Origin of the sequence: Pseudoxanthomonas japonensis, assembly GCF_043632995.1 — a bacterium.
GTDB lineage: Bacteria > Pseudomonadota > Gammaproteobacteria > Xanthomonadales > Xanthomonadaceae > Pseudoxanthomonas_A > Pseudoxanthomonas_A japonensis.
In genome coordinates this window covers 1-114,523 of record NZ_CP171632.1, presented here as the reverse complement: position 1 = coordinate 114,523, position 114,523 = coordinate 1, and the positions used below count along the sequence as shown (strand labels likewise).

Sequence of the window (114,523 nt, the reverse complement as noted above, 5' to 3'; positions counted from 1 at the left end):
GCTTCCCGGTCCGCGTGGACCAGTGCTGTTGGCGAGGTTCGTTTCCAAATACCGCTGCGGGGCAGCGCCGGAATTGGCCCATGGAACAGGCCGCACCGGCTTCCCTTTTAATTCCATCGCTTTATTGGGATGAAGCGATGGAAACCTTGGCGGGGACGAACGTTACGCCCGGGCTGGGTGAAGCGTCAAGCATGGCGACGGGATCCGCCCCACGCGTCGTGAGGAGGTCGCCTGCATCGCCACGTCACGGCATGCCGCTGGCCGTGGCGCGGCAGGTCAGGTCGATGCTGACGGTACTGCCGGCGGGAAGCGCGGGGATGGCAACCCCGGCCTGCAGGCCGCTGGCCGTCAACGGCGTGGGACAGCTGGCACCGCCCGTCGCCGAACAGGTCGGCACAGCCAGGCCGGCAGCCGTGCAATCCAGGCCCGCCATGGCCGGATCGCGCACGACCGTGCCGGGGGCCGCGGCAACGCCGGGATTGCGCACCACCAACGTGAAGACGACCTCGTCACCGCGGACCACCGTGTCCGCCGACGCGACCTTGGTGATCGACACGTCGGTCTGATCGCTGTCGTTGTTGTTGATCGTGCAGGTGGCGGCATCGCCCGCGGCCAGCGTGATGTTGTTGCCGACCACCGCCGCGCCGCCGTTCTTGACGCAGCTGTAGCTGCTGGCGGTATAGCCGGTGGGCGTTGCGCTCTCCGAGAGCGTGTACGTACCGGGGTTAACCGTCGCATTCGTGACGGCCGCCGAACCTGTCGCCCCGCTGATGGCGGTCGGACCTGCCGCCGACAGCGTCCACGCCGTCGGCAGCTGCGTGCCGCCGTTGTCGTTGGTCACTGTCTTGCGCAGCGTCAGCGTGGCAGGACGGTCGTCGTTGTTGATCGTGCAGGTGGCGGTATCGCCTGCGGCCAGCGTGATGCTGTTGCCCGACACCGCCGCGCCGCCGTTCTTGACGCAACTGTAGCTGCTGGCGGTATAGCCGGTCGGCGTCGCGCTTTCGGTCAACGTGTACGTGCCCGGGTTTACTGTCGCGTTGGTCACCGCAGCGGCACCGGTGGCACCGCTGATGGCGGTCGGCCCTGCCGCCGACAGCGTCCACGCCGTCGCCGGCTGCGTGCCGCCGTTGTCGTTGGTCACCGTCTTGCGGAGCGTCAGTTGCGTTGGCCGCGTGTTGGTGAACGTGCAGGTCGCGTTGGTCCCTGCTGCCGTCGCCGCCGCGCTCAACGTGACCGTTCGCGTGGCCAGATTCACCGTCGTCGAGCCGGCGGGCACACCCGTGCACGCGATGTCGGTCAACGCAAAGCCCGCGGGCAGTGCGTCTTCGGTGATCGTGGTTGCCTGGCCGACCGTGGTCAGCATCTGCACCGCGCCAGCGACCGGTGTCCCCGACGTCGCGGTGGCGATCGTCTGGTTCGCGATGCCGTTGTTGCCACTGAAGGTGAAGCTGCCGGTTCCACCGATGCTGGTCTTGCGGATCGTCACCCGTGGACGAAGGGCATTGCTGAACGTGCAGGTCAGGTCGTCGCCCGCCACCGGGGTCACCTCGAACGTCGTGTCGCTGCCGCTGGGTGTCTGCCCGCCGGAACGGGCATTGGTGCAGCTGTAGGTGGTGGCGTAGTTGCCGAGAACGGCACCGGATGCAGCCGTCTCCGACAGCGTGTAGGTCGAGCCTGCCGTTGCGGTCGTATGCGTGACTGTGCCCGTCGCGGCACTGCCCGTGCCGGTGGTGGTCACCGCTGCCGGGGCGTCGGTGCCGGCAATGGAAAGCCTGAACTGGTCGCCCGCCACCGATCGGCCATTGGGCAGTTCCTTGCGCAGGCGCAGGGTCGCGATGCGGGAATTCGTGAACGTGCAGGTGAGGTCGTCGTTGGCCGCCGGCGTCACGGTGAAAGATGTGCCGCTGCCGCTGGGTGTCTGCCCACCCGTCCGCGTGTTGGTGCAGGCATAGGTGGTCCGGTAGTTAGACAGCACGGTCGCAGGGCTGCCCGCCGCCGCCTCCGACAAGGTGTAGGCCGTGCCGGCCAATGCCGGCTCGAGCGTCGCGACTTGGGTGGGCGTGTTGGTCGTTCCACTGGTCGTTGCCACCACATCCGCGCCCGTACCGCCAGCGATGCGCAAGTGGAACTGGTTGCCGCTCACTGCACGACCATGGGGCAATGACTTGCGCAGGCGCAGGATGCCTGCATCGAGAACCTTGCCGATGTAGAGCTTGAAGTATTCCGTATCGACGGGCGACCAACCTCCAGGCAATTCCGTTCCGGAGGATGTGATTGCCCGCGTGATCGTGATCCGGCTGTAACAGGTGCCGGCCGCAGGACGAACGAGCGCAGGCACCGCGTCCCGATTGCCGTTGTAGGTGGACAAGGTGCCCACCGAAACCACATAGCCGCCCGACGTGGCGGCACCGGTCACGGGTGTCGAGAAGACAGCCCCTGCAGCCCCGTCGGTTGCCGTGAACCCCGTCGGCGGAATGATGCTGCTCCATCCCGAGTAGTTCGTTTCGGCAGTGCCGTTGCAGCGCGTGGCTGTCACGATCCACCGTGAATTCAACCGCGACCCTTTGGGCCCGCTGATGTTGGGGTAAACCCCCCCCAGTCCGACCAGCGTGTCGCCACCGGCGCGATTCGCGGCCGGGAAGTCCATTGTCAACACGTGCTCGATGGTGCCGACGTTGGTGGAGGTGTTCCAGGTCGCCATCGCGGACCGGGGGCCGATACTGCCGTAGGGAAACTGCGTCTGGAAGGGGGCGGTCGCTTCCAGGACGGCCAGTTCCTCCACCGGCGCGGCATCCACCTGCGGGTACCCGGCCATGTAGCTGTAGGTCACGGACGAGCCGTCGCGCCGATAGCTCGACGCGATGGTCACGGTCACATTGCCGCCGCCCGGGTAGGCCGCGGAGGTCGGACTCGAAAAGTCCGCCCAGTCGACGACCTGCTGTGCCGATACGGGCGCCGCGATGCCGAGGGCGACCAGACCGCAGGTCAATGCGTTCCGCACATGCCGGCGGCGGCCTGCGATGGCGATCCGCTTCAGGTGAGCGTTCAGTGCTGGAATCAGGAATCGCATGTATTTCACCCTTGAACCTTCATGCTGGTGTCGCGGGCAGCCGGCGAGATACGTCCGCCCACAAGCGCCTTCGCGGAATGCCGGAGGTACTTCCCATGCGTATCTCCGCAGGCGAGCGCATCCGGCTGAAGCGCGACATGACCGTGCTGCGCTGCTGCAATGGCGCTGGCGCATTTCCCCTCACGCTGACCCCCGATACAGACCTGCCGCCACACTGGCGGCGCCTTCGTGCCCCGGAAAATCCATGGAGCGGCAAGGTAGGGTCGCGATGAAAGACAAGAACCGGACAGCCGCTTCTCGGATGTGACGGGAAGCTGTCGATACCACGCGCGCACCCCGGATCCGGGCTGGACTCGGATCAGTCCAAACTGTGCGCCCTCCACCTCACACTTCGCACAAGACACATCGGCCTGCGTGGGCAGTGCGTTCTGGAATGGATGGGGCGTGGCGCTGACGATGGCATCGCACCGCCACCCGCCGTGTCACATCACAACACCCGGCCGTAGCGGGCGTTGATCGCGCACGTTACGCGTTAGGGATGCGCGCCTCGGTCCGCGATCCCGGGGCGATGGCAAACCGCACGCCCTGGAAGCGCACAAGGCTCACGGCTCGCCGCTGGCGGTGACCCTGCAGGTGAGCCCGATGGTGACCACGCCGCCACTGGGAAGAGCAGGGATGGCGACACCCGACTGCAGGCCGGTGGCCGTCAACGGAGCGGGACAGCCCGCGCTACCTGTCGCCAGACACGTCGGCGCTGGCAGCCCTGAGGCGGTGCAGTCCAGCCCTGCCACCGCCGGATCCTGCAGCGTGGTGTCATCGGCCGCCGTAGGGCCATGGTTGGTTACCACGAGAGTGAACATCACGTGCTCGCCGCTGACGGCCGGAACCGGAGTCGCCGTCTTCTGGATCAAGACATCGGTGGTTCGCCGGGTATTGGTGAAGGTACACGTCACGTCGTCGCCCGCCACCGGGGTCACCGTGAAGCTCGTGCCGCTGCCACTGGGTTCCTGACCACCACCAGCTCGCGCATTGGTGCAACTGTAGGTGGTGGCGTAGTTACTCAGGATGGCGCCGGCCGCCCCGGTTTCGGAAAGCGTGTACTCGGAGTCTGCCGTTGCGGCTGCATGCGTCACCATCCCACTCGCGGTCGTGCCGCTGCCGGTCGTCGTCACCGCCGCCGGCGCGTCAGGGCCGGCAATCGACAAGGCGAACTGGTCGGCCGCCACTGCCCGGCCATCGGATAACGACTTTTGCAGGCGCAGCCTCGGCGGCACGGTGATCCGATAGTCCTCCACCTCGCCACTGTCCGCACGCCCCTTGCCATCTGCGGTCTGTATCTGGGCGGTGGTATAGCCGGCGCGCAAGCGCACGTAATTGTCGCCGGGCGTCAGCCCGGTGGGCGCGTTGCCATTGGCTGCGTTCCAATTCAGGACCACGCTGGTCGCGCCAGCGGAAAAACCTGCGCATGCCCGTTCGCCAGCAACGAACGCATTATTGCGGTTGAAATCGATCCATCCGCAGACCATGCCGGATTTGCTTGCACCGCTGATCGGAACCGTCAGGCTGTAGCTGGTGCTGCCGGTGTTGAGTTGAGGGAAGGCGGTGATGGCGTCTTCGTCGAGACCATCGCCATTACCGCCATTGTTATCGGCGCCTGCCGTTACTGGGAACGGGCTGACGGTGGCGTTGGCGACAGTGGCATTGTCTGCATCGATGAGACTGCCCAGACGCAGGTCGCCAATGACATGCGATGGCGCGGTGGCATTGTTGAAATTGACCACGGGCGCATCGCTGAAATCCTCGTCGACCGTCACGGTGAGGTCGAATGTCTCGCGGGTGGAACCTGCCGTGCCTGAGCCACCATTGAGCAGCAGTGCCACGCTGAACGTCAGCGAGGTGACGGTGCCAGTGATCTGCACACTGCCGCAACCGGCACCATTGTTGCCAGAAGTGGCGCAGCTCGTCTGGCCGTTATTGTTGATGACACCGATGGTGTTGCCACCGGTGATCTGCAGGTTTCCCGCCCCTGGCCTGACCCCACCAAGACTGGCACCTGCAGGACTACTGCCTGTCAGGCTCAGGCGGGGCGAGAAGTCGACGCCGGAACTGGCATTGGCACCCAGCCCCGTCAAATGGATGACCGGATTCGTGACCGGCTGACTGAACGTGATCGTCATCGTGCCGCGCTGGCATACGATCCCATTGCCCCGTGTGCAATTAATCTTATCCGCCGATATGGCAATGGCCGATGTATTGGTTGCCAGGTTGGGCCTGAACATCGTGCTCGTGCCGCCACGCGCACCGATGGTCGAAGTTGACGTGCCGTTGTAATAGAGCGTGTTGGTTGCACTTGGCGCAAGCGTCACGGTGACTGTAGGGCCGCCCGTCTGCAGGCTGCCTGTCGCGCTGGTGGACGTGTTGCTCCACGTCGATGTGGTGCGATGGGCCCAGGCGGTGTTACCCGTCAGGACCATCACCGCCGCTGCCATCGCCCATGGCCACCGCATCTTTTTCTGGATCCTCGTTGTTCCAACCATCACGCCGGACTCCCCTGCTCGATCGTTCATGACGCTCCCGACAACGATGGCCGCGACTTCCGGACAGGCTGTGCTGGACATTCCGCGCTCCACTGCATGAACGCGCGTCGTACTTGTCGCCCTATCCACCGAGAAACCCCTCGCCTCATTGCAAGCGCTCTTGCCGCGGAGCGCATGTTCGTGCGCTGCTGCACTCGCCCCGTCCCGACCGCCATCCTTTTGCGGTACATCGTCTGCATCCGCCCCAGTTGGGTGTTACTCGAAATGTGTGACCCATACCGGACATACATCCGTTCCGTACGCGAATCCGTCCTCTTGGCAGAGATGCATCATCTAAAGGCCATCTTCCCGCCATGATCGACAACCAGCGGGAACGCCCTCGCCGTAGCAGGATGCTCAAGCTGTTGCACCGTGCGGGTCACCCGCACCGTGATCTCACAGTTATTGGCCAAGGCCCCTATCGCGACGCCAGCGGGTGCAGGGGATCGCACGTTGGCCATCGACCGTTGGCCTTCCCCGTGCCTGCGGCCGGGCACCTGGCCGTCCCGCCAGTGACCTCGCACGCCGGGCCAGCGAGTTTGCACGCCGACAGCCCCGCTTCCGGCGTGTCCCGGAGCATGGTGTTGTTGACCGGCTCGGGCCCATCGTTCATCGCGACGATGGCGTAGGTGGTTTGCTGCCGCTGATCAGCACGTCGCCCGCCTGGTCGGTTGGCCCGCCCCGTGCGTGTCGGGCTTGGCCACCGACGCAACCGCAGCCCCAAGCCATTGCTGGAGGTGCAAGTCAGGTCATCGCCGGCTGCCGGTGTAGTGCTGAAACTCGTGCCGATACCGCTGGGTGTTCGGCAACCAGGTCGCGCACGGATACAGCGATAGGTGATGACCTGGTGGCCGAGGTTTGCGCCGGCCGCGCCCGCCTCATATGCGGCTTCGACGGCATGCCATCACCGCCGCGCGCCGGTGGAGGCGAACAAGCTGTGCGACCGGTATTCCGTTAGCTTCCCGAGGAGCGGTGCGGCCCGGGTGGGGAAAGGAGAAAGCTCACGGCAGGCCGCTGGCGGTGACCCTGCAGGTGAGCCCGATGGTGACAGCGCCCCCATTGGGAAGTGCCGGAACGGCAACACCGGACTGCAGGCCGGTGGCCGTCAACGGTGTGGGACAAGTTGCGCCACCCGTCGCCGAACAGGTCGGCGCGCTCAAGTCGGCGGCCGTGCAGTCCAGTCCCGCCACGCTCGGATCGCGGACCACCGTGCCATGCGCGGCGGCGATACCCAGATTACGCACCAGCAGCGTGAACGTGACTTCGTCGCCACGGACCGCCGTATCCGCCGACGCGGCCTTGGTGATCGACACGTCGGTCTGATTGACGTCGTTGTTGTTGATCGTGCAGGTGGCGGTATCGCCCGCCGCGAGCGTGATGCTGTTGCTGACCATGGCTGCGCCGCCGTTGCGCACGCAGCTGTAGGTGCTGGCGGTGTAGCCGGTGGGCGTTGCGCTTTCCGACAGCGTGTACGTGCCCGGATTCACCGTCGCATTGGTCACGGCCGGCGTGCCGGTCGTGCCGCTGATGCTGGTCGGGCCCGTGGCCGACAGCGTCCACGCCGTCGGCAGCTGCGTGCCGCCGTTGTCGTTGGTCACCGTCTTGATCAGCGTCAGCGTGGCCGGGCGATCGTTGTTGTTGATGGTGCACGTCGCAGCATCACCCGCAGCCAACGTGATGCTGTTGCCCGACACCGCCGCGCCGCCGTTCTTGACGCAGCTGTAGCTGCTGGCGGTATAGCCGCCCGGTGTCGTGCTCTCCGACAGTGCGTAAGTCCCCGGATTCACCGTCGCACTGGTCACGGCCGGCGTGCCGGTCGTGCCGCTGATGGCGGTCGGCCCCGCGGCCGACAGCGTCCACGCCGTCGGCAGCTGCGTACCTCCGTTGTCGTTGGTGACCGTCTTGATCAGCGTCAGCGTGGCCGGACGGTCGTTGTTGTTGATGGTGCACGTCGCAGCATCACCCGCGACCAGCGTGATGCTGTTGCTCGACACCGCCGCTCCGCCGTTCTTGACGCAGCTGTAGCCGCTGGCGGTATAGCCGCCGGGTGTCGTGCTCTCCGACAGCGTGTAAGTCCCCGGATTCACCGTCGCACTGGTCACGGCCGGCGTGCCGGTCGCGCCACTGATGCTGGTCGGGCCCGCGGCCGACAGCGTCCAGGCTGTCGCCGGCTGGGTGCCGCCGTTGTCGTTGGTGACCGTCTTGCGCAGCGTCAGCGTGGCAGGACGGTCGTCGTTGTTTATCGTGCAGGTGGCCACATCGCCCGCGGCCAGCACGATGCTGTTGCTGACCACGGCCGCGCCACCATTTGTCACGCAGCTATAGGTGCCAGCGGTATAGCCGGTAGGCGTTGCGCTTTCCGACAACGTGTACGTGCCCGGGTTGACCGTCGCGTTGGTCACCGCCGATGCGCCCATCGCACCGCTGATGCTGGTCGGGCCGGTGGCCGACAGCGTCCACGCGGTCGCCAGCTGCGTACCGCCGTTGTCGTTGGTCACCGTCTTGCGCAGCGTCAGTTGCGGCAGGCGAGCATTGCCGAAGGTGCAGGTGATGGCCGTGGCCGTGCTGCCCACCCTGATCGTGCCGCTGAGCGCGTTGGCGGTATAGGTCAGCGCAGCATTGGTCCCTGTGTTTCCGGTGCAGGCGAGTGTCTTGATGTAGCCCGCGGCTGTGCCGACGTTGAAGGCCTCGGTGATGGTATAGGTCCGTCCCGCCACGACGCCGTAAGGTGTCGTGCTGGTATCCGTTTCGTTCGCGGTGTTCGCCACGGCAACCAGGGCGGCACCGTCGCTGGGGGCGGGCGAGCCGGTCAGGGAGAGCGTCACCCTGTCGTTGACCGTGGCATTGGCCCAGGCCTTGCTCAGCGTCAGCGGAATGAGCAGCGTGTTGGTGTCGCTGGCGGTGTTGTCTGTCGAATTTTCATCGGTGTAACCCGTCGGTGGCGCGACGGTGGCCGTATTGGTCACGCTGCCCGTCGTCCCGGCGTTTGCCGTGGCGGTGACGCTGAAGGTCAACGTGCCCCCAGGCGGGAACGTGGCGATGGTGACGCCACTCTCCAGTGCCGCAACCGTCAGTCCCGTGGGACAGACCGCGCCACCGGCTGCCGTACAGCTGACCGCCGTCTTGGTCAGCCCCGTGGCCACCGGATCCCTCACGACTGCGCCGTCGGCATACGCCATGGTGGCAGAGCTCGCCCGGTTGGTGACCACCACGGTGTAGGTGGTGCTTGCGCCCGACAGCATCGTGGTGATGCCATCGGCCTTGGTGATCGAGAGATCCACACGCGGTCGGCGGACGGTGTAAGTCGTTCGCAGACCACCCGTGGTTCCAGAGGGCGCACGCGCGGTCAGTGCAGGCGCCCCCGCCGTGCTCAGGCCACTGTTTGCCCATTGGTAGGTGGTGCTGAACCCATCCGCTTCGGTGCCCCCCAGCCAAGTGCCGGCGTTGGTGTTGATCACCGCGGGGCTGTGCACCTCGGTGAGGCCGGATGCGGTCTGAAAACCGTGCGGACCGCCACTGCGGGAGTACCCATTCAGGCCGAACTGCAGGACGCCATCGCCCGTGCCCGGGGCCTGCCCCGCGTCATAGGGCAGGAGCCCTCCCCCGGATGGGCAGACCCAGTTCTGAACTGCCTGCCCGCCAAAATACAGGCTCCCAGATGCGCCGCAATTGAAAATTGCATACGCAGAGCGCACGACGCCATTGGCGCCATTTCCATCCATGCGCTGGTGGACATGGTTGAACTGCAACGCAGACAGGAGGGCCTCGTCTCCCGTGCGACGGGGTGCATTGAGACCCGAGGCAGGCAAGCTGATCGTCACCGTGCCGGAGGCGGCGCCCCCGAGCAGGCTCCGCAATTGGCTCTCATAAAGCGCGACCGCATAGATTTCATGGGAGAACACCGCCAAGGGAACGGTTGCGGGAGCATTACCCGATGATCGATGAATGTAAGCGAAGTAGAGATCGCCCTCGCTCGTGCCCAATGGGTTGCGCAACGACAGGGATCCCCCAGGGCCACTGATGTTGAACGTGATCTGCGCAGCGGCGCCACTCGAGCTCACCATGCTTGGCGACGCCCAGTTGACCTGCCTGTTGCAGTCATTTTCATCGCCCCAATCGAGGGTGTTGCTGCAATGCTCGCGCTCGAACACGGCATTGAGGAACACCACGCGGTTCTGGCCCGCCTGGACATTGAAGCTCAGTGATGGCGTGCCGCCGGTGCCGGCACCCGACGCGGTTGCACTGTTGCCGTGGGAATAGGTAGCGGTCTGCGCCTGCGCATTCAAGCACCACAACAGGCCGCACAGCGCGAGCACGACGTAGCCGGCGAGCGCCAGCGTTGGCGCCCGTTCCGGCGGATCCGCTTCCACGTGGGAGTGGCGGCCATCCATTCGCTTCTTGCCCCTGGAGCGGGCTGCCATCATCGACGAGGCCGCGACGCCCGGAAGCATGCGCCGGTTTTCCCACGGACCCCTCCATGCACACCGCTTACCGTCCAGGATGGATCCACCCGTCTTTCTCATAACACTCCCCGAAGAAAAAAATGCGCATCGTGCTTCTACGATGTGCTCGCCCCATAAACGACCGGGGCAGTCAGGTAGTGTCGTGATACGGATTGGCGGCCGGACATCCGCCGACGGGTGCGCGAAGCGCTGCGCTATCCGGACGCACAGGCAGGAAGCGAGTGCGCACCGGCGCGATGCCAGTCCTCCGCGCGTACGGCGTCCCCTTCGCACACCGCACCGGAGACGACGAAATTTGCCTCGCGTGCTCTACGCGCGATCGTCGAAGCGACGCGCTCCGCATGCCGTTCGACCGCACGGCATGCGCTAGGGGCGGGCATCGCTCACGGCAGGCCGCTGGCCGTGACCTTGCAGGTGAGCCCGATGGTGACGATGCCCCCATTGGGCAGCGCCGGGATGGCGACACCGGACTGCAGGCCGGTGGGCGTCAGCGACGCGGGACAGTCCGCGCCGCCGGTCGCCGAACAGGTCGGCGCCGGCAGGCCCGCCGCGAGGCAATCGAGCCCTGCTGCCGCGGGATCCCGTACCGTCGCACCATCGGCGGCTCCGGGACCGTGATTGGTGATCACCAGGGTGAAGACCGCTTGCGCACCGCTCACCAGCGGCTCGTCCGCCACCGTTTTCCGGATCGAGAGATCGGTGGTCCGCCGCAGGTTGGTGAGCGTGCAGGTCAGGTCGTCGCCCACCGCCGGCGTCACGGCGAACGTCGTGCCGTCTCCTGCCGGCGTCTGGCCACCGGCGCGCGCATTGGTGCAGCGGTAGGTGGTCGTGTAATACGACAGGTCTGCCCCGCCCGCGGCGGCTTCGGACAGGGTGTAGGCCGAACCCGGCGTCGCCGTGTCGTGTGTGAGCATGCCGGTCGCGGTGCTGCCCGCACCCGTCGTGGTCACCGCCGTGGGCGCGCCCGTGCCTGTCATCGACAGCGTGAACTGGTCGCTTGCTGCCGCGCGGCCATCGGGGAGCGCTTTCTGCAAGCGCAGGATCGCCGCGCGCGTATTGGTGAACGAACAGGTGATGTTGGATTCGAACCGCATGCGATCGGCCGGGATCGTCAGCGTGCCACCCACGAGGCTGCCGAAGCTGCCGGTATTGCCGTTGCGGCTGCTGTTGGCGTCCGTGCACTGGGCGGGCGAGAGGACCCAGGTGGGAGGAATCGTCTCGCTCAGGACGACCGGCTGCGTGCCCTGGCCATTGCTGGCGACCGGATGTGCGTAGTAGTGCCGCGCGGAGTTGACCGGCGTGCCGGTGGCCGTCGTGGTCAGCGTCACCGGGGACGCGGACGCGGTGTTGTCCCAGTTGTTGACGTTGGTGGTGGTGAAGTCGAAGCTGCCCACACCGCCTTCGGTGACCTTGCTGATGGTGACGCACGACGGGATGGCCACCAGGCCGAAGCCGATGTTGTCGCCCGGCTTGATGTTGGTGGCCGTCAGCGTGAGCGTGCTCACCAGTGCGTTGGCGTTGCCGCGCAGGAAGACCGACTGTCGCCACGTGCCTTCCGTGCCGGGAACGTACGCGCCCGCGTCCAGCGTGACCACGCCGGAGCCCGGCGTGTAGCTCGCCTGCGTGGCATTCAGTCCCGTCCGATGGGCGACGAACTGGCTGGTTGTCGCCGCTCCCCCGCTGAGTCCGAGCGTCAGCCTGGGGGCGTAGCTCGCGTCTTCGCCGTTGTTGGGCAAGGTGGCGTCCCAGACACCGATGTCGTAGATACCGATGCCGATCCGATGGGCCGGGATGGACGGCGAAAAGGTGATGGTCACGCGGGTCGTGGTGCTGCTGTTGGTCAACAGCCAGCGTCCGGGGCCGGCCGGTGTCGAGTACGTCCGTCCGTTGCTGTCGACGAAGCGGGTGATGGAACCGCCTGCCGTCGAACCCGCATCGAACGTCACGTTCTCCAGCGCGATGCTCGCGTTGACGCCGCCCGGCCCGAAGACGGGCGCGGTCGAGCTCGGACCGGCATGACTGGTGATGCCGCAGGTGGCCGGTGGCCCCGGCGTGCCGACGTCATCGTTGTGGATCCTGCAGACCACGTTGTCGCCCGTGGCAATCGTCACGCTGTTGCCGCTCACCGGAACGCCGCCGTTGATGGTGCAGGTGTAGGGCGAAGCCGAGTAGCCGGCGGGAAGCGCACTTTCGGACAGGGTGTACGTGCCGGGACTGACCGCAGCGTTGGTCACCGCGGCCGAGCCGGTCGTGCCGCTGATGGATGTCGGCCCTGATGCCGAGAGCGTCCACGCCGTCGGCAGCCGCGTGCCGCCATCGTCGTTGGTGACCGTCTTGATCAGCGTCAGCCGGGTCGCCCGCGTGTTGGTGAACGTACACGTCAGGTCGTCGCCGGCCACGGGCGTGACATCGAAACTGGTGCCGGTGCCACTGGGTGTCTGCCCACCCGCCAGCGCATTGGTACATGCGTAGGTCGTGGTGTAGTTCGCCAGCACCGTGGTCGGCGTTCCCGCGGCCGACTCCGACAAGGTGTAGACACTGCCCGCCGTCGCCGTGCTGTGCGTCACCGTGCCGGTGACCGTGCTGCCGGTGCCGCCGGTGGTCACCGCAGCAGGTGCGCCCGTGCCCGTGATGGCAAGGCTGAACTGGTTGCCCTCCACGGCCCTGCCATTGGGCAATGCCTTCTGCACACGCAGGATCGGCAGGCGTCCGTTGGTGATGGTGCACACGACGCTGGAGCCCGTTCGGATGGTGGGTATGGTCACCGTGCCCGGGAAGGTGGACCCGGATGCCACGACCACATCGCCATCCGCCGCGTCGATGCACTGCCAGCTGCGCGCATAGTTCGCCAGCACCGCGGAAGGACTCCCGGCGGCGGCTTCGTTGATCTGGAAGCTGGCGCCATCGATGACCAGCAACGGGCCGACGGTCGCCGCCTGCATGCCCGAGGCACTGCCGGTCGTGGTCGCAGTCTGCGTTGCGCCCAGGCCGCCACCCGAAAGCTGTAGCGTGAACTGGTTTCCCACGACCGCGCGGCCCTGGGGCAGATCCTTCTGCAACGTGATCGTGTTGCCGCCGGCGCAGGAGGCGAGGTCGCTGATGGCCGTTGCAACGAAATTGCCTTCGGCGATCAGCGCCCCCGTCAGCGGGTTGTATCGCCTGATGATCCCGCCCCCGATACTCGTCATCAGTTCACCGGCGGCGGTGAAGGCGATACCGCCGACATTCTCCGTTGCGCCCGATGACACGATGGCGAGCACCGTGGCCGGCAAGGATCCGGTTCCCGCCGACGTGGGAACCTTCCCCACCCGGAATATCCGGTTCTGCGGGCTGTTCGATGCATTGCCCGAGAGCAGGAAGAGATTCCCCAGGGTGTCGAACGTCAGGTCGCCGTTGTTGCCGGCCGTGCCGGTGATCTGGCCAACCCGGACAGGCGCGGTGGCAGGCGTCGCCGGGTTGAAGGCATACAGATGCCAACCGTCTGCCGCATTGCTGTTCTGATTCGCTCCCGCAAAATAGAACCAGCCATTCGCAGGGTTGACCGCGCCGGCGCCGACGCCGCCAGATAGAGCCTGCTGCCATCGGGCGAGATGCCGAACGGATTGGTCGCCGCCGGCAAGCCTGTCACCGACCCCACCAGCATCTGCGCCCCGCTGTTGGGCGTCTCGTAGATCTGACCATCCGCATTGGTGGCATACACGTTGCTGCAACTCAACTGCGCCAACGCAGGACTGGCGTGCAGGCCCGCGGCCATCGCCAGCAACGCGGCCATTCCGCGCAGCGACCAGCGGCGGCCGGCGGGCAACGCGGTGTTTTTTGCGGACGCCATCACGATTTTCGGGCGCCGACGCGCACGCGCGGTGTCGCCACGTCCATCGGTGCCCGGTGCCTGAACGGCAGAACAGAGAGATCCCTGCAGCGCGACAAGCGCGCCGATGCTGTGCCGCGGTCGCGACTTCATTGATGCGTCCACGTTCGTTCTGGTGGTCATGGGATTCCCCTGTTGCCGCGAAACGGTGCCTGTGGCGAGGTGATTTCCCCGCATGGCCCGCGCCACCGCGCTTCGCATCGGCGTGTGGCTCTTCACTGTTCGCGTTCATTCCTTGCAACCGGACACCGGACACGCTGTTGCCGCGAACGCGGGAAGGGTTCTGCCACCCTCGTTCGTCAACACTGCGTGTCGTTCGTTCTTTCAGGAGCCAAGCCGCGTGAGTTCCTCTCTGCCGTCTTCGTTCGCTCGCCGCCAATGGCTCGGGGCTGCTGCCCTGTCGACGTTGGCAACCGCCGCATGGCCCCGCATGGCGCGCGCTGGCGCGTGCGATGACAGTGCAGGCTGGATTCCACCGGATGCCTTCCTTGCCGACCTGCCGCGCCTGATGCAGGCGCTGCGCGTGCCCGCCATCGGCATGGCGGTGGTGGAACGTGGCGAGGTGGTGTGGTCGCGCAACCTTGGCGTGATGAAGGCGGAAACTGCGACGCCCGTCACGCGCGACACGATGTTCGAGGACGCCTCGCTCAGCAAGCCGGTGTTCGCGTACCTGGTGCTGCAGCTGGCCGACCAGGGCGTGATCGACCTGGACGCGCCGCTGGTGCGCTACCGGCGCATGGAGTATCTGGCCGACCATTCATGGGTGGACTTGGTCACCGCGCGCGACGTGCTGCGCCACTCCACCGGCATGCCGAACTGGCGCAAGGACCCGGCCAACGAAACACTGGTGCCGGCGGTGAAGCCCGGCACGCGCATCGACTACTCAGGCGAAGCGATCTTCTGGCTGCAACTGGTGGTCGAGAAGCTCACTGGCGAGAGCCTCGATGAGTCGATGCAGCGGCTGCTGTTCGGCCCCGCCGGCATGGGCGACAGCAGCTATACGTGGAGCAGGGACCTCGCTGCACGCTCGGTGTACGGCCATCGCGCCGTCGAGGACGAGGAGCCCGGCATGCCACCGCAGATGCTCCGCGACACGTGGAACGCCGCGCAGACCGTCGCCGACCGCTGGGGCAAGCCGCTGTCCGCGTGGCGCTGGGAAGACGCCGTCCGCGCACTGCCCGCCGTGCAGGCCATCACGCCGAAAGGCCTGGTGAACTGGCCCGGCGACATCCTCGCCAATGCCGCCGCCAGCCTGCGCACCACGCCGACCGACTATGCCCGCTTCATGGCGCTGATGGTGCGTACGCAACGCGCGCCCTGGCAGATCAGCGAGGCCACGCGCACGGCGATGCTGACGAAGCAGATCGACGTGCCCGGCCGCTGGACCGACAAGGGCCTGGGCTGGAACCTGGAGGCCACGCCGCGCGGCCCGGTGTTCTACCACTCGGGCAGCAACGGCGGCATCTTCAAGAACTTCGCCCTGGGCGACGCGCGCGGCCAGCGCGCGCTGGTGGCGCTGACCAATGCAGGCAGCGGCAACGTGCTGTACCGGCGCGTAGTGCGCGCGGCCACCGGGCACGACCTGCTGGCATTCGATCTCTGACTACAGGCCCTGGAACACGAACGGCGGCGCGGGCCTGAAATCCTTCACCGCGTTGCCGGCGAACACGTTGCGCTGGTCCGCGCCCAGGTCCAGCTTCATCACCTTGCCGGTCTCCCTGGAGAAATCGACCTCCTTCAGGTCGACCCAGAACGTGTTGGGCGTCAGCGCGGACTCGAAGAAGTACAGCTTGCGCTTGTGGTCGGCGACCGTGCGCCAGCGGGTAGAGGAGATGTTCGGTTCCTCCGGCGTGTTGATGCCGAACGGCACCGACGCGTTGCGGATCACGCTGAAGACGCTGGCCAGCGCCTTCACCGGATCCTCGGCCTTGGGGATCGCATTGATGTAGAACGAGGCGCGCGCGAAGCGGTCCGAGGCGCGGTTGGTGCCCGGCAGCATCACAGTGCCACCGATCTGCTTCCAGTAGGCATTGAGCGCGAGCTGCTGGTCGAACACCGGCGAGTTGGTCATCACCTGGAACTCGCGGCCGTGGTGGATCACCTGCTTGCCGCCGATGTACTCGATGATGGCGCTGTCGCCGCTGGCGTCGGACAGCGACAGGTGCAGCGTGGTCAGGCGGTCTTCGCCGGGCACCTTGTCGGTCACCACGGTGAAGGGCTGCTTGCGCAGCGCATCGACGGCTTCCTTCACGCTACCGTAGTTGTCCAGCGCGTACTGCGCCCACGCGGTGATGCTGAGCCCGGGACCGCGGCCGTCGTAGGCGGGGTACTCGAACTCCACCAGCCACAGCACGTTGGCCATCAGGCCGGCCTCGTTCATGCCGTCGGTGGTGGAGATGTCGTAGCCGGTGGCGATGACGCTGCCGTACTTCGACGTCCACGTCACTGAATTGGGCCCGGCCTGCCCGCTGCGCGCCATGCCGCGCGGGAAGATCCACAGGTTGGTCGCGACGTCGTTCTTCCAGTCCATCGACCGGGCGGTGATGACGTCGTCGTTGGCGCCCAGGTAGACGACGCGGGTGCAGGCATCCGCGGGTGGGGCGAGGAAGGCCGAGAGCAGGGCAAGGACGAACGCGAGCGGCACGACGAAGCGACGATCCATGGCGGTCTCCGTGAAGGGAACAGGCGATGCGTGGCGGCGTCCGCCCTTTATGCCAGCGGGTGTGTTAAACAGCGATCCTCCGCCGCCCCCCGAGATGCTGCCATGACCATGCTCCTGCCGACGCACCGTTCGTCCATCCGCGCGATGCCGATCGCCCTTGCCGCGATGGCGCTCTCCGCCTGCGTCAGCACGCCGGGCCCGCAGGTCGCGGGCAGCGGGACCTGCAAGGACGCCTCGCTGGGCTGGGCCGTGGGGCAACCGGCGGACGAAGCCAACCTGCGGCGGCTGTCGAGCGAAAGCGGCGCCGGGCTGGTCAATCCGATCGGCCCGACCACCGCCGTGAAGCACGATACGCGCAGCGATCGCCTGCGCGTCTACATCGATGCACAGAACCAGATCACCGCTGCCCGTTGCGAATAACCCCACCGACACCCGAATGCGCCGCGACCACATCCTCACCCTCTCCTGCCCGGACACCACCGGCATCGTCTACCGCGTCACCGGCCTGCTCTACGAGTCCGGCTGCAACATCCTCGATGCCCAGCAGTTCGGCGACGAGGAGTCGGGACGTTTCTTCCTGCGCGTGCATTTCGACGTGCCGGGGGCGACGGAGATCGACGTCCTGCGGGAAGGCTTCGCCTCGCTGGCGGAGATGTTCGGCATGGACTGGCAGATCCACGATGCCAGCCGCAAGGCGCGCCTGATGGTGCTGGTCAGCAAGCAGGGCCACTGCCTCAACGACCTGCTGTTCCGCGTGCACAGCCGCCAGCTGCCGGTGGAGATCGCCTGCATCGCCTCCAACCACGCCGACTTCGCCCCGCTGGCGCAGTCCTATGGCGTGGCCTTCCACCACCTGCCGGTGTCGGCGGGCAACCGGGCCGAGCAGGAGCGGCACATCGTCGATCTGGTCGAGCGCGAGCAGATCGATCTCGTCGTGCTGGCGCGCTACATGCAGATCCTGTCGCCGGAACTGTGCGACGCCCTCGCCGGACGCGCCATCAACATCCACCACAGCTTCCTGCCCAGCTTCAAGGGCGCCAAGCCGTACCACCAGGCGCACCAGCGCGGGGTCAAGATCATCGGCGCCACCGCCCACTACGTCACGCGCGACCTGGACGAAGGCCCGATCATCGAACAGGACATCGCCCGCGTGGACCATGCGATGGCGCCGAAGGAACTGGTGCGCATGGGCAGCGACATCGAATCGCTGGTGCTGGCGCGTGCGGTACGGCGGCATGTCGAGCACCGCATCCTGTTGAACGGGCACCGCACGGTGGTGTTCCGGTAAGCCCGGGACTCGGCTTTTTGTAGGAGCGACGTGAGTCGCGACCGGGCGGCTTCCGCCCGATCCAGGAAAGCATCTCCCGCACACAGTGATTCGGTGCGCACGTCGGGATCGCGCGAGTGCGAGCCGTGCGGTCGCGACTCACGTCGCTCCTACATTTCAGACGCCAACGCGCCGCCGCAGCCCCACCAGCACCGCGTACACGACCGCCAGCACCACGACGGCAACCCCGATCGCCGTCCACTCGCGCGCACTCAGCGTGGTGAGGATGGCGAGCATCCCGACGACCGCCAGGCCCGGCACCAGCGGGCCGCCGCGCAGCACGAACGGCTCGCCGCGCTCGCGCAAGTCGGTGCGCTGCGCGCGCCAGGCCGCGATACCCACCATCACGTAGACCAGGCAGACGGCGCCGCCGGAGATCAACACCAGCGCTTCGAAGTTGCCCAGCACCGCCAGCACGCAGGCGATGCCGGCATGCGCGGCCAGCGACAGCAGCGGCACGCGGTGGGTGGCGCTGACCCGGCCGAAGGCCTGCGGCAAATAGCCGTCACGGCCCAGCGCGAACAGCAGCCGCGACGAGCCGAGCAGGTTGCCGAGCAGGAAGCCTGCCATCGACAGGCAGGCGGTGACCAGCAGCGCGATGCGCGCAGGGTCCCAGATGCGGCCTGCGGCTTCGGCGATCGGCACGCTGCTGCTGGCCAGCGCCGCTCCCAGCACGCCCTGGCAGACGATCTGCAGGCCCAGGTACAGCAGCACCACCAGCAGGATGGCGCTCATCGCCGCGCGCGGCACGCTGCGCGAGGGGTCGCGCACTTCGCCACCGGGAATCAGCGCCGTCTCCACGCCGGAATAGGCGAACACCACCATCACCATCGCCGCGCCCAGCACCGCCCACGACGGTACGTCGGCGAAGGCGAAGCTGACCTGGGTGGTATCGACGAAGGCGAGCCCCACGATCACCAGCAGGAACAGCGGTACCAGCTTCAGCGTGGCCAGCGCCATCACCGCGCGCGCGCCCAGCTTCACGCCGAACGCGTTGAGTGCGTAGATGGCGGCGTACACGCCGGCCAGCAGCAGCGCGCGCGGCAGCGGCGCAGCGAAGGCCGGCCACAGGCTGGCGACCTGCAGCGACAGCGCCGCCGCCACGCCCGCGCTGGAGGCCACGTTGCAGATCCACATCAGCGCGCCGGCCAAGAAGCCCGGCAGCGTGCCGAACACCGCGCTGACGTAGGTGTAGGGACCGCCGGTCGCGGACGCGCGACTGCCGATGGCGGCGAAGCACAGCGCCACCGGCACCATCACCACGGCGCCGGCGAGCAGCGCCAACGGAGCGGCCGCGCCGACCTGTGCCGACAGCGCGGCCGGCATCTTGAAGATGCCGCCGCCGACGATGATGTTGATGACCGCCGCCGCCAGCGCCACGCTGCCGACCGCACGCAGCAGCGCCGCATCGCCCTGCAACGGGCGGGTAGGAACGGAGTCGGCGTCGTGGTTCATCGGCTTGCGGGTCCTGGAAGGAGTGCGAGCCTGCCATGCGCTCGTCGCCAATGCGAGCCGCGTGCCGTCATGCGCTCATGGGTATTCGCCATTGGACACGCGCACGGCAGGGGCTAGCATCGTGCTTCCCGCCGGTTCCGGATGCCGCCATGCGTCGCACCCATCGCCTGTTCGCCGCCCTGCTCGTCGCCACCGCCTCGCTGGCCAGCGCGGACGCCCGCGCGCAGAACACCGCATTCACCGCGCTCGAACAGGCGCAGCCCAGCCTCGTGCAGTGGCGCCGCGACCTCCACCAGCATCCCGAGCTCGGCGAGCAGGAAACACGCACCGCGAAGTTGGTCGCCGACCATCTGCGTTCGCTGGGCCTGACCGTGCGCACCGGCGTCGGCAAGACCGGCGTGGTCGCCGTGCTGAAGGGCGGCAAGCCCGGCCCGCGCATCGCGTTGCGCGCCGACATGGATGCGCTGCCGGTCACCGAACAGACCGGCCTGCCGTTCGCGTCGACGGTGAAGGCGGACTACCGCGGCCAGCCCGTCGGCGTCATGCATGCCTGCGGCCACGATGCGCATGTCGCCATCCTGATGGGCGTGGCGCAGGCGCTGGTCACGGCGAAAGACGAACTGCCGGGCGAGGTGATGTTCGTGTTCCAGCCGGCCGAGGAAGGTCCCCCGGTCGCAGGCGAGGTGTTCGGCGCGGCGTTGATGCTGAAGGACGGCATCTTCAAGGACTTCACGCCCGACGCCGTGTTCGGCCTGCACGTGTGGGCCGGCCTGCCGGTCGGCAGCGTCGGCTATCGCAGCGGTCCGCTGATGGCGGCGGCGGACGAGTGGTCGCTGGTGGTGAAAGGCAAGCAGACGCACGGCTCGCGGCCGTGGGACGGCGTGGACCCGATCACCCTGGGCGCGCAGATCCTGCTGGGTACGCAGAGCATGATCGCGCGCCAAGTCAACATCGCCACCAGTCCGGTGGTGCTGACGGCCGGCCAGTTCCAGGCCGGCGTGCGCTTCAACATCATTCCGGACGAAGCGACGTTGGTCGGCACGCTGCGCACCTTCGACCCGACCGTGCGCGAAGACGTGATCGCGCGTTTCCGCCGCATCGCCGACGACTACGCGCACGCCAGCGGCGGCAGCGCCGAGTTGAAGGTCGCCAACAACGCACCGGCCACCATCAACCAGCCTGCGCTCACCCAGCGCGTGCGGCCATCACTGGAGAGGGCCGTCGGCGCGGCGAACGTGGTGGAGATGCCGCTGGTGACGGTGGCGGAGGATTTCTCGCAGTTCGCCAACACCGTGCCGGGGTTCTACTTCTTCGTCGGCTCGACGTCGAAGGGCATCGACCCGGCCACCGCGCCGATCAACCACTCGCCGCAATTCCTGCTCGACGAACAGGCGCTGCAGACCGGCAGCCGGGCGATGCTGCAGGTGGCGTGGGATTATCTGTCCGCGACGCCTTGATGTTCCCCTCTCCCCGCCTGCGGGGAGAGGGTGCCGAAGGCGGGTGAGGGGCGACGAAGCCGTGAAGCAAAACGCGCGCACGTTGTCGCCGAAGATCGCGCTTGCCCCTCATCCGGCCTCCGGCCACCTTCTCCCCGCCTCGCGGGGAGAAGGATTAGAACCCCAGCCAGAGCCGCAACGGATGCTGCGGATCCGCCAGCAACCGGATCGCCAGCGCGATCGACACCGTCACCAGCAGCGGCTTGATGATGCGGGCGCCCTGCTTCATCGCGAAGCGCGAGCCGAGCTGCGCGCCGAGGAACTGGCCGGCGCCCATCAGCAGGCCGACCTTCCACAGCACCGCACCGTGCGCGAGGAACACCGCGAACGCGCCGAGGTTGGAGCCGAAGTTGAGGAACTTGGTGTGCGCGGTCGCCTTGAGGATGCCGAAGCCCGCCAGCGCCACGAAGCCCAGCATCAGGAACGAACCTGTGCCCGGGCCGAACACGCCGTCGTAGAAGCCGATCGCCGGCACGAAGGTCAGTGCGAACACCTGCGGGCGCATGCGCTGGTGGCGGTCGACGTGGCCGATGTCCGGCTTCAGGCCGAAGTACACCGCGATGCCGACCAGCAGGAACGGCAGCGCCCACTTCAACCACGCCACCGGAATCACCGTCGCCAGCAGTGCGCCACCGACCGCGCCCAGTGCGGCGGTCAGCACCATCGGCAACTGGCCCTTGAGATCCACGTGTCCGTGCCGCGCATACGCCCAGCTCGCCGACCCGGAACCGAACAGCGACTGCAGCTTGTTGGTGCCCAGCACATGCAGCGGCGGAATGCCCGCCAGCAGCATCGCCGGAATGGTGACCATGCCGCCGCCGCCCGCGATGGCATCGATGAAACCCGCCAGCATGGCGGCGAGGAACAACAGCAGGAGCACCTGCAGGGCGAGGTCGGGCATGGGGGTCCAGGGTGGTGGTGATGCATGTCCGTCAGTCGAGCGACGGGCGCGACGCGCGGTCATTCTAGGCGAGGCCGGATCCCGGAACGTCGTTCGTGGTGAGCCCGTCGAACCACACTGTTTGCGATGGCAACGACGCAACCGAACGGCATGCTTTTCCGCGAAAGGCGTGGTTCGACGGGCTCACCACGAACGGTATCTCCGACTGCTTTTCCCGGCCGCGTTGTCGCCCCGTGCTCTGTCACGAGAGGAGGACAGGCACGCGGAGGCTCAGCCTGGCGACGCGGTCGCGTGACATTGCGGTTAGCATCGCCCTATCCCGTCCGGAGTCCGACTCGATGCGCCACGCACGCCTGTTCGCCGTTTCCCTGCTGGCCACCGCACTGGCGGCCGCGCTGCCCGCCGCTGCCCAGGACGCCGCCACGCAACGCCCCGAGGTCGCCGCTGCCGGCCAGGCCGTGCAGCAGCAGGTGATCGACTGGCGCCGGCATTTCCACCAGTACCCGGAACTGTCCAACCGCGAGGCGGAGACATCGAAGCGCGTGGCCGAAGAACTGCGCAAGCTGGGCCTGCAACCGCGCACCGGCATCGCCCACCACGGCGTCACCGCGGTGATCAAGGGCGGCAAGCCCGGCCCGCGCATCGCGCTGCGCGCCGATATGGACGCGTTGCCGGTGACCGAACGCAACCGCCTGCCGTTCGCGTCGAAGGCGACGTCGACCTACCGCGGCGAAACCGTCGGCGTCATGCACGCCTGCGGCCATGACGCGCATACCGGCATCCTGCTGGGCGTGGCGAAGTCGCTGGTGGCGATGAAGGACCAGCTGCCCGGCGAAGTGCTGCTGGTGTTCCAGCCCGCCGAGGAAGGCGCGCCGGCCGGCGAGGAAGGGGGCGCGGAGCTCATGCTGAAGGAGGGCGTCTTCAAGGACTTCAAGCCGGAGGCGGTGTTCGGCCTTCATGTGTTCTCGTCGATCCCGGTCGGCCAGATCGGCGTGCGCCAGGGACCGCTGATGGCGGCGTCGGACAGCTTCACGCTGAAGGTCGTCGGTCGGCAGACGCACGGCTCGCGGCCGTGGGGCGGCATCGATCCCATCGTGGCGATGGCCGACATCATCGGCACCACCCAGACCATCGTCAGCCGCCGCACCGACATCTCGAAACTGCCGGCGGTGGTCAGCTTCGGCGCGATCAAGGGCGGCATCCGCTACAACATCATTCCCGACGACGTGGAAGTGGTCGGCACCATCCGCACCTTCGACGACGGCATGCGGCAGAAGATCTTCGCCGACCTGAAGAACGTCGCCACGCACGTGGCCGCCGCGCATGGCGCGAAGGTCGAGGCCAGCGTGCCCGACAACGACGGCAACCCGGTCACCGTCAACAATCCTGAGTTGACCGCGCGCATGCTGCCCAGCCTGCAGGCGGTGGTCGGCGCGGACAACGTCATCACGCCGCCACTGCAGATGGGCGCGGAGGACTTCTCGTTCTACGCGCGCGAGGTACCGTCGATGTTCTTCTTCGTCGGCAGCACGGCCAAGGGCATCGATCCGGTCACCGCGCCCAGCAACCACTCGCCGGAGTTCATGCTGGACGAGGCGTCGCTCGATGTCGGCCTGCGTGCGTTGCTGCAGGTGACGCTGGACTACCTGCACGCACCCCGGGGCTGAGCGCGCCGACATTGCCGGCCGCCGGGCGCGGGGCCACAATCCGTCGCGCATGCCTTGCCCCGACCGCCCGCCGTCCGCCGCCGAGTACGCCACCGTCGCGTGCGCGGCGGACGCGCATGCAGGTGATGGACGCACGCCATGAGCCAGCGCTTCGCCCGCGCGCTGGCGTTGTTCGACGATTGCGTGGCGCTGCCTGCGGCGGCGCGTTCCGCCTTCCTCGCCGACCTGGCCGACCGGGATCCGGACACCCATCGCGCCCTGACGACCTTGCTCGATTCGGACGGCACGCTGCAGGACGCCGGCGAACACGACCCGCTGCCGTTCGCCTCGCTCGACGCCCTGCATCGGGACACCCTCACTGCCAGCGAGCAGGAAGCCGCGCCCCACGGGTCGGCCGAAGCCGACGCCCGGGTCGGCAGCCGGTTGGGGCCATGGCGGATCGAGCGCGCGCTGGAATCCGGCGGCATGGGCACGGTGTACGAAGCCTGGCGCGACGACGGGCAGTACCAGCAGCGCGTCGCACTGAAGTGCATGCGCGGCGAACTGACCTCGCCACGCCTGATCGAGAGTTTCCGCCGCGAGCGGGAAGCGCTGGCGGCCCTGGACCATCCGGGGATCGCCACGCTGTTCGATGGCGGCATCGAAGCCGGCGGGTATCCGTGGTTCGCGATGCGCTACGTGCAGGGCGCGCAGATGGACGCCTGGTGCGACGCGCGCACCGCCAGCCTGCGCACGCGTGTCGCGTTGCTCGTGCAGGTGTGCGATGCGCTGGTCTACGCCCACCAGCGGCAGGTACTGCACCAGGACATCAAGCCGTCCAACCTGATGGTGACCGACGAGGGCCAGGTGCAGGTGCTCGATTTCGGCCTGACCGCCTCGCTGGCCGCCTCCGACGCCGTGCCGCGCCTGGCGGCCTCGGATGGCTACACCGCGCCCGAGGCGCTGTCGGGCGCGCTTCCGGCCGTGACCATGGATGTCTGGTCGATGGGCGTGCTGATGTACCGGCTGCTGGCCGGGGCGCTGCCGCACGCGTCGACGCGCCTGCTCTCGACCGTCCTGTCGCAGGACAAGGACCAGGCGCCCCGGATGTCGCAGCTGGCGGAACAGGGCGCAGCGGCGCAGGCGCAGTGCCGCGGATTCGGCACGCCCCGCGCGCTCGCTCGGGCGCTGTCGGGCGACCTGGACGCCATCGCGGCGCGCTGCATCGCACGCACGCCGGGACAGCGCTATGCCTCGATCGACGCGCTGCGCGACGACCTGCAGGCGTGGCTGGAGCGGCGCCCGGTCGAGGCCCGTGGCGGTGGCGCGGCCTACCGGGGCCTGCGCCTGCTGGCCCGGCATCGGCTGGCCGCTCTGCTGACGGCGCTGACGCTGTGCGTCGCGGCCGTCAGCCTGGGCATGCTGGTCCGGCAGGAGCGCAGTGCGGCCCACGAGACCGCGTCCAATCTCGCGCTGTCGCAGGTATTCGAACGGATGCTGGGCAACGCCACCCTGTCCGGACTGGGCGACACCCCGATGTCGTCGGGCGCCCTGCTCGAGGACACGGAACGCCAGGTCCGCGCGCTTCCGCTGCAGGACCGCCCGGTGGTCCTCGCGCGCGGCCTGTCGATGCTGGCCCGCAACTACAGCGTGGTGGGCGACTACGACCGCGCCACGCGACTGGCCGCAGAAGCCGCCCGCCTGCAGGGCGACGATCCGTCCGGCCTCGCCACCGCGCAGGCGACCCTCGCCGCCCTGCTCAACCTGCGGGGCAGACCGCGCGACGCACAGGCCGCCGCGCAGGAGGGACTGCGCGAAATGGCCGGTGCGGACATCCTGCCGCCACGCCTGCAACTGCTGACCGAACTGGCGCGCAGCCGCTGGGACCTGGGCGAACACGATCTCGCACGGCACACGCTGGACCAGGCACTGGCGCTCGCCGGGGATGGCCATCTGCCGTCCGCGCAGGCGGAACTGCTGACGCTGCGCGGCTACTGGAACACCCGCCTGGTCCGCTTCGCGCAGGCGGACGACGACCTGCGCCGCGCCATTGCACTCGCCGCCCCGGCCTACCCCCTGGTCGCCAACGAGGCCCGCCGTCTCCTGGCGCAGAACCTGCTGGTGCAGGAGCGCATCGACGAAGGCCGCCGGATCGCGGAAGCACTGCTGGCCGACTATCGGCTGCGATTGGGGGATTCGCATCCGCTGGTGGGCCGCGCATGGCGCGTATTGGCCAACCTGCAGTGCACGGGCGGGCAGCTGGAGGCCTGTGCGGTGTCCATCGACCAGGCCGAACGGATCGTCCGGCTGCATTTCGGCGAACAACACCCGGAGTTCGCCGATGTCCTGCGCGTGCGATCGCTGCTGGGCGTATTCGGACAGTCCGGTCAGGCTGGCGTCATCCCGGCTCTGCGGCGTGCGGAAGCGCTGCTGCTCGCGGCCTACCCGCCGCAACACGAGACGATAGTGCGCATCCGCCTGATGCTGGCCCGGCGCCTGCTGTCTGCCAATCCAAAGGAAAGAAACGAATCCATCGCCCTGATGCGGACGGTGATGGCCGACCACGCGAAAGGTCGGCTGAGTCCCCAGCCGATCCACCGGATCACGCTGGCGGAGGGACTGCTGAAGCGCGCCGGCGCCGGCGACCTGCAGGAGGCACGTGCGCTCGTCGAACAGAACGAGGCCGCCCTGCGCGCCTACCCGCCTGCCTACAGCATGGTGTTCTACAACCGCTACCTGCTCGCCTACCTGACCGACCGGGGCGGCGATCCGGCACTGGCCGATACGCTGCTCGCGCGCCTGGCGACCGATATCGGAGAGAACCCGGCGACGACCAACAACCGTTTCGTCCTGCGCGACACCCTGATGTTGCGGGCGATGATCGCGCTGCGTCGCGGCGACGCGCCTGCGGCGCGAACCCTGCTGGCCGACGCCGTGACGCGCGCGGAGGCCATGTTCGGACCGGACCACCAGGCCTCACGCAGGGCGCGCGCGCAACTCGATGCGCTGGACAACACGGGAACCTTCGAGTTGCTGCGCTGACACGCTCCGCGTCAGCGATGGTCGCCGTCGAGGTAGTACCAGCGCCCGTCCAGGCGCAGGAACCGGCTCCGTTCCTGCATGCGCACCGCCCGGCCGCCACCGACGCGGTAGCGCGCGACGAACTCGACCTCGGCGGTATCCGGCCCGATGACGTGGTGCGCCTTCACCGTCAGGCCCAGCCAGGTGGTTTTCGGTTCGCCCGGCGCGTCGAGGCCGAGTTCGCCCGGCCGCGTGTCCGCATGCCAGGTGGCGCGCAGGTAGCCCGCATCGCCGAGCACGTAGGCGCTGTAGCGCGAGCGCATCAGGGTTTCGGCGTCCGGCGCGGGTTCACCACCGTGGTAGCGGCTGCAGCAGGCGGCGTAGTCGCGGCCGGTGCCGCAGGGGCACAGGGTCATGCTTGGGCACCTCCTGTGGGAGCGACGCAAGTCGCGATCGGCCTCCGCGGTGGTTCATCGCGACTCACGTCGCTCCCACACCGGTCAGCAGGCAGTCCCGCACTCAACGCCTGCCGTGACCCGTCTCGATGAAGCGCAGGAACTCGGCGCGCGTGCGCGCGTCCTCGCGGAAGGTGCCCAGCATCTTGCTGGTCACCATGCTGACGCCGCGCTTGTGCACGCCGCGCGTGGTCATGCATTCGTGCGCGCCGTCGACGACGACGGCCACACCGCGCGGCTGCAGCACGTCCTGGATGCACTGCGCGATCTGCGCGGTCATCTTCTCCTGCACCTGGAAGCGGCGGGCGTACACGTCGACCACGCGCGCCAGCTTGCTGATGCCCACCACCTTGCCGTCGGGCAGGTAGCCCACGTGCGCGCGGCCGATGATCGGTGCCATGTGGTGCTCGCAGTGGCTTTCGAACTCGATGTCGCGCAGCACGATCATCTCGTCGTAGCCGGCGACTTCCTCGAACGTGCGCGCCAGGTACTCGCGCGGATCCATCTGGTAGCCGCTGAACCAATCGCGGTAGGCCTTGGCAACGCGCTTCGGCGTATCCAGCAGGCCTTCGCGCGAGGGATCCTCGCCCGCCCATTCGAGCAGCACGCGCACGGCGTCCTCGGCCTGCGCCTGGCTGACCTTGCCGGATTTGTCGTCGGACTGGCTCATCGCGTGGATTCCTGCGGGGGGCGTGGAGGATAACGCATCTGTCTTGCCGACCCTCTACGGCGCTGGCGACCCGGCGGATGCGGATCGGCCACCTTGCCCGATGCGGCGTCCCGCCGTCCGGCACTCGCCAAGCCGCGCGCACGGGCGCACCCTATGCGCCGGTCCACCACCGTGACGGGCGATCCCGTCATCTCCCCGTAGTACCTGTCCCGGAGTTCCTCCATGCTGCGTACGCTGTTGCTCTCCTCCGCCATCGCCGTCGCCCTGTCCGCCTGCGGCGACCGCCCTGCTGCCGAATCCGCCATGCCCGCCACCGCCGCCACGCCCGCCGAAAGCGCGAATCCCCTGCTCACCGCCAGCGCGCTGCCGTTCCAGGCGCCGCCGTTCGACAGGATCAAGGATGCCGACTACCAGCCGGCCATCGAGGAAGGCATGCGCCAGCACCTCGCCGAGGTGCGCACCATCGCCGACAACGCCGAGCCGGCCACGTTCGCCAACACGTTCGAAGCGCTGGAGCGCAGCGGCACGTTGCTGACCCGCGCGACCACGGTGTTCTTCGCCATGACCGGCGCCAACACCAATCCCGCGCTGCAGGCCGCCGAAGAAGCGCTGGCGCCGAAGCTGGCCGAGCACAGCGACAGCATCCACCTGGATCCGAAACTGTTCGCCCGCGTGAAGGCGGTCTACGACCAGCGCGACACGCTCGGCCTGACGCCCGAGCAGAAGACCGTGGTCGAACACACCTACGACGGCTTCGTGCGCGCAGGCGCGCAGCTCTCCGACACCGACAAGGCCGAGCTCCGCACGCTCAACAGCGAGGAGTCCTCGCTGACCACCGCGTTCGGCAACAAGCTGCTCGCCGCCGGCAATGCCGGTGGCGTGTTCGTCACCGACAAGGCGAAGCTCGACGGCATGGACGAGGGCGCGATCGCCGCTGCGGCCGATGCCGCCAAGGCCGCGGGCAAGGACGGCCAGTGGCTGCTGAGCCTGCAGAACACCACCCAGCAGCCGCCGCTCGGCTCGCTGAAGGATCGCGCGCTGCGCGAGCAGCTGATGGCCGCGTCGCTGGGACGCGCCGAGAAGGGCGACGCCAACGACACCCGCGCGACCATCCAGCGCCTGGCCGAACTGCGCGCGCGCAAGGCGCAGCTGCTGGGCTTCCCGAACTATGCCGCCTACAGCATCGCCGACCAGATGGCCGGCACGCCCGAGGTCGCACTGAAGCTGCTCACCGACACCGTGCCCGCCGCCACCGCGCGTGCACGCGCCGAGCTGGCGAAGATCCAGGGCGTGGTCGATGCGCAGAAGGGCGGCTTCACCGCCGGCGCGGCCGACTGGGACTTCTACGCCGAACAGGTGCGCAAGGCCGAGTTCGATCTGGACGAGTCGCAGATCAAGCCCTACTTCGAACTGGACCGCGTGCTGAAGGACGGCGTGTTCTTCGCCGCGCACGAGCTGTACGGCATCACCGCCAAGGAGCGCAAGGACATCCCGGTCTACCACCCGGACGTGCGCGTGTTCGACATCATGGACGCCGACGGCAAGCAGCTGGCGCTGTTCTACCTGGATCCGTTCAAGCGCGAGAGCAAGCAGGGCGGCGCGTGGATGGGCAACTTCGTCGAGCAGAACGGCCTGACCGGCGACATCCCGGTGGTCTACAACGTGGAGAACTTCACCAAGCCCGCCGCCGGCCAGCCCGCGCTGCTGAGCTTCGACGACGTCACCACGCTGTTCCACGAGTTCGGTCATGCGCTGCACGGCTTCTTCTCGAAGACGCAGTACCCCAGCGTGGCCGGCACCAACACGCCGCGCGACTTCGTCGAGTTCCCGTCGCAGTTCAACGAGCACTGGGCGCTGGACCCGAAGGTGTTCGCCAACTACGCCAAGCACCACCAGACCGGCGAGGCCATGCCGCAGGCGCTGGTCGACAAGATCGTCAAGGCGCGCACCTTCAACCAGGGCTATGCGACCACCGAGTACCTGTCGGCCGCCCTGCTGGACCTGGCATGGCACACCCTGCCGGCCGGCAGCGGCAAGCAGGACGTGGACGCCTTCGAGAAGCAGGCGCTGGCCAAGTACAAGGTCGACCTGGCGGCCGTGCCGCCGCGCTACCGCACCAGCTACTTCAGCCACATCTGGGGCGGTGGCTACGCGGCGGGTTACTACGCCTACTTCGGCGCGGAAGTGCTGGACCATGACGCGTTCCAGTGGTTCCGCGAGCACGGCGGCCTGACCCGCGAGAACGGCCAGATTTTCCGCGACAAAGTGCTGTCGATCGGCCACTCGCGCGACCTCGCCACCGCCTACCGCGAATTCCGCGGCAAGGATCCCAGCGTCGAACCGCTGCTGGAGCATCGCGGCCTGAAGTAAGCACGCGCTGCTTCGGCGACATGAAGAAGGCCCGCTTGCGCGGGCCTTCTTCTTGCCTGCATGCACCTGTGCGGATGAAGCCGCGATGGTTTGTCCTACATGGGTGTACGCACTAGAGTCGGACGCCAGGGATCACGCACGAGGACAGCCATGGGAGGGTGCACGATGAGAAGCGCATCATCCGGCAATCGAGCGACGCAGGTGCATCGCATGGCGCACGCGCTCGCTGCCCTGGCGTTGTCCCTTTCCGTCACGGCCTGCGCAGGAGGCACCATGAAGCCGAGTTATTCCCGGGATGCGGTACAGCCTGTCGTCGTGGAGAAGAGCACGGACGGCGACGTGCGCATCCGGTTCGTCTCGCCGCCGGAAAGCCTGTACTACGCCGCAGGCGTGTCCTATCGGACGACGGGCGATGAACTGCAGGTGGTGATCGACCGCTGCCCCATCCGCGGCGAGTGCAGCACCATGGCGAAGAGCAGCGTGCCGCTCGGAGAGGGGCGCACCACCGAGGTGACGGTGCCGTTCGACGGCAAGCGCCTCGTCATGGTCCATACCGACAGCGTGCAACCACTTCCGTAAGCTGCTTGTGTCACCCACCTGCCGGCATGTTCGGACCAGTTCGGAGTGGCTTGCTGCCCGTCTACTCATCCTATCGAGCAAGCGAGAACACCAGTCTTCTCGACGAGGATTACCAAGGCCGAACATCGCCGGCCTTGGCGTGGCTACCTACATCGTACCCTTAACGCCCCGGGACCCGACAACAGGTTCTTGAAGCACGTAGGCTAGCCGCAGAAGAGGAATTGTTCTGCGCGGAGCAGACACCGCCCGAGAAGAAAACGAATGGCATCTGCCATGTCGAAGACTCGCAGTTGGTCGCTGTCTGCGTGTAGCCTGCTGAGCAAGCAGGGGCCGTGGCGTTCGAGGTCGCACCCGCAGCAACGGAGGCCACGGTATCCGCCGTATCCACACACTGAAGTGCAGTCGCCTGTGGCGGCATGAAGTAGCCCACTACGTCAATAACGTAGTCTACAGACGAACTCGAATAGATGGCCAATTCCTCAGCACAGGTCTGGCAGGAGGTGACGATCATGTCGTTCGCAGCGCTGAGCGAAGGGGTGTAATAGATGGTGCTGCCAGTCTGATAAGGCTTGCCGTTCTGGTAGATCTTGAAAACACCATCGGTACCCCGACTCAGAACTGTCACGGCTACGGCAACGGCGGTCGCAAAACTCGCGATGCCACAGTTGGTCGATCCGTCACCATTGGCATAGGTACCGTTGCCGCCATAAGACGCGTAGCTGCTGATATCTTCGGTGTCAATGGCCCGGGCGACGCCACCCGGGAGAGGGGAAGCGATCGCTCGCGAATCAGCGATGCGGCAACGACCGTTAGGTAAAGGCGTATAGGTGGTGTCTGCAATGGTACTTCCGAGGCTTTTCGTACCAATGTTGGCTTCCTGCAAGAGCGCGCTTTGTACGCTCTTGCTCTGTAAGGGTTGACCTTGGAGAACCCCCATCATCGTCGTGTAGGTAGGCATGTTGGTAGCTTGGAGCACGTTGTCAGCATCTGCCGTGCCCACAAAACGTCCTAGTTTGACACCCCAGTCGTAAACATCGCCCCCTTGTTCGCGTACTTCGCCGCCCCACTTATGAACCAGAGCACGCGCAATCGTTGCTCGCTGGCTCGACGTAAGTCCAGCTTGCGCTGGTGGTGTAATCGAAATTCCTGGAGCCCCCCTATCTGCGGCATGGGCGCTGCCACACATTGGCGCCACCAGTAACATCATCCAGCCGAATACTGAACTTCTCATCGCGCTGATCTCCCTCTAGTGAATCCGCCGGTCGGACGACCACGGATATATTGGGGGAACGAGCGATTCCGGCTACTTCGGCCACCGCCGATCGTGTTCAGCGAAAATCTTGCTACCGGTCCCTAGCGACACGCTAGCGTGGCGGCTCACTCCATCGCTGTGGGCGCACCCATGTTGCCCTTGCTGTACATGCCCGAGCGGTCGAAGCAGCAGGCGCGGCGCTTGCCGGACGCCAGCATGTCGCAGGCGGTGGCGATGCGCTTCACGCGCGTCTCGGCTTTCTTGCCGGACGTCATCCAGTGGATCCAGTCGCGGCGCGCGACCGGCGTCAGCGTCGTCCACACCGCTTTCGCCTCCGGGGCCGCGGCGAGCGCCTTGCGGATATCGGGCGGCACCGCAGGTTCGGGTTCTTCCTTCACCGGTGCAACGACCAGTTCAACGGTGTCGCCCGTGGCAACGCCGGCCGCCTCGCGCAGCTTCTTCTCGACCTTCAGCCAGTGGCTGCCATCGCCGTCGGGTTCCAGCGTGGCCTGGAACGGTTGGCCCGCGAACGTGCCCTCGACCGTCGTCATGCTGCGCGCCGGCAGCTTCGCGCTGGCCGCTTTCGGCAACACCAGGAACGTCCAGGTCGCGCCTTTCGGCTCGGCGGGACGTTTCAGTGGGGCGGTAAAGCAGATGGATGCGCTCATGCGCCGATGGTAGCGCGGGTACGGTCCACTGGGTGTTGCCGGTTCCGGCTTGTGAACACGGTGCATCCACGCCCGTCACGCGATGTTTCCCCTGGCCTGCCTAGAACGGACATGTCCCCGCGAGCCGAGGAGCCGGCCATGTCCCACATCCAGCACAATGACGAGGTGCTGCCCCAGGCGGTCGACGCGGTCGCGGTCGACCCCGCGCTGCTGAATTTCGGCATCGATGTTTTCCAAGCGGTGATGAACGGCGCGATGCCGATCGCCGAATACGACGGCGACAATCTCGTCTGCACCGGCATGAACGCGATCGCGCGACAGATCGGTGGCCATGGCCTGACGCTGGAGGAAGAAGCATCGCTCGTGCTGCGCGTCGTCGCGTTCGGCGACCTGGTCAGCCTGGCCGAGAGCGACAGCCGCACTGCCGCCCATGTCGGCGTCTCCACCGATGGCTACCGGATAACGCCCGCCTTCCTGCACGCAGCCGCCAGCGCCGACATCGTGCGTCGCGTCGACGGCAGTTTCGGCTACGACCTCGACAGCGTGGCGGGGCGCCTGGTGCACTGAGGCATCAGGGTCTGCCCGCGGGGCGCTCGTCGCCATCGACGGTGTAGGCCGGCGGCGCGTAGAAGTTCACCGTCTTCAACGGCGTTCGACCGGTGGCACGGATCTCGTGACGCTCGCCGCGCTCGATCAGCAGCAGGCTGCCGGCGCGCAACGCACGGCGCGTACCCTCGACGATAGCCACACCGGTGCCCTCGGCCACGTACAGCCACTGGTCTGCCCCGCGATGGCGGTTGTCCGGTCCGCCTTCCTTGCCACCTGGCGCGATGACCATCTGCGCCGCCTGCACGCCATTGGCTTCGAAGAGAGGCAGGAAGCCGATACCCATGCGGAGATGTCGGGATTTCATGGCGCCGTCGATCGGCCAGGGAGGCTTGCAGCATCGACGGCGGCGCGTGCAGGGGCCGTCAATGCATCGATCACCCACGCCCGGCCACGGTGGCCCGAGTCGCGCAGGGAATCCGGGGTGGTCTGCCATGGACGGTGTCCGAGCCCCGGGTGCGCTTCGCTTGCCCGGGCTACGACGTGTGTCGCGGCTCCATCTCCACCTGCGTCAGATACAACCGCAGGTCGAACTCCAGCTGGTGGTAGTCCGGTTCCATGTGCGTGCACAGCTGGTAGAAGGCCTTGTTGTGGTCGGCTTCCTTCAGGTGCGCGAGTTCGTGCACGGCGATCATCCTGAGGAAGTCGGCCGGCGCGTCGCGGAACACGGTGGCGATGCGGATTTCGCGGCTGGCCTTGAGCCGGCCGCCATGCGCGCGGGAGATCGCCGTGTGCGTGCCCAGCGCGTGCTTCATCACCTGCAGCGTGCTGTCGTAGACCACCTTGCCCAGCGGCACCGAGCGGCGCAGGTACTGCTCCTTCAGCCCCTGCACGTAGTCGTACAGCTGGCCGTCGCTGCGTACCGCGTGCGGCTCGGCGTACTTCTTCGCCAGCATCGGCCGCAGCCCGTCCTGCGCGATCAGCGCGCGCACCTGCGCCTGCAGGTGGTCGGGATAACCGGCGAGGTACTTCAGCGGCTCCATCCGGGTGGGCGATGACCGTGGGGCGGGCGGGTATGATGCCGCGAAATCACCACGAAGCACGTACGCCATGGCGAAGGGAAATCCACTGCAGGAGCAGCTGCTGAAGGCCGGTCTGGTCAAGAAGTCGAAACTGGCCGAAGTCGCGCGCGAACAGAACAAGGCCCGCCACGGCAAGGGCCCGGCCGCGCCGAACGACATCCAGCGCGACGCCGAACGCGCCCGCACCGAGAAGGCCGAGCGCGACCGCGCCCTGGAAGCCGAGCGCAAGGCGCAGGCCCGCAGCGCGGAACTGCGCGCGCAGGCGCGCCAGATCGTCGCCGACCGCAAGGTCCCGCGCAGTGGTGAGCTGGAGTACCGCTTCACCGCCGACGGCGCCATTCGCACCGTGCTGGTCAACGACGACCTGAAGAAGAAGCTGGCTGCGGGCGCGCTGGTCATCGCCCGCGTCGACGACCGCTACGAACTGCTGCCGCGCGTGGCCGCCGACAAGGTGCGCGAACGCGACCCCGGCATGATCGTGCTCGATCACGGCCAGCCGGCGGACGCGGCGGCCTCCACCTCGGAGGACGACGACTACTACGCGCAGTTCAAGGTCCCCGACGACCTGATGTGGTGATGGCGGGCCTGCAAGGCCGGGCTTGACGGCTTCTGTAGGGTGGAAGGAAAGCCCCTGCGGAGACCACCATGCAGCAGCACGAACTCGACGCCCTCTTCGACCAGCAGGCCGCCGGCTACGATGCCCGCTGGGTGCGCATGGCGCCGATCCGCGAAAGCCTGCTGTTCCTGATGGAGACCGTGTTCGCGGACCTGCCGGAGGATGCGCACCTGCTGTGCGTCGGCGCCGGCACCGGTGCGGAGATCGGACACCTGGCGCGACGCTTCCCGCGCTGGACGTTCGTCGCGCTGGACCCCTCCACGCAGATGATCGCCGCCTGCCGCGAACGCGCCGAGCGCGAAGGCTTCGCTGACCGCTGCGACTTCCATGCCGACGTGGTCGACACCCTGCCGGATGAAGCCGCATTCGACGGCGCCACCTGCCTGCTGGTCTCGCAGTTCCTGCTCGATCCCGCCGTGCGCACCGCGTTCTTCGCGTCGATCGCATGCCGCCTGCACCCCGGCGGCACGCTCGCGTGGGCCGACCTCGCCTGGGACACCGACGCCGCCGACTATCCGGCGATGCTGAAGCTGTGGATGGAAACCATGTCCGGCGCCGGCCTCGACGAGGCGGCACTCGAACAGATCCGCGCCAACTACGCGCGGGACGTCGCCATCCTGCCTCCGGACCGCGTCGCCGCGCTGGTGGAAGCCGGCGGCTTCCTGCCGCCACTGCGCTTTCACCAGGCCGGGATGATCCATGGGTGGTGCGCACGCACATCGCGGTAGTCTTGTTCGACCGCCGCCGCGCCGCTTACGGAGATCCCATGCGCCTGACCTGCCTGTCGCTCGCGTTGTCGCTGCTGGTGTCGCCCGTCTTCGCGCAGGATGCGTCGACTGCGGTGTCGCCGCCGATGGAAGACACCGGCACGCTGGCCGGCGCGCCCTACCGCATCGACATCCCGGCCGACTGGAACGGCGAACTCGTCGTGCTGGCGCACGGCTTCGAACCGGTCGGCGTACCCCGCGAAACACCGTGGCCGGCCGATCCCGCCACGTCGATGTTCACCTCCGGTGGCTATGCGGTGGCGCAGAGCGGCTACGCGACGCAGGGCTGGGCGGTGCGCGACGCCATCGCCGACAGCGAACGCCTGCGCGCGCATTTCGTGCAGCGGCATGGACAGCCGAAGAAGACGTGGATGGTCGGCATGTCGATGGGCGGCGGCATCGCCATCGCCAGCCTCGAACAGCAGACCGCGCACTACGACGGCGCGCTGTCGCTGTGCGGCGCCAACCTGCCGGGCGAGGTATTGGCCAACGAACTGTTCACCTCGCTGGTAGCGTTCGATACGCTGTTCCCGTCGCGCGACGGCGAGGCGTTGTCCCGTCTGTCCGATCCCGCGGCGCCGGTCCTCGACCAGGGCGCGGTGATGGACCGTGTCGACGCCGCCCTGCCGCGCGATCCTGCGGCGGCGCAGCGGCTAGCCGCCAAGCTGGAAGTGGCGGTCGACGCGCTTGCGGGCACGATCAGCCTGCACTACCTGGTCATCCGCGACCTGATGGCACGCGGCGGCGGCATGCCGGTGGACAACCGGCTGGTGCGCTACACCGGGTTCGGCGACGACGAAGCGTTCAACCGTCGCGTGCCGCGCTATGTCGGCGATGTGGCGGCGATGGACTATGTGGCCGCGGCGCCGGCGCTTTCAGGTCGGCCGCAGAAGCCGCTGGTGCTGCAGTACAACGCCGACGACCCAACCATCAATCCGCGCTTCCGCCCGCTGTATGCGCAGAAGGCGCAGGGTGCCGACGTCCGCCCATTGACGCTGCCGGACGTGCCCGGCGGCCATTGCCGGTTCTCGGAAGCGCAGGTTCGCGAGGCGTTCCGTGTGCTGACTCAGTGGGTGGAGACGGGGACGCGACCGGGCGGCTGATCGCAGCCTTCCCGCGCAGGTGAGTATTCGCACACCGGTCAGGCACGCCGACCGGTGTGCTGCCAACTTACTTCGCGTACTGAGTTGCTTCCCTGGCCGCACGATCGATCGTGTCGGCGACCACCTTGGGCTGCGTCATGAAGACGGCGTGGCTGCCGGAGACCTTGGTGATGCGGGCTTCGATGCGCTCGGCCATGTGGATCAGCATCGCCTGGTCGAAGGCCTTGTCTTCGGTGGCGATCACTGCCCAGCTGGGCTTGCTGCGCCACGCTGCGTTCGTCAGCACGGTGCCGAAGGCCGCCATGTTGATCGGCACCTGCGAGTCGCGCAGGAACGCTGCGTCGGCGTCGGTGGTGTCGTGCGCGAAGCCGGCCTTGAACTTCGCGGGGCTGATGAAACCGTAGCCATCGGCGCTGGTCTCGATGACGAACTCGGGCGTCGGCGCGAATCCGGTGTACTGCTGTGCCGTGGTTTCACCGGCATCCGGTGCCAGTGCCGACACATAGACCAGGCCGGCCACCTTGTCGTGCACGCCGGCCTCGGTGATGACCGTACCGCCCCAGGAGTGTCCGACCAGGATGGCGGGACCGTCCTGGCGGTCGAGCACGCGCCTGGTTGCGGCCACATCGTCGGCGAGCGAGGTCAGCGGGTTCTGCACGATCGACACGCGATAGCCGCGCGCGGTCAGGTCGTCGTACACGGGGCGCCAACCGGACCCGTCGGCGAAGGCGCCATGCACCAGCACGACGTTCTTCACCTGGCCGCTGTCGCGGGCAGCGTCGGTGGCATGGGTGGCGGGGGGCAGGCTGGCGGCCAGGGCGGCGGCGAGCAGGGCGGGGATGAGCTTGAACATGGTCGTTTCCTCGGGCGGTGGCGGTGGGTGCGGCGTCTTGGCCGGCAGGGCTACTTTGCCGCGGTCACCCGAACGATTGGTTGCGTCAAATCCTGAAAAGTTGATTTATCGTCCGTCGCCTGCCGGAACCTTCCTGGGCCTGCGTCAGCAGGCGGGCAGGTGCGGCGCGGGTCCGGGACGCACGGCCGACACAGCCGTTCGACCGAGCCGTTCGAGCGCTGGCGATGGTGGTATCGCCGGGCCCCGGTTTTCAGGAGGTCGCTCGGCGCTTGCCTGCCGTCGCCGGGTCTTGGTGCGAGAAGCGTGATGCTCTCCGGGAGGTCGAGTCGGAGGGCTGACGCTTCCTCGGGACGATCACGTCCGTCAGGAGGCGACGAGCGTCTGCGCCGCGCCGTTGCTGTCCCCGATCTCGCCGATCGTGGGGAGGTCGATGCCTTCGATGCAGGCGAGGTTGTAGCCGTACTCGGTGGGCACGCTGCGGCGCTGGTGGTGGGTGTAGATGCCGCACACGCTGCAGAACCAGTGTTTCGCGATCTTCGTGTTCCACTGGTAAAGGCTGAGCTTGTCTTCGCCGCGGGTGATGCGCAGGCGATCCAGGGTGACGCCGGCCATGATCGCGCCGCGACGACTGCACATGGAGCAGTTGCAGCGGCGGATGTTCTGGTGGCCGTCGATCAGGTCGACCTCGAACTCGACGGTCTTGCAGTGGCAGCTGCCCTTTACCGTGTGCATGTAATGCTCCCGGAAGTCCCGGCGCCAGGATGCGCGCGCGGCGCCTGCCCCATGGACTTGCCTATTTCTTCAGGCCCGCCACGACTTCGCGCACGCTGAGGCCCAGTTCGAGCTGGAGGCGGACGTACTCGCGCTCCTTGCGCGACAGGGCACGGCCCATCTCGATGCGCACGTCCTCGGCTTCCAGGATGCGCAGGATCCGCGGCATCGCCGAGCCGATGGCGTCCGGGCCGTAGCCCGCCTCGCGGAGGACGGAACTCAACATGGCTTCAATATCCATCGACGCACCGGGATCTCTCAAGGCGCTGCATTGTGCACCAGCAGGAAGGGGGCAGGGGCGCACCGGTGTGCACGGCCTTCATTCGTTCCCCGATGCGCAGGACGCGAACGCCCGGTGCCGCGTGGTGCGGCGGTCACGCGGCCGGCTCTCTCCATCGCGGGGCGGCTGGAGAATCGGATCTCGCCCGCGTCGCCCGGCGCGACGAACCGGCGAGAGCCACGGGCAATCGCTGGGTCGCCAGCCACGCATCCAGCTCCTGGCGCGGCATCGGCCGTGCGAACAGGTAGCCCTGGAAGTGGTCGCAGCCGAGTCGGATCAGCAGGTCGCGCTGGTCGATGGTTTCGACACCTTCGGTCAGCGCACTCATGCCCATGACATGCGAGATCTCGATGATCTTGCCGAGCAGCTGCTGGGCGCTTTCCTGCCGCGTCGCCTCGGCCAGGAACTGCCGATCGATCTTCAGCTTTCGGACCGGCAGCGTGCGCAACGTCGCCAACGAGGAGTAGCCCGTTCCAAAGTCGTCGAGCGCCCAGGAAACGCCCGTGGACTCCAGCTGTTCCATCCGCCTGACCACTGCCGCGGTATCGGCGGACAACGCGGATTCGGTCAGCTCGAACTCCAGCAATACCGGGTCGATGCCGGCGGCACGGATGATGGCGGACACCGACGATACCAGCGCCTCGTCCTGCAACTGCACGGGGCTGATGTTCACGGCCAGGCGAAGTGCCCGCGTCCGGGGGTCCGTCGACCAGTGCGCAAGCGTCTCGCAGGCCTGGCGCAGGACCTCCATTCCGATTTCGCGGATCAGCGTGCTTTCCTCCGCCAGGTGGATGAAGGCGTCGGGCGACAACAGTCTGCCGGAAGGGTGCCGCCAGCGGACCAGTGCCTCCGCACCGCTCACGATGCCGCTGCCGCGTACCTGCGGTTGGTAATGCACCTCGATTTCGCCATTGCGGACGGCCCGTCCCAGTTCGCGCTCCATCCTCAGCCGCCTTCCGCTGTCGATGCGGTAGATGGCGAAGATCGCGGCCAGCAGCAACATCGAAATCGTCGTATTCGCCCTGGCTCCCCATGCGCGCACCTCGACCGGCGGCGAGATGCCGGGTGCGAGCGAGTCCAGTGCGCCCACCGCGAAGGCGGCGAAAGCACCCAGGCACACCAGAGGGAAGACCAGCGTCCCGTAGCGCTCGCGCCGCTCGAAGGTGAACGCAGCCCCGGCAGCGAGCGGCAGCAGGAACAGGTGGGCCGAACGAGGAACCCAGGCGATGGGTGCGTCGATCAGCGCGATGGCGCAGATGACCGCGAGAATCCCGTGCGCAACGAGAAGGATCGATGCGCCGTCGCTGCGCTTGCTGCGGTGGACGGCGAGCACGCCCACGCCCGTCAAGCCCACGAAGACCCACGACAGTTCGTGGCGTCCGAAGTAGAGATAGCAGAGTGTCCACGCCAGCCCAAGGCTGATGCATGCGACGCCCGCCAGCGTCAGGATGGCCGCCACTTTGCCTCTTCGCGATTCGCCTTGCGCGCTCATCCTGAGCGCATGCGAGTGCGCCAGCGCCTCGTCTCCTGATCTTCTCGGCATTCGTCGAAGCACCTCATGTCACGACCGCTGCCGCGCCATCCGCGCAGCCTGGAGGTGCGCCGACGTGCTACGCGTTGGGAGGGAGCGGAAAGAGCGCTCGGCAGCGCCGTTGAGGAAAGGGTAACAAAGGATCGGACCGCACCCGTAATGTCATTTTTCTGACGCGGCCGTCGTCAATTTATCGTCGAGTTGCAGGCGATGCGGAACGCCGTGATCCGCATGTGCGCGTTGCGTGCGAGAACAACACCAGCCGTAAGCCACGCGCGATGACGTGATGGCCGGCTGTGCTGCACACGGTCGGTCCAACCATCCGCGGCGGCACGTCGATGGCATCGACGCATGTGCTGTCACCACGTTGCGGATCGTTGCGCATTCATGGGTGCGGACCACCACGCGATCCGCTGCAGGAGCGGATGCTGCCAATTACCGTTGGGCGGCAAAGCACTTCAGGCGCGCTTGCGTGCCGGCGTTGACGCGTTGGCGTGCGCGGAGTCTTTGCGACGCGCATCGAACGAAGGATCAAGCGTTCGAAGGCGTGGTAACGGAAGCGCAATCCGCAGGAACAGGATCAGCACGATGCGACAGCGCTGGTCGAAGGATCCAGGCCGGCACAACGACCGGAACGGTCAGCGGGCACTGCTGCAGTGAGACCGCAAGCGGGACCAGGCGCATTGATCCGTTCGCGAAGCGATGACGGAGAGCCCTGCAAGGGGCTCTCTTCGTTTGCAGCGTCTACTGTGTGCGGCGCGCAGGGCTCAGCGCCAGCTCGCCTTGCGAGAAGGCGGCGGCGGAGCGGGCGTAGGGTCGATCGTCGGCACCAGCAGCGACAGGCGCGCCTTGGCGTAGTCGCCGCTGCCTTCCACATCCAGCTTGCCGGCGCTGTTGGGATTGATCAGCGCCGTGTCGAGGAATACCTCCTCGCCGACCGCCACGCGGTGGCGCGCGCTGCACACCTTCGACGGCACCTGCAACACGCTGATGCCATCGCGCTGCCATTTGGTCTCCGGCGCCAGCCGCCGGACGATGGAACCGTCCACCCACACATCCACCGAATCCGATTGCACCGACCGGCACTTGCCGATTCCGACATCAAAGGTCATGCACCCTCCTACAGGGCGGTATGCGTCAACGTGAAATGGAAACCGCGTGCTTCCAGCAACGCACGCATGCGCTTCTCTGCCGGTACGCGATGGAATTGCCGACCCGCCCACAGCCCGAAACACGGGCGCTCGCTCGCCTGGTGCCCATGCGCCGATGGCCGTCGCGATACCGCGATGTCGGGCGACTCGCAGGCCGTCGCCCACATCGACCGCAGGTCGCCCGGACCGATGGACTGCTGCAACCCGAGATGGAGAATGAAGACCTGGACCTGCGAATTCGCCACCTACACCTCCTCGGCACGACACGGCGTCGCGTGGATGAAGCCGAGAGGAAGGGGATCGACCGGCGAAAGCGGCGGAAAAAGCTGCCCGTCAGCCAGGACAGGTATACGCCCTTGTGCCCCCGACCGCAAACGCATGGATCGGCATCACGTTATGCGCACGGCGTCACTGCGTGAAGGCAGGTTGCCGCAACCGCCACCCCAGCCCCGACCAGCGGCTCGCATGCCGCGACAGCGCGTCGCGGATCACCGGGTCGCTGCCGGCGACATGCAGCTCGCGTCGGGCGCGGGTGATGCCGGTGTAGACCAGTTCGCGCGACAACACGCGGTTGCCGCGGGCGGGCAGCAGCAGCCACACCGTATCGAACTCCGAGCCCTGCGCCTTGTGTACCGTCATCGCGAAGGCCGACTCGTGCGCGGGCAGCGCGGCGGGATGGAAGGCGCGCGGTTGCGCGGGATCTTCACCGGGGAACCATGCGACCAGCACACCATCCTCGTCGCGCAGGCAGAGGCCGATGTCACCGTTGAACAGGCGATGGCGGTAGCTGTTCTCGGTGACGATCAGCAGCTGGCCGTGGAAGTGGCCGGGTCCGCCGCGCGGCGTGCCGGCAGCGTTGTCCACCAGTAGGCGCTCGATGCGTGCGTTGAGGGTACGCGCGCCCTGCGGGCCCTCGCGCACGGCGGTGAGCAGGCGCAGGCGCGTGGATTGCGCGAGCGCATCGGCCGGCGTGGCCGCCTGCGTCAGCGATCGCCAGTGTGCGAGCAGTGCGTCGCGGCGCGCGTCGAGCGGATCGGCGAGGCCCTCGTGGAAGTGCACGTTCGACAGCGTGCCGCCGCGCAGCAGGTCGAGCGCGGTATCGGCATCGCCGTCGCGCACCGCGGCGGCGAGCGGCGCGAGTTGCAGCGCTTCGCTCTGGCGCCAGCCGCGCTGGAGGTGCACGCGGACGCCGGGGAATGTCGGGAGAGACGGCGCTGGGTCACCGCCTTCGCGGGGATGGCGGCCGGCGGGTTCGCCGAGCAGCGGATGCAGCGCGGCCGCGTCGTCGTGCGCGAGCGTGTCGCCATCGCCGGCAGCACCGAGGATCGCGGCCAGCACGTCGCCGGCTTCGACCGACGGCAGCTGGTCGGGATCGCCCAACAGCACCAGGCGCGTGCCGTCGGCGACGGCGTCGACCAGCTTCGCCATCAGCGGCAGGTCGATCATCGAGGCTTCGTCGACCACCACCACATCGAACGGCAACGGATTGTCGCGGTTGTGGCGGAAGCGCGGCGAGTCGGGAATCGTGCCGAGCAGGCGATGCAGGGTGGTGCCGGTGGCGGGCAATGTGGCGAGCAGGTCGGCGTCGATGCCGGCAGCGGCCAGCGCCTGCACGGCATGGCGCACGCTTTCCGCCATGCGTTCGGCGGCACGGCCGGTGGGTGCCGCCAGTGCGATGCGCGGCATGCCACGACCGGCGTGACGCGCCTGCGCTGCCAGCAACACCAGCAGGCGCGCGGTGGTGGTGGTCTTGCCGGTGCCGGGGCCACCGGTGACCAGCAGCAGTGCATGGCGCAACGCGAGCGCGGCCGCGCGTGCCTGATGGCCATCGTGCGCCGCCGGCGGGAACAGCGTGGCGAACAGCGGTGCGAACGGCTCGATGCCGGCATCCGTCACCGTGCCCGTCGCGATGCGCTGCAGGCCGAGTGCCAGCGCACGTTCGTATTCACGATAGCGGCGCAGGTAGAGCAGGTCGCCTTCCAGCACCAGTGGCGCATGCGGATCGGCCACGGCGTCGGCATCGCCTGGCGTGGCGACCCAGCGCGACGCAGCGATCTGCGCGCGCCAGTCGCCTTCGTCGGGCCAGACCGCCTCCAGGCTCGTATCGAGCAGCGCCTGCGACGATGCCAGCGACACGCCGGCATGGCCTTTGGCGACCGCCAGCGAGGCCAGCGCGGCGGCGGCGAGCACCGCGTCCGGCGTGTCGCGATCCAGCCGGCGGAGGCTCTGCGCGAGGGCATGGTCCAGCGTGCGCAGGTGGCCACCGCGATACAGCGCGTCGAGCAGGCTCATGCGGCGGCCTCCGTCGCGTGGCCGGCGAACAGCGCGTCGAGCGCATGCACCAGGTCCGGCGCGAAGCGCTGCGCATGCACGCCGGGCGAGGGCTGCTGCGCGAGATCCAGGCCGCGGCAGAACAGGTAGCGGATACCACCGAAGTCGCGTGCGTAGTCGTACGCATCGCCGAGCCGGAAGCGCAGCCAGCGGTGCAGGGCGAGCGTGTAGATCAGCGCCTGCAGGTCGTACTCGCTGTGTGCCATCGCCTGCTGCATGGCGACGGCGTCGTAGCCGGGCAGCTGGTTGGACTTGTAGTCGAGCACGTACCAGCGGCCCTCGTGCACGTAGGTGAGGTCGATCAGGCCGGTCATCAGCCCTTCCAGCCGCTGGCGCGCGCCGAACGCCGTGCGATGGCGCAGCAGGCCGTGGCGGTGCAGCAGCGTCAGCAGCGCCGGCACGCCAGTGGTCTGCATGGCGAAGTGGAATTCGATTTCCGCGCGGCGCTGGTCAGCCGGCACATCGGCCAGGCGCACGCCCTCGGGCAGCACGGTGCCGAGCGTGTGCCCGACCAGCGGCACCAGCACGTCCAGCCCGTCGGCGACCTCGGCCTCCGCGTAGCCGCCTTCGCGCAGGGCATCGGCGATGACGAGATCCTGCCCGTCGGGTGCGGCGTCGCCGGGCCGCCAGTCGCGCCATGCGGCGAAGTCGGCGTGTTCCAGCGCAGCGTGCATCACCACGCCGAAACGGCTGCCGGCGAAGCGCGGATCGATGACGGCAGGCACCGCAGCATCGCGCGGCGCCTCGTCGATGTCCGACGCCGGGGCTTCGTCCTCGCCGCCGGGATCGGCCTGCGTGGCCGCGGCCAGCGGATCGGCGCCACCGTCGGCATGCGCGAGCTGGGTGAAGCTGTAGACCCACCAGTCGGGTGCGATGCGGCGCGTGGCGCTGCGCGCGGGCGCCACGGCGCCCTCGCGTTCGGGCGGCAGGCGCAGCGGCGGCGCTTCGGCCGGGCCTTCGACGATGCGCACGTCGGCATGCGTGCCGAGCAGGGAGAGGTCGGCGATCAGCGGTGCGAGCCGGCTCTTGCCGAGATCGGCGACATCGCCGGCGGCGATCCACAGCGCATGCTCGGCGCGGGTCAGGCCTACGTAGAGCAGGCGTGCATCCTCGGCAATCGCCTCACGACGCGCGGCATCGCCGGCGGCCCTCCAGGCGGGATCGTCCTTGTCGAGCTTCCACTGCAGCACGCGCTGCGTGCCGTCGTGGACCACGCGATGGCGGCCGCTGTCGGGACGCGAGGTGCCCAGGCCCGCGAATGGCAGGTACACCAGCGGATATTCCAGACCCTTGCTCTTGTGCAGGGTGACGATCTGCACGCGCAGCGCGTCGGACTCCAGCCGCAGCAGCTGCGTTTCATCGTCGGCATCGGCGTCGGCCATGCGGGTCTGCAACCAGTCGAGCAGGCCGTGCAGGCCGAGCGTGCGCGCCGCGGCTTCCTGCAACTGCTCGCCGAGCTGCAGGTAGTTGGTCAGGCGGCGCTCGCCATCGAGCAGGCCCAGCAGCCGCTCGGCCTGCACGACGCACAGTTCGGACACCAGTGCGAACGGCCCGCCGCGCTGCCAGCGCTCGCGCCAGTGCAGCAGGCGCGACTGGTGCCGGCGTTGCGCCTCGCCATCCTCGTCCAGTGCGGCAAGCGCGGTCGCGTCTTCGCCCAGCAGCACGGTGGCGAGCGCGGCGCGCAACCGACCGTTGTCGGCGGGGTGCAGCAACGCCAGCAGCAGCGTGCGCAGTTCGGCGGCTTCAGGGCTGGCGAACAGGCTCTGCTTGCCGGCCGCCACCGCGGGCACGCCGGCGCGCGCGAGCGCCTGCTGCACACGCGTGGCCTCCTTGTGGTTGCGCACCAGCACGGCGATGTCGCCGGCGCGCACGGGACAGCCATCGATCCGCGCGCGGCCGGCACGCGCATCGGTCAGCACGCGATGGATGTCGGCCACGCAGGCGGCAGTCGCAGCCTCGCGCGAGCCGTCGGCGTCGAGCGCGCCGCCTGCCTCGTTGCGCAGCAGGCGCAGGGTCAGCGCGGGGGCGGCACCGTCATCCTGGCGATAGTCGTCATCGCCGCGCTTGCCACCGGGTTCGACCGGTTCGAAGCGGATGTCGGGATGCGCGAACGCTTCCTGCCCGGTCGCGGACGCACCTTCGTACAGCGCGCGCACCGCGCGCAGCACCGACGGCCGCGAGCGGAAGTTGTGCGCCAGCCGCGGCGCCTCGTCGGCCACGCCACGCGCGAGCAGATAGGTGGCGACATCGCCGCCGCGGAAGCCATAGATGGCCTGCTTGGGATCGCCGATCAGGAACAAGGCAGGCATCTCGCCCAGCGCGCGCACCTCATCGGAATCGCCGAACACGCGCGCGAAGATCCGCCACTGGCGCTCGTCGGTGTCCTGGAACTCGTCCACCAGCGCGACGTGGTACTGCGCGCGAAGCGCGGCGACCAGCGCCTGCCGGCGCGGACCGTCGAGTGCGATGGCAACACGTTCGATCAGGTCGTCGTAGGTCTGCACGCGGCGCGTGCGCTTGAGGTCGTCGAGCCGGCGACGGGCGTCGTCGCGCAGGCGGTGGAGCAGGCCGGCACGCAGGCGCAGCTGCAGCTGCTGCCAGGCGTCGTCGGCCTCGCACCAGTCGCGCCACGTATCGAACAGCGGCGAGACAGGCACGCGGGCATCGTTCGTGTCCTTGCAGAAGCCGCGCAATGCGTCCGGCAACAGCTTCTGCGCATGCGTCTTGTCGTTGCGCGGCCACTCGGCCAGCGCGGCGCCCGCCTGCAGTTCCTCGAACGCCTTGTCGAAGCTGGGGCGGCGCGCACGGCGGCCATCGAAGACCTTCTGGTCGAACGCGGCGGCGATGGCGGCCTGCGCATCAGCCAGGTGCAGGCCGATCGCATTCACCAGATGCGCGGCATGACCGGCACGGGTCGCCTGCACGGCGACCTGGCGTTCGCCGTCGTCGCCGGACGGCGCGGGCGGCAGCAGCGGCAACGGGCCGCACAGCGCGGGCAGGTCGTCGGCAAGCGCATCCGGACCGCCCCACAGGCCGGCCAGCGCATCGACCGTCGCCGGATCGGCGGCATACGTGCGCCACAGGTCGGCCGCGAGCTCCGCATGCAATGCCCGCGTATTGCCGAGCAACTCGCCGGCCTCGAATCCCTGCCCGGTCTCGAGCGCGTGTTCGCGCAGCACGCGCGCGCAGAAGCCGTGGATGGTGAAGATGGCGGCGAGGTCGGTTTCCTCGGCGGCGGTGCGCAGGCGGCGCGCGAGCTGCGCCGGTGTTTCCCCACCAGCGGCGAGGTGCCGATCGATGACGAAGCGCGTCAGCGCCACCTCGTGCCGCTCCTCGTCGCGCGGCCGCGTGTCGACCAGGTCGGCCGCCAGCGCCAGGCGTTCGCGGATACGCTTGCGCAGTTCCTGCGTGGCGGCCTCGGTGTAGGTCACCGCCAGCACCTCGCCCATGCGCAGCCGCTGCTCGACGATCAGGCGCGTGAACAGCGTGGCCAGCGTATACGTCTTGCCGGTGCCGGCGCTCGCCTCGATCAGCTGCACGCCATCGAGTGCGCGCGTCAGGTAGGGCTCGCCGGCGGGATCGAAGGTGCTCATGCGGCGTCCTCGGCGGATGCGCCATGCAGTGCGCCGTAGACACGCAGGCTGGTGTCGATGAAGTCCGCCATGCCTTCGTCGCTGGCGAGCGGGTCGCGGCCGCGGAACGCGAGCTGGATGGCTTCGCCCGTGCTTTCGCCCCAGCGGTAGTCGCCGGGATACCAGGCCTCGCGTGCCGCGGACTCGCGCAGTCCGGTCTCGGCGGTGTGGATCGCCCAGCCGGTGTTCGGTGCGAATGGCAGCGGCGCGCGCAGGCCATCGCGACGCACGGCGAGCAGCGCGCGCAACGCATCCTGTGCTTCCTCGATGGACCGTGCCGGAGTGACGTAGGCACGGATGCCCTCGTCGCCGTCGTAGATCTGCACCAGCGGGATCGACAGCCCGGCCGCATTGAGCAGAAGCGCGTCCAGGCCGTGGCGGATGACGGCCGGCCCGTTGAGCGCGCCGATCTGCACACGCGCCAGGCCATGCGGATAGACATCGGCGATGCGGCCGTGCACGCGGATGCCACCGATCGTCGCTTCGACGCGCGGCGCACCGAGGTCGTCGGCCGCGACCAGACCGCGCCATTCCACCTGCTCACGCCACTGCGGCTGCAGGCGTGCGTACTCTTCGGCTTCGTGCACCAGCAGCATCAGGCGACGCAGCTCAGCGTCCGGCCCCGGTGCGCGGCCATTTCCGCGTTGCCACGGAAACAGCCGGTGTTCCACCAGCCGTGCACGCAATGCGTCGGCGTCGATGGCCTCGCCCGCCAGTACTGCGGCGAGCACCGCCTGGCCATCCGGCTCGGTGAGCGCCTCATGCTGGCGATGGCGGCGGTCGTGGCTGATCCAGTCGGCGAACGCCTGCGCGTAAGGCTCGACCTCGGCGAACACGTGTTCGGCCGCGTGTTCGCCCAGCGGCCCGCTCGGCACCTGGCCGCGCGCGCGCAGCCGGGGGTAGAGCGCGGACGGTGTGCGTGCCTCCTGCGGGCGTGCGGTGTCGAGCAGCCAGTCGAACACGTCACGGCGCAGGCGTGCGCGGTCCCGGCCGCGCGCCGGTGCGACCAGCGGCTCGGTGTCCTCGGTGATATCGATCGGGTCGGGCAGGCGCAGGCCGAGGCGGTGCGCGAGGAAGGCGCCGGCCGGATCGAGCAGGAAGCGCCGCAGCGTGTCGAGCGGCAGGTCGTGTTCGTCTTCCGCTGCAGGCAACGGCGCATCCGCCCAGGGCGACAGCGCGGCGCGCGCGGCATCCACGCGGTCGGCGGCCGGACGCCAGGCGGCGCGGTAGCTGAAGCGGCGCGGTTCCTCGGCACTGCCGAACGCGGCCGGTGCGAACGGCTGCAGGGTATGGCGGACGACGAGCGCCGTCTTGGCGGCCGGATCGGCGTGGTAGCGCGCGGCGACGTCAAGCAGCTCGCTGACCAGCACCGACGGTTCGCGCACGCTGCCGTCGCGCGGGTCGGCACCCAGGTAACTGACGTAGAACACGTCCTGCGCGGCGGCGAACAGCTGCAGGAACAGGAAGCGGTCGTCCTCGCGCGTGGAACGGTCGCCGGGCTTGCGCCGGCCGGCATGCAGCTCGGCGGTGAGCTTGTTGAGGCCGGCGGCGGGATCGCGGCGCGGGAAGTCGCCGTCGTTCATGCCGAGCAGGCAGATGGCGCGGAACGGCAGCAGCCGCATCGGCACCATCCGACCCACGCTGATGCCGCCAGTCAGCAGCGGCGCGCGCGTGTCGGCCTGCGACAGCTGGTCGGCGAAGTGCGCGCGCACCACCTCGGGCGGCACGCCGCCGTCGTAGCCGGCCGTCTCCGCATCGCGGGCGAAACGGTCGATCAGCGTGCGCAGGCGGTCCAGCGTGCGTTGCGCGCGCGACGCGGCAGGCTGCTCCGGCAGCAACACGGCCAGCAGGTGCAGCAGGCGTTCGCGCCACTGCGCCGGCGTGGCCGCTTCGCCGAGCACGCGGCGCTGGCGTGCCAGGTCGCGCAGCAGGCGGACGAGCGTGTCGAGCGCATCGAGCGCGCCGCCTTCCAGTTCCGGCCACGGCGCGACGCCGGCGATCATCCCGTCCGCGCCGCTGGCATGGCCCAGCAGCAGGCGATCGAGCGCGAACTGCCAGGTGTAGGCGTCGTCGGCCGGCGCATCGGACGCGGCGCGGTGGCTGGCATCCAGGCCCCAGCGTGCGCCGGCCTCGCGCAGCCAGCCATGCAGGCGGTCGATGGCATCGGTGTCGAGGCCCGCCGCTTCGGCCACCGGTGCGCTGGCGAGCAGGTCCAGCACCTCGTCCAGGCCGAAGCGCGACAGCGGCAGGTCGAGCAGGCGCAGGAATACCTCGGCCAGCGGCTCGCTCGCCAGCGGGCTGGTGTCGGCCAGCGCCCACGGCAATGCATCGTCGTGGCCGCTGCCGCCGAACACGGCATCGAGATACGGCACGTAGGGATCGATGTCGGGCGCGAGCACGGCGATCTCGCGCGGCTGCAGCGGCGGATCGAAGCGCGGGTCTTCCAGCAGCGCGCGCAGCTGGTCGTGCAGCACCTGCAGTTCGCGCAGGCGCGTGTGGCAGGCATGCACCTGCAGGCTTGGATCGTCGAGGTCGGGCGCCTGGCGCGGCGGCGGCGATTCAGGCGCGCGGCGGTGGAAGAGGTCCGACTGCAGCCGGCGCAACACCGTATCCGGACCGTCAGTGGCGAGCGGATCGGCGTAGACATCGATCTCGGCGCGTGGATGCACCACTTCGTAGTCGCCGAGCAACGCCATGAAGTCGCGACCGGCCGCGCCCCAGGCCTGCAGCAGCGGATTCTCCTGCACGTCGTCGGCGAACAGCTCGGCCTGGCCTTCGCGGCGGCGCTCGCGCAGCGTCTGCAGGTCGCCCCAGTAGCCCTGCGCGGGCGTCGGCAGATAGAAGTGCAGCGTGCCGACGCGCGCCTGCGTGGCCAGCACGCGCAGCACGTCGGGCGAGATGTTGAGCGTGGCGAAGACCAGCAGCCGCGTCGGCAGGCCCTGCGGCAGCGGGCCGTCGTCGCGGCCGAAGCGCGCGAGGTAGGCGTCGATGCGGCGCGCGCGGTAGTCGCGGCCGGCAGCGACGGCACGCCACAGCCGTGCCTGTGGATCGTCGCGGTCGGCGCCGGCTTCCCAGCGCAGCAGCCAGTCGCGGCGCCACGCCTGGTACTTCTCGTACACGCCGGCCAGCTCGCCGGCCAGCCGCCACGGCTTCAACGGATCGCCATCGGCCATCCAGCCCTCGAGCGTGGCCAACGCGGGATCGCGGCGCAGCGACGGGTCGTCGAGCGCTGCGTACAGGCGCCACTGCAGCGAGGCGGCATCGAGATCGTCGTCGCCGGCGGGCCCGAGGTTGGCATCCAGCGCGCGCGCGACGAATTCGCCGGGGGTGAGGAATTCCAGGTTCGCGGCGATGCCGTACTTCGTCGCCAGCGTGGCCTGCAGCCAGCGGCGCATGGCGACCTGCGGGATCAGCACGATGTCCGGCGCCAGCAGCGCCTGCCCCGGCGCCGGCCGGCGCAGTTCGTCCGCCAGCAGCGCGGCCAGCAACTCGAGCGCGTTGGACGGATACAGGCGGAAGTCGGGCAGCGGGGCGGCAGGCATCGCGCCATCTTGCCGCAGCCCTGTCGCGAATGCCGAGACATCGCCGTGGAAGCTCGCGCTTAAGACGTTCTTAAAGTGGGTCGGCCAGCATGCATACGTCGAACGTGGCGCCACGGAAGCGCATGGACGTGCGGATCTGCGCACGTCCATGCGCGACACCTCGGTCCGATGCCACAATAATCAAACTGCGCGGTACGGTTTATGTTCAGCCGCTGGCCGCGAAGCTACGCCGTTGTTTTTCCGTTAACCCGCCGCCCTCCTCCGCAGATCCGCTCGCCGACGACGCCCATGACGCCTGCCGACGCCCCTGCCGTGCACCTGTCCGGACTCCGCCTTGATCGCGGCGGCCGCACGATCCTGCGCGGCATCGACCTGACCGTGCCGCGCGGCAGCATCGCCGCCGTGCTCGGTCCGTCCGGCAGCGGCAAGTCGACCATGCTGGCCGCGCTGACCGGCGAGCTTCCGCCGGCGGCGGGCGCGGTGGAGGTGTTCGGCCAGCCCGTGCCCCACCGCAGCCGCGCGCTGCTGGAGATGCGCAAGGGCATCGGCGTGCTGCTGCAGGGCAACGGCCTACTGACCGACCTGACGGTGGCCGAGAACGTGGCGCTGCCGCTGCGCACGCATACGAAGCTGCCGGATGCACTGATCCGCCGGCTGGTCGAACTCAAGTTGAACGCGGTCGGCCTGCGCGCCGCTGCCGATGCGTATCCGCGCGAGCTGTCCGGCGGCATGGCCCGCCGCGTGGCGCTGGCCCGCGCGCTGGCGCTGGACCCGCCGCTGATGATCTACGACGAGCCGCTGACCGGGCTGGACCCGATCGCCTCGGGCGTGATCATGAGCCTGATCCAGCGCCTCAACGACACGCTCGGACTGACCAGCATCATCGTCACCCACCACGTGCACGAGACGCTGCCGATCGCCGACCAGGCGGTGGTGATCGCCAACGGTGGACTGGTGTTCTCCGGCACGCCGTCCGAACTGGAGGGCTCCGCGGATCCTCTTGTGAAGCAGTTCCTGCGCGGCGAGCCGGATGGCCCGATCGCGTTCGATGCGGTGAAGCGCGGGGAGGCCGCCTGATGCTGCCCTTCGCAACGCGGGTTACCTCGCTCATCATCCCGGCGAACGCCGGGATCCATCCTGATTCTTCTGGTGAGGCCCGGCGCAACCGCAACGGCCACATGGATCCCGGCATTCGCCGGGATGACGGACGAAGCGCAATCGCTGACGTTTACGGGGAAGCCGCCTGATGGCCTTCGTTTCCGCCACCCGTTCGCTGGGCCGTGCCGGGCTGTTCTCGCTGTCCGTGCTGCGGGCCTCGACGCCGACCCGCGACTTCTTCGCCGAACTGACCCGCGAGATCTACAAGATCGGCGGGCGCTCGCTGCCGATCATCGCCGTGGGCGGCGCGTTCGTGGGCCTGGTGCTGACGCTGCAGGGCTACCGCACGCTGACCACGTTCGGCGCCAGCGATGCGCTGTCCACGCTGCTGGGCCTGTCGCTGTACCGCGAACTGGGTCCTGTGCTGACCGCGCTGCTGTTCATCGGCCGCGCCGGCAGCTCCATCGCCGCCGAGCTGGGCCTGATGCGCGCCACCGACCAGATCAAGGCGCTCGAACTGATGGCCATCGACCCGGTCGCGAAGGCCGTGGCGCCGCGCTTCTGGGCGGCGGTGCTGACGGTGCCGCTGCTGACCGGTTTCTTCTGTTCGCTGGCGATCAGCGCCAGCTATTTCGAGGCCGTGCACGTGCTTGGCCTCGACAACGGCACGTTCTGGTCGGCGCTGCAGAACAGCGTGGATTTCTGGGACGACTTCGGCGTGGCGCTGCTGAAGTCGGCCGTGTTCGGCGGTACCGCCGCGCTGGTGGCGGCCTACGTGGGCTTCCACGCCGAGCCGACCATCGAGGGCACCTCGGTCGCCACCACCCGCGCGGTGGTGAACGCCTCGCTGCTGGTGCTGATGTTCAATTTCGCCATGTCTGCATTGCTGTTCAGGAGCTGACCCCATGTCCGTCCGTGGACCCCGCCTCGAATTCGCCGTCGGTGCCTTCCTGCTGCTGGCCCTGGCCTCGCTGCTGGTGCTGGCGCTGGCTTCCACCAACAAGCGCTTCGGCGTGGGCGGCGGCAGCTACGAGCTGACCGCGCGCTTCTCCAACCTCGGCCAGCTGCGCAAGCAGGCGCCGGTGAAGATCGGCGGCGTGGTGATCGGGCAGGTGTCCGACATCCGGCTGGATCCGGTGAAGTTCGACTCGCTGGTCACCCTGTCCATCGACAGCCAGTACAAGGACCTGCCGGCCGACACCGCCGCCGGCATCTTCACCAGCGGTCTGCTCGGCGAGAACTATGTCGGGCTGTCGCCGGGCGGCGACCCCGAGGTGCTGAAGCCGGGCGAAGAGATCGCCTTCACCCAGCCGGCGGTGGACCTGCTGCAGCTGGCCGGCAAGTACATGTTCAGCGGCGGTGCCAACAATGCCGACGCAGGCTCCGGGGAGACCCCGGCCAGCGGCGAGACCGCCGCTCCCCCCGTTAAGGAAGAACCCACGCCATGAAGACGCTCAAGCCCTCCCTCCTTTCCGTCGTGCTGTCGGCGGCGCTGCTGGCATCCGCGCCGGTCGTCGTGTTCGCACAGGCGGCCGCACCGGCCGCCGCTGCCAAGCAGAACACCGCCAGCCAGGTTGTGCTGGCCAGCAGCACGCGCATCCTGACCACGCTCGACCAGCGTCGTGCCGAGTTCAAGTCGAACCCGGCCGCACTGCGCCAGTTCGTCACCACCGAGTTCAACACGCTGTTCGACGGCGACTACGCCGCCCGGCTGGTGCTGGGCGTGCACGGTCGTGGTGCGTCCGATGCCGACGTGAAGCTGTTCGGCCAGGCCCTGACCGAGCGCCTGCTGTCCGCCTATGGCGCGCGCCTGGCGGACTTCAACGCACGCCTGAAGGTGCGGGTGAAGTCCGAAACCCCGCTGCCCGGTGGCCGCGGCGTGAAGGTCGACACCGAGTTCGTGCAGGCCGACCAGACGGTCACCCCGATCACCTTCTATGCGCGCAACGTGGGCGGCCAGTGGAAGGTGTTCGACGTGCTGCCGGAAGGCGTGTCCTTCGTGCAGACGTTCAAGACCCAGTTCGACACGCCGCTGCGGCAGAAGTCCATCGCCCAGGTGGCGGCGGACCTGAAGTCCGGCAAGCTGCAGGTCAACGGCAGTGCCGGCGGCAACTGACGCCAGCCTCCGTCGGGAGGGCGACGCGCTCCTGTTCACGGGCGCGCTCGACCGTGCGGCGGCCGCCACGCTGTGGCCGCAGGCTTCGGCGCAGCTGGCGGGTGCGCAACGCATTGTCCTGACCAACGTCACTACCGTCGACAGTGCCGGGCTGGCAATGTTGGCGGAGTTGGCCGCGCGGCTGCGCGCCGCCGGCACCGCTCCCCGCTTCGAAGGACAGCCTCCGGGTCTCGCCGACCTGCAGGCCGCCTACCGTTTGACGCCGGAACTGGATTTCCCGGCGTAACCCCACCCCCGCCGTTTCCCAGGAATCAGGATGAATCTGTTCCGCCTCAGCACCGTGGTCCTGCTGGCCGCCCTGGCGACCGCATGCGCATCGGCGCCCAAGCCGTCGGCGGATGCGCCGGCCGAGGCCGTCGTGATCGACAGCACCGCCACCGCCGCGGCGCCGTTGCCGCCCGAACCCCCGATCGACCCGGCGAGCATCGATGCCCCCGCTTCGGCCACGGACGTCGCCACCGCGTCGGAAGGCGAGGACGATTTCGCCGCAATCTACGGCCAGGGCGCCTACGACCCGGTCGCCGATCCCAATCTGCCTCCGCCGGCACAGTCGCCCGTCGCCTACGACCCGTGGGAGAAGTTCAACCGCAAGGTGCACGCGTTCAACAACGCGGTCGACCGCGCGGTCGCACGGCCGCTGGCACGGGCCTATGTCGCCGCCGTGCCGCGTCCCGTACGACTGGGCGTCGGCAACTTCTTCGACAACCTGCGCCAGCCGCTGACGATGGTGAACCAGCTGCTGCAGGGACGTCCGCGCGATGCCACGCAGACGTTCGGGCGCTTCCTGCTGAACTCGACGGTGGGCATCGGCGGCATCTTCGATCCCGCCAGCGACCTGAAGATGAAGCGCCGCAGCGAGGACTTCGGACAGACGCTGGGCACCTGGGGCTGGCGGCGTTCGCGCTACGTGGAACTGCCGTTCTTCGGCCCGCGTACGGTACGCGACGTGCTCGGCCTGGCTGGCGACATGCCGCTCAGTCCGACCCGCTACGTCGAAGACGACAAGACGCGGATCTTCCTGCAGGGCCTGAACCTGGTCGACACGCGCGCGCAACTGCTGTCGCTCGACAGCCTGCGCGAAGGCGCGGTGGACGACTACGCGCTGGTCCGCGATTCGTGGTTGCAGCGCCGCAACTACCAGATCGAGAGCCACCGCAGCACGAAGCCATCCACCGAAGACGAGCTGCCTGAGTATCTGCAGGACGAGAACACCCCGACCGTGCCGGCCGACGCCATGCCGATGCCGGAGATCAACGGGGGCTGATCCCGTCTGATCGTCGCGATACGGAAAAGCCGGCGCATGCGCCGGCTTTTTCTTTGTGCCTCCAGGAGGCGATGTGGCCCGCCGCAACGCGGCGCCCTGGAAGGGATCAGTCGACGCAGATCGTGCCCTGGGCCACGCCGCCATCGATGCGCTGGCGGCAGCCGAAGTTCTGGCTGACGTCGCGCTGGCACGTCCCCGTGGCCTTCGCGCCCGGCGCCCGTTCCGTGTCGCCGCTGGCCAGGCACTGGCCGGTGCAGTCGGCCTTGCTGCTGCAGGTCTTGCCGGCGTCGGCGTAGGCCACCACGCACTGCTCGCGCTGCAGACGGCCCAGCGGCTGCATCTGGCCACCGGAGGCAGCGCACTGCGCCGCGTCGGTCGTTGCATCGGCCGCAGGAGGGGCTGTCGCGGGTGCGGTGGTGGTGGTGGTGCAGCCGGCGAGCACCAGCCATGCGGACAGGGTCAGGGCGAAGCGCATGAGAATTCCTGCAGGTGAAGGAGGTAGGACGATGGAAGGCCACGCTGTGGGCCTGACGCCCATTGTTCGAGAGTGGTCAGAGGAGTGGTTTGCAAGGATGTCGTGAATGGGGTTATCGCTGTCCGAGTGCGTGGTCGTTACTCGCTGCTGCGATCTTCGGTGATCTGCTGGAGCGTTTCCGGCTGCAGTTCCGGCGGCAAGGCGCGCTTCGCTTTGCTTCCGAGTTCAGCCAGACGCCTCGCGCGATTGAACGCGGACTGGGGCGAGTCGGTAAGACGGTTCCGGGCTCGATTGAATGCTTGGCTTGCATCGTCAAGGCGCTTTCCCACCGTGTCGAACTCGGAAAGGAACGCCGAAAGCGCGTCCAGCACACGTCCTCCGGCATCGCTGATCTCCAGCGCCTGCTTCTGTACTTTGTCGCGGGTCCAAAGGCGTTCGGTCACGCGCAGCAGTGCCATCAGCGTATTGGGGGAGGCGAAGACGACGCGACGATCGAAAGCATAGCCCTGCAGATCGGGATCGGCGCCCAGCGCGGCGGACAATGCCCCCTCGATAGGCACGAAGGCGATGGTGATGTCCAGGGCATCGTCGCCGATCGCCTTCGGATAGTTCTTGTCGCCGAGATCCTTCACGTGTTGGCGAAGTCCGATCGCATGACGCCGCAATGCATCGTGCTGTTCGTCGGGTGTTGCGGCGTTCATCGCTTCCTGCCAGGCGATCAGGTTGACCTTGCTGTCCACCACAATCCTGCGCTGGTCGGGGAAGTTGACCACCACGTCCGGCCGCAGCCTGGCTCCCTCGTCGTCGACGGCATGTTGCTGCCGCTCGTAATGCGCGCCCTCTTCCAGGCCCGAACCCCGCAGCACACTGTCCAGCATCAACTCGCCCCAGTCACCACGGACGCGTGCGTTGCCCTTGAGAGCGTTGGTCAGGGCAGCCGCCTGTACGGCCATGTCCTGGTTGAGCGTCTTCAGCTCGCCTACCGCACCCAGCAAGCTGGCGCGCTCACGCGACTCTTCGCCGTAAACCGCATCCACGCGTTGCCGGAATTCCCCGAGCTTGTCGGAAAACGGCTTCAGAAGACCTTCGATATCCACCTTCGACTGCAAGGTGGCCTGGCGTACATTCTTCTCGAACTGCAGTCCGCGCTCTTCGAAGACCTTGCCGGCAAGTTCGGCGAATGCGCCAGACAATTTCTGCTGGGCGCTGTCCAGATAGGCACGCAACTCCTGGTGGGCCCGCTGTGAGTGCTGGAGGTCTGCCGCCACTTGGGCATGCTCACCGTAAAGGCGCTGATACTTCGTTCGTTCTGCTTCAAGCTGACCCTCGAGGGCCGTCAGTCGCCGCTGTGCCTCCAGCAGATCTTCGGCCCGTTCGGTCAGCCGGGTCTCGCGTTCACCCGCCAACGTCGACTCACGCTCGATACGTTGCCTGGCGCTCGCGAGATCCTGCGCCTGCGCTGCCAGGCGCGATCGCTCCGCTTCCAACTCCGACTGCAATGCTTCCAGTCGACCTCGCTGTTGCGCAGTCTCAAGTGCGGCGGCCTGGGAGCGACCTCGCTCGATCTCCAGATCCCGCGCTAACGCTTCAGCGTCGGCATCGGTACGCCCTCGAGACCGCAGCACCAGCACCGCCAGCAGGACGACGGCGACGGCCACGAGGACGAGCAGCAGGATGAGCAGGGTCTGGGAATCCATGCGGACAGTGTAGCCGCTGCCGTCTCACCGCCTGCGCCGGCGTCCGCTCGCGTGGTGCGCCGCCGATTGCCAGCGCGGGGTGGAGCCGCTTAGGCTGCGGGCGGTCCTGGCGGGTCGCTCGTGACCGGAGTCGGCGATGGCGCGACTCGCGCGCTGCCAGCCTTCCTCTCGGGACGTTCGCCAACACATCAAGGATCCTGCATGACCGTCAGCACCCCGCTGCTCGTCACTTTCGCCGCCTACCTGCTCCTGATGGTGGGGATCGGTTTTGTCGCGTGGCGACGGACGCGGACATTCGACGACTACATCCTGGGCGGGCGCTCGCTGGGCAGCTATGTCACTGCGCTGGCCGCTGGCGCCTCGGACATGAGCGGCTGGTTGATGATGGGCCTGCCGGGGGCCCTCTACCTGGGCGGCGCCTCGGAGGCATGGATCGCCATCGGCCTCGTGATCGGCGCGTGGTGCAACTGGAAGTTCGTCGCGGGTCCGCTGCGCGTCTACACGGAACGGACGGACAACGCGCTGACGTTGCCGGACTACTTCACCCACCGGTTCGAGGACCGAAGCAGGCTGTTGAGGATCCTGTCGGCCTTGGTGATCCTGGTGTTCTTCGCCATCTACTGCGCATCCGGCATCGTGGCCGGAGCGCGCCTGTTCGAGAGCATGTTCGGTCTGCCCTATGGGCAGGCGATGTTCTGGGGCGCGGCGGTGACCATTGCGTACACTTTCGTTGGCGGATTCCTGGCCGTGAGCTGGACCGACACCGTGCAGGCGACGTTGATGATCTTCGCGCTGCTGCTGGTACCCGTGTTCGCCATCGTCGGCGCAGGCGGTCCGGGTTCGGCGATGGCATTGATCGAACAGGTGGATCCCGCACGCCTGCAGTGGATCGGGGCGGGAGGCGTCATCGCCATCGTGTCCGCCGCGGCGTGGGGATTGGGCTATTTCGGACAGCCGCATGTACTGGCGCGCTTCATGGCCGCCGACGACCTGGCCACCATCCCGCCTGCCCGCCGTATCGCGATGACCTGGATGATCCTCTGCCTGGTGGGTGCGATGGCCACCGGCTTCTTCGGCATCGCCTGGTTCGCGACCCATCCGGAAGTCGCGGCACCGGTGGACGCCAATCCGGAACGGGTGTTCATCGCGCTGGCCGAGTTGCTGTTCAACCCATGGGTGGCCGGTGTACTGCTCTCCGCTATCCTGGCCGCGATCATGAGCACGCTGTCGGCGCAGTTGCTGGTCTGCTCCAGCGCGCTGACCGAAGATTTCTATCGTGGCTTCGTCCGGCCACGCGCCACGCAGCGCGAGTTGGTCTGGTTCGGCCGGTTGGCGGTGTTGGCCGTGGCATTGCTGGCCATCTGGATCGCGCGTGACCCCGAGAGCCGGGTGCTTGGGCTGGTCGCGTATGCGTGGGCGGGTTTCGGCGCCGCCTTCGGCCCGGTCGTGGTGCTGTCGCTGTTCTGGAAGCGCATGACGCGCAACGGCGCGCTCGCCGGCATGATCGCGGGTGCGGCCACGGTCGTGCTGTGGAAGCAGACCGGCAGTGCACTCTACGAGATGGTGCCCGGCGTCATCGTCGCGACGTTGGCCATCGTGGTGGTGAGCCTGTTGGGCAAGGCTCCGCAGGCGTTGTACCCGCGTCATGAAGCCGTGCATGCGACATTGCGCCAGGAAGGCTACTGAAGATCCCCAGACTGAAGACGCGCACGATCACGCCGCGCGCGACGCGATATCCATACGCCTGCGTCTGCAGCGCGGATGCTTCATTCCCACCGCCTGCGGCACTAAGATGCCGCGCAGGCACACCATCCCCCGGGTTACGACGTTGATCATCCATCCCAAAGTCCGCGGCTTCATCTGCACCACCACCCATCCGCTCGGCTGCGAGCTCAACGTACGCGACCAGATCGCCGCGACGCGTGCGCAGGGCGTGCGCAACGACGGGCCGAAGAAGGTGCTGGTGATCGGTGCATCCAGCGGCTACGGCCTGGCGGCGCGCATCAGCGCGGCCTTCGGCTTCGGCGCGGACACGCTGGGCGTGTTCTTCGAGAAACCGGGCAGCGAGAAGAAGGCCGGCACTGCCGGCTGGTACAACTCGGCCGCGTTCGACAAGGCCGCGAAGGACGCCGGCCTGTACAGCCGCTCGATCAACGGCGACGCGTTCTCCGACGAGGCGCGCGCCAAGGTCATCGAACTGATCAAGGAAGAAATGGGTGGCCAGGTCGATCTGGTGATCTATTCGCTGGCCTCGCCGGTGCGCAAGCTGCCGTCGACCGGCGAGGTGAAACGCTCCGCGCTGAAGCCGATCGGCGCGCCGTACACCTCGACCGCGGTCGACACCAACAAGGACGTCATCACCCACGCGACCATCGAGCCGGCCACCGAGCAGGAGATCGAGGACACGGTCACCGTGATGGGCGGGCAGGACTGGGAGCTGTGGATCGACGCGCTGGCCACCGCCGGCGTGCTGGCCGACGGCGCGCGCACGGTCGCCTTCAGCTACATCGGCACCGACATCACCTGGCCGATCTACTGGCACGGCGCGCTCGGCCGCGCCAAGGTCGACCTGGACCAGACCGCGCAGCGCCTGGACAAGCGCCTGAAGAAGACCGGCGGCACCGCGAATGTCGCCGTGCTGAAGTCGGTGGTGACGCAGGCCAGCTCCGCGATCCCGGTGATGCCGCTGTACATCAGCATCGTCTTCAAGGTGATGAAGGAACTGGGCCTGCACGAAGGCACCATCGAGCAGCTCGACCGCCTGTTCCGCGACCGCATGTACCGCGCCGACGGCGCGCCGGCCGAGACCGACGACGAGAACCGCCTGCGCCTGGACGACTGGGAACTGAAGCCCGAGGTGCAGGAACAGGCCAAGGCGCTGTGGCCGCAGGTCACCAGCGAGAACCTGTTCGAACTGACCGACTACGCCAACTACAAGCACGAGTTCCTGAAGCTGTTCGGCTTCGAACGCAGCGACGTGGACTACGACGCCGACGTGAACCCGGACGTGCAGTTCGACTGCATCGAGCTGTCGCCAGAGGGTTAAGTCCTCGCGCGGCGAGAAAAAGGCGGGCCAAGGCCCGCCTTTTTTATTGGCGACCCATGTGCTGTGGGAGCGACGTAAGTCGCGATGAGCCTGTGCAGCGATCTGCCATCGCGACTTACGTCGCTCCCACAGCGGACCCTAAGGGCAATCCGGTCCCAGCGCGCGGATACGCATGCCCCGGATGTGCACCGCATTGCCGTGGTCCTGCAGCGCGAGATGGCCGCGGCGCGCCTTCGCGAACTCCGCCTGTCCGGCGAACTTGCTGGACGCTACGCGGCGCTGCCAGTCGGCGCTGTCCACGTCGTAGGCCACCACGCGCACGCCGTTGAGCCAGTGCTCCACGCGCGGACCGCAGGCGATGATGCGCGCATGGTTGTACTGGTCGACGGGGCGCAGCACGTCGCGCGCGGGCACGACCAGGTCGTACACCGCGCCGGCGCGATGGCTGGGCACGATGCGGTCTTCCGCCTCACGGTCGTCGAGCAACTGGTACTCCACGGCGCGCGCCCAGACGGGCGATGCATCGACGGCGCGGTAGAACAGCCCGCTGTTGCCGCCGGGCGGCAAGCGCCACTCCAGTTCCAGCTCGAAATCGCCATACGTACCGACGCTGAGGATGTCGCCGCCACCGGCTTCGGTCAGCACGAGTTCGCCGCCGCGGACCTGCCAGCGCGGATCCAGCGTGGCGCCGCCGACACTGCGCCAGCGCGATGCATCGACGAGCGATTGCCAGGGCGATGCCGGCGTGGTCGCGCAGCCGGCGACGAGTGCGGCCAGCAGGATCGGCACGATCCGCAGGCCGCGCATGCTCAGTCCACCACGCGGCAGAACACCGCCTTCAGGTAGCGCGATTCCTGCACGTGCGCCATGAACGGATGGTCGGGGCCGGCGCCGGCGACCTTCAGGATCTGGATGGTGCGGCCGGAGAAATAGGCCGCACGGCGCAGCATGTCGAGGAACTGCTCCTCGCTGACCAGGCCCGTGCACGAGAACGTGGCGAACAGGCCACCGGGCTTCACCACGCCCAGCGCCAGCTTGTTCATGTCGAGGTACTTCTTCAGCGCGGCGATCACCTGCTCGCGGTCGCGCGTCATCTTGGCGGGGTCGAGGATCACCACGTCGTACTGCTCGCCGCGGTTCGCCGCGTCGCGCAGGTAGGGGAAGATGTCGGCCTGGACGAACTTCGGCCGCGCGTTGTTGAGTTTGGCGTTGCCCTTGGCGATCTGGATCACGTCCTGGTCGATGTCGACGCCAATCACCTCGGACGCGCCGCGCGCCGCGGCGTACACGGCGAAGCCGCCGGTGTTGCAACACAGGTCGAGCACGCTCTTGCCTTCGACCTGGCGGCTCAGCCACTCGCGGTTCTCGCGCTGGTCGGCGAAGAAGCCGGTCTTGTGCGCGCCTGCAGGGTCGGCGCGGAACTTCACGCCGTATTCGGTGATGACGGCGGCTTCGGTCGTTGTGTTGCCGTGGAACTCGAAGCTCTCCTGCTTCTGCACGTGCTCGTCGGCGAAGCTGTGGAAGCGGCAGCCGGGGAACTGCTCGCGCAGCGCCTCGTAGATCCATTCGCGGTGGCGGAACATGCCGGCGGCGAAGAACTCGACCACGATCAGGTCGCCGTAGCGGTCCACGACCAGGCCTGACAGGCCATCGCCTTCGGCATGCACCACGCGCCAGGCGTCGGTGGTGGCGTCCAGCTTCAGCACGTCGCGGCGCAGCGAGACGGCCGCCGCGATCTTGCGCGAGAACCAACCGGCATCCACCGGGATGTCGGGGTGCGTCTCCAGGATGCGCACGGCGATGCGCGAATGGCCGTTGTAGAAGCCGCGGCCGATCCACTCGCCGTCCACGCCGACCACCTCGACGACGGTGCCGGGCTTGGGCTTGGCGGCCGGCTTCTCGACCAGCTTCTGGAAGATCCACGGGTGGCTGGAACGCCAGGCGTTCTTCAGGCGTACGGTCGGGTTGGGCGTATTCATGAACGACATTTTACCCGCCCGGTTGACCCGGCCGGCCACCGTCCGGACAATTCGCCGCAGAAGGGGAGTAGCTCCCAAACGTGCCGGCCGTCATTTCGAGCAGCAATGCTCCGGTCCCACGGCAGCCCACCGGGCTGTGAGCGAGACCTTCGCCGCGATGGCGAAGGCATACCCCGGATCCCCGTTTCCCGGTTCCGAGATGTCCGCGCCCGCGGCCGTCCTCCACTTTTTTCGGGAATCTCGATGGAAACGATTGGCAACCCCTGGTTGTGGGCCGGCTTCGGCGGCCTGGTGGTGATCGCGCTGCTGGTCGACCTGGTGCTGATGCGCCACGGCGGGCCGCACAAGGTCACGTTCAAGGAAGCGGCGTGGTGGAGCCTGGGCTGGGTGGCCCTGGCCATGGTCTTCAACGGCGCGCTGTGGTGGTACGTCAACGAGACGGCCGGCCTGGTCGAGGCCAACCGCGTGGGCCTGGAGTTCCTGACCGGCTATCTGGTCGAGAAGGCGCTGGCGGTCGACAACATCTTCGTGTTCCTGATGGTGATGACCTACTTCGCCGTGCCGGAGGAACAGCGCCAGCGCGTGCTGGTCATCGGCATCCTGGGTGCGATCGTCCTGCGCAGCATCCTGATCTTCGCCGGCGCGGCGCTGCTGCAGCACTTCCACTGGCTGCTCTATCTCTTCGGCGCGTTCCTGCTGCTGACCGGCATCAAGATGTGGTTCGCCGCCGGCAAGGAGCCGGATCTGGAAAAGAATCCGGCGCTGCGCTGGATGCGCGGGCACCTGAAGCTCACCGATGGCTATCGCGGCGACAAGCTGAGCGTCCGCGAGAACGGTACGCGCTGGTTCACCCCGCTGTTCGTGGTGCTGGTGCTGATCGGCGTGACCGACGTGATCTTCGCGGTGGACAGCATCCCGGCGATCTTCGCGATCACCTCGGACCCGTTCATCGTGCTGACCTCGAACGTGTTCGCGGTGCTGGGCCTGCGCGCGATGTTCTTCCTGCTGGCCGGCATGGCCGACCGCTTCCACCTGCTGCCGTACGGCCTGGCGGTGGTGCTGGGCTTCATCGGCATCAAGATGCTGCTGATCGACGTGTACAAGATTCCGGTGCCGTGGGCGCTGGGCACGGTGGCGGCGATCTTGGCGGTGACGGTGGCGCTGAGCCTGGCGCGGCCGCAGAAGACCGAACCGGCGGCCTGACGTGGCAACGGCAGACCATCCCGCCCGCGGGATGGTCTGTCCATCGGAGCCCGGCCTTGCAATCACCGGGCGCGCCGCCAGAACTGGACCATGGACCTGCATCCCGACGATCCGGCGTTCGACCCGGAATCCCAGCAGCGCTACGACCGCAAGCGCCTCCTGCGCGCGCTCAACCTGAGCCTGGCGTTCGTGTTGTTGCTCGCGATCGTGTATTCGGCGCAGAACAGCTTCGACGTGCGCGCCTTCACCATCTCGCCGCTGTCGGCCGAAGGCCTGGTCGGCATTCTGACCGCACCGCTGCTGCACGGTTCGCTGGAGCACATCGCCGCGAATGCGTCGGCGCTGCTGATCCTCGGCACCTTGGCCGGCGCGGTTTACCCGCGCGCGACGTTGTGGGCGATTCCGCTGGTGTGGCTGGGCTCCGGACTCGGCCCCTGGCTGCTGGCCGATCCCGGCACGCACACGCTCGGTGCCAGCGGACTGACCCACGGCCTGATGTTCATGATCTTCATGCTGGGCCTGCTGCGTCGCGACCGTGCGGCGATCGCGGCCGGCATGATCGCGTTCCTGTTCTACGGCGGCATGGTGCTGACCATCCTGCCGCGCGAAGCCGGCGTGTCGTGGCAGGCGCACCTGGGTGGCGCGGTCGCGGGATTGATCGCCGCCTTCCTGTTCCGTCGCCTCGATCCCGAACTGCCACGCAAGAAGTACAGCTGGGAGATCGAGGAAGAGGAAGCCGCCGCGCGTGGCGACGACGAGTTCGAACTGCCCGCCCCGCGCGAAGTGCCGTTGCTGTGGGTGCGCCCGGAGCATCCGGAAGAAGAACAGCGCGGCGTGGTGCTGCGTTTCCCTCCTCGCGAGCCCCCGACATCGTGATGGGTCTGGTGGGAGCGACGTGAGTCGCGATCGCAGGGCAAGTCCTCGATGGTGGAAAGGAAAAAGGCAGACTCGGGTGGTCTGCCTTTCCTTCTTCCAGAGGGCGGTGCGGCCCCCTTTCGCGACTGACGTCGCTCCCACGAGATACGCTTCCTGCATGTAGCGTGCGCTGTGTACACGACCTCATGATCTCGGACAACGCCACGAATCGTGCGCGCAGCGCGCGCTACAAACAACACGGGCGCCCTGGGGCGCCCGTGTCGATCACGCATCCGTGCGGATCAGAACTTCGCGCTGAACTCCACGCCCACCGTGCGCGGCTCGTTGAGGAAGCCGGTCAGGTTGTTGAAATCGATGCCGCCGACGATGCGGGTCTGGTCGGTGATGTTGCGGCCATACAGCGCGACTTCGTAGTTGCCGTAGTCCCAGCCGTAACCGACGCGCAGGCCGCCTTCCAGCGACGACTTGCCGGTGAACTCCCGCGACTCGTAGAGGAAGAAGTTCACTTCACTGCGATAGGCCCAGTCGGTGTAGACGTACAGCTCGCTGCCTTCGCCCAGTCCGATGCTGTAGCGCGCCGTCAGGTTGTGCACCCATTCCGGGGCCTGCGGCAGGCGGTTGCCGTTGATCAGCGCCTTGCCGCTTGCATCCAGCGGATCGGTCACGGTGCACTGCGCGCACACCGACACCGCCAGATCGCGGTCCTTGATCTCCGTGTCGTTGTAGCTGCTGCCCAGCGTCAGTAGCAGGTTGTCCAGCACGTACGCCTGGAAGTCCAGCTCGAAGCCCTGGCCGGTGCTCTTCTCCGCATTGAGCAGGATGTTGGAGTTGTTTGCGCCGCCGACCGCGGTCAGCTGCTGGTCCTTCACTTCGTAGTAGAAGACGTTGGCGCTCAGGCGTGCGCGCTTGTCCCAGAAGTCGGTCTTGATGCCGGCTTCGAACGCAGTGGACGTCTCCGGCCCGGCCACGGTCTTGTCGTTGAAGTCGCCGGCGGACTGGATGCTGCTGCCGCGGTAGCCGGTGGCCACGCGCGCGAACAGGTTGGTGTCGTCGTTGAGCTTGTAGACCGCGGACAGGTCCCAGCTCAGCTTCTTGTCTTCCGGCGAGGCGGTCAGGAACGGATCGGCGGCATCGCCGGCCGCGAATGCCGCCTGCTGCGCGGCCAGCAGGCCGGCCAGGTCGCCCTTGGTGCCGTTGTAGGCCTCGACGCCCAGTTCCTTCTTGTCCACGGTGTAGCGCAAACCACCACGCAGTTCGAGCTTGTCGGTCGCCTGCCAGGTGGCGGCGCCGAACGCAGCCCAGGAATCGTTGGTCTGCCGGATACGCTGGTAGCCGCTCTGCGCACCGTTGCTGAAGATGGAGTCGTAGCTGAAGCTTTCGACGCGATAGTCTTCGTCGAAGTAGAACAGGCCCGCCTGCCAGTTCCACGGACCGGCGTAGGCCGATTCGATGCGGAATTCCTGCGTCCACTGCGCATGCTTGGGAATGCCGTCGGCGGTTTCCGACGAGAACGGAATGAAGCCCGGCCCGTATTGGCCACCCGGCGCATACGGTGCGCCGAAGCCGCCATCGATGTCGCCGCGGTTCATGGTCTCGACGCTTTCGTAGCCGGTGATCGAGTACAGCTTGTATTCGCCGAGATCCCAGCTCAGGCGCGCGCTGGCGCCCTGCGATTCCAGCTCGGAATAGTTCAGGCCATCCTGGGTCACCTCGTCACGGTCGAAGCCCGGCACCAGGTTGTTGGTGCCCGGCTGGATGATGTTGGCGCGGAACAGGCGTGCGGTGCCGTTGAGCTTGCGCGCGTGCGCATTGAGCAGCGCTTCGAAGCCTTCGCCCTCGTACAGGAACTGCACGCGGCCGGCGGATTCGTCGTAGCCCTCGTAGCCGTCGCTTGGACCCGGGTAGGTGTTCTTCACCGAATCGTCGCGGCGCTGGAACAGCACCGACGCGCGTGCCGACCAGTTCGGGCTCAACGCGCCACCGATGGCGCCTTCGAGGTTCCACATGTCGTCGGTGCCGTAGCCGACCTTGCCGTAGCCGCTGGTCTCCTGCGACGGCCGGACCGAGGCGAACTTCACCACGCCGGCGGGGCTATTGCGGCCGAACAGCGAGCCCTGCGGGCCACGCAGCACTTCCACCTGATCGAGGTCGAACAGGGGGAAGCCCTTCAGGATCGGGTTTTCCTGCACCACGTCGTCGTATACCAGCGAGACCGGTTGCGACGTGTTGAGGCGGAAGTCGGTGTTGCCGTAGCCGCGGATGTAGAAGCGCGGGAATGCACGGCCGAACGAGGACTCGATGTTGAGGCTGGGCACGCGACCCGACAGGAAGCGGAGGTCGGTGCCGCCGGAAGCCAGCACGCCAAGCTGCTCGGCGTTGACGGTGCTGATGGAGACCGGCACGTCCTGGATGTTCTCGACCTTGCGCTGCGCGGTCACTTCGATGGCGTCGAGCGTGGTCGCGCTCTGCGCGGCGGGCTCGGTGGACGCTGGCGTTTCCTGGGCGAACGCCGTACCGAACGGCAGCAGGGCGGCGATGGCAAAGGCGAGGCGATGCGGCCGGACGGCGGCCGGGCAGACTGGGGACATGGTGGTGGCTTTCCGAGTGGGTGGGGTTCGGGGCGCCTGGCGGCGCTAGCACGCGAATGTTGCATTACAGCAACAAGCGCGGCAATGGCCGGAAGTCCCGCTTCTACCACCCTATGGAGGCTTCCCGACCTGCGGCAGGCCTTGGCATGGCCGCCGCCGGCCCGCGGTCGCCGTCGCGCACCGGCGCCCCGGCTGCACGTTGCCGGGCGGGACCACTAGGCCAGGGCAGGCGTCCCCGCCTTCACCCGGCGTGCGATCAGGTGGTCCAGGCTGGCCCGGCCCGGTCCGGCCACCAGCAGCCACACGAACACCGCCACGTACAACACTTCGTCCAGCTCGACGAACTCGTCCAGCGTGGATACGCCCGGCAGGACGACCACCGCCAGCGCCACCAGCATGTTGAAGATCATCGGCAGCATGGTCAGGCGGGTCGCCAGGCCCAGCATCATCAGCACACCTCCGATGAATTCGGTGCCTGCGCACACTGCGGCACTGAGGGCCGGCCAGGGGATGCCCCATTCGATGAAGCGCTCGGTGAAGAACGCCAGGTTGTGCAGCTTGGCCCAGCCTGTTTCCAGCCAGAAGTAGCCGAACACCAGCCTGAGCAGCAGCGGGCCGATCCACGCGTGGTCATCGAGGAACGTCAGCATGCGGGCGTAAAGGGGGGTCGTTTGCATGGAAAGTCTCCAGAGGGTCAGGGGATCCGCAGGCCTGTCAGCAGGCCGTCGGTCAGCCACCGCTTGAGCAGCCCGGCCGCACGCAGCGCGGGCGTCGGGCCCGGCAGGCGCGTGCACCAGTCGGCGAAGGGCACGCCACGGGCGACGGCGGCCAGCGCCGTGGCTTCGTCGCGCGCCAGGCGGCGCCAATGCACGTCGAAGGCGTGCCGCCACAACAGCCAGGTCGCGAGGGGCTGGCGACGCAACGCGGGCAGCACGGCCCCACCGGCATGTGCCGCCAGCAGCGCGGCCGCATTGCTGCGCAGGTGCACGCGTCGCACGGCCGGATGCAGGGAAAAACGCAACGCCGGCCAGGCATCGGCGGGCAGCGTGGCCATCGCGCCGATGTCGGCGGTGTCCGCCTCGGCGGCGTCGAACACCTCCCCCTGCGCCCATTCCAGCCGCGCCAGGTCGGCCAGCGCGGGGGCTTCCGGCGTGCGGGTCGCCAGCCAGCGCGCGAAGCCGGTGCCGACGTGCCGCACGGACGGATGCCGCGAGGGATGCGCGTGCAGATACGCCTCCGCCAGGGCATCGAAGCGGTCCTGCCCCAGCGACGCGCGCAGGACGGGGTAGTCGTGGCGCAGAACGTCCACCAGACGCCACCGGTAACCGTCGGCGTAGAGGTCCAGGCGTATCGCGCGCTCGTCGTCGCCCGTGGCGACGATGTCGGGCGCGGTACCGGCATGGCGATGCAGCAGCCAGGCCGCGAACGCACGCTGGGTGCCCGCGAGCGGCATCGTGGCCGTCATGCCGCGCGCTCCATCGGGACCGCCAGTGTCTCGGTCGCGAGCCGGCGGGCGATGTCCAGTTCCGCCAGCAGATCGGCCAACGGGGGAATGTGGTCGTCGCGCTCGATCATCGCCGGCACCTCGCCGAACCGCCGCACCGCCTCGGCATACAGCGACCACACGCCGTCCGGCACCGGTGCGTCGTGCGTGTCGATCAGCAGGCCGCTGCCCCGCGCATCCTCGCTGTGCCCGGCGAGATGGATCTGCCGTACCGCGCCGCGTGGCAGGCGATCCAGGAATGCGACCGCATCGAAGCCATGGTTGTGGGCGTTTACGAAGACGTTGTTGATGTCGAGCAGCAGCCCGCAACCGCTTTCGGTGGCGATGGCGGACAGGAACTGCGCCTCGTCCAGCGTGTCGTCGGCGAAGCGCAGGTAGCTGGACACGTTCTCCAGCACCAGCGGCAGGCCCAGCGCGTCCTGCACCTGGCGCACGCGCCGGGCGACGTGGCGCACCGTGTCCTCGTTCTGCGGGAGCGGGAGCAGGTCGTGGAACTGGACGCCGGCATGGCGCGTCCAGCACAGGTGGTCGGACACGATCCGCGGCCGCACGCGCCGGGCCAGCCCGCCCAGCGCGCGCAGGTAGTCGCGGTCCAGCGGATCGCTGCCACCGATGTTGAGCGACACCCCGTGCAGGGCCACCGGCCAGCGCTCGGCCATCCGGTCGAGCATCCACAGCGGCCGGCCACCTTCGACCAGGTAGTTCTCGCTGAGGATCTCCAGCCAGTCCACGCGGGCCTCGCCGGCCAGCAGCGCGTCGTAGTGCTGCGGGCGCAGGCCCAGGCCGAAGCCGTGCAGGGCGGTGGTCATGACGGCGTATCCGTGGCGACGGTCAGCTGTTGGCCTTCTTCGGCTCGGCAGCCTTTTTCGGCGGCTTGGGCGCCTCGAACTTGCCACCGGCGGTCTTGCAGGCATCGGCGGTGGACTCGGTGAAGCCATGGCCCTTGCACACGTTCTGGCCCTTGCACGCATTCGACGCGCTCTTGCAGGCGCCCTGGCCCTTGCAGGCGTTGGTGCCGACGCAATGGCCGACCTTGGCGGAACCGCTTTCGGCGGCCTGCGCCATCGGTGCGCCAAGGAACAGGGCGGCGGCCGCGACCGCAATGGAAAGGCCGGAGAGCTTCTGGGTGTTCATGGGAAATCCTCGTTGGGTTGGGAAGGACGTCCCGGCGGCGATCGCGGAACGCCCTGCCATTCCAGCCGTATCCCTGAAGCGCGACCATTCCCGCGCGTTCCCGCGATATGTCCCATCGTCCGGTCGCCCCGCAGTCCGGACGTGCGCGCATGAACCGCCGGACGCGCGGTCATGGCCCGCGCGGTGGGCGTGGCCTACGATGCCGGCATGGAAACGCCTCCACTCTCCGCGCTCGCCCTGATCGAGGACGATGACCGCGATGCCGTGCTGGAAACCGTGCTGGGCGCCTACCGCATGCGGGTGGAGATCACGGCCGACGTGCGTTACTGCGGCACCTGGTACGACAGCGAACCGGCCACGCACCACGGCCAGTTCCATCTGGTCACGCAGGGATGTTGCTGGATCAGCGGGGAGGCGCTGGAGACGCCGGTGCTGCTGGAACGCGGCGACCTGATCGTGTTCCCGGCGGGCATACGCCACATCCTGTCGTCGTCGCCGGACCCGCACCTGCCCGACGCACCCGATGCGGGCGACACCAGCATGCTGTGCGGCGAACTGGAGTTCATCACCGGCTCGCACAACCCGATCTTCGCCGCGCTGCCCCGCTGGTTCGTGGTCCGCGCGCAGGACAGCAGCGCCGGCTTCCGCCAGCTGGCCCAGATGCTGGCCGACACCAGCCGCGAACGCCGCTGGGGCCGCCAGCTGGTGCAGAACAAGCTGGCGGACTCGCTGTTCACGATGGCGGTCTGCGAGTACGTGCGCCAGGCGGAACAGCCACGCGGCCTGCTGGCCGCGCTGACCGATGTGCGCCTGTCGCGCGCGCTGTCCGCCATCCACGCGCGCCCCGGCCAGGACTGGACCATCCAGTCGATGGCGCAGGAGGCCGGCATGTCCCGTACCGCGTTCGCCGAACTCTTCACCACGACCGTCGGCACGCCGCCGATCCAGTACCTGGCGCACTGGCGCGCGACCGAGGCCAGGCGGCTGCTCAAGAACCGGCGCTTTTCCGTGGCGGCCATCGCCGACATGCTGGGCTACAGCAGCGAGGCGGCATTCCGCCGCTTCTTCAAGCGCGTCGAAGGGGTGGGCCCCGGCAGCGCCCGCCGCCGGCCGGGCGGTACGTCGTAGCGGCGCCCCGCGTTGGCCGGGGTTGCGGCAAGGGGCGCTATCCTGCGCGCCGGTTCCCCAGCCTCCTGCCCATGCGCCCTGCCCTTCGCCTGCTCCCTGCCCTGCTGCTCGGTCCGCTGCTGCTCGCCGCCTGCGGCAGCGACAACGTCAAGCCGACGCCTCCGCCGGTGCCGGTCGCCACCGTGCCGCCGGCGCCAAAGCTCAAGGTCGGCATCGCGCTCGGCGGCGGCGCGGCGAAAGGCTTCGCGCACATCGGCGTGATCAAGATGCTGGAAGCCAACGGTATCGAGCCGGTGGTGGTCTCCGGCACCAGCGCCGGCAGCGTGGTCGGCGCGCTGTACGCCAGTGGCATGGATCCGTTCCAGATGCAGAAGCAGGCGTTCTCGCTGGATGAAGCCAGCATCCGCGACGTGCGCCTGTTTTCCGGCGGCCTGGTGCAGGGCCAGAAGCTGCAGGACTACGTCAACGACCTGGTCGGCAAGCGCACCATCCAGCAGTTGAAGAAGCCGTTCGCCGCCGTGTCCACGCAGCTGGAGAACGGCGAGCGCACGGTGTTCGTGCGCGGCAACACCGGCCAGGCCGTGCGCGCGTCCAGCAGCATCCCCGGCGTGTTCGAACCGGTGGTGATCGGCAAGGCCAGCTACGTGGACGGCGGCGTGGTCAGTCCGGTTCCGGTGGACGCGGCACGCCAGCTGGGCGCGGACTTCGTCATCGCGGTGGACATCTCCACCAAGGCGCCCGGCACCAAGCCCGGCAGCATGCTGGGCATCGTCAACCAGTCCATCGGCATCATGGGCCAGCGCCTGGGCGAACAGGAGCTGGCGCGCGCCGACATCGTCATCCGCCCGAAGGTCAACGACATCGGCCCGGCCGATTTCGAGCAGAAGAACAACGCCATCCTCGAAGGCGAACGCGCCGCGCTGGCGGCGATGCCGCAGATCAAGGCCAAGCTCGCCGAGCTGCAGCGCACGCGTACCGCCGCGCACGCGGCCAAGCACGCGCCGCCGAAGCCCGACCCGCGCTGCCTGGAAGAACCCTCGCGGCTGGGCAAGCTGTTCGGCCGCGACGTCAAGTGCGATGCCAGCGGCCAGCCGGTGAAGCCGTAGAGCGGAGCTTGCTCCGCTGTCTTTCGCCTCAATGCCCGTGCAACGAATGCCGTGCGGCGCCGGGCAAGCCCGGGTCTACTCCGTCACCCGCCGCAGGTTATCCCGCGCCCTCGCCTCCAGCGCGGCGTGGAAATGCGGCGTGCTGTAGATCGCCGGACGATCCATGAAGCCGAGCAGGATCTCCTTCCGTTTACGACGGAACAGGAACCCTGGCACGTAGCCGTATTCACGACGGATCTGCTGTTCGTACTCGTCGAAGCGCGTGCGCTCCGCCCCGAGGATCGACAGATCGATGTCGACCAGCAACTGCGCATCCCTGCCCTGCGGCACTGCCGTGTGGCGTGTCGCCATCACCAGATCATGCACGTGCTGCGCGGATCCACGCGGGACACCGGCTAGATGCAGCGCATCGCGCGCCCAGTCCGCGCTGCGCTGTTCGTTGTCATGGCCCTTGACGTCGTAGATGGCGTCGTGGAACCACAGCGCCATCTCGACGGCGTGTGGATGTTCGGACAACGCCTGCGCTTCATCAAAGGCTGCGAGGCATTCGTCGAGGTGCTGCAGCGTGTGATAGTGGCGCTGCGGTTCGGCGTAGGCCGCCTTCAACTGTGCGAACAGCGCACCGCCCTCGCCCGCCGCGCCGATGCCGGTCCAGGCGCGTTGCCAGGAGGTGGTGAAAAGATCCATGGCGCAGTCTAGGACCAAAGAGGTGCCAGCGCGGGAGACTCGGGTGTGGGAGCGACGCAAGTCGCGATGAACCACCGCGGTGCTTCCATCGCGACTTGCGTCGCTCCCACATCAATACCCTGTGCGATCACCGCCTGGACGGCAACCCATGCCCGCCCACCGGCACCGTCTCGACATGGCTGTCGAAGCCGGCGATCAGCGGGCGCGCCCTGGCGATCGCCTGCTGCACGGCCGGCAGCGAGAGCGAGGCCTTGTGGCTGGCGGTGTCGGTCCAGACTTCGGTGATCCAGATCGCATCGGCGTCGGCCGGATCCTGCGCGATGACATAGCTCAGGCAACCCGGCATGGCGTCCGTGCCTTCCAGCAGGATCGCGAGCAGCGCGTCGCGCTGACCCGGCGTGGCGCGCATCTTGCCGATCAGTCCGTACATGGCAGTTACTCCGAAAGGGGCGAGCGCGTTGTAGCACGCGACGCGGACAGGCGATGTCCCCGTCAGGCCTTCGGCAATGGCAGGCCCGCATCGGTCTTCACCGCACGCAGCACGAAGCTGGAGTTCACGTCGGCCACGCCGCTGGCGTTGAGCAGGTTGTCGAGCAGGAAGCGCGAGAAGTGCTCGAGATCCTGCACGACCACGTGCAGCAGGTAGTCCATGTCGCCGGTCAACGCGTAGCAGGCCACCACTTCGTCCCAGGCGCGCACGCCATCACCGAACAGCTGGACGCTGGCCGGGTCGTGCTTTTCCAGCTGCACGCGGACGAAGGCCTGCAGGCCCATACCGATCGCCTTGGGGTCGACGCGGGCCGCGTAGCCGGCAATCACCCCGGTCGCCTCCAGCCGCTGGATGCGGCGCAGGCAGGCCGAGGGCGACAGGTTCACCTGGGCGGCGATGTCGGCGTTGGTGGCACGGCCGTCGCGCTGCAGCAGGGCCAGCAGGCGCAGGTCGGTGCGGTCGAGGGCGGGCGATCCGGTCATTCGGTGCACAGGATAGCCTGTTCATGCACGATCATTGCGCCATCGGTCGGCACAGGCGCAATTTTGCAAGCCTGTTGCGCGGGTCTGCGGCTAGCATCGTTCCTTCACCAGTCCGTCCGGGAAACACCATGAACGAGCCGCGCCGCGTCGAGCACCAGCAGACCGACAAGGGCTACGTGCCGGTCTATACGACCGCCCTGGTGGACCAGCCCGCCGACTACCCGGCCGACGACCACGCCACCTGGGGCACGCTGTACGAGCGCCAGCGCGCCCTGCTGGTCGGCCGCGCCTGCGACGAGTTCCTGCAAGCGCAGGACGCCATGGGCATGAGTCCGGACCGCATTCCCCGCTTCGACGAGCTCAACGAGGTGCTGCGCGCGACCACCGGCTGGACGCTGGTCGGCGTGGAAGGCCTGCTGCCGGAGCTGGAGTTCTTCGACCATCTGGCCAATCGCCGCTTCCCGGTGACCTGGTGGATCCGCCGCCCGGACCAGATCGACTACATCGCCGAACCCGACCTGTTCCACGACCTGTTCGGCCACGTGCCGCTGCTGATGAACCCCGTGTTCGCCGACTACATGGAGGCGTACGGCAAGGGCGGCGTGAAGGCGCACGGCATCGGCACCGACGCGCTGCAGCACCTGACCCGCCTGTACTGGTACACGGTGGAGTTCGGCCTGATCGACACGCCCGACGGCCTGCGCATCTACGGCGCCGGCATTGTGTCGTCGAAGGGCGAGTCGCTGTACTCGCTGGAATCGGACGCGCCCAACCGCATCGGCTTCGACCTGGAGCGGATCATGCGCACGCGCTACCGCATCGACACGTTCCAGAAGACCTATTTCGTCATCGACAGCTTCGAGCAGCTGATGAACGCGACCGCGCCGGACTTCACGCCGATCTATGCGCGGCTGGAAAAGCAGGGCGCGATCCCCGCCGGCGATGTGCGCGATGGCGACGAGGTCTACACCCGCGGCACCGGCGAAGGCTGGGCCGAGGGCGGCGACGTCTGACGAGCAACCGTAGAGCGGAGCTTGCTCCGCTGCCTTGGATCGTGAAATGGCGCCTGTTCGACGCCTTTCGGTATCCACGATCATGGCGGTCGCCCGGAGAGCAGCCGAGCAAGCTCGGCTCTACAATCCGCGTTCCCTTCATCGCGCATGCTCCGATGCCCAGACTGCTGTCGCTGCTCGCCCTGCTGGCACTCCCGCTGCTCTCCTCTCCGGCCTTCGCCCGCAACTGCGCGGTGTCGATCGAGGCGACGGACATGATGACCTTCAACCTGAAGACCATCCGCGTGCCCGCCGACTGCGCGCAGCTGCGGGTGGTGCTGAAGCATGTCGGCCGCATGCCGGCGCAGGCGATGGGGCACAACTGGGTGCTGACGGAAACGCGTCACCACCGCGAGGTCGGTCTGGCCGGCGGGCGCATGACGCTGGCCGATGCCTACGTACCGCGCAACGACGCACGGGTGATCGCGCATACGCCGGTGATCGGCGGCGGACAGGCGACCGAGGTGGTGTTCCCGACATCGCGCCTGCGTAAGGACGGCGACTACACCTTCTTCTGCTCGTTCCCCGGCCACTGGAACATGATGAAAGGGCGCCTCGTCTTCGAGTGAGCCGAGAGCCTTGCTCGCGGGACTCTCCTGGCGGGCCGCCGTTGGTATGATGCGCGCCGATTCTGTGACGGAGCTCTCGTGATGGCCTCTGCCGAAGCACTGTGGCGATGGCTGCGCCAGTGGCGACGCGAAAACCTGCAGGTCGACCGGGTCGCCGTACTGCGGCATGTGGACGACGCCGGGCAACTCGGCCCGCGCTATGCGTTCATGACGGTGATGGCCTGTGGCATCGCCACGCTGGGCCTGCTGCAGAACTCGGTGGCCGTCATCATCGGCGCGATGCTGATTTCCCCGTTGATGGGACCCATCGTCGAACTGGGCATGTCGCTGGCCACGTTCGATTTCCGCAGCCTGCGCGAGTCGCTGAAGACGCTGGCGGTGGGAACCGCGGTTGCCCTGACCACGGCGACCGCGATCGTGCTGGTCTCCCCGCTGCAGGAAGCGACGCCGGAAATCCTGGCGCGCACCGAGCCGACCCTGTTCGACCTGCTCGTCGCAGTGTTTTCCGGACTGGCCGGCGCCTACGCCACCATCACCCGCAAGGGCGAAACCATCGTCGGCGTCGCCATCGCGACGGCGCTGATGCCGCCGCTGGCCGTGGTGGGTTTCGGCATCGCCACCCTCAACGCCAGCATCGCCGGCGGCGCCCTGTTCCTGTTCATGACCAACCTGCTGGCGATCGCGCTGTCGGTCACCATCATGGCGCGCTGGTACAACTTCGGTGGGGCCGATTCGCCCAAGCAGACCGCATGGCAGGCCACCATGATCGTGGGAACGTTCCTGCTGCTGTCGATCCCGCTGGGACTGGCCCTGCGCGACATCGCGGCGCGCGGCGTCGCCGACCGAACCATCCGCAACGCCATGGACGAAGCCGCCCGCGACCACGGCGGACAGCTCACCACGTTGCGCGTGGAACGCAACGATGACGTGCTCCGCGTCGACGCGGTGATGCTCCTGCCGCAGCACCTGCCGCAGCTGGACCGGCAACTCGAGCGCAAGCTCGAATCCGTACTCGCCAAGCCGGTCGAGGTGTCCCTGCGCGAACTGCTGACCGCGGACGAGACGGCGCTGGCGAACGAGCAGGCATCGCTCGCCCAGCTCCGCGAAAGCGTGATGCGCCTGCAGAGCGTGGCCGAGCGCGATGCGGCCCAGCGCAGTGCCGGCACGCGAGCAAGCGAAGCCATGCATCAGCGCGTACTGGCGCATTTCGGGCAACTCGAGATTCTGGAAGGCGGGCAACGGGCGCGCTGGCAGCTCAACGGGACGGCAGGACTCGATATCGTCGAGGCTCGCCGCCTGGAACAGGCGCTGGCGACCGACGACGCCGGCGCCCTGCAGGTGCAGGTGGTGCCGGCACTGCAGGCACTGCCGCCGGTGGCCTTCGGCGACGACCAGTCGGCGCTGGATGCGGCGGGTACCGCACAGGTGGATGCGGTCGCGTGGGCATTGCGGCGCTGGGGCGTGAACCGGGTATCCGTCGACGGATACGCCGGCAACGATGCAGCGCTTGCGCTCGCGCGCGCCGAAAGCGTCGCCGCCGCGCTCGACAGACAGGGGATACGCGAAGCCACGGCGCGGGCGGTACCCGGCGCCGATGCACGAGGCGCCGCCGTCGCCGAGGGCGTGACGGTGCTGCGCGAAGCACGCATCCGGCTCGAGTCGCCGTAGCCGCGCCTCTTGCGCGCCATGTGCATCATGGCAGGGCGCGCATGTTGACGAAGACCGTCAACCGGTCGGGAAAATACGCGGCGATGTCCGGCACGCGGGAGGGTTTGCGGCGATGCGGCGCGCATAATGGCCGTCATAGCGCGCATCGAGCCGCGCGACCTGTTCACCGCTGACGGCACGCCATGAATACCGACTACCGCACCTCGCTCCCGGGCACGAAGCTCGACTACTACGACGCGCGCGCCGCGGTCGACGCCCTGCAGCCGGGCGCCTGGGCGTCGCTGTCGTACACCGCACGCGTCCACGCCGAGAACATCGTCCGCCGCGCCGATCCCGCGCGCCGCGATGATTACCTGCGGCAACTGGTGGAGCGTCGTCGCGATCTGGATTTCCCCTGGTTCCCGGCGCGCGTGGTCTGCCACGACATCCTCGGCCAGACCGCGCTGGTCGACCTGGCCGGCCTGCGCGATGCCATCGCGGACCAGGGCGGCGACCCGGCGCAGGTGAACCCGGTGGTGCCGGTGCAGCTGATCGTCGACCACTCGCTGGCGGTGGAATGCGGCGGCTACGACCCGGATGCGTTCGCGAAGAACCGCGCCATCGAGGACCGCCGCAACGAGGACCGCTTCCATTTCATCGACTGGACCAAGCTGGCGTTCAAGAACGTCGACGTCATCCCGCCGGGTAACGGGATCATGCACCAGATCAACCTGGAGAAGATGTCGCCGGTGATCTACGTGCAGGATGGCGTCGCGTTCCCCGACACCTGCGTCGGCACCGACAGCCACACGCCGCATGTGGACGCGCTGGGCGTCATCGCCGTCGGCGTGGGTGGCCTGGAGGCGGAGAACGTCATGCTCGGCCGCGCCTCGTGGATGCGCACGCCGGACATCGTCGGCGTGGAGCTCGGCGGCAAGCCGCAGCCCGGCATCACCGCGACCGACGTGGTGCTGGCGCTGACCGAATTCCTGCGCAAGGAAAAGGTGGTCGGCGCCTACCTCGAGTTCCGTGGCGAAGGCGCAGCGGCGTTGACCATCGGCGACCGCGCGACGATCTCCAACATGGCACCCGAGTACGGCGCGACCGCGGCGATGTTCTTCATCGACGACAACACGCTGGACTACCTGCGCCTGACCGGCCGCAGCGACGAACAGGTCGCGCTGGTCGAAACCTATGCGAAGACCGCCGGCCTGTGGGCCGACGACCTGGCGAGCGCGCAGTACGAACGCACCCTGCACTTCGACCTGTCCACCGTCGTGCGCAACATGGCCGGTCCGTCCAATCCGCACAAGCGTCTGCCGACCAGCGCGCTGGCCGAGCGCGGCATCGCCGATGAAGGCAAGTTGCAGGCGGGCAGGGCGGAAGAAGCGCAGGGCCTGATGCCGGACGGCGCGGTGATCATCGCCGCCATCACGTCGTGCACCAACACCAGCAATCCGCACAACGTCATCGCCGCCGCGCTGCTGGCGCGCAACGCCAATGCGAAGGGCCTGGTGCGCAAGCCGTGGGTGAAGTCGTCGCTGGCGCCCGGCTCCAAGGCCGTGCAGCTGTACCTGGAGGAATCCGGCCTGCTGCCCGACCTGGAGAAACTTGGCTTCGGCATCGTCGCCTTCGCCTGCACCACCTGCAACGGCATGAGCGGCGCGCTGGATCCGGCGATCCAGCAGGAGATCATCGACCGCGACCTGTATGCGACCGCCGTGCTGTCGGGCAACCGCAACTTCGACGGCCGTATCCATCCGTATGCGAAGCAGGCGTTCCTCGCTTCGCCGCCGCTGGTGATTGCCTATGCGATCGCCGGCACGGTGCGCTTCGACATCGAGAAGGACGCGCTGGGCATCGACGCCGACGGCAACCCCATCACGCTGAAGGACCTCTGGCCGAGCGACGAGGAGATCGACGCGGTCGTCAAGGCCAGCGTGAAACCGGAGCAATACCGTTCCGTCTACAACCCGATGTTCAACGTGCGCGTGGAGCATGGCGGCAAGGTCGATCCGCTGTACGCGTGGCGCCCGCAGAGCACCTACATCCGCCGTCCGCCGTACTGGGAAGGCGCGCTGGCCGGCGAACGCACGCTGCGCGGCATGCGTCCGCTGGCGGTGCTCGGCGACAACATCACCACCGACCACCTGTCGCCATCGAACGCGATCCTCGCCTCGAGCGCGGCAGGCGAGTACCTGGCGAAAATGGGTTTGCCGGAAGAAGACTTCAATTCCTACGCCACGCACCGCGGCGACCACCTGACCGCGCAGCGCGCGACGTTCGCCAACCCGCAGTTGCTCAACGAGATGGCGGTCGTCGACGGTGAAGTGAAGAAGGGTTCGCTGGCCCGCATCGAGCCGGACGGGCTGGTGGTGCGCATGTGGGAAGCCATCGAGACCTACATGGACCGCAAGCAGCCGCTGGTCATCATCGCCGGTGCCGACTACGGCCAAGGCAGTTCGCGCGACTGGGCGGCGAAGGGCGTGCGCCTGGCCGGCGTGGAAGCGATCGTGGCGGAAGGCTTCGAGCGCATCCACCGCACCAACCTGATCGGCATGGGCGTGCTGCCGCTGGAGTTCAAGCCGGGCGAGACGCGCAAGACCTACCGCATCGACGGGACCGAGACGTTCGACGTGGTCGGTGAGCGTCGGCCGCGTGCGGAATTGACGCTGGTGATCCACCGCGCCAGCGGCGAGACGGTGCAGGTACCGGTGGTCTGCCGTCTGGACTCGGACGAGGAAGTGTCGATCTACGACGCGGGCGGGGTACTGCAGCGGTTCGCGCAGGATTTCCTCGACGCGTCGAAAGCGGCCTGACCCGTTCGTCGTACCGGTACACCCCAACCACAGGAGTCCGATCATGTCCGACAACACCGCCCCCGGTACCGTCCGCCTGCACCGCGTGCTGCGCGCGCCGCCCTCGCGCGTCTACCGCGCCTTCCTCGATCCGGACGCGATGGTGAAGTGGCTGCCGCCGCACGGGTTCACCGGCAAGGTCCATTCGATGGACGCGCGCGTGGGCGGCGGTTACACGATGTCGTTCACCAACTTCGGCACCGGCTCCAGCCATTCCTTCGGCGGCACCTACGTGGAGCTGGTGGAGAACGAACGGCTGCGCTACACGGACCAGTTCGACAACCCCGGCCTGCCGGGCCAGATGCAGGTCACGGTGACGCTGAAGCAGAGCATCGTCGGCACCGAGCTCCACGTCGTGCAGGAAGGCATTCCTGCCGCGATCCCGGTCGACTTCTGCTACCAGGGCTGGCAGGAATCGCTGGAGCTTCTGGCGAAGCTGGTCGAACCCGAGATTCCCGACGGCGCGTGATGACGTCTATGCTCCTTTCCATGCATACGGACATTGCGAGCCCCTCTCCCCTCGCGGGAGAGGGGTTGGGGAGAGGGGGCACCGTGGAATCAAGGACGTTCGCGAAGCAACTTCGCCGCAACATGACGGACGCCGAGCATCGGCTCTGGAAGCATCTGCGAGCGCATCGACTCGATGGGCAGAAGTTCCACCGCCAGCAGCCGATCGGTCCTTGCATCGTACATTTCGTGCATTTCGGAGCGCGAGTGGTCGTCGAGGCCGATGGTGGGCAGCACGTTCAATCCCCGCATGACGCCGCACGCGATGCCTGGCTGATGCGACAGGGGTTTCGCGTCCTCCGGTTCTGGAACGACGACATACTCCTGCACACCGATGCCGTGCTCGAATCCATTTGGAAGGCGCTGCGCGAAAGAGCGCCCTCTCCCCCGGCCCCTCTCCCGCAATGGGAGAGGGGTGAACAGCCCCACTGAGACAGAGTTCGACATGTCAAACGCCCCCCAGATCCGCATCCCCGCCACCTACATGCGCGGCGGCACGTCGAAAGGCGTGTTCTTCCGCCTGCAGGATCTTCCAGAGCGTGCTCAGGCGCCGGGACCCGTGCGCGATGCGCTGCTGAGCCGCGTGATCGGGTCGCCCGATCCGTACGGCAAGCACACCGATGGCATGGGTGGCGCGACGTCGAGCACCAGCAAGGTGGTGATCATCGCGCCGGCCACCCAGCCGGAGCATGACGTGGACTACCTGTACGGGCAGGTGCCGATCAACGAGTCCTTCATCGACTGGAGCGGCAACTGCGGCAACCTGTCGTCGGCGGTCGGTCCGTTCGCCATCGCCAACGGCTTCATCGACAAGGCGCGCATTCCCGAGAACGGCGTGGTCACCGTCCGCATCTGGCAGGCCAACATCCACAAGACCATCGTCGCCCATGTGCAGGTGACCAACGGCGAGGTGCAGGAAACCGGCGACTTCGAACTGGACGGCGTGACGTTCCCCGCCGCGGAAGTGCAGCTCGAATTCATCGATCCGGCGGACGAAGGCGATGGCGACGGGGGGGGCGCGATGTTCCCCACCGGCCAACTGGTCGATGACCTCGACGTGCCGGGCGTCGGCGTGTTCAAGGCCACGATGATCAACGCCGGCGTGCCGGTGGTGTTTGTGGAGGCGGCGGCGCTGGGCTACGACGGCACCGAGCTGCAGGGCGCGATCAACGAAGACAAGGTTGCGCTCGAGAAGCTGGAAGCCATCCGTGCCCATGGCGCCGTGCGCATGGGCCTGGTCCCCGATGTCGCGGCGGCTGCGAAGCGCCCGCTGACGCCGAAGGTGGCGTTCGTCGCACCGCCGAAGGACTACGTATCGTCGAGCGGCAAGCCGGTCGCCGCTTCCGACATCGACCTGCTGGCGCGCGCCATGTCGATGGGCAAGCTGCACCACGCGATGATGGGCACGGCGTCGGTCGCCATCGCCACGGCCGCTGCAGTGCCGGGCACGCTGGTGAACGCGGCGGCCGGTGGCGGCACGCGCGAGGTGCTGGTGTTCGGGCATCCGTCCGGCACGCTGCGCGTCGGTGCGGACGTGAAGCAGGTGGATGGCACGTGGGTGGTGACCAAGGCGGTGATGAGCCGCAGCGCGCGCGTGCTGATGGAAGGCGCGGTGCGCGTGCCGGGCGACGCGTTCTGACGACGGCAGGCTGACCTGCCGGAAGTCACCACTTTCGGCGAAAGCATTGCCTCCTCGCGTCGCACGCGACAGCATGGACGCATGTGGACTTCCCTGACCCGACTTCGCGAACCCATGACGCTGGCGGGCGTGTTCACGCTCGCCGCCGTCGCCCTGGGCCTGCGCTTCCTGCCAGTGGAGGTGTTGCCGGCGGCCACCGGCGCATTGGCCGCCTACGCGGTCGCATTCCTGCTGCTGGCGCTGACGCCGGAACCCGCCTGGCATCGTCGCAAACTGATCGCGCTGGCGGCGATGGCCGGCCTGGCGCTGCTGTTGGCGTCGCTTACGCCGCGATTGGGCGTTGCGCAGGTGCTGCTGGTCATCTGGGTCGCCTGCGCGGTCAACCTGATGTCCCCGCGCTGGGTAGTGGGGTCGGCGTTGTTGCTCAATGCCGCGTTTTACGCGCTTATGCTCCGTCACGACTTCGGCGCGCCCCTCACGATGACGCTCATCAACATGGGCTTCCAGGCACTGGCCGGGCTGTGCGTGCATTACGCCCGCCGCGCCGAGGATTCCCGTGATGCACTGGCGCGTGTCAACGCCGACCTGCTGGCCACGCGCGCCCTGCTGGCCGACAGCGCGCGCGATGCCGAGCGCCTGCGGGTGGCACGCGAACTGCACGACGTCGCCGGCCACAAGCTCACCGCGATGAAGCTCAACCTGCGTGCGCTGGCCAGCGATCCGACGCTCGCGGCGCGCGATGAGGTCCGCATCGCCCAGCAGCTGTCCACCGAACTGCTGGACGACATCCGCAGCGTCGTGCAGGCCATGCGCGACTCGCGCGGACTTGATCTGCAGACCGCGATCCGTGCCCTCGCCGCGCCGCTACCACGACCCGCGTTGGCGCTGCGTATCGAGGAGGGCGTGAAGGTCGACGATCCCGCGGTGGCCGAATCGCTGCTGCGCATCGTGCAGGAATGCCTGACCAACGCGGCACGCCATGCCGGTGCGGAGACGCTGATCGTGTCACTGGAGAATGAGGAAACCGGCATGCACCTGCATATCGAGGACGATGGACGCTTGAAAGGCTGCATGCGCGAAGGCAACGGCGTATCGGGCATCCGCGAACGCGTCGCGGCGCTGGGCGGCGAGCTGCAGTTCGGCACCAGTGCGAGTGGTGGCCTGCGTCTGGACGTGAGGCTCCCCGCATGAGCGTGCGTGTCGCCCTGGCCGATGACCAGGCCCTGGTCCGCGCCGGGCTGCGCGCCCTGCTGAAGGCGCAGCAGGTGGAGGTGGTATTCGAAGCCGACGACGGCGCCGACCTGCTGGCCAAGCTGGAGTCGCAACCGGTGGACGTGGTGTTAAGCGATATCCGCATGCCGGGCGTGGATGGCATCGACGCGCTGATCAAGCTGCGCGAGCGCGGTGACCGCACGCCGTTCCTGCTGCTCACCACGTTCGACGACAGCGACCTGCTGCTGCGCGCGACCGATGCCGGCGCGCAGGGCTTCCTGTTGAAGGATGCGGCGCCGGAAGACCTGCACGACGCCATCCAGCGCGTGGCCGGCGGCGAGACGCTGCTGCAGCCGGTCAGCACGGATCCGGTGCGCGCGCGTTTCCGCTTCCGCGACGAAGCCCCGCCCACCGACACCTTCAGCGAACGCGAGGTCGCGATCCTGCGCCTGCTGGCAGGCGGTTATTCGAACAAGGAAATCGCACGTACGCTGTTCCTCGCCGAAGGCACGGTGAAGAACTACGTCTCCACCATCCTCGACAAGCTCGGCACCCGCGACCGCACCCGCGCCGTGCTGAAGGCGATCACGTTGCGGATCATCTGAGGGTTGCGAATCCTGCTGTTGTGGGAGCGACGTAAGTCGCGATGGGCTGTCAGGGAGAAAGCATCGCGACTTACGTCGCTCCCACACCCACCCTTTCGGTCAGAACACCCACACCATTGCCGCGCCCGCCGCCAGCGCCAGCATCAGGCCGGCAGACACGCGCATGCCGTAGGCCGCACCCCCGCTGATCCAGGCGATCACCGACTTCGCCGTCAGGCTGGCGGCGAGCAGGGCCAGCATCCACCAGCGGGCCTCGGCCGCTTCCATCCCGCCACGGGAGAACTGGTTGGCCAGCGTGGCCACCGCCGCGTGCAGTTCGGCCAGGGCCGACATCGCCGCCGCCGCCATCGCGCCGCGCGGCCCGATCCACGAGGCCAGCGCCGCCGCAACGAAGGTCAGCACGGCGACCAGCAGCGCGAAACCCAGCGCCTGGCCGAAGCGGAACATGCGGCTTTCCGAGGTCGGCGGCTTCACCGTTTCCTCGCGACCCGCGCGCAGGCCTAGCAGGCCACCTGCCAGCAATACGGCGCCGATGGCACACAGCTCCGGCAGCAGGTCGCGCACCAGTGGCGGCGACACCGCCCACAGGATCGGCACGCACAGCGTCAGCGACGCCAGGTTGGACAGCAGCGCTGCGGCGACCGCCGAACGCATCAGCGCCGGCGTCTCCTTCGCCCGCTGGCCGAAGCCGATCGTCGCCGCGGTCGACGACACGTAGCCGGCGAAGAAGCCCGCCGCCGCCAGCCCCCAGCGGTTGCCGACCACGCGCAGCACAATGTGGCCCAGCGCGCTGACTGCCATCACCAGCACCACCAGCTTCCAGATGGTCGCCAGGTTGATCGCCTCGAACGGACCGATGGGACGGTCGGGGAGGATCGGCAGGATCACCAGCGCGGAGGCCAGCAGCAGCAGGCCGTCGAAGACCTCGCGCTCGCTGAAGGTTTCGCGGGTCAATTCGTGCAGCGGCTGCTTGGCGTACAGCAGCACGGCGACCACGACCGCCAGCCCGGTCGCCAGTGCCGGAAACCGCAGGGCCAGCGCGCCCAGCAGGAAGGTCAGCACCAGCGTAACTTCGCTGGTCAGCCCCGGGTCGTCCTGCTGCGTGGCCCGGTAGGCCATGGCGGCCAGCACGCCAACCACACCCAGCCCGACCAGCACCACGACCGATCCCAGCATCGCCGCGACCGCCGCCATCAACGCCACCAGCGCATGCGTCCGCAGGCCGGCGATCCGGTGCCCACGGCCGCCGCTGCGTTCGCGCACCAGCCCGATCAGCAGGCCGAGCCCAAGGGCGGAAGACAGGGCCAGCCAGGTCTGTGGGGTCGCTCCGTCCATCCCATCCTTCCTCGTTAGGGTCGCGAGCATAACGAATGGTCTTGCATTGGTCTCGTCAACCCGGACAATGCGCGCCACCTTCGCCGTGGACCCCATCATGCCCGCTCCCGCTCCGTCCGCCGTCTCGCTGAGCCGCTACCTGATCGAGGAACAGCGCGCCGGCCGCATCAGCGCCGACCTGCGCCAGCTGATCGCGGTGGTGGCCCGCGCCTGCACCAGCATCTCCATCGCGGTCAGCAAGGGCGCGCTGGGCGGCGTGTTGGGCGACGCCGGCACCGGCAACGTGCAGGGCGAGGCGCAGAAGAAGCTGGACGTGCTGAGCAACGACATCCTGCTGGAAGCCAATGCCTGGGGCGGCCATCTGGCCGCCTGCGCGTCGGAGGAGATGGACCACAGCCAGCCGATCCCGGACGCCTACCCACGCGGCGGCTTCCTGCTGCTGTTCGATCCGCTGGATGGCAGCTCCAACATCGACGTCAACGTCTCGGTCGGCACCATCTTCTCGGTGCTGCGCTGCCCGGACGGCGTGACGACGCCGGGCGACGAGCACTTCCTGCAACCGGGCCGCGAGCAGGTCGCCGCCGGCTACTGCATCTACGGCCCCAGCACGATGCTGGTACTGACCACCGGCAACGGCACCCACGCCTTCACGCTGGACCGCGAACAGGGCGCCTTCGTGCTGACCCAGCGCGACATGCGCATTCCGGAGGAAACGAAGGAGTTCGCCATCAACATGTCGAACCAGCGCCACTGGGAAGCGCCGATGCAGGGCTACGTCACCGACCTGCTCGCCGGCAAGGAGGGCCCGCGCGGCAAGGACTTCAACATGCGCTGGATCGCCAGCATGGTCGCCGACGTGCACCGCATCCTGACCCGCGGCGGCATCTTCATCTACCCGTGGGACCGCAAGGATCCGGGCAAGGCCGGCAAGCTGCGCCTGATGTACGAAGCCAACCCGATGGGCATGCTGGTGGAACAGGCCGGCGGCGCCGCCAGCACCGGTCGTGAGGACATCCTGTCGTTGCGCCCGACCCAGCTGCACCAGCGCGTGCCGGTGTTCCTGGGTTCGAAGCAGGAAGTGGAAGCGGCGGTCGGCTATCACCTGGCGCACGACACTGCGGCAGCATAGCGAGCAGGATAGAGTGACAGCAGGAATGGGCTTGGTGCTTTGAGTGGAGTAGGGCCATGAGCAAGATCTACGTCCCAGCTTCAAACGCTGAGCAATGGGCTCAATTCCTTGCTGAACCGGTCAAGCATTGGCGACAGGGCTACTCGGCCCGGACGCTGGCTTACTGCTGGCAAGAAGCCAACGGATTTCCGGCAGAGGTCACTGCCGTCCTTGCTTCCTGCTTTCCCGCAGCAGAGCTTCTGCTCGCATTTCCCGAACACCAGGTGATGTTGCCGGGCGGCTCACGCCCTTCTCAGAATGACATCTGGATGCTTGCCAAATCTCGGGGCCAGCTGGTCTCCATTGCAGTCGAAGGAAAGGTTTCCGAGCCGTTCGGGCCAACCATCCAAGAATGGCAAACCGAACCCAGTTCGGGAAAGACCGCGCGACTATCATTCCTACTCTCGCTACTAGGGCTTGCTGCTGCTCCTGACACCATCCGCTACCAACTTCTTCATCGGACCGCGTCCGCCATCATTGAAGCTCAGCGGTTCAATGCTTCCCACGCATTGATGCTCGTCCACTCATTCAGCCGATCAAACGAGTGGCTCCAGGACTACGCAGCATTTGTCAGCCTCATGGGAGGCGGTGTCGTCACGAGTAACAGCATTGTTTCTGTCGGTAACCGCTCCGGCATCGAACTTCATCTGGCTTGGGTTTCTGGCAATTCCGACTACCTCACCAAGTAACCTGTCAGCCGACACCGCTTCGCATCGCGGCTAGAATCCAGCCATGGATGTCCGTTCCGACTTCATCGAGGTCTACCCCGACGCGCTGGACGCGGACACCTGCCGCGCCATCGTGGCGCGCTTCGATGCCAGCGGGCAGGATCAGCCCGGGCGCGTCGGCGGCGGCCACTATCCCGAGCTCAAGCACAGCCGCGACATCAGCATCAGTGAGCAGGCCGACTGGCGCGACGTGGAACAGCGCCTCAACCTGGCCGTGCTGGCCGGCCTGCAGCAGTACCTGCGCACGTATCCCTTCAGCCTGATCGCCCCGTTGATGCTGCAACAGCCGGATGCCGACGGCACGCTGCGCCGGTTGCGCTACGACGATGTGGCGAACATGGACGAAGCCGCGCTGATGAAGCTGGTGATGAAGGTGTTCGTGCCGGGCAAGATCAACCTGCAGCGCTACGCCGCCGGCGAAGGCGGCTATCCGTACTGGCACTGCGAGCTGTTCCCGAAGGCGGCCGATGCGGAGACGCTGCACCGGCACGTGCTGTGGACGATCTACCTCAACGACGGTTTCGGCGCCGGCGAAACCGAGTTCTTCCACCAGCAGCGCAAGATCGTGCCGCGCACCGGCAGCCTGCTGATCGCGCCGACGGCGTTCACCCACACGCACCGCGGCAATCGACCGCTGCACGGCGACAAGTACATCGCGACCAGCTGGGTACTGTTCCAGCGGGCCGAACGGCTGTACGGAAACGGCTGAGCGATCCGACCGTCAGGCCGTCGACCGGCGCGCATCGAGATCCGCGCGCAGGCGTTGCAGCGCGGCCTCGGCGTCGCCCACCACCATCACGCAGGGCACGGCCAGCATCAGGTTGAGCGGCAGGCCGAACTCCTCCAGCTCCCATCCACCGGCATCGGTGCCGGCCGCCCTTCCGAGATACTGCGGACAGCGCTGGCGGATGCGCTCGGCCAGGCTGCCGGCCTCGGGTACGTACCCGTAGACGGGCTTGCCACGCGCGATCGCGTAGCCGACTTCGAAACAGGTGCCGCTGTCCGGTTCGGCGCCACGGAAGAAATCCAGATTCGCCAGCACCGCATCGGCGGCCTCCAGCAACCCGAGGTCGGCGCGGTAGATCCAGCGCGCGGTGTCCAGCGGATCGCCGGTGGCGTGGCCCGCGACCTGGGCATCCAGGGGAAACAATCCCTCGAAGCCGTAGCGCGCGCACAGCACCTTGAGTCGATCGCCATGCGCCACCGCATCGGGACGGAAGATGTCGGGACCGGCCAGGTAAAGCGACTGGATCATCGATGCGCACGCAACAGGCGAAGCCTGCATTGTCGGCGTGCGTGCGCCCGCTTCGATGTGACCGATCGTCGCAGCGCGACGACGCGGCGTCAGAACAGTTCGCCCTGTGGCGAGGGCGCGCGCGGCGGCACGAAGCGCGTGAGGTCGAACGGCGGATGCCGGCGCCCTTCGAATCCGTATCGCTTCGATGCCAGCGCGAAGCGCCGCGCCAGCAGGTCCGCATACACGCCCTCGCCGCGCAGCCGCGTGCCGAAGCGGCTGTCGTAATCCTTGCCACCACGCAGCTGCTGGACCGTGCTCATCACGTGCGTCGCGCGATCCGGCACGTGGGTCTGCAGCCAGTCGCGAAACAGCGGCGCGACTTCGTGCGGCAGGCGCAGCAGCACGTAGCCGGCGGCGGTCGCGCCGGACTCGCGTGCCGCTTCGAGGACGGCTTCCAGCTCATGGTCGTTCACCCAGGGAATCACCGGCGCGAACATCACGCCCACCGGCACGCCCGCCTCGCTGAGCCGCTTCACCGCGCGCAGGCGGCTGTGCGGCGCCGATGCGCGCGGCTCCAGCCGCGACGAGAGCGTGTTGTCGAGCGTGGTGATGGAAAAGTACACATGCACCAGCCGTTCGCGCGCCATCGGCGCCAACAGGTCGAGGTCGCGTTCGATCAGGGCGTTCTTGGTGATCAGCGAGAACGGATGCTTCGCCTCCGCCAGCACCTCGATGATGCGGCGGGTCAGCTGAAGCTTCCGCTCCGTCGGCTGGTACGCGTCGGTGTTGATGCCCAGTGAGATCGGACTGACGCGATAGCCGGATTTCGCCAGTTCGCGCCGCAGTACGTCTGGCGCGTTGGTCTTGGCGAAGATCTTCGTCTCGAAATCGAGGCCTGGCGACAGGTCGAGGTAGGCGTGCGAGGGGCGTGCGAAGCAGTAACTGCACCCGTGCTCGCAGCCGCGGTAAGGGTTGAGCGACTGGTCGAACGGGATGTCCGACGACTGGTTGCGGGTGATGATGCTGCGCGCGACTTCCTCGATCACCCGGGTGTGTGGCGCGGACGCGACGTCGCCCTCGGTGTCGGCCTCGTGCCAGCCATCGTCGATGGCCTCCGGCGTGGTCACGGCGAACCGGCCCGGCAGGTAGCCGGTGGAGCCTCGTCCCTTGATGCCCGGATGTTTCGGTGCGCGCATCGGCGCACCTTACGACGGCGGCGTCGCAGCGCTGGAGATCCCCGCACCCGCCTACGGGCGGCGTTCGTCGAAGTGGGCGTTCAGTTCCATCACCAGCCGGCCGATTTCCGGGGTGATGCAGGTGTTGAACTGCGTGCGATCGGTGCAGCTGCCATCGATACGCGCCGCGCGCTCCTTCAGGCCGTAGCGCGCCAGCAGGTTGCGCGCCTCGCGGAAGCAGGTCTCGCCGCGCGAACCGACGCGCAGCGGTCCGTGCACCCTCATGCAGTAGGTCATGGCCGTGGCCAGCGCGGCGGCATTGACCGCGTACAGCGAGGCTCCCGGGGAGGACGCAGCATCCACCGTGTTCTGCGCCCAGGCCGGCCGCCCGACGACGAGGGCGAGCAACGCGGCGGAGGCGAACAGGGCGCGATGCCGGGCCGACATGCCGTCACTCCACCACATAGCCGCTCAGGCGCGCAGTGCCGTCCTCGTCCATGCGCAGCGATACCAGTTCGCGTACCGACCGGCCGCCGCCGGCCCGTGCGAGCAGTTCGACGCTGACGTAGTGGCCTGCGGGGGCGCCCCGCTTGCCATCGTGGAACTGGCGGCTCACCGACAGCCACTGGCGGTCGGCCAGCGTGCCGTGTCGCTGGCGCGCGGCCGCGATGCCCGCGATGAAGGCCTCGCGCGTGACGGCACGCTTGGCGACCGGCGACGCGCCGTCCCACAGCTCACCGGCCCGACCGGCGTCGACCAGCGTGGCGGCCTGGACGGCGGCATCGAGTGCCGCGCCGGGCGCGAGCACGCGTGCGGCAGTCGCCGGGGTCGCCGACGGGGATGGCGACTGCGCACGGGTGACACCGACCGGCACCGTCGCCAGCAGCACGGCGATCAAGCATGCCCCGAAGCGCTCAACGCGTGCCATGGGCCAGTACCTCCACGCGCCGGTTGGGTTGCTCGCAGGCGATCCTGGCAGGCAGCGGAAGCGCGGTGTCGCAGGTCTTCAGCGGTTGCGACATGCCTGCGCCCAGCGCGGTGACCATGGCCGGCGCGATGCCCTGTTCGATCAGCAGGCGGCGCACCGACAGCGCGCGCTGCTGGGAGAGCGTGCGGTTGTAGGCGTCGCTGCCGAGCAGGTCGGTATGTCCGATCACCTGCACCGATGCGACATCGCTGTCGTTCAGCTCAGCAGCGATCGCCGCGATCTGCTCGCGCCCGCCGGGCAGCAGGTCTTCGACGGCGTGGCGGTCGAAGGCGAACAGCGCATCGCCCGACAGTTCGAACCGGCTGGTCGCTGCCGCCGGCGCGGCGGCAGGTACGTCCAGCAGCGCGGCGCATGCGGCGGGCGACCAGTGGAAGCTTCGCCCCGTGTAGTCGCGGTCGAACACGACCTTGTACTGGCAGGTGGTCACGCCCTGCGCCGTGCGGAAGTGGAACAGGTAGTCCCACTCGCGCGCACGCAGGCCCTCGCGGAAGTGCGGACGCCCCAGCAGATCGTACAACTGCGGCTTGGTGACCCCGGCACCGATGGCGCGCAGGTTGTCGCGGTTGGGGAACGTCCCGTCATCGAGCAGCACGTCGGCCGGATCGGGAAACACGATCTCGCCCGCAGTGCCTGCAGGCGAAAGGTCGCGGCTGACATGGCGCGTGCCGCACGCGCTCAGCGCCAGCCCCGCGGCGCAGGCGATCCACAGCGACACCCCGGGCCAGCGCTTGGACGACAGGAACATCAGCGGACTCCTTGAAGAGCGGAAGAGGCGGGTCATGCGATCACCACTGCAGGCCGGCGCCGACCGAGAAACCCCAGTCGCGCGTGGTGTTGCCGGTGGCCTGTGCCTTGTAGACCCAGCGACCGTTGTCGGTGATCGTCGACAGGCCGAACGCCATGCCGTATTCGCCCTGGTAACCACCGAACGCGACCGACAGCATGCTCTTGCCGGGCAGGTAGGCCTGCGGCAGGCCGGCCATCGCCATCGCCGATGCGGTGCCGCCGCGATAGCCGCGTTCGAGGTTCCACATGTCGCCGTCGAACCGCGTGAAGCGGTCGTCCGTGTAGGCGTTGGCCTGGTTGATCGCGTAGTCCACGCCGGCATCGAGCTGGTTGACGTTCACCGCATCGGTACCGGCGATGCCGGGCGCCACGCCGCTGATCGTGCGGCCACCGAGGTTCACCTCGCCGGTGGACGTGCTGGTGCCCACGTAGGCGGCGTTGTAACCGCGCTGTGCGCCCACCGTGGTGGCCGAGCCGCGGCCGAGCGCGACGCTGTTGTCGTGGCTGGCGACGGCGCCCTGCCCGATCGCCGTGCTGTTGTCGCCGCTGGCCACCGACTGGTTGCCGACCGCCGTGCTGTTGTCGCCGCTGGCCACCGCGCCATTGCCGCCCGCGCTGGCGTTCGCACCGGTCGGCGCAGGCGCCACGTAGGTTTCCCCCTGCGTGATCCGGAATGGACCGCTGCCGCCGCGTTCGAGGTTCGTCACCCGGTTGTCGAACTGGTTCACCGTGGTGGTGAGATTGGCCACGCTGCCTTCGACATCGCCCACGCGCGTGTCCAGGTTGGTGATGTCGCCCTCGATGCGCACGATGTCGCCCTGGATGTCCGTGATGTCGCCGCGGATGTCGACCAGGTCGCCTTCGATGGTGGCAATGCGGGCGTCGGTGTAGGCATTCGCCTCGTTGATCGCATGGGTGACGCCGCCCTGCAGCTGGCTGACGTTCACTGCGTCGGTCGCGGCGGAGCCCGCAGCGACCCCGGTGAGCTGGCGCCCGCCGATGTTCATCTCGCCGCTGGAGCTGCTGCTGCCGACATAGGCACCCTGGTAGTCGGCGCGCGCACCGACCGTGGTCGCCGACCCGGCCCCCAGCGCGATGCTGTTCTCGTGCGAGGCCACTGCGCCCGCGCCGAGGGCGAGCGCATTCAGCGAGAGGGCCTGGGAGCCGGCACCGAGCGCCATGCTGTCGTCCTCGGTCGCGCGTGCGCCACGGCCCATCGCGACCGCGTCCTGGCCGTCGGAGGCGGCATCCTTGCCCAGCGCCATCGCGTCTTCGCCGGTGGCGCCCTCGCCCAGCTGGTTGCCGCCGCCCAGCGAATTGACGCCGTAGTAGCGCGTCGGTGGCGTGAACCCGCTGGTGATCTCGTTGCGCACCTGGCGCAACTGCTCTTCCGTTGCGGCGCGCCCCGCCGTGGCGAAGGTCGGATCGAACAGCGTCCTGTTCGACAGCCCGGCCAGGGTGTTGCTGGTACCACTCAACACCACGTTGCCGCTGGTCAACCCGCTGCCGGACAAGACGGTGGTCGTGGTACCGCCGATGACGGTCAGGCCACCACTGCCGAGGGCCACGTTGGTGCCCACGGTGACGCCCGCATTGTTCAGCACCGTCTGGCCGGTGGTGACGCTGCCGCTGGCGCTCAGGTCCAGCGTGTCGCTCAGGGTGACGTCCACCACGCCGTCGTCGTCCACGCCCGTCTGCGACACCGCGATGTTCGCGTTGCCGCTTTCGAAACGAACCCGTCCGTCCGGGCCGATGTTGGCCGTGTTGCCGGCGGCGTCGGTGGCGTTCCAGCCGGCGTTGGCGGCCGTTTCCACCGCCGTCAGCTGGCTGACATTGACCGCGTCGGTCGCCGCCACGCCGGCCGCCACGTTGGTGATGACCGTGCCGCCGGCATCGATGCCGGCGGTGGTCACGCTGGGTCCACCCGTGATGGTCAGGCCACTGTCGTCGACCACCGTGCTGCCGGCCGTCACGCTGTCCACGTCAAGGTCGCGGTTGAGCGTGATGTCGACGACACCGTCATCGTCGGCGCCGGTCTGGGACACGGCGAGGTTTGCGTCGCCCTGGAACCGCACCGTGCCGCCGGGGCCGATGTTGGCCGTGCTGCCGGCAGCGTCGGTCGCATTCCAGCCGGCGTTGGCCACCTGATCGACCCGTTGCAGCTGCTCTTCCGTCGCTGCGCGTCCCGCGGTGGCGAAGGTCGGGTCGGTCAGCGTGGTGTTCGACAGACCGGTGACGTCATTGCTTACGCCGCTCACGACGACCGAGCCACTGGTGAGTCCATCGCCATTGACCACAGTCGTTGTCGTGCCGCCGATCACGCTGAGGCCGGCGTTGCCCAGGGTCACGGTCGTACCCACCGCCACGCCCGCACCGTTCATCGTGGTATCGCCGATGGTCACGCTGCCGGCCGCGGTCAGGTCCAGGGTATTGCTCAGCGTGATATCCACCACGCCGTCGTCGTCCACGCCCGTCTGCGACACCGCGATGTTCGCGTTGCCGCTTTCGAACGTCACCGTCCCGTTAGGGCCGATGTTGGCCGTGTTGCCGGCAGCGTCGGTCGCGTTCCAGCCGGCGTTGGCGGCGCTGCCTACCAGGGCAAGCTGGTCTTCGGTCGCCGCCTGGCCGCTGGTGAAGTTGTCCGGATCCCACGTCGTGTTGGTCAGGCCGCCGATGGTGCCGGTGTCGCCGCTGATCACGATCGGGTTCGCGCCGCCCACCGAGATCGCATTGCCGCCGATGGCCGTCGTGCCGTTCGCATCGGTCACGCCGATCGTGCCCGCGCCCACCGTGCTCACGTTGCCCGCGCCGTCATCGACGGTCAGGCCGTCGGTATCGAGCGTGCTGTCGCCGGCGGTCACGCTGTCGACATCGAGATCGCGGTTGAGCGTGATGTCCACCACGCCGTCATCGTCTGCGCCGGCCTGCGTCACTGCCAGGTTGGCATCGCCCTGGAACGTCACCGTTCCGTTCGGGCCGATGTTCGCCGCGTTGCCGTCGGCATCGGTCACGTTCCAGCCGGCAGTCGCCAACCCCTGCACGGCGGTCAACTGCGCCACGTTCACCGCATCGGTGGGCGCCGCGCCGGCGGCCACACCCGTGATCTGGCGCGTCGCGCTGGTGCCGTTGCCCACGCTGACCGCACCCAGCGTGCTCCGCCAGGTGGGCGTGGAGGCCGTGGAAGCGGCTCCGGTGGCGGGATCGTAACCGGCCACGCCGGCGGCGACGGTCGCCCTCGAACCATAGCCCAGGGCCACGCCGGTATTTGCAGTGACCACCGCGTTGCGTCCGAACGCAGCGCCGTCGATCACGCCTGCGCCCACGCTCGCCCCCCGTCCCAGCGCGATGGCATTCGCTTCGACGGCCGACGCATCGGTGCCGATGGCGATCGCATTGCCGCCCCCTGCCGCACCAGACCCTCCGGCAATGGCACCATCACCCAGCGCGATGCTCTGCACGCCCACAGCGCTGGATTCACGGCCCAGTGCGACCGCGCCTTCGCGCGTACTGCGGGCACTGGTGCCGATAGCAATCGCATCGCCGACACCCGAGGCCGTTGCCGAACTCAGTGCACCATTGCCGAGGGCGACATTGCCCGATCCGTTGGTGGCCTGTGCACCAGCGCCCATGGCCAGGCCGTTGGCGCTGGATGCCGCGGCGTTGACGCCTGCCGCCAGCGCGTTTGTGCCGGTGGCACCATCGTTGGCGTAGTTTCCACCGACCACGCCGTTGTCGTTGACGCTGTAGTAGTGCGCCTGCGCCGCCTGCAGCTGCGACACGTTGACCGCATCGGTGGCGTTCGCACCTGCCGCGACATTGGTGATCCGGCGTTCGCTGCCTGAAGACCCCACGGAGACTTCGCCGATCGGCGTCACGCCGGCAATGTCCGCCGCGTTGCCCGTGGGCGAGTAGGCCGCTTCGGCCAGCGTGCTGCCATCGGCCATACTGTTCGCGCCCAGTGCCACGCTGTCTTCGGCAGACACGATCGCCCCGGTGCCCATGGCGACACTGCGTCCTGCCAGGGCCTGCGCCTCCGCGCCCACCGCGACCGCGTCATCGGCGCCGACGACCGCCCAGTTGCCGATGGCCACGGTCTGGTTGCGCGCCACCGGCGATCCGGCAACAGGATTGCCATCGCGATCGACGATCTCGCCCGTATCAGGATCCATGAAGTAGCCGGTGCCCGCGGCACGACCAATGGCCACGTTGTCGTTGCCCGTGGTTCCCGCGCCCGCGGACGCGCCCGAGGCGACGTTGTAGTCACCCGTCGTGTAATAGCCTGCACCGCTGCCGGTGGCCACGTTCGCATGGCCCGTCGTGACGCCCCCTGCCAGGTAGCCGACGGCCACATTGGCATTGCCCTGGGTTGCCGAACCCGCACCAGCGCCCAGCGTGGCGTTGTTGTCGCCCCCTGCGAATGCACCCGCGCCAAACCCGACATAGGCGTTCTGGTTGCCCGTGGATTGCGCGCCGGCATCCTCGCCAAATAGCGCGTTGTGCGTTCCCGTCGAACCCCTGCCGGCCCCGTTACCGATCGCGGCCGTCCCGACCCCCGTCGCCATGGCGTTGTAGCCGATCGCGACGCTGCGTGCGCCCGAGGCACTGGCGTCAACGCCTGCGGCCAGCGCATTGATGCCGGTGGCACCGTCGTTGTTGTAGTTGCCACCCACCACGCCATCGTCGTTGACGCTGTAGTAGTGCGTCTGCGCCGCCTGCAGCTGCGACACGTTCACCGCATCGGTGGCGTTCGCGCCTGCCGCGACATTGGTGATCCGACGTTCGTGGCCTGCAGACCCCACCGAAACTTCGCCGACAGGCGTCACGCCGGCAATATCCGCCAGGTCGCCCGTGGGCGAGTAGGCCGCGTCGGCCAGCGTGCTGCCATCGGCAATACTGTTTGCGCCCAGTGCCACGCTGCCGGCGTGAGTGGATTCCGCCCCGTTGCCCAAAGCAACCGCATCGGCAGCACTGGCTGTACCGTTGCCGATGGCAATAGCGTCCGTACCGCTAGCCGCACTTCCATAGCCCAGTGCCGTCGAACGCGCGCCTGAAGCTGTCGCGGCATCGGCAACGACGGCCGCACCACCCACGGCGATGGCATTGACGCCTGTCGCACGCGAGTTCCTACCCAGCGCGGTGGCCGCTGCCTGATTCGCCACGCCGCCGACGGTCACGGCATTGATCGCCGTTGCTTGGCCGCCAATGGCAACCGCAGCCTGCGCCGTGGCTTGACCACGGATCGCGATCGTACTCTGGCCCGTCGCCACGGCCGAGGTACCAATGGCAACAGCATCGATTCCGTCGGCGGAAGCACTGTTGCCGAACGCCAGCGAGCGGTTCTGGGCAGAGCTGGCGAGTTCGCCGATAGCGATGCCATGGGCACCGGTCGAGGCGCTCTGCTGGCCGATGGCGATGTTGCCGTTGCCACTTGCACGGGCGGCATTGCCAATCGCGACCGCGCCCAAGTTCCCAGCGCCGCCTCCGGCGGCCCATGCTGCGTGACCGATGGCAATGTCGCCAATGAAATTGGCCGTGCTGTCCTGTCCGACCGCAACACTCCAGAAGCCCGACGCCGTGGCGTTGTAGCCCAACGCAGTCGCGCCTGCGAGCGTCGCCTGTGCACCCACACCCGCCGCCATGGCATTCGCACCCGTCGCACCGTCGTTGTTGTAATTGCCACCCACCACGCCGCCGTCGTTGACGCTGTAGTAGTGCGTCTGCGCCGCCTGCAGCTGCGCCACGTTGACCGCGTCGGTGCCTTGCGTGCCGGCGGCAACATTTGTGATCTGGCGGGTCTGGCCGGCGCCACCCACGCTGACCGCCGCCAGCGTGCTGGTCCAGGTGGCGGATGTGTCGTCCGAAGCCAGGCCGGTACGCGGATCGTAGCCCGCGATGCCCGCCGCCGTAGTGGCCACGGAGCGGCTGCCCAATGCCACGCCGTCGTCGACGCTCGCGATGGCGCGATAGCCGATCGAAATGGCGCGGTCGCCACTCGCGCTCGCGCCATCACTCATGCTCGTGGTGGCGTAGTCGCCGCCGCCGATGGCGATGGATTGCTCGCCGATCGCGCGCGAACCCCCACCGATCGCCACCGCGCTTTCCTCCGCCGCGGTAGCCAGCACACCGACGGCGGTCGAGGCCGCGCCGGAGGCCAGCGCACTGCTGCCCACGGCCAGGCTGTCGGAGCCCGAGGCCGTCGACAGGTCGCCGATGGCGATGGCCCAGTAGTTGGACGCGGTGGATCGCGTGCCGAGGGCGAGACTCAGGTACTGCGTGGCACGGGCGTTGTAGCCGATCGCCACCGCGCCTTCGATGGCGCCGGTCCCGGTGGCCGTGGCGCCCGTGCCGATCGCGATGGTGTTCTGCGTATTCGCGCTGCTGTCGCCCACCGAGATGCTGCCGGTTGCGGCCGCCGTGGCGCCCCAGCCCAGCGCGGTGGAGCGCACACCTTGCGCGCGCGCCGCGTCGGCCGGTGCATCGGCGCCACCGATCGCGGTGGCGTCGGTGGCCGAAGCCGATGCGTTGCGGCCCACGGCGACGCTGTTGGCGGCACCGGCCGTGCTGTCGCCGACGGCGACGCTGTATGTCCCCGCCGCACTGCTGCCGAAGCCCAACGCCGTGCCGGCGAGACCGGCCGCCTGGCTGGAGGCGCCTACGGCCGTGCCCTGCTGCGAGGCGACGGTGCTGGCGCGGCCGATCGCCACCGCCTCGTCGGCCAGCGCTTGCGTGTTGCTGCCGATGTTGACCGAATGGCTGTAGGACGACGCCGTCATCCCGACCGGATTGCCGTTGGCATCGAGCTGCGCCCGCGTTCCGGCATGGTCGCCGATGGCCACGTTGTGGCTGCCCGTCACGAGCGCGCCCGCGCCTGCGCCCTGGGCTACGTTGAAACTGCCGTTGGCCGCCGCAAAGGCGTAGTTGCCAGCGGCAACGTTGAAGCTGCCCTGGCTCGTCAGACCCGCGTTGTAGCCGGCATAGGCGTTGCGGGTGCCGTTGGTTTCGGCGCCGGCCTGGTAACCGACATAGGTATTCTCCACGCCAACGCTCGTGGCGCCCGCATTGGCACCTACGAAGGTGGAGCGTGCGACGTTGGTGGCATTCATGCCCGCTTGCGAGCCGATCGCGACCGATTCCACCGAGCCGTTCGCGCTGCCGCTCGACGAGGACAGCGCACCGGCGCCGATGGCGACATCGCGCGCATTCGCGCGCGCCTCGTTGCCCATGGCGTAGGCCAGCTCGCCCAGGGCATCGGCGCCGGCGCCCAGCGCCACGCTGTAGCGGCCGGTCGCCACGGCCTGCAGGCCGATGGCGGTGGCGCTCAAGCCGGTGGCCTGGGCGCGGTCGCCGATCGCCACGGACGATGAGGTGCCCGCGAGCACGTCGATGCCGATCGCGACCGCGCTCGTGCCCCCCGCCACCGCGCCCTGGCCACACGCGACCTGGTCGCCCGCCGCACCGGCATTGCCGACAGCGACGCCGGTCGCCGGATCCCGACACACGGCATCCAGCGCCAGCGCGCGGTCCGGACAGGCGCCAAGCGCCAGCAGCACCGCGGCGGCGACGGCATTGACGTGCGTGCGGTCTCCCGCCAACGCCATGCGGACCGGGCCCACGCCTCCTGGCCGCTTGGCGAACTCGGACGCCACCACCCACTGGCCCAGCGTCGGACGCCAGACCTTGCGAAAGATCCTGTTCATGCATTCCCCCTTGCTTGCATCTCCGCGTCGTGCCGACACGCGGAAATATGTGATGGATGTCTCGTAAAACGCCTGTTTTTGATCGTATTCGTGACAAGCGCGGGGCACAGGACATCGGGGGCTGGGCAGGACCCCCTCCCTCCACTCAGGCCGGTGCAACGGGCACCCGACGCGACGGCAGGGGCCGGCCACTAGAATCCGCACATGTCGGAATTCCTCAACGCGCTGCGCGAGGCCTGGTCCTCGCTTCCCCACCTTGGCTGGTGGATCACCCTGGCCTGGCTGCTGTACCTGGTACCGCTGTGCGCCTGGATCGTCCTGCAGAAGCGCGAGCCGGTCGCCACGCTCAGCTGGTTGCTGTCGCTGGCACTGCTGCCCTATGTCGGCTACCTGATCTATTTCCTGCTCGGTCCGCAGCGCATCAAGCGGCACCAGTTGAGGCGCACGCGCTCACGCGAGGGCGTGGAGAGCTACGAGGTGTTCGCGCCGGCCGACGGCAACAGCGCCGAGTTGCCGATGCTGGCGCAGAAGACGACGGGACTCCCGCCCTCCACGGCGACCTCCGTGCAGCAACTGGTGGACGGCTGCGCCACGTACCAGGCCATCCTGGACGCCATCGCCGCCGCGGAAAACCACATCCACCTCGAGTACTACATCTTCAACGGCGACCGCACCGGCCAGCGCATTCTCGAAGCGCTCACACGGAAAGCGCGCGAGGGCGTCAAGGTCCGCCTGCTGCTGGATGCCGTCGGTTCGAACCGCCTGAAGAGCCGCGCACTGCGCGCATTGATCGAGGCGGGTGGCGAGCACGCCTGGTTCCATCCGACGCGATTCCGGCCCTTCACCCGGCCATGGCTGAACCTGCGCACGCATCGCAAGATCGTCGTGGTCGACGGGCGCATCGCCTTCACCGGCGGCATCAACGTTACCGACGACGAGGACGAATCGCTGCGCGACGACGCCTATCGCGACCTGCACCTGCGCCTGGAAGGCGAGATCGTGCGCAGCATCCAGCAGGTGTTCGTCGAGGACTGGGTCTACGCAACCGGACAGCAGCGCAAGGATTTCCACGGCACGCGCCTGTGGAGTGCGAGCGATGCGAACGTGCGGGGCGGCATCGCCGTGCAGGCGCTGGTCTCGGGACCGGACTCCGCCTGGGAGCCGATCCATCGCGCGAAGGTCGCCGCGATCCACGAGGCGCGGCAACGCGTATGGCTGGTGACGCCGTACTTCGTGCCTGGCGAAGCGGCGCGGATGGCGTTGACGTCGGCGGCGCTCGGCGGGCTCGACGTGCGCCTGGTGGTGCCCAAGGTGAGCGACTCCCGCCTGGTCACGCTGGCGGCCCGCTCCTACTTCGAAGAGCTGCTGGCGGCAGGCGTGAAGGTGTACGAGTACGGACCGCGGATGATGCACAGCAAGGCGCTGCTGTGCGACGACGCGCTGGCCATCATCGGCAGCGCCAACTTCGACCACCGCAGCTTCCGGTTGAACTTCGAGATCTCCATGATGTTCCGCGATCGCGGTGTCGCCGGCACGCTGGCGCAGTGGCTGGAGAGCGAGATCGCCGCCAGCGAACCCGTCCGGCTCCAGCGGCACCGCTCGCTCTGGCGCCACCGTCTGCCCGAAGCGTTGGCGCGGCTGATGTCGCCGCTGCTGTGAAGCGCCGCCAGCTTGAGCCCGGACGGAAGCGGTAAGATGCGCCCACCAGGCCCGGAGGGTGGACGATGCACTGGCTTTTCCTGTTGATGGCGATCGGCTGCCTGTTCATGGCGCTGCGCACGACGTCGATGCCGTTGATGGTGCTGCTGCTGCTGGCGTCGCTGGGCCTGTTCGTCGCCTGGATCATGGGGCGGCACGCGCGCCGCCTGGGCGAAACCAGCCGCGATCCCTCGATGATGATCGACCCCGCCGAACTCAGGCGCCTGCGCGAGCTGGCCGAAGCACGTCGCACCGCGACGCCGCCACCGACGGAGCCGCCGGCTCCGTGACCCTGCTCAGCGTCAACGTCAACAAGATCGCGGTGCTGAGGAATTCCCGCGGTGGCACCGAGCCGGACGTGGTGCGCGCGGCACGCGCCTGCCTGTCCGCGGGTGCGCATGGCATCACGGTGCACCCGCGACCGGATCTCCGGCACATCAGGCCCGACGACGTGCGTGCGTTGTCCTCGCTGACGCGCGCCCAGGGCGTCGAACTCAATGTCGAAGGCAATCCTTTCGCGCCGCCCCGTGCGGGATATCCCGGCTTCCTGGCGCTCTGCGACGAGGTTCGCCCGGCACAGGCCACGCTGGTGCCCGATGGGGACGGCCAGATCACCTCCGACCATGGCTTCGATTTCTCCCGCGATACCGAGCGCCTGCGCCCGCTGGTGGCGGAGCTCAAGGCGCTGGGGTGCCGCGTCAGCCTGTTCGTCGATGCCGGATGCACGGGACTGGAGCAGGCCGCGCACATCGGTGCCGACCGTATCGAGATCTACACCGGCCCGTTCGCCGACGCGGCATTGGCCGGAGACGCGGGCGACGCGCTGGCGCTATGCCGCCGGACGGCGCGCGAAGCCCAGGCACTTGGCCTCGGGGTGAACGCCGGCCACGATCTTAGCCAGGACAACCTGGCGGAGTTCCTCGCCAACGTGCCCGACGTGCTGGAAGTTTCGATCGGCCATGCACTCATCGGCGAAGCCCTGTACGCCGGACTGGACACCACCGTTCGCCGGTACCTCGGCATCTTGGACGGCCGGCCCGCCTCCGGGCGCCGGGACTGACCTGACCGGTCGTCCCGGGCCCGCGAAAACGCCTCAGTTCCTCATCACGATGTTGCTGACGCCACTGGCCTCCGCCAGGGCCAGCGCGCTCACGACCTGCTGGTAGTCGGTGCCATCCGACGCTTCGACGTGCAGGACGGTGCGCGGATCCGTGATGTGGGCATCTTCCAGCCGTGTGCGCAGTTCCGCCAGCGTGACCGGCCGATCGTCCAGAGTGTAGGTGCCCGACAGGCCGACCCGGAGCACCAGGTCATTGGGAGGCTCGATCGGCTTCACCGGCGGCACGGGCTGCGGGAGCATGGTTTCGATGGGGCGGGACAGCACGGGCGCGGTGACCATGAAGATCACCAGCAGGACCAGCATCACGTCGACCAGCGGCGTGATGTTGATCTCGGCCAGTTCGGAACGGCTTGCAGGAGCGGAGAACGCCATGGCACACCTCCTTCTGTCGGGACCGTAAGCCGGACGCTACGCCCGTGCCGGGTGTGCCGCAAGAGGGAGAGGGTCGGCCCGCAAACAAAAACGCCGCCCCGGAGGGCGGCGTTCGAAGGCGTGTTGCGCGTCAGGATTACTGCACGAAACCGATCTTCAACATCTGCGCGTTCTTGGCGGCGGCCAGTACCTTGGCCATCACCTCGTAATGCGCTTCCGAGTTCGCCTCGATGCGCAGTTCCGGCTGGTTGGTCGGGTCGCGCTGCACTTCGTTCTGCATCCGCTCCTGCAGATCGGCCACGTTCACCGGACTGCTGTTCCAGTAGACCGTGCCATCGGCATTGATCTTGAGTTCGATCGGCGGAGGCGGATCCTTGGTCAGCGGCGGTGGGTTGATCACGCGCTGCGGCAGGGCCACTTCGATCGGGTACGTCATGATCGGGGCGGTCACGATGAAGATGATCAGGAGCACCAGCATCACGTCCACGAGGGGCGTGACGTTGATGTCGGCCATGGGGCCCTTGCTACCACCACTGCTGAATGCCATGGCTTACTGCCCCTTCTCTTTCGTGGCCACGTAGCCGATGTCCAGCATGCCCTGGCCCTGCGCGATCTTGGTGACCTCGGCGATGACGCCCATCTTGGTCGTCTTGTCGCCACGCAGGTTGAGCTTCGGCTGCGGCTGCAGCTGGGCTGCACTGGACAGGCGCGACTCGAGGATTTCCTTGCTGACCGGCTCGTCGCCCCAGTACAGGTCACCATTCTCCTTGACGGAGATGGTGATCGGCGGGGTCTTGGGACCATCCGGATCTTCTTTCGCGATCTGGGGGGTCTCGGGCAGATCGATCTTCACCTTGTGCGACATCAGCGGCGCCGTGATGATGAAGATGATCAGCAGCACCAACATCACGTCCACGAGGGGCGTGACGTTGATCTCGGCCATCGGGCCACCGCTATTACCACTACTGAAAGCCATGACGGGCTCCGTCTAGAACGTTGCGTTGACTGCTTGTACCGCCGGCTCAGCGAACGCGCGAGCCGGTGGCGAAGAAGTCGTGCAGGTCGTGCGCGAACGTGTCGAACTTGGCGATGACGGCCGCGTTCGTCTTGCTGAAGAAGTTGTAGGCGAACACCGCCGGGATGGCGACGAACAGACCGATGGCGGTCATGATCAGCGCTTCACCCACCGGGCCGGCGACGGCGTCGATCGAGGCCTGGCCGGTCGCACCGATGCGGATCAGGGCGCCGTAGATGCCCCACACCGTACCCAGCAGACCCACGAACGGCGCGGTCGCACCGACGGTGGCGAGCAGCGTCATGCCGCCCTGCAGGTTGGTGCTCTCGCGGGTCACGGCCTGGCGCAGGGCGCGGTCCACGAACTCCGAACGGCTCAGGGTCTCGCCCGAACCTTCCGAACGCTGATGGTGCGCAGCGGCCTGGGCGGCGTCGAGGGCGATCTTCGAGAACGGCTCGTTCTTCGGCTGCTCTTCCATCAGGCGGATGGCGTCCTGCGCGTTCGGGGTTTCCCAGAAAGCGCTGGTGACGCGGTCGGCCTGGCCCTTCAGGCGGGTGCTGCGCAGCACGTTGATGACGGTCCAGTACCAGGACATCGCCGACATGATGACCAGGGTGAGCAGCACGACCCAGGAGACGATGAACTCGCCGGGCTTGCTGACCATCTCGGAGATCATGTGCTCGAAGCCCATCTGCGACAGGGCATTCGCGGCGTTGGTGCCCCCGGCGGCGGCGGCGAAAAGGGTTTCCTGCAGCATGACGCTTACCTTTATATAAGTGTTGATTGAGGGTGTTGCGGGTTACGTTGGAATCTGTCGATGCCGGATGGCATCAGCCGCCCATGTTGAAGTCGACCGGCACGCGGACGCGGCCTGCCGCCTTCTGACCATTGACGACGGAAGCGTTGAAGCGCCACTTGCGCGCGGCGTCCATGGCGGCGCGATCGAGATCGCGGTTGCGGCTGGACTTCTCGACGGACACGTTGGTGACGTTTCCGTTGGCGTCGACGTCGATGATCAGGATGACCGTGCCCTCGATGCCGGCACGCGCAGCGGCGGGCGGGTAGCGCGGGGGGTTCATGTTCTTCGACGAGATGTCCACGCTGGCGCCGATGTCCGGCGTCGGAGACGGCGGTGCCGGGGGCGACGGCGGGGTCACGATGTCGGTCGGTCGCGGCTCGGCGACATCGACCGGCGGCGCTTCAGGCGGCGGCGGCAGGGGCGTGGTACGCGGCGGCGCCAGGTTCTTGACCGGCGGCGGCGGCGTGTCCTGCGGCGGCGGCGGCGGCGGCGGGGGAGGCGGCGGCGGCGGTGCGTCGACGATGACGACCGACGTCCGGCGTTCCTTTTCCTTCTCCGCCGGCGGAGCGACCGCCGGGATCAGCAGCGCAAGCAGCGCTGCTGCGTGCAGCGCGATCACGAAGGCAATACCGATGATACGCGGCCAGTTGAGGCTGTTGTCCTCTTCCTGTTCCCGGTACCTGTTGATGACCAGTTGTTCAGCCATGCGCCAATTAACTCAAGGTTGATACGGGCGCCGGGGCGCCTCGTTGATTCTGGATCCTGCCGATGGTTTTCATCGGCGGAATCCCCAGCTTATACCAATCCGACGCCCCGATGCCATCATCCAAACCGCTTTTTTGGCCTTCGGTGTCAGCGGCTCCCGTTACGGCAGCGCGATGATCTTCTTCGCGTCTTCCGGCTTCTTCAGTCCCTTCTCCAGCGCGGCCCGCGCGGCGGTCTTCGCCTCCGGGATACGGTCTTCCTGCCAGAGGACGCGCGCCAGGTTGAGGTAGGTGTCGCCATTGGGCGCGAGCGGTGCCGCCTTCTGCCAGGCTTCGATGGCCTGCGGGATCTGCTCGGAGTAGTAGTACGCCTGCGCCAGCGCCAGCTGGGTCTGGTAGTCCGGCTTCAGGACTCCCTTCTGCAGCCCTTCGTTGACGACGGAGATGACCTCCTTCTCCTTGCCGTCCATGTTGGCGTACGTGACGTAGAGCTGGCGGTATTCCTTTTCTTCGGTCAGCTGGCCGGCGGCGCGGAGCTTCTCCAGCGTCGCGGCGGCCTTGTCGAACTGGTCGGCCTGCTGGTAGGTCGCGACGAGATTGAGCTGGGCCTTCTTGTCGGCCGGCGCCTTGGCGGCCATCTGCTCGGCGATCCTCACCGCGTCGGCCGGACGGTCCGCGCCGACCAGCGAAGCCAGCAGCAGGCTGTACCAGCTGTCCTTGGGCTCGGGCGTGGCGGCGATGGCTTTTTCGAGCACCGGAATCGCCTCGTTGAACTTCTCCATCTGGTAAAGCGCCTGTCCCTTCTGGATCAGATCTTCGGGCCGGTTGGACTTGGTCTCGGCCAGGTAACGGTCCAGGTTGGCCATGCCCGGCTCGAACTCGTCGTCCTGCAACTGCAGCTGCGCCAGCATCAGCAGCGACTGGTAGTGGCCGTTGTTGTCCAGCGCATTGAGATCGATCGCCTGCTGCAGCAGCTGTTTGGCGGTGGGCATGTCGTCGAGGTTGTAGGCGGCCTGCGCGCCCAGCTGCGCCGCCATCGCCTTGTCGTACTCGTTCGCGTTGGCGTCGGCCATCAGTTCCTTCGCCAGGGCCAGGGTCTCGGCCTCGTTGTCTTCCTTCTCGTACGCCTTGAAGAGCTTGCTCAGCTTGCCTTGCGCCTTGCTCGAACCCTTGGCCTTGGGTTCCTCGCGCGTCGCATCGGGGTAACGCACCTCCGGCTTGCCGCTGTTCTTGCGCCCACCGCGATCGGCCGAGCGGGCGTCGTACGCCACGGCGTCGGCAACGACGGCGCCGCCGAAAGCGGCCAGCAGCATCAGGCTGAGAAGGGTCTTCTTGGGCGTACGGTGCTTCATGTCTGAACCTCGTGGGGCCATGCAGGAGGAAGATCGTTCTTCCCGTCTGCGTGCGGGGCCGGCAAAACTAACAGAAACCCGGTGGGGGCGGATACCGTTTCAGGTGCTGCTAAGCAGCAATACCGTGGCGTGTGTCAGCCGCACTTCGGCGCGTTTCCGGCCTTCCTGGCCGCCTCGTAGGTGGGTACGAGGGAAGGGGCGTCGCGCTCCAGTTCGCGGATGCGGTTCGCGGGATCGGGGTGCGTCGAGAGCCATTGCGGTGAGCGCCCGCCGCTGGCGGCCATCATGTTCTGCCAGAGTCCGACGGCCTGGCGGGGATCGAAACCGGCCTGCGCCATCAGCCGCTGGCCGACGACGTCGGCTTCGCTTTCCTGGGTGCGCGAGCCCGGCAACAGGAAGGCGGCTTGCGCCGTCATACCGCCCAGCTGGTTGACCGTGCTGGCCGCGCCATCGCCGTATCGGGCGCCTGCCAACGCGCCCAGGACCCCCAAGCCCGCCTGCGCTCCCATCTGGCGGGTGATGCGCTCCTCATGATGTCGAGCGATCACATGCCCGATTTCATGGCCCAGCACGGCCGCCAACTGGTCCTGGTTCCTGGCGACGGTGAAGATGCCGGTGTTCACGCCCACCTTGCCTCCCGGCAAGGCAAACGCGTTGGGCTCCTTGTCGGTGAAGACGGCGGTCTCCCAGGCGACGCTACGCTGCTCCGGCGGAAGCTGCCGCACCAGCGCGTTGACCACGCAGGTGACGTAGGCGTTCTGTTTCGCGTCCCGGTTGAGGGTTTCCTTCGCCTTGGTCTCGGCGAACGCCTGTGCGCCCAACTGGTCCAATTGCGCCTGCGACACGCCCCCCACCATCTGAGTGCGCCCGGTGGGCGAGGTGGTGGTCGCGCAGGCCGTCAGGCCCAGCACCATGGCGGTTCCGAGGATACGGAGTTTCATGCTCGCCCCCTGCGACATTGCGTGACACCCGAGTCTGGGCAAGCGCGTCTTAAACTTTCGTCAATCACATTAGACCGGCGCGCCGCCGTAAACCTGCAGGACAGCCAGCGCTATCGCATTGTTCAGGATATGGGCGGCGATGGGCGCCCACAGGGTGCCGGTCCGGCGGTAAACCCAGGCGAAGATAGCGCCCATGCCGGCGTAGACCAGGATCAGGAACACCGTGCTGCCCAGCGGCTTGCCATTGAGGCCCGGCAGTTCGTGGACCAGCGCGAAGACCAGGCTGCTGAGGACCAGTCCCAGGACCGGCCAGCCGGCCTGCCACAGTCGTCCGAACAGGACCCGGCGGAACAGCAGTTCCTCGTACAACGGCGCCAGCACGACCGCGAACAGCGCCAGGAACACCGGGAACCGGGCGAAACCGTCCCGGATCAGGTCCAGGTTGCTGGGTTCGAGATCCAACCCCAGGGCACGCCCACTGGCGCTCATCACCGTGCTGAAAACGAACGTCGCCAAGCCGGCGCCCAGCGCCCAGCCCCAGGTCCCGGGAAGACGCAGGCGGTCATGGGACTCGCGCCGCTCCACAGGGGTCGCACGGCGGCGCCAGACGTACAGCACCAGGGCCGTACCACCCGTGCTGACCAGCGTGGTGACGATCAGGAAGAGGACGGGCGGTGTACCGAGCTGCGCCTGCAACGCCTGCGCATCCGGCGCTCCTCCTTGCTGCTGCGCGATCCGGATGCCTTGCCACGCCGCCCAGCCGACCAGGCCCAGCATCAGCGTCGAGAACGACAGCGTGATCGCGAGTACGACATCGAGGGCGAACGCCGGCAGCACGCTGCGCAAGGGCAGGGCAGCCGGCTTCGCTTCGACGCCGTCGGACAGGGGGCGCACCTCGCTCATTCGCGCGGCGTCAGATGTCGAGGTTGGAGACCTTCAGCGCGTTGTCTTCGATGAACTCGCGGCGCGGCTCGACGACATCGCCCATCAGCGTGCTGAAGATCTGGTCGGCGGCGACCGCGTCCTCGATGCGCACCTGCAACAGGCGACGCGTGTCGGGATTGACCGTGGTATCCCACAGCTGTTCCGGATTCATTTCGCCCAGGCCCTTGAAGCGCTGGATGCTGCGACCCTTCTTGGCTTCTTCCAGCAACCACGCCTGCGCATCGGCGAACGTGGCGACGGACTGCGCCTTGTTGCCGCGGACGACCTGTGCGCCTTCGCGCACGAGACCATGCAGGAGGGAGGCCGCTTCGCGCAGCGGACGCAATTCGCCGCTCTCGAAGGCCGACAGCGACAACACTTGCACCAGTTCCTCACCCATGTGCCGGCGCGTGGCCAGCAATGCAGCCGGGCGCTGTTCGGTGGCGGGCTGCAGCGTCAGCGCATAGCGCGCACTGCCCAGGCTGCCACGGTTGAGCTTGGCTTCCAGCGCATTAAGTTCGTGGCGCTCGTCGATGTTCTGCTGTAGGTGTTCCGCATCAAGCGGCGTGAAGTCGATCAGCGATTCCAGCAGCACCGGATCGTAGCGGTGCGCATTGCGCGCGATCACGTCGTGGGCGGTGGTGAACACCAGCAGCAGCTTCTCCAGCGCCTCGCCGGAGATCGGCGGTTCGCCATCGGCGGGGATCAGCGACGCACCTTCCACCGCGTTGTTCGCGAGATAGACGTTGAGTGCCGCGTCGTCCTTCAGATACAGCTCCTGCTTGCCCTGCTTGAGCTTGTACAGCGGCGGCAGGCCGATATAGACGTGGCCGCGCTCGATGAGTTCGGGCATCTGCCGGTAGAAGAACGTCAGCAGCAGCGTGCGGATGTGCGAGCCGTCGACGTCGGCGTCGGTCATGATGATGATGCGGTGGTAGCGCAGCTTGTCCGGGTTGTACTCGTCCTTGCCGATGCCGGTGCCGAGCGCGGTGATCAGCGTGCCGACTTCGGCCGAGGCGAGCATGCGGTCGAAGCGCGCGCGCTCCACATTGAGGATCTTGCCGCGCAACGGCAGCACCGCCTGGTTCTTGCGGTTGCGACCCTGTTTGGCGGAACCACCTGCCGAGTCGCCCTCGACGATGAAGAGCTCGGACAGCGCCGGATCCTTCTCCTGGCAGTCGGCCAGCTTGCCGGGCAGGCCGGCGATATCCAGCGCACCCTTGCGGCGGGTCAGGTCGCGCGCCTTGCGCGCGGCCTCGCGGGCGCGGGCGGCGTCGACGATCTTGCCGGCGATCGCACGGGCCTCATGGGGGTGTTCCTGCAGGAACTCCTCCAAACGTGCACCGAACGTGCTCTCAACAACCGGCCTGACGTCGGAACTGACCAGCTTTTCCTTGGTCTGGGACGAGAAGCTCGGGTCCGGCACCTTCACCGACAGCACGGCGATCATGCCTTCGCGCATGTCGTCGCCGGACAGATTGACCTTCGCCTGCTTGGCGATGCCGTTCTGTTCGATGTAATTGGTCAGTGTGCGCGTCAGCGCGGCACGGAAGCCGATCAGGTGGGTGCCGCCATCCTTCTGCGGGATATTGTTGGTGAAGCAGAACATCGTTTCCTGGTAGGCGTCGGTCCACTGCAGGGCGACTTCCACCGTGATGCCATTCTGTTCGCCACTGACCGCGATCACGTTCGGGTGCAGCGGCGTCTTGAGGTGCGCCAGATGCTCCACGAAGCTGCGGATGCCGCCCTCGTAGTGGAAGTCGTCGTGGCGGCCTTCGCCGCGCTCGTCTACCAGCACGATCTTGACGCCGGAATTGAGGAACGACAGTTCGCGCAGGCGGCGGGCCAGGATGTCGTAGTGGAACTCGACGTTGCCATGGAAGGCGGTCACCGACGGCCAGAAGCGCAGCGTCGTGCCGCGCTTGGTGGTGCTTTCGACCTGGGTCAACGGCCCGAGCGCAGCGCCGTTGCTGTATTCCTGCCGGTAGTGGGAACCGCCCTGGAAGATGTCCAGCTGAAGCTTTTCGGAAAGCGCGTTGACCACGCTGACGCCCACGCCATGCAGGCCGCCGGAAACCTTGTAGCTGTTGTCGTCGAACTTGCCGCCCGCATGCAGCACGGTCATGACGACCTCCGCCGCGGAGACTTCACGACCCAACTTGGCGCTCATCTGCGCATGCTTGCCGACCGGGATGCCGCGACCGTTGTCGGACACCGAGACCGAACCATCCGCGTGGATCGTGACCGCCACGTGGTCGGCATGGCCCGCCAGAGCTTCGTCGATCGAGTTGTCGACGACTTCGAACACCATGTGGTGCAGGCCCGTGCCGTCATGCACGTCGCCGATGTACATGCCGGGGCGCTTGCGGACAGCTTCCAGACCTTCCAGGGCGGTGATGCTGTTGGCGTCGTACGTGTTGCCGTTCGGTGCAGAAGAGGTCGTTTCGTCGGTCATTCGCTTCGTGTCGGCTGCAAGGCCGGCGCCGCGCCGCCGGGTCGGCAGGCGCAATGCGCAGGTCAAGGGATCAATGCGGAATTATAGCACTGGTGGGCACTTAGCCCCGGGTTCAGGCACCCGGGACTGGCTGGACCGTCCCCTGTTCCACGTGGAACAGCGCTGGACGGATGCCAGCATCGGCCAGCCCCATCGGGGACTCCGTCCCGGTGATAAAGACCTGCGCGCCGCTGGACAGCAGGCGCTCCAGGATCCGGCGCTGGTGGTGCCGGTCGAGTTCTGACGCGAGATCGTCCAGTGCCATGACCGGCCATTCGCCGCGACGACGGGCGAAGTCCTGCGCCTGCGCCAGCAGGCAGGAGAGGGCAGTCAGCTTGGCCTGGCCGCGTGACAGGGTCTCCCGCTGAGGCAGGGTGGAGTAGTCGATACGCCAGTCCGCCCTGTGTGGCCCGACCGTCGTGTAGCCGGCGGCACGATCCCGGTCGCGGGACAGCAGCAACGCATCCGCCAGTGAAAGCTCATGGCGCCGCCATCCCGGCTGGAACTGGAGCGTGGCAGCCCCGAGCGACGGGGCAAGTTCACGGACCACATCAGCCAGATCGCCCTGGAGAGCGTCCAGATAGCCTTGGCGGTGGCCGGTCAGGGGCTCACCAGCCTCCGCAAGTTCGTGGTCCCACGCATCCAGCTGCGCACCGGCGATGCCCGCCTTGAGTAGGCTGTTCCGTTGTTTCAGCGCGCGCGCATACCGCCGCCACAAGGGGAGAAAGCCTCCCTCACGGCCCTGTTCCACGTGGAACAGGCCCCAATCCAGAAAGCGGCGACGTGGTTCGCCCCCTCCAGTCACCAGCGCGTGGCTGCCGGGCTCGAAGCTGACGACGGCCAAGGCGGCACAGAGATCCCCCAGCTGGGCGACGTTCTCGCCATCCAGCCTGCCTGTCCATGCCTGGCCACTGTGCCGCAAGCCTGCCCTGCGATGACGGCCCCGGCTTGATTCGCGCCACTCGACGAAGACCTCGACCGCCTCTGCACCCGTCCGCACCAGCCCGTCCCGCACACGGCCCCGGAAGCTCCGGCCATACGCCATCAGGTGCAGGGCCTCCAGCAGGCTGGTCTTGCCTGCGCCGTTATCACCGGTGATCAGGTTGAGACCGGCTTCCGGTATCAGGGAGACCTGCGGAAAGCGCCGCAGCCCACTGGCTTCCAGTCGGGTTACCTGCATGGCAGACGCCTCGCGCAGGACAATGGGCGCGAGCTGTCATGAACTTGGGCAGGAAAAGGGCAGGGAACCAGCAGCGTCATGGATCAAATTCTAGCGCGTGAGGTGTTTCGGGCCGTGTCCTATATGAATTCTGCGGCCCCCAAACGACATCGCCCGGCCTGAGCCGGGCGATGCAGCGTGTTCCACGTGGAACAGACAGGTCAGAGACGCAGCGGCATCACGACGTGCCGGGACTTCTCGCTGCTGGCTTCGCGGACCAGGGCGGAGGAGTTGGCGTCGCGCAGCTGCAGGACGATGTGCTCGTCGCGCAGGGCGGACAGCGCATCCAACAGGTAGTTCACGTTGAAGCCGATCGCCAGGCCGTCGACCTTGGTCTCGGCCTCGATCTCTTCCTGTGCCTCTTCCTGCTCGGGATTGTGGGCGCTGATCTTCAACTGGCCCGGCGAAACTTCCACGCGGACGCCGCGGTACTTCTCGTTCGACAGGATCGCGGCACGCTGGAGCGCCGCACGCAGCACTTCACGATCCAGCTGCACTTCGCGATCGGCACCGATCGGAATCACCGCCGCGTAATCCGGGAAACGGCCGTCGATCAGTTTGGAAGTGAAAGTGACATCGTCGCGCTTCACCCGGATGTGGCTGCGGCCGACTTCCAGCTCCAGCGCGCGGTCGCCGCCTTCCAGCAGGCGCTGCAGCTCGGTCACGCCCTTGCGCGGCACGATGATCTGCCGCTTGCCCACGGGAGCACCTTCCAGCTGCGACTCGCACATCGCCAGACGGTGGCCGTCTGTAGCAACGCAACGCAACGTCCGCTCGCTCAGGTCGAACAGCAGGCCGTTGAGGTAGTAGCGCACGTCCTGCTGGGCCATCGCGAACGAGGTGCGCTCGATCAGTTCCTTCAGCGTCGCTTCCGGCACCTCGATGCGCTCGGTGGCCTCGACCTCGTCCACCGACGGGAAATCGTTGGCAGGCAGCGTGGCCAACGTGAAACGGCTGCGGCCGGCCTGCACGGTGACCTTGTCGCCCGTCTGGCTGACGGTGACTTTGCTGCCATCGGGCAGGGCGCGAATGATGTCGAACAGCTTGCGGGCAGGAATCGTCGTCTCACCGTCCTGCGCGTCGTCGACCGCGATACGCGAAATCATCTCGACTTCCAGGTCCGTGCCCGTCAGCGACAGCTGTCCGTTCTGCACCTGCACCAGGAAATTCGCCAGGACCGGCAGCGTCTGCCGGCGTTCGACCACGTTGACCACCTGGGCCAAGGGTTTGAGGAAAGCTTCGCGCTGCAGACTGAAACGCATGAGTGTTGGAGCCCCTTCGCTTTGGATTTTTAAGACTAAAAGCTTAAAAGCTGGTGGTGGTGGTAGGCCTGAAAAGCCGGGAAAACCTACCTAACCCCATGAATTCGTTTTGTTTTTTCTTCTACCAACCCGGTGGACAGGGTCGGCTGTAGCTGTGCTGGATCCTGTGGACAACTTTGAGGGCTGAAAACACGCACATCTTATCCACAGATCGTGCGCCCGGTTGCCCACGATGTTATGCGTTGCCCTTCCCCAAACGCTTGCCTACAGTGCGCTCCGGGTTGGGCAGCGCGGTTCTGCTGGCGACATGAGATGGCGCTGCGATCACCTGCGAACCCTACTGGTCCGGTACATGATCACCGCAGGCACGGCGCGATGAGAACTGCGCGCACCGCACCATCACATGCCTCGCCTGGAGAGGTGAAACACCGTCCGGCGACTCGCGGATAGCTCGGCCCGATACGGTCGGTCGGCTTACTCGCTGAGTTTCCGGATCAGCTTGTCCCAGTCCTCACGCAGCTTGCCGTCCGTCTCCATGAGGGTGCGGATCTGTCGGCAGGCGTGCAGCACGGTCGTGTGGTCACGGCCGGCAAACGCGTCGCCGATTTCAGGCAGGCTGTGTTCGGTCAGTTCCTTGGCCAAGGCCATCGCTACCTGTCGCGGGCGCGCAAGTGAACGCGTGCGCCGCTTGGACAGCAGGTCCTTGATTTGCAGACCGTAGTAGTCTGCCACGGTCTTCTGGATATTGGGGATGCTGATGGCCTGCTGCTGCGCGCGCAGCAGGTCGCGCAGGGTCTCCTGCGCGAACTCGGTGGTGATGGCGCGTCCGGTGAAGTTGGCGCGTGCGGCCAGCGTGTTGAGCGCGCCCTCCAGGTCGCGCACGTTGCTGCGCATCTTCTTGGCCAGCAGGAACGCGACATCGTCGGGGATCTGCGCACCTCGCTCGTGCGCCTTGGCCAGCACGATCGCCGCGCGCGTCTCGAAGTCCGGCGGATCGATCGCCACGCTCAGGCCCCAAGCCAGGCGCGACTTCAGCCGCGGCTCCAGGCCTTCCACTTCGCGCGGATAGCGGTCGCAGGTCAGGATGATCTGCTGGCGGCCGTCGAACAGCGCGTTGAAGGTGTGGAAGAACTCCTCCTGCGTGCGGTCCTTGCCGGCGAAGAACTGGATGTCGTCGATCAGCAGCGCGTCGACCTGCTGGAAGCGGCGCTTGAACTGGTCCATCGACTTTTCGATCAGCGCCTTGGTCATCGCGCTGAAGAACTGCTCGCTGCGCAGGTACAGCACGCGCGCATTCGGATTCTGCCGGCGCATCTCGTTGCCGGCGGCGAACATCAGGTGGGTCTTGCCCAGGCCGGTGCCGCCGTAGAGCAGCAGCGGGTTGTGGGCGCGGTCGCCCGGTTTCTGCGCGGCCTGCCAGGCGGCGGCGCGACCGAGCTGATTGCTGCGGCCTTCGACGAAGTTGTCGAAGGTGTAGTGCAGGTCCATGTTGCCGGCGAACGGCTCGACCGGCGCGGCGGCGCTGGCGGTCGTCGAGGGCGACACGGTTGCTATTGCGTCCACCGGCTTGCTTCGAGAGCCGATTTCCAGCGACACGTCGCCGTGGCCGGCGAAGTAGTCCAGCAGCTCGCGGATACGGTTGAGGTAGCGCTCGCGCACCTGTTCCACGATGAAGGCGTTGGGCGCGTACAGCACCATCGCGTTGCTGCGTTGTTCGGCCTGCAGCGGCTTCAGCCAGGTGTGTACATCCTCGGCCGGAAATTCGGCTTCAAGGCGTTCGAGGCAACGGGGCCAGGCATCCAT

The 114,523-nt window shown here is 67.8% G+C and carries 95 protein-coding genes and 1 riboswitch (1 of these 96 cut by a window edge); of the genes, 40 read left to right on the top strand and 55 right to left on the bottom strand.

Translation table 11 applies throughout. From position 1 onward, the window contains the following. Positions 1-164, bottom strand: a riboswitch (cobalamin riboswitch); it reaches 71 nt to the left of the window's first position. 80 nt (positions 165-244) lie between these two features. From ACGHX3_RS00475 to ACGHX3_RS00450, 6 genes are all read right to left on the bottom strand, one after another. Then, complete coding sequence (locus ACGHX3_RS00475; RefSeq protein ID WP_394695999.1) at positions 245-3,244, bottom strand: hypothetical protein; 3,000 nt, start codon at positions 3,242-3,244, stop codon at positions 245-247. A gap of 428 nt (positions 3,245-3,672) precedes the next feature. Then, a complete protein-coding gene (locus ACGHX3_RS00470) occupies positions 3,673-5,688 on the bottom strand; it encodes a GEVED domain-containing protein (RefSeq protein ID WP_394695998.1) in 2,016 nt (671 codons plus the stop codon). A gap of 376 nt (positions 5,689-6,064) precedes the next feature. Then, positions 6,065-6,472: a hypothetical protein gene (locus ACGHX3_RS00465; protein ID WP_394697335.1), complete on the bottom strand. Its 408-nt coding sequence runs from the start codon at positions 6,470-6,472 to the stop codon at positions 6,065-6,067. 175 nt (positions 6,473-6,647) lie between these two features. Further along, positions 6,648-10,097: a hypothetical protein gene (locus ACGHX3_RS00460; RefSeq protein ID WP_394695997.1), complete on the bottom strand. Its 3,450-nt coding sequence runs from the start codon at positions 10,095-10,097 to the stop codon at positions 6,648-6,650. Between the two features lie 395 nt (positions 10,098-10,492). Beyond that, a complete protein-coding gene (locus tag ACGHX3_RS00455; protein WP_394695996.1) occupies positions 10,493-13,381 on the bottom strand; it encodes a hypothetical protein in 2,889 nt (962 codons plus the stop codon). 110 nt (positions 13,382-13,491) lie between these two features. Continuing rightward, positions 13,492-14,100 carry a hypothetical protein gene (locus ACGHX3_RS00450; protein ID WP_394695995.1) on the bottom strand — a complete coding sequence of 203 codons (609 nt, stop codon included), beginning with the start codon at positions 14,098-14,100 and terminating at the stop codon, positions 13,492-13,494. Positions 14,101-14,317: 217 nt separating this feature from the next. Between ACGHX3_RS00450 and ACGHX3_RS00445 the strand changes: the two genes are divergently transcribed. Further along, positions 14,318-15,580: a serine hydrolase domain-containing protein gene (locus ACGHX3_RS00445; RefSeq protein WP_394695994.1), complete on the top strand. Its 1,263-nt coding sequence runs from the start codon at positions 14,318-14,320 to the stop codon at positions 15,578-15,580. Here the strand turns inward: ACGHX3_RS00445 and ACGHX3_RS00440 are convergent, their stop codons facing one another. Next, positions 15,581-16,639: a linear amide C-N hydrolase gene (locus ACGHX3_RS00440; RefSeq protein WP_394695993.1), complete on the bottom strand. Its 1,059-nt coding sequence runs from the start codon at positions 16,637-16,639 to the stop codon at positions 15,581-15,583. Between the two features lie 102 nt (positions 16,640-16,741). Between ACGHX3_RS00440 and ACGHX3_RS00435 the strand changes: the two genes are divergently transcribed. Together ACGHX3_RS00435 and purU are read left to right on the top strand one after the other, a co-directional pair. Further along, positions 16,742-17,059 carry a hypothetical protein gene (locus ACGHX3_RS00435; protein ID WP_238391123.1) on the top strand — a complete coding sequence of 106 codons (318 nt, stop codon included), beginning with the start codon at positions 16,742-16,744 and terminating at the stop codon, positions 17,057-17,059. 16 nt (positions 17,060-17,075) lie between these two features. After that, positions 17,076-17,927, top strand: coding sequence for a formyltetrahydrofolate deformylase (purU, locus tag ACGHX3_RS00430; protein WP_394695992.1), 852 nt, complete (start codon positions 17,076-17,078; stop codon positions 17,925-17,927). 156 nt (positions 17,928-18,083) lie between these two features. Here the strand turns inward: purU and ACGHX3_RS00425 are convergent, their stop codons facing one another. Then, positions 18,084-19,421, bottom strand: coding sequence for an APC family permease (locus tag ACGHX3_RS00425; RefSeq protein WP_394695991.1), 1,338 nt, complete (start codon positions 19,419-19,421; stop codon positions 18,084-18,086). 149 nt (positions 19,422-19,570) lie between these two features. Between ACGHX3_RS00425 and ACGHX3_RS00420 the strand changes: the two genes are divergently transcribed. After that, the gene (locus tag ACGHX3_RS00420; RefSeq protein WP_162336086.1) at positions 19,571-20,878 is read left to right on the top strand and encodes an amidohydrolase; all 1,308 of its coding nucleotides are present in this window, start codon (positions 19,571-19,573) and stop codon (positions 20,876-20,878) included. A 154-nt stretch (positions 20,879-21,032) separates the two neighbouring features. On the opposite strand, the gene ACGHX3_RS00415 is transcribed toward ACGHX3_RS00420, so the two are convergent. Continuing rightward, positions 21,033-21,818, bottom strand: coding sequence for a TSUP family transporter (locus ACGHX3_RS00415; RefSeq protein WP_162336087.1), 786 nt, complete (start codon positions 21,816-21,818; stop codon positions 21,033-21,035). Between the two features lie 338 nt (positions 21,819-22,156). On the opposite strand from ACGHX3_RS00415, the gene ACGHX3_RS00410 reads away from it, so the two are divergent. Next, complete coding sequence (locus ACGHX3_RS00410) at positions 22,157-23,485, top strand: M20 family metallopeptidase (RefSeq protein ID WP_394695990.1); 1,329 nt, start codon at positions 22,157-22,159, stop codon at positions 23,483-23,485. Positions 23,486-23,623: 138 nt separating this feature from the next. After that, the gene (locus ACGHX3_RS00405) at positions 23,624-26,506 is read left to right on the top strand and encodes a protein kinase (protein ID WP_394695989.1); all 2,883 of its coding nucleotides are present in this window, start codon (positions 23,624-23,626) and stop codon (positions 26,504-26,506) included. A gap of 11 nt (positions 26,507-26,517) precedes the next feature. Here ACGHX3_RS00405 and ACGHX3_RS00400 read toward each other — a convergent pair whose 3' ends face one another. After that, on the bottom strand, positions 26,518-26,901 hold the full coding sequence (locus ACGHX3_RS00400) for a YchJ family protein (RefSeq protein WP_162336090.1): 384 nt from the start codon (positions 26,899-26,901) through the stop codon (positions 26,518-26,520). A gap of 103 nt (positions 26,902-27,004) precedes the next feature. After that, positions 27,005-27,610 (bottom strand): GTP cyclohydrolase I FolE, encoded by a 606-nt coding sequence (gene folE / locus ACGHX3_RS00395; protein WP_162336091.1) that lies wholly within the window; start codon positions 27,608-27,610, stop codon positions 27,005-27,007. A 222-nt stretch (positions 27,611-27,832) separates the two neighbouring features. Here folE and dcp point away from each other — a divergent pair, with 222 nt between their 5' ends. Both dcp and ACGHX3_RS00385 read left to right on the top strand, forming a co-directional pair. Continuing rightward, the gene (dcp, locus tag ACGHX3_RS00390; protein ID WP_162336092.1) at positions 27,833-29,980 is read left to right on the top strand and encodes a peptidyl-dipeptidase Dcp; all 2,148 of its coding nucleotides are present in this window, start codon (positions 27,833-27,835) and stop codon (positions 29,978-29,980) included. A gap of 273 nt (positions 29,981-30,253) precedes the next feature. Beyond that, positions 30,254-30,559, top strand: coding sequence for a hypothetical protein (locus ACGHX3_RS00385; protein ID WP_394695988.1), 306 nt, complete (start codon positions 30,254-30,256; stop codon positions 30,557-30,559). A gap of 160 nt (positions 30,560-30,719) precedes the next feature. Here the strand turns inward: ACGHX3_RS00385 and ACGHX3_RS00380 are convergent, their stop codons facing one another. Then, positions 30,720-31,517, bottom strand: a complete 798-nt coding sequence (locus tag ACGHX3_RS00380; RefSeq protein WP_394695987.1) for a hypothetical protein — start codon at positions 31,515-31,517, stop codon at positions 30,720-30,722. A gap of 419 nt (positions 31,518-31,936) precedes the next feature. Continuing rightward, positions 31,937-32,479 (bottom strand): YdeI/OmpD-associated family protein, encoded by a 543-nt coding sequence (locus ACGHX3_RS00375; protein ID WP_394695986.1) that lies wholly within the window; start codon positions 32,477-32,479, stop codon positions 31,937-31,939. Positions 32,480-32,617: 138 nt separating this feature from the next. Between ACGHX3_RS00375 and ACGHX3_RS00370 the strand changes: the two genes are divergently transcribed. Continuing rightward, complete coding sequence (locus ACGHX3_RS00370; RefSeq protein ID WP_394695985.1) at positions 32,618-33,046, top strand: hypothetical protein; 429 nt, start codon at positions 32,618-32,620, stop codon at positions 33,044-33,046. A 4-nt stretch (positions 33,047-33,050) separates the two neighbouring features. On the opposite strand, the gene ACGHX3_RS00365 is transcribed toward ACGHX3_RS00370, so the two are convergent. Together ACGHX3_RS00365 and ACGHX3_RS00360 are read right to left on the bottom strand one after the other, a co-directional pair. Further along, positions 33,051-33,392: a cupin domain-containing protein gene (locus ACGHX3_RS00365; RefSeq protein WP_394695984.1), complete on the bottom strand. Its 342-nt coding sequence runs from the start codon at positions 33,390-33,392 to the stop codon at positions 33,051-33,053. Between the two features lie 169 nt (positions 33,393-33,561). After that, positions 33,562-34,068, bottom strand: coding sequence for a M48 family metallopeptidase (locus ACGHX3_RS00360; RefSeq protein WP_313927310.1), 507 nt, complete (start codon positions 34,066-34,068; stop codon positions 33,562-33,564). A 67-nt stretch (positions 34,069-34,135) separates the two neighbouring features. Here ACGHX3_RS00360 and ACGHX3_RS00355 point away from each other — a divergent pair, with 67 nt between their 5' ends. The 3 genes from ACGHX3_RS00355 to ACGHX3_RS00345 all read left to right on the top strand — a co-directional run bounded on the left by ACGHX3_RS00355 (position 34,136) and on the right by ACGHX3_RS00345 (position 36,593). After that, complete coding sequence (locus ACGHX3_RS00355; protein WP_213602106.1) at positions 34,136-34,684, top strand: DUF2058 domain-containing protein; 549 nt, start codon at positions 34,136-34,138, stop codon at positions 34,682-34,684. Positions 34,685-34,752: 68 nt separating this feature from the next. Continuing rightward, positions 34,753-35,451: a class I SAM-dependent methyltransferase gene (locus ACGHX3_RS00350; protein WP_394695983.1), complete on the top strand. Its 699-nt coding sequence runs from the start codon at positions 34,753-34,755 to the stop codon at positions 35,449-35,451. Positions 35,452-35,489: 38 nt separating this feature from the next. Beyond that, positions 35,490-36,593, top strand: a complete 1,104-nt coding sequence (locus ACGHX3_RS00345) for a hypothetical protein (RefSeq protein WP_394695982.1) — start codon at positions 35,490-35,492, stop codon at positions 36,591-36,593. A 67-nt stretch (positions 36,594-36,660) separates the two neighbouring features. Here ACGHX3_RS00345 and ACGHX3_RS00340 read toward each other — a convergent pair whose 3' ends face one another. The 9 genes from ACGHX3_RS00340 to recC form a co-directional block, all read right to left on the bottom strand. Next, the gene (locus ACGHX3_RS00340; protein ID WP_394695981.1) at positions 36,661-37,446 is read right to left on the bottom strand and encodes an alpha/beta fold hydrolase; all 786 of its coding nucleotides are present in this window, start codon (positions 37,444-37,446) and stop codon (positions 36,661-36,663) included. A 363-nt stretch (positions 37,447-37,809) separates the two neighbouring features. Next, positions 37,810-38,178: a GFA family protein gene (locus tag ACGHX3_RS00335; RefSeq protein ID WP_394695980.1), complete on the bottom strand. Its 369-nt coding sequence runs from the start codon at positions 38,176-38,178 to the stop codon at positions 37,810-37,812. Positions 38,179-38,239: 61 nt separating this feature from the next. Beyond that, on the bottom strand, positions 38,240-38,443 hold the full coding sequence (locus ACGHX3_RS00330; protein WP_238391125.1) for a polyprenyl synthetase: 204 nt from the start codon (positions 38,441-38,443) through the stop codon (positions 38,240-38,242). A gap of 148 nt (positions 38,444-38,591) precedes the next feature. Then, a complete protein-coding gene (locus tag ACGHX3_RS00325) occupies positions 38,592-39,836 on the bottom strand; it encodes an EAL domain-containing protein (RefSeq protein WP_394695979.1) in 1,245 nt (414 codons plus the stop codon). A gap of 959 nt (positions 39,837-40,795) precedes the next feature. Next, positions 40,796-41,140 carry a hypothetical protein gene (locus ACGHX3_RS00320; RefSeq protein ID WP_162336105.1) on the bottom strand — a complete coding sequence of 115 codons (345 nt, stop codon included), beginning with the start codon at positions 41,138-41,140 and terminating at the stop codon, positions 40,796-40,798. Positions 41,141-41,148: 8 nt separating this feature from the next. Continuing rightward, a complete protein-coding gene (locus tag ACGHX3_RS00315; protein WP_162336106.1) occupies positions 41,149-41,424 on the bottom strand; it encodes a hypothetical protein in 276 nt (91 codons plus the stop codon). A gap of 163 nt (positions 41,425-41,587) precedes the next feature. Next, positions 41,588-43,471, bottom strand: coding sequence for an exodeoxyribonuclease V subunit alpha (gene recD / locus ACGHX3_RS00310; protein WP_394695978.1), 1,884 nt, complete (start codon positions 43,469-43,471; stop codon positions 41,588-41,590). After that, the gene (locus tag ACGHX3_RS00305) at positions 43,468-47,103 is read right to left on the bottom strand and encodes a UvrD-helicase domain-containing protein (protein WP_394695977.1); all 3,636 of its coding nucleotides are present in this window, start codon (positions 47,101-47,103) and stop codon (positions 43,468-43,470) included. The genes recD and ACGHX3_RS00305 overlap by 4 nt, the downstream gene beginning before the upstream one ends. Continuing rightward, complete coding sequence (gene recC / locus ACGHX3_RS00300; RefSeq protein WP_394695976.1) at positions 47,100-50,684, bottom strand: exodeoxyribonuclease V subunit gamma; 3,585 nt, start codon at positions 50,682-50,684, stop codon at positions 47,100-47,102. The genes ACGHX3_RS00305 and recC overlap by 4 nt, the downstream gene beginning before the upstream one ends. Before the next feature lie 288 nt (positions 50,685-50,972). Between recC and ACGHX3_RS00295 the strand changes: the two genes are divergently transcribed. The 7 genes from ACGHX3_RS00295 to ACGHX3_RS00265 are packed head-to-tail and all read left to right on the top strand — an operon-like array spanning position 50,973 to position 55,222. Next, positions 50,973-51,761 carry an ABC transporter ATP-binding protein gene (locus tag ACGHX3_RS00295; RefSeq protein ID WP_394695975.1) on the top strand — a complete coding sequence of 263 codons (789 nt, stop codon included), beginning with the start codon at positions 50,973-50,975 and terminating at the stop codon, positions 51,759-51,761. Continuing rightward, positions 51,761-51,931 (top strand): hypothetical protein, encoded by a 171-nt coding sequence (locus ACGHX3_RS00290; protein ID WP_394695974.1) that lies wholly within the window; start codon positions 51,761-51,763, stop codon positions 51,929-51,931. The genes ACGHX3_RS00295 and ACGHX3_RS00290 overlap by 1 nt, the downstream gene beginning before the upstream one ends. Then, positions 51,931-52,683, top strand: coding sequence for an MlaE family lipid ABC transporter permease subunit (locus ACGHX3_RS00285; protein ID WP_394695973.1), 753 nt, complete (start codon positions 51,931-51,933; stop codon positions 52,681-52,683). The genes ACGHX3_RS00290 and ACGHX3_RS00285 overlap by 1 nt, the downstream gene beginning before the upstream one ends. 4 nt (positions 52,684-52,687) lie before the next feature. After that, positions 52,688-53,230, top strand: coding sequence for an outer membrane lipid asymmetry maintenance protein MlaD (gene mlaD / locus ACGHX3_RS00280; RefSeq protein ID WP_162336112.1), 543 nt, complete (start codon positions 52,688-52,690; stop codon positions 53,228-53,230). Continuing rightward, entirely contained in the window at positions 53,227-53,898 is a 672-nt protein-coding gene (locus ACGHX3_RS00275) for a phospholipid-binding protein MlaC (RefSeq protein WP_162336113.1), read from the top strand. The genes mlaD and ACGHX3_RS00275 overlap by 4 nt, the downstream gene beginning before the upstream one ends. Continuing rightward, a complete protein-coding gene (locus ACGHX3_RS00270) occupies positions 53,882-54,184 on the top strand; it encodes a lipid asymmetry maintenance protein MlaB (RefSeq protein ID WP_394695972.1) in 303 nt (100 codons plus the stop codon). The genes ACGHX3_RS00275 and ACGHX3_RS00270 overlap by 17 nt, the downstream gene beginning before the upstream one ends. Positions 54,185-54,214: 30 nt before the next feature. After that, on the top strand, positions 54,215-55,222 hold the full coding sequence (locus tag ACGHX3_RS00265; RefSeq protein WP_162336115.1) for a VacJ family lipoprotein: 1,008 nt from the start codon (positions 54,215-54,217) through the stop codon (positions 55,220-55,222). 106 nt (positions 55,223-55,328) lie between these two features. On the opposite strand, the gene ACGHX3_RS00260 is transcribed toward ACGHX3_RS00265, so the two are convergent. Both ACGHX3_RS00260 and rmuC read right to left on the bottom strand, forming a co-directional pair. Next, positions 55,329-55,697, bottom strand: coding sequence for a hypothetical protein (locus ACGHX3_RS00260; protein WP_394695971.1), 369 nt, complete (start codon positions 55,695-55,697; stop codon positions 55,329-55,331). 137 nt (positions 55,698-55,834) lie between these two features. Further along, complete coding sequence (gene rmuC, locus ACGHX3_RS00255) at positions 55,835-57,394, bottom strand: DNA recombination protein RmuC (RefSeq protein ID WP_394695970.1); 1,560 nt, start codon at positions 57,392-57,394, stop codon at positions 55,835-55,837. A 201-nt stretch (positions 57,395-57,595) separates the two neighbouring features. Between rmuC and putP the strand changes: the two genes are divergently transcribed. Both putP and fabV read left to right on the top strand, forming a co-directional pair. Beyond that, a complete protein-coding gene (gene putP, locus ACGHX3_RS00250) occupies positions 57,596-59,080 on the top strand; it encodes a sodium/proline symporter PutP (protein ID WP_394695969.1) in 1,485 nt (494 codons plus the stop codon). 142 nt (positions 59,081-59,222) lie between these two features. Continuing rightward, positions 59,223-60,440 carry a trans-2-enoyl-CoA reductase family protein gene (gene fabV / locus ACGHX3_RS00245; protein WP_394695968.1) on the top strand — a complete coding sequence of 406 codons (1,218 nt, stop codon included), beginning with the start codon at positions 59,223-59,225 and terminating at the stop codon, positions 60,438-60,440. A gap of 138 nt (positions 60,441-60,578) precedes the next feature. On the opposite strand, the gene ACGHX3_RS00240 is transcribed toward fabV, so the two are convergent. Then, positions 60,579-61,247, bottom strand: coding sequence for a DUF1080 domain-containing protein (locus ACGHX3_RS00240; protein WP_394695967.1), 669 nt, complete (start codon positions 61,245-61,247; stop codon positions 60,579-60,581). A gap of 2 nt (positions 61,248-61,249) precedes the next feature. After that, complete coding sequence (locus ACGHX3_RS00235; protein ID WP_394695966.1) at positions 61,250-62,419, bottom strand: class I SAM-dependent rRNA methyltransferase; 1,170 nt, start codon at positions 62,417-62,419, stop codon at positions 61,250-61,252. Positions 62,420-62,662: 243 nt separating this feature from the next. Between ACGHX3_RS00235 and ACGHX3_RS00230 the strand changes: the two genes are divergently transcribed. Both ACGHX3_RS00230 and ACGHX3_RS00225 read left to right on the top strand, forming a co-directional pair. Beyond that, complete coding sequence (locus ACGHX3_RS00230; protein WP_162336122.1) at positions 62,663-63,622, top strand: TerC family protein; 960 nt, start codon at positions 62,663-62,665, stop codon at positions 63,620-63,622. 90 nt (positions 63,623-63,712) lie between these two features. After that, entirely contained in the window at positions 63,713-64,498 is a 786-nt protein-coding gene (locus ACGHX3_RS00225) for a rhomboid family intramembrane serine protease (RefSeq protein WP_394695965.1), read from the top strand. Positions 64,499-64,779: 281 nt separating this feature from the next. On the opposite strand, the gene ACGHX3_RS00220 is transcribed toward ACGHX3_RS00225, so the two are convergent. The 5 genes from ACGHX3_RS00220 to ACGHX3_RS00200 all read right to left on the bottom strand — a co-directional run bounded on the left by ACGHX3_RS00220 (position 64,780) and on the right by ACGHX3_RS00200 (position 69,724). Beyond that, positions 64,780-67,086 carry a TonB-dependent receptor gene (locus tag ACGHX3_RS00220; protein WP_394695964.1) on the bottom strand — a complete coding sequence of 769 codons (2,307 nt, stop codon included), beginning with the start codon at positions 67,084-67,086 and terminating at the stop codon, positions 64,780-64,782. A 215-nt stretch (positions 67,087-67,301) separates the two neighbouring features. Next, positions 67,302-67,763: a DoxX family protein gene (locus tag ACGHX3_RS00215; RefSeq protein WP_394695963.1), complete on the bottom strand. Its 462-nt coding sequence runs from the start codon at positions 67,761-67,763 to the stop codon at positions 67,302-67,304. A 17-nt stretch (positions 67,764-67,780) separates the two neighbouring features. Next, on the bottom strand, positions 67,781-68,551 hold the full coding sequence (locus ACGHX3_RS00210) for a putative DNA-binding domain-containing protein (protein WP_394695962.1): 771 nt from the start codon (positions 68,549-68,551) through the stop codon (positions 67,781-67,783). Then, positions 68,548-69,399, bottom strand: coding sequence for a DUF692 domain-containing protein (locus ACGHX3_RS00205; RefSeq protein WP_394695961.1), 852 nt, complete (start codon positions 69,397-69,399; stop codon positions 68,548-68,550). The genes ACGHX3_RS00210 and ACGHX3_RS00205 overlap by 4 nt, the downstream gene beginning before the upstream one ends. 22 nt (positions 69,400-69,421) lie before the next feature. Then, positions 69,422-69,724 carry a hypothetical protein gene (locus ACGHX3_RS00200; RefSeq protein ID WP_394695960.1) on the bottom strand — a complete coding sequence of 101 codons (303 nt, stop codon included), beginning with the start codon at positions 69,722-69,724 and terminating at the stop codon, positions 69,422-69,424. A gap of 171 nt (positions 69,725-69,895) precedes the next feature. On the opposite strand from ACGHX3_RS00200, the gene ACGHX3_RS00195 reads away from it, so the two are divergent. Continuing rightward, on the top strand, positions 69,896-70,852 hold the full coding sequence (locus ACGHX3_RS00195) for an AraC family transcriptional regulator (protein WP_162336130.1): 957 nt from the start codon (positions 69,896-69,898) through the stop codon (positions 70,850-70,852). 71 nt (positions 70,853-70,923) lie between these two features. After that, complete coding sequence (locus tag ACGHX3_RS00190) at positions 70,924-71,958, top strand: patatin-like phospholipase family protein (protein WP_162336131.1); 1,035 nt, start codon at positions 70,924-70,926, stop codon at positions 71,956-71,958. A 75-nt stretch (positions 71,959-72,033) separates the two neighbouring features. Here the strand turns inward: ACGHX3_RS00190 and ACGHX3_RS00185 are convergent, their stop codons facing one another. The 3 genes from ACGHX3_RS00185 to ACGHX3_RS00175 all read right to left on the bottom strand — a co-directional run bounded on the left by ACGHX3_RS00185 (position 72,034) and on the right by ACGHX3_RS00175 (position 73,617). Beyond that, entirely contained in the window at positions 72,034-72,645 is a 612-nt protein-coding gene (locus ACGHX3_RS00185) for an N-methyl-D-aspartate receptor NMDAR2C subunit (protein ID WP_394695959.1), read from the bottom strand. 127 nt (positions 72,646-72,772) lie between these two features. Continuing rightward, entirely contained in the window at positions 72,773-73,075 is a 303-nt protein-coding gene (locus tag ACGHX3_RS00180; RefSeq protein WP_394695958.1) for a putative quinol monooxygenase, read from the bottom strand. A 62-nt stretch (positions 73,076-73,137) separates the two neighbouring features. After that, complete coding sequence (locus ACGHX3_RS00175; protein WP_162336134.1) at positions 73,138-73,617, bottom strand: Lrp/AsnC family transcriptional regulator; 480 nt, start codon at positions 73,615-73,617, stop codon at positions 73,138-73,140. Positions 73,618-73,745: 128 nt separating this feature from the next. Between ACGHX3_RS00175 and phhA the strand changes: the two genes are divergently transcribed. From phhA to ACGHX3_RS00130, 9 genes are all read left to right on the top strand, one after another. Continuing rightward, positions 73,746-74,630 (top strand): phenylalanine 4-monooxygenase, encoded by an 885-nt coding sequence (gene phhA, locus ACGHX3_RS00170; protein ID WP_162336135.1) that lies wholly within the window; start codon positions 73,746-73,748, stop codon positions 74,628-74,630. Between the two features lie 155 nt (positions 74,631-74,785). Beyond that, entirely contained in the window at positions 74,786-75,238 is a 453-nt protein-coding gene (gene azu, locus ACGHX3_RS00165) for an azurin (RefSeq protein WP_162336136.1), read from the top strand. Between the two features lie 81 nt (positions 75,239-75,319). Further along, positions 75,320-76,906 (top strand): TIGR00341 family protein, encoded by a 1,587-nt coding sequence (locus ACGHX3_RS00160; RefSeq protein WP_394695957.1) that lies wholly within the window; start codon positions 75,320-75,322, stop codon positions 76,904-76,906. A gap of 182 nt (positions 76,907-77,088) precedes the next feature. Next, positions 77,089-79,704 (top strand): Fe/S-dependent 2-methylisocitrate dehydratase AcnD, encoded by a 2,616-nt coding sequence (acnD, locus tag ACGHX3_RS00155; protein WP_394695956.1) that lies wholly within the window; start codon positions 77,089-77,091, stop codon positions 79,702-79,704. 43 nt (positions 79,705-79,747) lie between these two features. Beyond that, entirely contained in the window at positions 79,748-80,212 is a 465-nt protein-coding gene (locus ACGHX3_RS00150) for an SRPBCC family protein (RefSeq protein WP_213602180.1), read from the top strand. Then, positions 80,212-80,682, top strand: a complete 471-nt coding sequence (locus ACGHX3_RS00145; protein ID WP_394695955.1) for an endonuclease domain-containing protein — start codon at positions 80,212-80,214, stop codon at positions 80,680-80,682. Before ACGHX3_RS00150 ends, ACGHX3_RS00145 begins: the two co-directional genes overlap by 1 nt. A 13-nt stretch (positions 80,683-80,695) precedes the next feature. Next, positions 80,696-81,889, top strand: coding sequence for a 2-methylaconitate cis-trans isomerase PrpF (gene prpF, locus ACGHX3_RS00140; RefSeq protein WP_394695954.1), 1,194 nt, complete (start codon positions 80,696-80,698; stop codon positions 81,887-81,889). 81 nt (positions 81,890-81,970) lie between these two features. Then, complete coding sequence (locus tag ACGHX3_RS00135; RefSeq protein ID WP_394695953.1) at positions 81,971-83,080, top strand: sensor histidine kinase; 1,110 nt, start codon at positions 81,971-81,973, stop codon at positions 83,078-83,080. Next, positions 83,077-83,706, top strand: a complete 630-nt coding sequence (locus tag ACGHX3_RS00130) for a response regulator transcription factor (RefSeq protein WP_162336143.1) — start codon at positions 83,077-83,079, stop codon at positions 83,704-83,706. The genes ACGHX3_RS00135 and ACGHX3_RS00130 overlap by 4 nt, the downstream gene beginning before the upstream one ends. A gap of 99 nt (positions 83,707-83,805) precedes the next feature. Here the strand turns inward: ACGHX3_RS00130 and ACGHX3_RS00125 are convergent, their stop codons facing one another. Continuing rightward, the gene (locus tag ACGHX3_RS00125; RefSeq protein WP_394695952.1) at positions 83,806-85,041 is read right to left on the bottom strand and encodes an MgtC/SapB family protein; all 1,236 of its coding nucleotides are present in this window, start codon (positions 85,039-85,041) and stop codon (positions 83,806-83,808) included. Between the two features lie 97 nt (positions 85,042-85,138). Here ACGHX3_RS00125 and ACGHX3_RS00120 point away from each other — a divergent pair, with 97 nt between their 5' ends. Genes ACGHX3_RS00120 through ACGHX3_RS00110 form a run of 3 tightly spaced genes read left to right on the top strand, consistent with a single transcriptional unit; the run spans position 85,139 to position 87,646 of the window. Continuing rightward, positions 85,139-86,170, top strand: a complete 1,032-nt coding sequence (locus ACGHX3_RS00120; protein WP_162336145.1) for a class 1 fructose-bisphosphatase — start codon at positions 85,139-85,141, stop codon at positions 86,168-86,170. Between the two features lie 56 nt (positions 86,171-86,226). Next, positions 86,227-86,898: a DUF6946 family protein gene (locus tag ACGHX3_RS00115; RefSeq protein WP_394695951.1), complete on the top strand. Its 672-nt coding sequence runs from the start codon at positions 86,227-86,229 to the stop codon at positions 86,896-86,898. A gap of 43 nt (positions 86,899-86,941) precedes the next feature. Continuing rightward, on the top strand, positions 86,942-87,646 hold the full coding sequence (locus ACGHX3_RS00110) for a 2OG-Fe(II) oxygenase (protein WP_394695950.1): 705 nt from the start codon (positions 86,942-86,944) through the stop codon (positions 87,644-87,646). Positions 87,647-87,658: 12 nt separating this feature from the next. On the opposite strand, the gene ACGHX3_RS00105 is transcribed toward ACGHX3_RS00110, so the two are convergent. The 6 genes from ACGHX3_RS00105 to ACGHX3_RS00080 all read right to left on the bottom strand — a co-directional run bounded on the left by ACGHX3_RS00105 (position 87,659) and on the right by ACGHX3_RS00080 (position 98,820). Continuing rightward, complete coding sequence (locus ACGHX3_RS00105; RefSeq protein ID WP_394695949.1) at positions 87,659-88,192, bottom strand: nucleoside 2-deoxyribosyltransferase; 534 nt, start codon at positions 88,190-88,192, stop codon at positions 87,659-87,661. An 89-nt stretch (positions 88,193-88,281) separates the two neighbouring features. Beyond that, entirely contained in the window at positions 88,282-89,370 is a 1,089-nt protein-coding gene (locus ACGHX3_RS00100) for a PA0069 family radical SAM protein (protein ID WP_394695948.1), read from the bottom strand. A gap of 51 nt (positions 89,371-89,421) precedes the next feature. Beyond that, complete coding sequence (locus tag ACGHX3_RS00095; protein ID WP_213602198.1) at positions 89,422-89,796, bottom strand: hypothetical protein; 375 nt, start codon at positions 89,794-89,796, stop codon at positions 89,422-89,424. A 4-nt stretch (positions 89,797-89,800) separates the two neighbouring features. Further along, positions 89,801-90,277 carry a DUF4019 domain-containing protein gene (locus ACGHX3_RS00090; protein WP_394695947.1) on the bottom strand — a complete coding sequence of 159 codons (477 nt, stop codon included), beginning with the start codon at positions 90,275-90,277 and terminating at the stop codon, positions 89,801-89,803. Further along, positions 90,264-91,082, bottom strand: coding sequence for an OmpA family protein (locus ACGHX3_RS00085; RefSeq protein ID WP_394695946.1), 819 nt, complete (start codon positions 91,080-91,082; stop codon positions 90,264-90,266). Before ACGHX3_RS00085 ends, ACGHX3_RS00090 begins: the two co-directional genes overlap by 14 nt. 40 nt (positions 91,083-91,122) lie before the next feature. Then, the gene (locus tag ACGHX3_RS00080) at positions 91,123-98,820 is read right to left on the bottom strand and encodes a YadA-like family protein (RefSeq protein ID WP_394695945.1); all 7,698 of its coding nucleotides are present in this window, start codon (positions 98,818-98,820) and stop codon (positions 91,123-91,125) included. Positions 98,821-99,024: 204 nt separating this feature from the next. Here ACGHX3_RS00080 and cls point away from each other — a divergent pair, with 204 nt between their 5' ends. From cls to ACGHX3_RS00065, 3 genes are all read left to right on the top strand, one after another. After that, entirely contained in the window at positions 99,025-100,479 is a 1,455-nt protein-coding gene (gene cls, locus ACGHX3_RS00075; protein WP_313926969.1) for a cardiolipin synthase, read from the top strand. Between the two features lie 65 nt (positions 100,480-100,544). Continuing rightward, positions 100,545-100,808: a hypothetical protein gene (locus ACGHX3_RS00070; protein ID WP_162336175.1), complete on the top strand. Its 264-nt coding sequence runs from the start codon at positions 100,545-100,547 to the stop codon at positions 100,806-100,808. Beyond that, complete coding sequence (locus tag ACGHX3_RS00065) at positions 100,805-101,578, top strand: pyridoxine 5'-phosphate synthase (RefSeq protein WP_394695944.1); 774 nt, start codon at positions 100,805-100,807, stop codon at positions 101,576-101,578. The genes ACGHX3_RS00070 and ACGHX3_RS00065 overlap by 4 nt, the downstream gene beginning before the upstream one ends. Positions 101,579-101,611: 33 nt before the next feature. On the opposite strand, the gene ACGHX3_RS00060 is transcribed toward ACGHX3_RS00065, so the two are convergent. The 12 genes from ACGHX3_RS00060 to dnaA form a co-directional block, all read right to left on the bottom strand. Next, positions 101,612-102,010, bottom strand: a complete 399-nt coding sequence (locus ACGHX3_RS00060) for an ExbD/TolR family protein (protein WP_394695943.1) — start codon at positions 102,008-102,010, stop codon at positions 101,612-101,614. A gap of 136 nt (positions 102,011-102,146) precedes the next feature. Then, a complete protein-coding gene (locus ACGHX3_RS00055; protein WP_394695942.1) occupies positions 102,147-102,557 on the bottom strand; it encodes an ExbD/TolR family protein in 411 nt (136 codons plus the stop codon). Positions 102,558-102,560: 3 nt separating this feature from the next. Continuing rightward, positions 102,561-102,986 carry a biopolymer transporter ExbD gene (locus ACGHX3_RS00050; protein ID WP_162336179.1) on the bottom strand — a complete coding sequence of 142 codons (426 nt, stop codon included), beginning with the start codon at positions 102,984-102,986 and terminating at the stop codon, positions 102,561-102,563. Positions 102,987-103,032: 46 nt separating this feature from the next. Next, complete coding sequence (gene exbB, locus ACGHX3_RS00045; RefSeq protein WP_162336180.1) at positions 103,033-103,782, bottom strand: TonB-system energizer ExbB; 750 nt, start codon at positions 103,780-103,782, stop codon at positions 103,033-103,035. A gap of 73 nt (positions 103,783-103,855) precedes the next feature. Then, positions 103,856-104,530 carry an energy transducer TonB gene (locus ACGHX3_RS00040; RefSeq protein ID WP_394695941.1) on the bottom strand — a complete coding sequence of 225 codons (675 nt, stop codon included), beginning with the start codon at positions 104,528-104,530 and terminating at the stop codon, positions 103,856-103,858. A gap of 159 nt (positions 104,531-104,689) precedes the next feature. Then, positions 104,690-105,880 (bottom strand): lipopolysaccharide assembly protein LapB, encoded by a 1,191-nt coding sequence (locus tag ACGHX3_RS00035; protein WP_213602230.1) that lies wholly within the window; start codon positions 105,878-105,880, stop codon positions 104,690-104,692. 134 nt (positions 105,881-106,014) lie between these two features. Then, positions 106,015-106,821, bottom strand: a complete 807-nt coding sequence (locus ACGHX3_RS00030; RefSeq protein ID WP_394695940.1) for a M48 family metallopeptidase — start codon at positions 106,819-106,821, stop codon at positions 106,015-106,017. 69 nt (positions 106,822-106,890) lie between these two features. Then, a complete protein-coding gene (locus ACGHX3_RS00025; RefSeq protein ID WP_394695939.1) occupies positions 106,891-107,724 on the bottom strand; it encodes a CPBP family intramembrane glutamic endopeptidase in 834 nt (277 codons plus the stop codon). A 10-nt stretch (positions 107,725-107,734) separates the two neighbouring features. Further along, positions 107,735-110,200, bottom strand: a complete 2,466-nt coding sequence (gene gyrB / locus ACGHX3_RS00020) for a DNA topoisomerase (ATP-hydrolyzing) subunit B (RefSeq protein ID WP_394695938.1) — start codon at positions 110,198-110,200, stop codon at positions 107,735-107,737. A 112-nt stretch (positions 110,201-110,312) separates the two neighbouring features. Continuing rightward, positions 110,313-111,419 carry a DNA replication/repair protein RecF gene (gene recF / locus ACGHX3_RS00015; RefSeq protein ID WP_394695937.1) on the bottom strand — a complete coding sequence of 369 codons (1,107 nt, stop codon included), beginning with the start codon at positions 111,417-111,419 and terminating at the stop codon, positions 110,313-110,315. A gap of 200 nt (positions 111,420-111,619) precedes the next feature. Next, on the bottom strand, positions 111,620-112,720 hold the full coding sequence (gene dnaN / locus ACGHX3_RS00010) for a DNA polymerase III subunit beta (protein WP_313927957.1): 1,101 nt from the start codon (positions 112,718-112,720) through the stop codon (positions 111,620-111,622). 474 nt (positions 112,721-113,194) lie between these two features. Further along, positions 113,195-114,523, bottom strand: a complete 1,329-nt coding sequence (gene dnaA / locus ACGHX3_RS00005) for a chromosomal replication initiator protein DnaA (protein ID WP_394695936.1) — start codon at positions 114,521-114,523, stop codon at positions 113,195-113,197.

What these genes read in the sequence shown, in the direction of transcription:
- ACGHX3_RS00275 (WP_162336113.1), top strand. Translation starts at nt 53,227, where the DNA reads ATGAAGACGCTCAAGCCCTCCCTCCTTTCCGTCGTGCTGTCGGCGGCG.
- ACGHX3_RS00090 (WP_394695947.1), bottom strand. Translation starts at nt 90,277, where the DNA reads ATGGCACGCGTTGAGCGCTTCGGGGCATGCTTGATCGCCGTGCTGCTG.
- ACGHX3_RS00260 (WP_394695971.1), bottom strand. Translation starts at nt 55,697, where the DNA reads ATGCGCTTCGCCCTGACCCTGTCCGCATGGCTGGTGCTCGCCGGCTGC.
- ACGHX3_RS00150 (WP_213602180.1), top strand. Translation starts at nt 79,748, where the DNA reads ATGTCCGACAACACCGCCCCCGGTACCGTCCGCCTGCACCGCGTGCTG.
- ACGHX3_RS00460 (WP_394695997.1), bottom strand. Translation starts at nt 10,097, where the DNA reads ATGCTTCCGGGCGTCGCGGCCTCGTCGATGATGGCAGCCCGCTCCAGG.
- ACGHX3_RS00030 (WP_394695940.1), bottom strand. Translation starts at nt 106,821, where the DNA reads ATGAAACTCCGTATCCTCGGAACCGCCATGGTGCTGGGCCTGACGGCC.
- ACGHX3_RS00475 (WP_394695999.1), bottom strand. Translation starts at nt 3,244, where the DNA reads ATGCGCCAGCGCCATTGCAGCAGCGCAGCACGGTCATGTCGCGCTTCA.
- ACGHX3_RS00125 (WP_394695952.1), bottom strand. Translation starts at nt 85,041, where the DNA reads ATGGACGGAGCGACCCCACAGACCTGGCTGGCCCTGTCTTCCGCCCTT.
- ACGHX3_RS00225 (WP_394695965.1), top strand. Translation starts at nt 63,713, where the DNA reads ATGGACCTGCATCCCGACGATCCGGCGTTCGACCCGGAATCCCAGCAG.
- ACGHX3_RS00285 (WP_394695973.1), top strand. Translation starts at nt 51,931, where the DNA reads ATGGCCTTCGTTTCCGCCACCCGTTCGCTGGGCCGTGCCGGGCTGTTC.
- purU (WP_394695992.1), top strand. Translation starts at nt 17,076, where the DNA reads ATGCGCCGCGACCACATCCTCACCCTCTCCTGCCCGGACACCACCGGC.
- ACGHX3_RS00425 (WP_394695991.1), bottom strand. Translation starts at nt 19,421, where the DNA reads ATGAACCACGACGCCGACTCCGTTCCTACCCGCCCGTTGCAGGGCGAT.
- ACGHX3_RS00375 (WP_394695986.1), bottom strand. Translation starts at nt 32,479, where the DNA reads ATGAGCGCATCCATCTGCTTTACCGCCCCACTGAAACGTCCCGCCGAG.
- ACGHX3_RS00040 (WP_394695941.1), bottom strand. Translation starts at nt 104,530, where the DNA reads ATGGCTGAACAACTGGTCATCAACAGGTACCGGGAACAGGAAGAGGAC.
- ACGHX3_RS00115 (WP_394695951.1), top strand. Translation starts at nt 86,227, where the DNA reads ATGAGCAAGATCTACGTCCCAGCTTCAAACGCTGAGCAATGGGCTCAA.
- ACGHX3_RS00180 (WP_394695958.1), bottom strand. Translation starts at nt 73,075, where the DNA reads ATGTACGGACTGATCGGCAAGATGCGCGCCACGCCGGGTCAGCGCGAC.
- ACGHX3_RS00130 (WP_162336143.1), top strand. Translation starts at nt 83,077, where the DNA reads ATGAGCGTGCGTGTCGCCCTGGCCGATGACCAGGCCCTGGTCCGCGCC.
- ACGHX3_RS00105 (WP_394695949.1), bottom strand. Translation starts at nt 88,192, where the DNA reads ATGATCCAGTCGCTTTACCTGGCCGGTCCCGACATCTTCCGTCCCGAT.
- ACGHX3_RS00240 (WP_394695967.1), bottom strand. Translation starts at nt 61,247, where the DNA reads ATGCGCGGCCTGCGGATCGTGCCGATCCTGCTGGCCGCACTCGTCGCC.
- ACGHX3_RS00410 (WP_394695990.1), top strand. Translation starts at nt 22,157, where the DNA reads ATGCGCCACGCACGCCTGTTCGCCGTTTCCCTGCTGGCCACCGCACTG.
- ACGHX3_RS00355 (WP_213602106.1), top strand. Translation starts at nt 34,136, where the DNA reads ATGGCGAAGGGAAATCCACTGCAGGAGCAGCTGCTGAAGGCCGGTCTG.
- ACGHX3_RS00110 (WP_394695950.1), top strand. Translation starts at nt 86,942, where the DNA reads ATGGATGTCCGTTCCGACTTCATCGAGGTCTACCCCGACGCGCTGGAC.
- acnD (WP_394695956.1), top strand. Translation starts at nt 77,089, where the DNA reads ATGAATACCGACTACCGCACCTCGCTCCCGGGCACGAAGCTCGACTAC.
- recC (WP_394695976.1), bottom strand. Translation starts at nt 50,684, where the DNA reads ATGCCTGCCGCCCCGCTGCCCGACTTCCGCCTGTATCCGTCCAACGCG.
- ACGHX3_RS00100 (WP_394695948.1), bottom strand. Translation starts at nt 89,370, where the DNA reads ATGCGCGCACCGAAACATCCGGGCATCAAGGGACGAGGCTCCACCGGC.
- ACGHX3_RS00365 (WP_394695984.1), bottom strand. Translation starts at nt 33,392, where the DNA reads ATGAAATCCCGACATCTCCGCATGGGTATCGGCTTCCTGCCTCTCTTC.
- ACGHX3_RS00070 (WP_162336175.1), top strand. Translation starts at nt 100,545, where the DNA reads ATGCACTGGCTTTTCCTGTTGATGGCGATCGGCTGCCTGTTCATGGCG.
- recF (WP_394695937.1), bottom strand. Translation starts at nt 111,419, where the DNA reads ATGCAGGTAACCCGACTGGAAGCCAGTGGGCTGCGGCGCTTTCCGCAG.
- ACGHX3_RS00295 (WP_394695975.1), top strand. Translation starts at nt 50,973, where the DNA reads ATGACGCCTGCCGACGCCCCTGCCGTGCACCTGTCCGGACTCCGCCTT.
- ACGHX3_RS00145 (WP_394695955.1), top strand. Translation starts at nt 80,212, where the DNA reads ATGACGTCTATGCTCCTTTCCATGCATACGGACATTGCGAGCCCCTCT.
- ACGHX3_RS00370 (WP_394695985.1), top strand. Translation starts at nt 32,618, where the DNA reads ATGTCCCACATCCAGCACAATGACGAGGTGCTGCCCCAGGCGGTCGAC.
- ACGHX3_RS00350 (WP_394695983.1), top strand. Translation starts at nt 34,753, where the DNA reads ATGCAGCAGCACGAACTCGACGCCCTCTTCGACCAGCAGGCCGCCGGC.
- ACGHX3_RS00055 (WP_394695942.1), bottom strand. Translation starts at nt 102,557, where the DNA reads ATGGCATTCAGCAGTGGTGGTAGCAAGGGCCCCATGGCCGACATCAAC.
- recD (WP_394695978.1), bottom strand. Translation starts at nt 43,471, where the DNA reads ATGAGCCTGCTCGACGCGCTGTATCGCGGTGGCCACCTGCGCACGCTG.
- ACGHX3_RS00435 (WP_238391123.1), top strand. Translation starts at nt 16,742, where the DNA reads ATGACCATGCTCCTGCCGACGCACCGTTCGTCCATCCGCGCGATGCCG.
- ACGHX3_RS00085 (WP_394695946.1), bottom strand. Translation starts at nt 91,082, where the DNA reads ATGTTCCTGTCGTCCAAGCGCTGGCCCGGGGTGTCGCTGTGGATCGCC.
- putP (WP_394695969.1), top strand. Translation starts at nt 57,596, where the DNA reads ATGACCGTCAGCACCCCGCTGCTCGTCACTTTCGCCGCCTACCTGCTC.
- ACGHX3_RS00265 (WP_162336115.1), top strand. Translation starts at nt 54,215, where the DNA reads ATGAATCTGTTCCGCCTCAGCACCGTGGTCCTGCTGGCCGCCCTGGCG.
- ACGHX3_RS00345 (WP_394695982.1), top strand. Translation starts at nt 35,490, where the DNA reads ATGCGCCTGACCTGCCTGTCGCTCGCGTTGTCGCTGCTGGTGTCGCCC.
- ACGHX3_RS00220 (WP_394695964.1), bottom strand. Translation starts at nt 67,086, where the DNA reads ATGTCCCCAGTCTGCCCGGCCGCCGTCCGGCCGCATCGCCTCGCCTTT.
- mlaD (WP_162336112.1), top strand. Translation starts at nt 52,688, where the DNA reads ATGTCCGTCCGTGGACCCCGCCTCGAATTCGCCGTCGGTGCCTTCCTG.
- ACGHX3_RS00215 (WP_394695963.1), bottom strand. Translation starts at nt 67,763, where the DNA reads ATGCAAACGACCCCCCTTTACGCCCGCATGCTGACGTTCCTCGATGAC.
- ACGHX3_RS00230 (WP_162336122.1), top strand. Translation starts at nt 62,663, where the DNA reads ATGGAAACGATTGGCAACCCCTGGTTGTGGGCCGGCTTCGGCGGCCTG.
- ACGHX3_RS00380 (WP_394695987.1), bottom strand. Translation starts at nt 31,517, where the DNA reads ATGCCTACCTACACGACGATGATGGGGGTTCTCCAAGGTCAACCCTTA.
- folE (WP_162336091.1), bottom strand. Translation starts at nt 27,610, where the DNA reads ATGAGCCAGTCCGACGACAAATCCGGCAAGGTCAGCCAGGCGCAGGCC.
- ACGHX3_RS00185 (WP_394695959.1), bottom strand. Translation starts at nt 72,645, where the DNA reads ATGGATCTTTTCACCACCTCCTGGCAACGCGCCTGGACCGGCATCGGC.
- ACGHX3_RS00205 (WP_394695961.1), bottom strand. Translation starts at nt 69,399, where the DNA reads ATGACCACCGCCCTGCACGGCTTCGGCCTGGGCCTGCGCCCGCAGCAC.
- ACGHX3_RS00290 (WP_394695974.1), top strand. Translation starts at nt 51,761, where the DNA reads ATGCTGCCCTTCGCAACGCGGGTTACCTCGCTCATCATCCCGGCGAAC.
- ACGHX3_RS00135 (WP_394695953.1), top strand. Translation starts at nt 81,971, where the DNA reads ATGTGGACTTCCCTGACCCGACTTCGCGAACCCATGACGCTGGCGGGC.
- ACGHX3_RS00470 (WP_394695998.1), bottom strand. Translation starts at nt 5,688, where the DNA reads ATGTCCAGCACAGCCTGTCCGGAAGTCGCGGCCATCGTTGTCGGGAGC.
- ACGHX3_RS00200 (WP_394695960.1), bottom strand. Translation starts at nt 69,724, where the DNA reads ATGAACACCCAGAAGCTCTCCGGCCTTTCCATTGCGGTCGCGGCCGCC.
- ACGHX3_RS00095 (WP_213602198.1), bottom strand. Translation starts at nt 89,796, where the DNA reads ATGTCGGCCCGGCATCGCGCCCTGTTCGCCTCCGCCGCGTTGCTCGCC.
- ACGHX3_RS00305 (WP_394695977.1), bottom strand. Translation starts at nt 47,103, where the DNA reads ATGAGCACCTTCGATCCCGCCGGCGAGCCCTACCTGACGCGCGCACTC.
- azu (WP_162336136.1), top strand. Translation starts at nt 74,786, where the DNA reads ATGCCCAGACTGCTGTCGCTGCTCGCCCTGCTGGCACTCCCGCTGCTC.
- dnaN (WP_313927957.1), bottom strand. Translation starts at nt 112,720, where the DNA reads ATGCGTTTCAGTCTGCAGCGCGAAGCTTTCCTCAAACCCTTGGCCCAG.
- ACGHX3_RS00035 (WP_213602230.1), bottom strand. Translation starts at nt 105,880, where the DNA reads ATGAAGCACCGTACGCCCAAGAAGACCCTTCTCAGCCTGATGCTGCTG.
- rmuC (WP_394695970.1), bottom strand. Translation starts at nt 57,394, where the DNA reads ATGGATTCCCAGACCCTGCTCATCCTGCTGCTCGTCCTCGTGGCCGTC.
- phhA (WP_162336135.1), top strand. Translation starts at nt 73,746, where the DNA reads ATGAACGAGCCGCGCCGCGTCGAGCACCAGCAGACCGACAAGGGCTAC.
- ACGHX3_RS00160 (WP_394695957.1), top strand. Translation starts at nt 75,320, where the DNA reads ATGGCCTCTGCCGAAGCACTGTGGCGATGGCTGCGCCAGTGGCGACGC.
- ACGHX3_RS00175 (WP_162336134.1), bottom strand. Translation starts at nt 73,617, where the DNA reads ATGACCGGATCGCCCGCCCTCGACCGCACCGACCTGCGCCTGCTGGCC.
- ACGHX3_RS00335 (WP_394695980.1), bottom strand. Translation starts at nt 38,178, where the DNA reads ATGCACACGGTAAAGGGCAGCTGCCACTGCAAGACCGTCGAGTTCGAG.
- dcp (WP_162336092.1), top strand. Translation starts at nt 27,833, where the DNA reads ATGCTGCGTACGCTGTTGCTCTCCTCCGCCATCGCCGTCGCCCTGTCC.
- ACGHX3_RS00320 (WP_162336105.1), bottom strand. Translation starts at nt 41,140, where the DNA reads ATGACCTTTGATGTCGGAATCGGCAAGTGCCGGTCGGTGCAATCGGAT.
- ACGHX3_RS00120 (WP_162336145.1), top strand. Translation starts at nt 85,139, where the DNA reads ATGCCCGCTCCCGCTCCGTCCGCCGTCTCGCTGAGCCGCTACCTGATC.
- ACGHX3_RS00360 (WP_313927310.1), bottom strand. Translation starts at nt 34,068, where the DNA reads ATGGAGCCGCTGAAGTACCTCGCCGGTTATCCCGACCACCTGCAGGCG.
- ACGHX3_RS00235 (WP_394695966.1), bottom strand. Translation starts at nt 62,419, where the DNA reads ATGAATACGCCCAACCCGACCGTACGCCTGAAGAACGCCTGGCGTTCC.
- prpF (WP_394695954.1), top strand. Translation starts at nt 80,696, where the DNA reads ATGTCAAACGCCCCCCAGATCCGCATCCCCGCCACCTACATGCGCGGC.
- ACGHX3_RS00060 (WP_394695943.1), bottom strand. Translation starts at nt 102,010, where the DNA reads ATGGCGTTCTCCGCTCCTGCAAGCCGTTCCGAACTGGCCGAGATCAAC.
- ACGHX3_RS00330 (WP_238391125.1), bottom strand. Translation starts at nt 38,443, where the DNA reads ATGTTGAGTTCCGTCCTCCGCGAGGCGGGCTACGGCCCGGACGCCATC.
- ACGHX3_RS00025 (WP_394695939.1), bottom strand. Translation starts at nt 107,724, where the DNA reads ATGAGCGAGGTGCGCCCCCTGTCCGACGGCGTCGAAGCGAAGCCGGCT.
- ACGHX3_RS00420 (WP_162336086.1), top strand. Translation starts at nt 19,571, where the DNA reads ATGCGTCGCACCCATCGCCTGTTCGCCGCCCTGCTCGTCGCCACCGCC.
- dnaA (WP_394695936.1), bottom strand. Translation starts at nt 114,523, where the DNA reads ATGGATGCCTGGCCCCGTTGCCTCGAACGCCTTGAAGCCGAATTTCCG.
- ACGHX3_RS00415 (WP_162336087.1), bottom strand. Translation starts at nt 21,818, where the DNA reads ATGCCCGACCTCGCCCTGCAGGTGCTCCTGCTGTTGTTCCTCGCCGCC.
- ACGHX3_RS00400 (WP_162336090.1), bottom strand. Translation starts at nt 26,901, where the DNA reads ATGACCCTGTGCCCCTGCGGCACCGGCCGCGACTACGCCGCCTGCTGC.
- ACGHX3_RS00450 (WP_394695995.1), bottom strand. Translation starts at nt 14,100, where the DNA reads ATGACCACCAGAACGAACGTGGACGCATCAATGAAGTCGCGACCGCGG.
- ACGHX3_RS00210 (WP_394695962.1), bottom strand. Translation starts at nt 68,551, where the DNA reads ATGACGGCCACGATGCCGCTCGCGGGCACCCAGCGTGCGTTCGCGGCC.
- ACGHX3_RS00385 (WP_394695988.1), top strand. Translation starts at nt 30,254, where the DNA reads ATGAAGCCGAGTTATTCCCGGGATGCGGTACAGCCTGTCGTCGTGGAG.
- cls (WP_313926969.1), top strand. Translation starts at nt 99,025, where the DNA reads ATGTCGGAATTCCTCAACGCGCTGCGCGAGGCCTGGTCCTCGCTTCCC.
- ACGHX3_RS00190 (WP_162336131.1), top strand. Translation starts at nt 70,924, where the DNA reads ATGCGCCCTGCCCTTCGCCTGCTCCCTGCCCTGCTGCTCGGTCCGCTG.
- gyrB (WP_394695938.1), bottom strand. Translation starts at nt 110,200, where the DNA reads ATGACCGACGAAACGACCTCTTCTGCACCGAACGGCAACACGTACGAC.
- ACGHX3_RS00195 (WP_162336130.1), top strand. Translation starts at nt 69,896, where the DNA reads ATGGCCCGCGCGGTGGGCGTGGCCTACGATGCCGGCATGGAAACGCCT.
- ACGHX3_RS00440 (WP_394695993.1), bottom strand. Translation starts at nt 16,639, where the DNA reads ATGGATCGTCGCTTCGTCGTGCCGCTCGCGTTCGTCCTTGCCCTGCTC.
- ACGHX3_RS00340 (WP_394695981.1), bottom strand. Translation starts at nt 37,446, where the DNA reads ATGTTCAAGCTCATCCCCGCCCTGCTCGCCGCCGCCCTGGCCGCCAGC.
- exbB (WP_162336180.1), bottom strand. Translation starts at nt 103,782, where the DNA reads ATGCTGCAGGAAACCCTTTTCGCCGCCGCCGCCGGGGGCACCAACGCC.
- ACGHX3_RS00080 (WP_394695945.1), bottom strand. Translation starts at nt 98,820, where the DNA reads ATGAACAGGATCTTTCGCAAGGTCTGGCGTCCGACGCTGGGCCAGTGG.
- ACGHX3_RS00405 (WP_394695989.1), top strand. Translation starts at nt 23,624, where the DNA reads ATGAGCCAGCGCTTCGCCCGCGCGCTGGCGTTGTTCGACGATTGCGTG.
- ACGHX3_RS00050 (WP_162336179.1), bottom strand. Translation starts at nt 102,986, where the DNA reads ATGGCTTTCAGTAGTGGTAATAGCGGTGGCCCGATGGCCGAGATCAAC.